This window comes from Treponema berlinense (assembly GCF_900167025.1).
In the GTDB taxonomy this organism is placed as follows: Bacteria; Spirochaetota; Spirochaetia; order Treponematales; family Treponemataceae; genus Treponema_D; species Treponema_D berlinense.
In genome coordinates this window covers 1-115,343 of the sequence record NZ_FUXC01000007.1, presented here as the reverse complement: position 1 = coordinate 115,343, position 115,343 = coordinate 1, and the positions used below count along the sequence as shown (strand labels likewise).

The window sequence follows — 115,343 nt, the reverse complement described above, 5'->3', positions numbered from 1 at the left end:
TCGATGAACCACGCCAGTTAAAAAATCTTTTAGAATTAAATCCGCAGTCAATTGTCTATTTTAATGTCGATACCCACTTTGCTCCTCAGGTTTGGTTCAATTTTATTTCGAGTTTTGAACATAATCCGAAATTTGAAAAATGCGATTTTGGTGTTTTTTCTACAAAAGGAACTGGAAAATTTCTCTACGGAAACGCATTAAGACTTTCGGCAGGAACTTTTACCCTTGATAAAAATTTTGGCGAAGTTATGGGTCAGCTTTTGCAAAAACTTGAGCTTTTAAAAGCAAAGGGAATGAGAAAATTTGTGCGCTTAAAATGCGCCGACAATAAATCCGCCGAAGCTTATTTTATAAGCGGAAATATGATGTACAAGATGAATTTTATCGACATTTCGTCTATCGGCGTCGGACTGATCGTTCCTATGAAATATGCGGGATTTATAAAAATAAATTCTGTAATTCAAGGACTTACCCTCGTTCTCGGAAACAAGCAGCTTAAGGTGAATGCAAAAATTCATACGATAAAAGTTGTTCCTTCAGGAATTTTGGCCGCACTTATTTTTACTCCAGACACGCCGGGAAGTTTCAGAAACTACGTGCGCACTTATATCTGCGAGGAACTCCAGAAAAAAATGACCGCGAACCTCATAAAATTGCAGCTGGACGATACGGATTACACGATAGAAGTTCCGCTTGCCGTTGACGGCGATGAAGAGCAAAAAAAAGCTGGAAAAGCTCCTGAAGAAAATAATGCGGAAAATTCTGCAAAAGAAGATTCCGGGGAAAATAAAAATCAAGAACCAAAAACTCCCGAAGAAGCTGAATAAAAACTTACAAAATCAAAAATTGAACAAAATTCAAATAGAAACAGACAATTTTAGGATTGCTTTTTAATTTTTAAACTAGGAATTTTCTTCCAAAACAGCAAGAGTGTCGCTTTCTCCGGAAATTTCGTTTTTTGAGAGAGGACGCAAAATCTTTACTTTTATAAGAGAACCTGGCTCAGGAAGTTTTTCGTTCGTTCCGAATACAAGTTTACAGTGAAGAAAATTGCCGGTTACTGCGTGGACTACGATTCTGTCTGCAAAGATTTTTGGCCTGTGGACAGTTTCGCAAACGGCTTCAAGCACCTGCCCTTCAAAAGAAGCTATATACTCTGATTTTGACTTATTGTTAAAAGCTTCCAGCGCCTCAATTCTTTTTCCCGCAACTGAATTTGGAACCATAGGGCGCATAGAAAACGCCTCTGTGTTTGGGCGGGCACTGAACGGAAAAGCGTGGACAAAAGCAAAGCCGCAATCAGAGAGCATTTTTAGAGTGAGTTCAAAATCTTCATCGGTTTCGCCAGGAAAACCTGCAATAATATCGCAGGCAAGGAACGGATTTTTCTTTGCTTTTTTTAAGAGGGCGCAGGCTTTGTAAACGGCTTCGATTTTGTAAGGACGCTTCATTCTTGCCAAAACAGAATCGCTTCCGCTCTGCACGGAAAGATGAAAATGCGGGCAAACCCTGCTGTCGCTGATTATTTGCGCAAGCTCTTCATCAACGATTTCCGGATAAAGACTTGAAATTCTAAAGCGGATTGATTTTGTATTCTGCAAAAAAAGCCTCAAAAGGCCTGCGAAATTTACAAAACCGTCTTTGTAACGTCCGTGATACTGAGAAATGTTTACTGTCGTAATTACAACTTCGTTCTGACCTTTTTCTTCAAGTTTTTGAACACGTCTGATTGCTTCTTCGGCGTCCAAACTCACAGATTTTCCGCGTGCAAGGCGAATTGCGCAATAAGTGCAGACACAGTTGCATCCGTCCTGAATTTTTAAGGATGAACGCGAATGATGGGCAAAGTCGTCAGGAACAAGGCGGAACGGTTCTTGAATTTGATTTTTTCCGGCTGTTTTATAAATCGTTTCAAAACTTTTTTGAATAAAAGCGGCAAGCTCTTCGCCATAAAGTTGTGGATTTTGCTTTAAAATTTCCGGAACGTCGGCAAGATGTCCTTTATACTGTCCGCCCAGGACGCAGATTTTTTTTCCGATTGCAAGAATTTCGTCGCGGCTGTTCTGTGCATAGCAGCCAGTAACGAGAACTGCACTTTTCGGGCATTTTGTAAGAAGAAGGCGGATTATTCTCCGCGCTTTTTGCTCGGCCTTTGCCGTAACTGTACAAGTATTTACGACGCAGAGTTTTACGGACAAATTTTCGGCAGTTGCGGCGGAAAAAGGCGACATTGAAATTTCAAAACCGGCATTTTTAAATGCGCTAGCCGCACCTTCGCTTTCGACCTGATTGAGTTTACAGCCGAGTGTTTCAAAGTGAATTATTTCGGACATTTTTAGCGGAGTTTTGCGACAACCCGTTCACGGCCGCGGATTGCATCGGAATTAGAACCATTGAGTTCGATTGCTTTGCTGTAGGCTTCGAGCGCACTGCTGTAATTTCCGGTCATTTCGCGCGCATAACCGCATCTAGTCCACCAATAATCAACCAAAGGCTCTGTATGAACCGCAGTCGAAAAAGAAATATCCGCATGCTGATATTTTGCCTGACGGATATAAATTTCGCCCATATAATAATAGGCATTGCCAATACGGCTTCCGTTCGCAGGAACATTCGCCAGATAATACTGAAAAAGCTCGAGCGCGGCAGTATTTTTCCCGAGATAGAATTTTGCCTCAGCCTGAATTTCAATCAAGCGTACGTCAGTTGAATTGATTTTCCGGGCTTCTGCTGAACGCTGTTCCGCTTCCGCATACTGTCTGTTGCGGACAAGGCTCCAGCAAAGAACACAATACGAATCAATATTCTGCGGATCTTCCACTATTTCCTGTTCGCAGATTTTTATTGCTTCCGCATATTTTCCGTTGCGGTAAAGAACAAGAGCATCTGCCTTCTGCTGCGCAAAAGACTGAATCGAGAAAAGAGAAATTATTATTAAAGTTAAAATTGATTTTTTCATTATTTTATCCTTGCATTGTGCATTTGCCGGAAAAATGAGAACCAGGTTCAAGAACAACCTGCTTTGCAGAAATATCTCCATTTACAGAGCCTGTCGAGGAAACAAAAATCAAATCCTGACCGTTTATATTGCCTTCAACCTTTCCACGAACAAGAACACGGCTTGCTGAAATTCCTGCATTTACTACCGCATTCGAATCAATTACGAGATCGCTTGTTGCCTCGATTGAACCGTTTACATTTCCACGAATCATAAAAGGCTTGGTGAATTTTATTTTTCCGCTAAAAGTAATATCGGAAGCAAGAATCGTATCAAAATCTTCTTCTTCAAGATCGAAAAAGTCAGTGTCTTTTACATCAAACATTCTTCTATTTTACAAATATAAAAGATTTTTTTCAAGGAAACAGAAAATGACTGTAAACCTTAAGCGCAAACCTGTGTCAAAGTTGTTTTATTGCAGTTTTTTAACTATAATTGAATTATGAATTTTCTACGCTCCTGCGTTTCAGTTTTTTTTCTCGTTTTTAGTTTTTCTTTTTTTTCATGCAATTCAACTTCAAGCATAAGCCAAAACGAACCGAATTTTCCCAAGACAGAAGAACCACAAATGTCTTCAATCACAATGCTCTTTGCAGGCGACATTATGGCGCACGAAATCAATTTTAAGGCGCAGAATTTTGAAAGAATTTGGCAGGATGTAAAGCCTCTCGTAAAAAGCTGCAATCTGGCCTTTGCAAACATCGAAGCCCCGGTAAACAGCAAGCACGAATGGAGCACTTATCCGCAGTTTAACATGCATCCGGAATACGTTCAGGCGGCAATTGATTCTGGATTCAATGTTTTTTCGCTTGCAAACAATCACACAAACGACTGGTATCTTGACGGAATAAATGCAACCCGAAACTATTTTGAAAAAATGACTGATGTTTTTGCCTGCGGAATAAAATCAAATCCTTCGCAAAAACTCACCTTCCAGATTATTGAAAAAAACAGTTGGAAAATTCTTTTTGCGGCCGTTACAGAAATTTTAAACCGGCCAGATTACGCTTCTTGGATTGACTATTTTCCTCCAAAAAAACATTCCGAGCTCATTGAAGAACTAAAGAAAATCCAGTCCCAAAACGAACACGACATTTTTGTTTTGAGCGTCCACACTGACGAAGAGGAATACAAAAAAAACGTAACAGAAAGCCATAAAAAATTTTTCCGCCAGCTGATTGAAGAATGCAAGGTTGATGTAATTTGGGCAAATCATCCTCACGTTTACAAAACTTTTGAAACAGTAACAATTTCTGACGGCAAAACAGAAAAAAGCGCGCAAAGCGATTCGCCTTCAACAAAAACAAGAAAAGCATTTATAATGTACGCAAACGGAAACACAATTTCTGGACAGAGGACTTCGCCTTCGCTTACAAAAACCGCAAATGCGCGCGATGACACAGGCGACGGACTTTTTATAAAAATGACTTTTGAAAAAACTTCTTCTCAAGTCAGCATAAGGCAGATTGAACCGCACTTTATAACGTCTTATATTCAGCCGGACGGACAGATTGTGCTACGCCTTGTTGATGACGATTTTATTCACTGTCTGAAGCGCTCAGGACTTTTTTACTGGGCAAAATATATTGAATCAAGAAAAAAAATTTACGAAAACACAAAAGGAAATTCATTATGGCAATAAATTATAAAAAACTACCTGTTTACGAACAAAAACAGCTTATTTTAGACCAGCTTGCAAAAAATCAGGTAATTGTAGTTCAGTCCACAACCGGTTCTGGAAAAACGACCCAAATTCCTGTAATTCTTCACGAAGCAGGTTATTCTCAAGACGGAGTAATTGCTGTAACACAGCCACGAAGAATCGCCGCCCTTTCGGTAAGCGAATTCATTGCAAAACAGTTAAAGACGACTTATCCGGGACTTGTCGGCTACAAAATGCGTTTTGAAGATAAAACTGACTCTTCAACAAAAATCAAAATAATGACAGATGGAATTTTGCTGCAGGAAATGAAACTTGATCCGTGGATGAGCAAATATTCTGTAATCATGATTGACGAAGCCCACGAACGCTCGCTGAACATTGACTTTTGTCTTGGACTTTTAAAGCGAATTCTTGCTGTCAGACCGGATTTTAAGGTTATTATTTCTTCGGCAACAATGAATGCACAGGCTTTTTCAAAATATTTTAACGACTGTCCGATTGTGACAATTGAAACCCAGGTTTTTCCGGTTACGATGGTTTACGATCCGCCGGCAATAAAACCGACAACAACAACAGAATCGGGCGCCCAGGCAATTTTAAGCAAAATTGAATCGACAATCGGGCGCGTTCTTGACAATCACGAACCTGGCGATATTTTGATTTTTCTTCCCGGCGAAAAAATCATAAAAGACTGCGTGCAAAAACTTTACAACTCAAGTTTCCGCTCAAAAATCCACATTGTTCCACTTTATGGAAGACTTCCTAAAGAAGAACAGGAAAAAGTCTTTGACTCCGCCCCATTCGGAAAAAAGAAAGTTGTAATTTCGACAAATATTGCCGAGACTTCTGTAACGATAAATGGAATAACAACGGTTATAGATTCGGGTTTGGCAAAATTGAATTTTTACAACCCAAAAACCTATACATCATCTCTAATCGAAACTCCGGTAAGCAAGGCAAGCTGCAATCAAAGACGCGGACGGGCAGGACGAACCTGTTCAGGAACATGCTACCGGCTTTACAAGCGCACGGATTTTGAAAGCCGGAGCGAATACACGACTGAAGAAATTTTCCGCACCGACTTAAGCGAAGTTCTTTTGAGAATGAGTGAGCTTGGAATTACGGATTTTGAAAATTTTGACTTTATTTCAAAGCCCGAAAAGGAAAATATCCTCGGCGCGCTTGAAACTCTCAACATGCTCAAAGCCCTCAATCCAGACAGGACTCTCTCTTCAATCGGAAAGCTCATGGTTGAATTTCCACTTGAACCGCGTGTAAGCAGAATTTTAGTCGAAAGTATAATGAATTATCCTGACGTGCTTGATGAAAGCGTAATTGCAGCGGCATTTTTAAGCACCCAGTCGCCTTTTGTTCTTCCTCCAGGAGAAGAAATGGACGCCCGGGCGGCGCATCACGCTTTCCGCGACATTCAGGGCGACTTTGTCTCTTACGTAAAACTTTTTAGACGCTATCAGTCAATGGAAAACAAAACCCGCTTTTGCCAGAACAACTATCTCGACGAAAAAGTGATGAAAGAAATTTCAAGCATTAGAACCCAGCTCGAAGAAGAAATCAGCGCGCTTGGAATTCCTGTGACTGGCGGAGGCTCGATGGAAAATTACCTTTGCTGTATTTCGGCAGGAATGATTCAGTTTGTTTGCGTGCGCGATGGAAAAGAAAATTACCGTTCATTGACGACCGACCACATTTCAATTCATCCTGGTTCCGGAATGTTCCGCACCTCTCCTCTTTTTATTGTCGCCGGAGAAATTGTAAGAACAAGCCGAATGTTTGCAATGAGCGTAAGTCCTCTTACAAAAGCGCTTCTTGCAAAAATCGATCCAACTCTCGAAAAAAAATTGATGTCAGTCCGTGGAGCAAAAGGAAAATCGCTCACTGGAAACCTTGAATACACAGGTTCAACATTCAGAGAGCAAAAAGGAAAACCTGGACGCGATGACAGTTATTTTGGCGGAAAACTGGACAAAAACGAAAAGAAAAAACGCGACGAAAATTCAATCGGAATCGGAGGAGAAATTTTTGCACTTGAAAAAGTTAAAGGCAAAAAACAGGCAGTCCTTCCTTACGAAAAATTCAAGGAAGCCCTTCTTTCAGAAAATGACAAAAATAAACTTGCGGCGCTTGCAAATCTCCGCGGAAAACTCGTTCTAAAAGGCGGTTTTGCGCTTACAGGCGAAAAATTTGAACTGATTGCAAAACTTGTCAAAAATTTGAATTTAACTCCGGTAGATGCAAAATCCTGGCCGAAAAATTTCAACATCACTTTAAATGACGAAAAAGACGGCGAGCTTTTGATTCAAAATTTAAAATACGTTCTGAACCTTACAATGGCAAAATCGCGGACAAAAGAATTCGGCTTTATAACCCTATTTAGCGACAGCCGCGGAACATACTGGTTTAAGGTAAGCCGCGGATTCGTCACCGCTCTGAACGAAAGCCTTGCCGCCTTGGAAAACCTTGTCGACGATGCAGGACAGATTTTAAATGCAGTTCAAAAAGACAAGGTGAACATGCTCTACAGAATGCTGAACAGTCTGTACGAGTAACGCTTTTTAGCAAAAAATTCTGCTCTTATTTTGCATTTGCGTTTGGATTGCTCTTTTTTTCAAGTTTTTCTTTTTGTTCTTCGGAAATTTTTTCGGCTTCTTTTACAGTGCTGTCCGAAGAACCTAAGATTTTTTTTGCTTTTTCGGCATTTGCGTTTTTCTTGAGCGGATTTTTTGCCGCGTCGAGAATAATTTGCCTTACAACAGGCAAAACGTCTGGATAACGGCCTTTTGAATAAATATCAAGTCCAGTTCCCTGAGTTGCAGTGTCCTTTGAATCAAGATAATCCTTGCATATAGAAGAAAATTCATTTCGCTTATATTTTGCGAATTCTTTTCCGAGGGCATATCGGAGAGGTTTTCTTCTGTCGTCTTTTAGAGTTTCGCGGGCAAGAGCAATAATCTCGTCTGTGCCGGCATTGTTGTATTCAAGAAGAGCAGTAGCAACGCGGCTTTTTGGAGTATCTGCAACTTTTTTGTCCGTAATGAGCTTTACAAGATACTCATTCCCTTCTTTTGTGTTCAGGCAGGCGATTGCAGGATAGCACTTTTTTTTGACAGAATCCTCCTTGTCTTTTTCAAGCCGGTAAACAAGATAAGGAACGGCTTCTTTGTAACCATTTTTTTTGCAGACTTCGATAGCTTCAAGCCGAACCGTAACGTGAGAGTCGCGGATTGCTTCGATTACAGTTTTTTTTGCCTCGTCCTTTTCCTTAAAATTGGAAAGTCCCTTTACAACTGAACATCGCAGTTTTGGGTCTGTATCTTCATAAAGCTTTACAAGAACTTTGACAGCCTCTTTTTTTTCCATTGAGCCTATTGCTTCTGCCGAATACATTCTTATAAAAGTATTTTCGTCTTCGTCCTGAGCCATTTCTACAAGCTTATCGTAAGTTTCTACGGCTTTGATTTTTCCAAGAACTTTTACAAGCTGCTGACGCTGGGCAAGCGATAAATCTTCGCGTTCCAAATATTCTGACAAAAAAACAGCCTCTTTTGAGCCGCCGATTTCGCCAAGAGTCGTAAGTGCGTTCGTAAAATAGTTTTCATCCTCGCTTTCTACGAGTTTAAGAACAACAGGAAGCGCTTCTTTTGTTTTTACCGCCTGAATATATTTAAAAACCGCATCTACGGTCGATTTTTTTTGCTCATAAGGGTCGTCAAGAATTTCGAGCGCGAAGTTTTCTAGGCAAGGATCTTTGAGTTTTGTAAAATATTCGAGAATTTTTTCGCGGACAGCAATGGTTTTTGTAACGTAAAATAAATCGTAAACTTCATCGACAAAGCGGACATCTTCGTTTTTAACAAAATCGTTTAGAAGTTCAATAATATCATCTTCCATTCCAAATTTTAAAGTGTCGGCGTTTTCTTTTCTTGTGTCCGGAAATTCCTCGTCAAGTTCCGCAATTTTTTCCGCATCCTGTTTTTGAGGCCGTTTTTTTGGAATTTTTACGGAAAGCTCTCCATCTTCCGCTTCATCATCAACGTCAGATTTTTCGGTTTGGGAAGAATTTTCACTTTCCGGCAAAGACTGCGCGCTTTCTTGATTTTCAGAATTTTTGTTTTCTGCTAAAACTTCGCCGTTTTCTTGATTTTCGGTTTGGGATGAATTTTCTTCTTCCGGCAAAGATTTTACGTTGTCTTGAGTCTCGTTTCCGGAAGAATTTTCATTCTCTGTCTGAGTTTCTGATTTTGCAGGCATTTCAGCTTCTGGCGGATTCTGCGGCTGAACTGTTTTTTCAGAACCAGAAACAACTTCCGCCGTTTGTCCAAAAACCTGCAATTTTAGAAAACAAAATGCCGCCAAAACCAAAATATTTTTTTTCATAAAAACTTCCGCAAAAATTATTTTATATTTCCAGCGTGATACCGTTTTAAAAAGTTTGTTCTGTATTCTTCAAAACGGTTTTCTTCGATTGCAAGGCGAATTTCTTTCATCATATTATGCAAAAAATACAAGTTGTGGTAACTTGCGAGCATGCTGCTTAAAATTTCTTGTTCCTTAAAAAGATGACGAAGATAACTTCTTGAGTAATTGCGGCAGACTTTACAATTGCATTCGCTGTCAACAGGGCCAAAATCGTGAATAAAACGCTCCTGCTTAATCGAAAGTTTTCCGTCATGAGTAAAATATGAACCGTTGCGCGCATTTCGCGTAGGCAAAACGCAGTCAAACATATCAATTCCGCTGTGAACGGCGTCCAAAATGTAGTCCGGAGTTCCGATTCCCATAACATATTTTGCCTTTTCCTTTGGAAGATGATTGACCGTAAAATCCAGCATCGAGGCAAAAACTTCCGCAGGCTCGCCTACACTCAAACCGCCGATTGCAATTGCCGGCATTTCCATCGAAGTTACAAATTCTGCGGAACGGATTCTTAAATCTTCAAAAAAGTTTCCCTGAACAATCGGCAGAAGAATTCCTTTATATCCTTCGTCCTGTTTTTTTAACCATTCAGATTTTGCGCGTTTTAACCAGTTCTCTGTAATTTCGAGCGAATGAAGGGCTTCTTTTTTATCAATTCCCCAGCCGGAACAAACGTCAAGCTGCATCTGAATATCCGAATTGAACTGAGCCTGAACGTCCACAATTTTTTCTGGAGTAAAAAGATGCCGGCTTCCATCGATATTTGAAGCAAACATTGCCCCTTCTTCCGTTATTTTGCGCAGTTTTGAAAGGCTCCACACCTGAAAACCACCAGAATCTGTAAGAAAATTTTTTTCCCAGCCGGAAAATCCATGCAAACCGCCAGCTTCCTCGATTACATCGCTTCCAGGCCTTAAATAAAGATGATAAGTATTTGCGAGAATGATTTCAAAACCGATTTCGTCCAAATCATCTTTTGTAAGAGCCTTTACAGTCGCATTTGTTCCAACAGGCATAAAGACCGGAGTCTGAACGTCGCCGTGCGGCAGGTGCAAGGTTCCGGTACGTGCTTTTCCGTCAGAAGACTCGTGTTTAATGTCAAAAATATTCATCATTATTTTATCCTTAAAAAATCAACTTTTTGTCTACGTTCTGGCATATTTTAGAAGAACCAGACTTACAACGACAAACAGAAAAACCGGCAGCCAGGCTCCAAGGAACGGAGAAAGAACTCCAAATTTTGCCATAAGCATTGTAACCATCTGAAAAACGTAGTAGATTACCGCCGCAGAAATACAGCTGGCAAGACTTATGAGCATTACATTTTTTCTTGTTTTTCCGCTCAAACCAATCGACAAAAATACTACAATAAAAAGAATGAATGGAAAAGCATATTTTTTATAATAGACGCTCAAAGGCTCGTTATAAGGAAGCCCTACTCTTTTTAAGTGGGCAATATATTCCCTTGACTCGCGGGTGTCTACGGTTTCGACGGAAGTCGTGTTGTTTCTAAAAGTTTCTGGAATTTCGGTGAGCAGTTCAAGAGTAGCCGAATCAACCTCCGAAGAAACCAAATTTCCGTCAGAAAGAGTGTATTTTGTGGAACCGTTGAGTTTCCAGTGATCATCCATCCAAAGCGCGGAATCTGCACGGACAACGCAGTTTAAAGATTTGTCTTCGTTTCTGATTACAATGTAAAGCGCATAAAGGCGCATTGCCGAGTTGTCATAAAAATCCGCCTTATAAATGACATTTCCCTGACCGGACATGACGACGATTTTGTCGTTATTGAGGCTTTTTTCGCGGTTTAAGACAATTTCCTGAAGCTCAACCTTTTTTGCAAAGGTTGGAACAACGACTTTATCTTCAAAATAAAAAAGTCCAAAACTTAAGATAAATGCAAAAACCAAAAGCGGAGCTGTAAATTTTATGAGCGGAACTCCGGAGGCAAAAACCGCGACAAGTTCATTATTCGCATAAAAATCCGACAAAGTGTAAGAAACTGCAAAAAGAATCGAAAGCGGCGCCGAATACCAAAGCGACTTAGGAAAATACAAAAGCATTATCTGAAAAACAGTCTTTGCAGGAACTCCGTTTGAAATAAAATTCCAAAGATTCATAAAAAGATCTACAAGAACCAAAACAAAGGCAAAAAAACAAAGAGAGCCGACAAAAAGAGGCACAAATTTTTTTAAAATATATTTTACAAGCGTCATTTTTAAATCCTGTTTAAATTCTATTTGCCAATCAACTTTATATAGAAGAATCCGCCCGCAATCGTTATTGCAAGATTCGGTGCCCACATTACTACAAAACCATTTAAACCGCCACGGTTGCCAAAAATCTGTCCTAAAATCATCATTGTCCAGTACAAAACGCAGATTACGATTCCGACTATAAGTCCGATTGTCTGGCCGTTGTGTTTTCCAAAAAGAAGCGCGAGCGGAAGCGCCAAAAAAGCAAAGAAAATCGAGCCAAATGGCAGCGAAAATTTTTTATTGTATTCAAGCTTGTAGGAATTCAACTTTTTTTTAGAAAAATCTTCCGATTCTTCCATCTGCTTTATTTTTTTATGCAAGTCGTAAGATGTCATTTCGCGAGGGCTCACCCTGTTTGAAGTCGCAGAAATTGATGATTCGAAAACATTTAAATTCATTTTTTGTGAGGAAAGCACGTCAAAATTTCCACGTTTTTCCTTGTCAAAAAGAAGAACCGTCGCATTGTTCATTTCCAGCGTCATAAGAACTCCGGAATCTTTTGCCTTTTTTACAAGAGAATCGTCCGCAACAATTATGCGTTGCTGTCCGTCTGCTCCCGTGTCAAAAAAAATCAAATCGCTTACCTGATCATTTACGACGTTCCCGATTACAAGAGTTTTGTCGACCGTTTTTTTTATTGAATTAGGCTCAAGCTCAACAGACGGATTTGAAGACAAAATCGAACGATACAGCCTGTTGTATTTGATTGTTCCAAGCGGTAAAAGATAGTCGTTTACAAAAAAGGAACCAAGCGAAATTACCGCTCCAAGAATAATTACCGGCATTAAAATCGTTCTGTAGCTTTGGCCGGAAGCACGGAAAATAAGAATTTCATTTTCGGAAACAAGCCTTCCAAGGCACATTAAAAAACCAACGAGGGTTGCAAAAGGCGCAGACTGGGCAATTATCGAAGGAAGAGCGTAAGTCATAAGGCGCATAACGTCCCAAAGCGGCACTTTTTTTTCAAGAATTTTTTGAATTACGAGCAAAATCTGGTTTACAAAAAATATAAAAAAGAAGAACAGAAAGGCGACAAAAAAATACAGAAAAAGCTCTTTTAAAAGATAGCGATAAAAAACATGACGGTTTATGCCGGATTTTTCCTGCATTGCCTCGTCAAGAAAATTTGCCGTTTTATAGCAATGCAAAAAACGCATAAAAATTGCGGCACGGTGAAAAATCGAATTCAGAAGATTAAAATTCGTCCAAAACGGCTTGAATTTATTTTTATAAAACCAGCGGATTTTTCTGCTGAGCCTGCTTTTTGAAACAATCCGCCAATAATAATAGCCAAGAGATTCAATATGCAGAACGCCTTTTTTTGCTTTTGAGCCGTTGAATTTTGAGGAAATTTTATTTTTAAACTGAATCCAGCCTTTCCGAAAAAAATCCACGGTTCGGGTTATAAAGGCTTCGATTTTATCGAGTTTCATTAAAGAATTTATTTTCCGGTATGACCAAAGCCACCGCTTCCGCGTTCTGTTTCGTCCAAAAACTCAGCGTTTTCAAAAACGCCCTGAGTAACCGGAGCAACAACCATCTGTGCAATTCTGTCGCCGTCAGAAATTACAAAATCCTCGCTTCCAAGGTTGATTAAAATTACTTTTACTTCGCCACGATAGTCGCTGTCGATAGTTCCTGGAGTATTAAGACAGGTAATTCCGTTTTTAGCGGCAAGTCCTGAACGAGGCCGAATTTGAACTTCAAAACCTTCCGGAATCGCCATTTTAATTCCAGTTGGAACCATAAAGCGCTGCATAGGTTTGATTACGATCTTTGAGCCGTCAGGAATAAAAGCGCAGATGTCTGCTCCAGCAGAGCCAGATGTCTGATAAGAAGGAAGTTTTACGCCTTTTTCGGCAAGAATTTTTATTTTGCAGATGTTCATATTTTCTCCAATTTTAACACTGTCTTAAATTATACAGAAAAAACGGAGAATTATAAACCACCAGACAAAAAATCTGTAGCCCCGGCCGGAACGGCGCGACAGCGTTCCAAAAAAGAGAGGCGGTCAAAACCGCATTTCTTTTTTGGAATGCAGCGCAAGCGGAACCGTGGAGCGACGGGTTAGAGCGTAAATTGCGCTCCAAATTTATAAAAAACTAAAAAGTTTCGAGGGTTTTCCTTAAAATCTCAAGACCTTCGTCGATTTCTGACTGCGAAATATTTAGCGGAGGAACGAGCCTTAAGGTGTTTTTTCCAGCGGTCGATGTCAAAAGTCCGTTTTCGAGAAGTTTTTTTTCAACCTCGACAGCGCTCAATCCTTCGACAATGTCCGCTCCAATCATAAGGCCTTTTCCGCGGACTTCGCCAACATTTTTGTTTTTCCAGCTTTTTATCTGGCTGCGGATATATTCGCCTTTTTCCTTTACGCCCTCCAAAAATCCCGGCTTTTGAAGCTCATTCAGCACGACAAGACCTGCCGCACAGGCGAGAGGATTTCCGGCAAATGTTGACTGATGATCGCCAGCCTTAAAAACGCCGTTTGCTTTTCCGCGGAACAAAATTCCGCCCATTGGAAGTCCGCCGGCAACGCCTTTTGCAAAACTTACAACTTCCGGCTCAAAACCGAGCTCATCGCTTGCAAGAAGACTGCCAGTTCTTCCAAAACCTGTTTGAACTTCGTCCGCCATTACGATTGCTCCGGCCTTTCGAGCGGCTTGTGCGGCGGCTTGTGCCCATTTCGGGTCAATCAGATTTACTCCGCCTTCTCCCTGAACACATTCAATCATAAGCGCGGCAGTTGTGTCGTCAAAGGAAGTTTTGATTGCTTCCCAGTCGTTCGGCTTTATAGTTTTAAAACCTTGAACATAAGGCGCAAAATACGGAGGATGGAATTTTTCCTGGCCAGTCGCGGTCAAAGTTGCAAGCGTGCGTCCGTGGAACGAAGACTCGAGAGTGTAAATTACACGTCTTTTTTCGCCTCCGTTCAAAAATCCATATTTTCTTGCAAGTTTAAAAGCCGCCTCGTTTGCTTCGCCACCAGAATTTCCAAAATAAACACCTTCAAAATCCGTAGCTTTTAAGAGTTTTTCTGCAAATTCTACGCCTGTATCGCTTGTAAAGTAATTGCAAACGTGAATCTGCTTTTCTGCCTGTTTTGAAACTGCGTCTACGAGCGGTTTAAAATCGTGTCCAAGACAGTTGACTGCAATTCCCGCCAAAAAATCAATGTATTTTTTTCCGTTTACATCGTAACAGGTTGAACCTTTTCCGTACGCCATTGTTACGTCGAACGAACCATAATTATTTACAACAATTTTGCTTCCCATAAAATTTTCCTTTTTAGTAAATCATTGTGCCGATACCGCGGTCACTGAACATTTCGATTAAAAGAGAATGAGGAACACGGCCGTCAATAATATGAGTTCTCGGAACTCCGCCACGACGGGCGAGCATACAACATTCAATTTTCGGAATCATTCCTCCGGCAATTGTTCCGTCGTCGATAAATCCCTGAACATCTTCAATATGAATGCGTGGAATAAGCGAATGAGGATCGTCTATGTCTTTTAAGACGCCTGGAACATTTGTCAGCTGGACAAATTTTTCCGCCTTAAGGGCAACTGCAATTTTTGCGGCGGCTGTGTCGGCATTTATGTTGTAGCGGTTCATGTCTCCGGTTTCGCCGAGCGCAACTGTGGAAACAACAGGAATAAAACCTTCGTCCAAAAGCGACTGTATTATTTGAGGGTGAACTTCTGTCACTTCGCCGACAAATCCAAGGTCAACGCCGTTTTTGTCAATTTTTTTTGCGCGCAAAAGTCCAGAGTCAACGCCGGAAAGTCCGACAGCTTTTCCGCCTTCCTGCAGCAGGATTCCACAGATGTCTTTATTCAATTTTCCGGTCAAAACCATCTGAACGATTTCCATGGTTTCTGAATCCGTATAGCGCAAGCCGTTAATAAACTTTGATTCTTTTCCGACGCGCTCAAGCATATGGTTAATTTCAGGACCGCCACCATGAACAAGAACGACCTTAATTCCGATTGTATTTAGAATTACAATGTCCTTCATTACGGCGGTTTTTAATTCTTCGTTGAGCATGGCATTTCCGCCATATTTTACAACGACAGTTTTTCCAACCCAATGTTTAAAATATGGCAAAGCCTGAACAAGAACATCGCTCCAGTGGGCGTTGTCAAGCCGCGGATTTTCTATAAAATTCTCTTCATCCATTTTTTTTATCTCCAGAAATTTCTCGTTTTTAGTTTTTTTATTTTTTTTCAAAAAAAGCGGAACTTAAGTGCGATAATCTCCGTTGATTTTTACATAATCGTAAGTCAAATCGCAGCCCCAGGCTGTTCCGCAGGCATTTCCGTCTTCAAGCTCAACAAGAATTTCCACGGCTTCTTCGGTCAAGATTTTTTTTGCCAGCTCCTCATCAAAATCAAGAGGAACTCCATGGTCAAAAACTTTTATTGAACTTTCTTCGCCGCCATTTTGCTTTCCGTCTTCAAAATATCTTTTTGAATCTTTTCTGCTCAAAAAAGAAACGCTTGTCTTTTCTGGAGTAAAATTGAATCCAGAATAGCCCATTGCATCAAGAATACGACCCCAGTTTGCGTCCGCACCAAAAAAAGCGGCCTTTACGAGGTTTGAGCAGATTACGGCTTTTGCAAGTCCGCGCGCATTTTCGACAGTGTCGGCTCCAGTCACATTGCAGGTTACAAGCCTTGAGGCTCCTTCGCCGTCGGCAGCAATTTTTTTTGCCATTTGAGTATTCAAAGTGTTCAAGGCGTCAAGGAAGATGTCAAAGTCTTCTCCTTCTTCCGTAATTTCCGCATTGCCGGCTTTTCCGTTTGCAAGAATTAAAAGGGTGTCGTTTGTAGAAGTGTCACCGTCAATCGAAACGCAGTTGTAAGTTCCTGCAACAGAAAGTTTGAGTGCTTTTTCGAGCATAGCCGCACTGATTGAACAGTCGGTCGTAACAACAGAAAGCATTGTTCCGAGGTTGATGTGAATCATTCCCGAACCTTTTGCCATTGTTCCCATAGTAACAGTTTTTCCGCCGATTTTAACTTTTAGCGCAACTTCCTTGTATTTTGTGTCTGTCGTCATAATAGCCTGACGGGCTTCGACATTTCCTGTTTTGCTCAAAAGCGAAACGCTTTTGTCGAGGCCGTCCAATATTTTTTGAACAGGCAACTGCTGACCGATTACGCCAGTTGAACAGACAAGAACATTTTCTTTTTGAACGCAAAGTTTTTCCGCAACAGCAAGAGCCTCTTTTTCTGCATTTTTATAGCCCTGCTCTCCAGTGCAGGCATTTGCGTTTACAGAATTCATAATTACTGCCTGAGCTTTTCCGTCGGCAATCTGTTTTTTTGTAAATTTAACACATTCAGCCTTTACGCGGTTTTGTGTAAAAACGCCGGCAGCATTGCACACACAGTCGCTAAAAATAAGGGCAGTGTCGTAAGTCGTGCGGCTTTCCTTGATTTTATTTAAAACTCCGCTGGCTTTAAAACCTTCGGCAGCGGCAACTCCGCCTTCAACAAAAGTAAATTTCTCCATAAAAAGCTCCAATATCACGAATAAATATGCAATTATCATACAGAGTTCTGCATATTTATTCAATATAAATATTTTCTTTATCTTGCGTTCCTTAAAAAACTCCGCGTTAGCGGTGAGCCACGGATGGCAAAAATCACAGTTTGCGAAAGCAACGCTTGAACAAACTGTAATGATAAAAATTACAGGGATGTAATTTTTATCATGCCTCCTTAAAATTTTACGTTTCTAAAAAACATTTTGTGCCTCGCATAACAAAACGAACCGATGTATTAAAAAACACCTTCTTTTCAGACCACGGTTTTAATTCTATAATCCTTTTATGAATGAAAACGATTTAATTGAATTACAAACCCAGACACAAAATATTACGCAGATTTTTACAAAAAACGGGCCTATTTTAAAAGACGGAACTTTTGACAGTCAAAAAGTTAAAGATACAATTCTCGAAATGGCGGCAGCCCTGCTTCCAAAAGAAAAAACAGACTGTCTTACAGAGTGGATGGAAAAACATGAATTTTTTACAAGTCCTGCAAGCGCAAAATACCATGCAAACGTTGCCGGAGGACTTGCTGCTCATTCCCTTACGGTGATTTACCAGAGCCTTGTTTTTGCGCCAATGATTTTTTCAAATTTTATCCAGACAAAGCGCGCAGAATCTTATGATTTTTCAGCGGCGGATATTTTTATTGCCGCTCTTTCCCACGATTTTTGCAAGGCTGGATTTTATTCAGTCGAACACAAAAAAACAAAAAACTATCAGGGCAACTGGGTTTACGAGCCATATTTTAAGGTAAAAAGCGAAAACCGGAACCTCGGCCACGGAAACGAGTCCGCTCTCATGCTTCTTGAATGCCTTCCAGAATACATTCACAAACGTCCGGTTCTCGAAGCAATAAGCCGCCACATGGGATTTTCCGATTTAAGCCCGAACGAAAGCTTTAACTATTCAAATTTTCTGCAAAATCCTCTCGTCATCTTGCTCCAGCTGGCAGATCAAACAGCCGCTCAATGGTGGGATTGCTAAATTAAGGCAAAATCTTGATTACATCATCGAGGACATAACAAAAAGCCGGTGATGAAGATTTTTCATTTTCGAAAAAAGGTGTCCTTAAGTCAATTTTATTGGAACTGTCAAACGGAGCAGTTCCTGTAAAATTTCCAGAAAAAATTGCAATATCATTTTTTTCAATTTTGCTGCTAACAGATTTTACGGTCGAATCAATATTTTCCGGCAAAATTGCATAGTTTATGTCCAGAATGCGGACCCACCCCTTTTCGATTCCTGCCATTGCGTCCTGACCGTAAACTTTTCCGTCAATGCAATCTTCAATTTTTTTACCATGCAAAAGAGCATTTATCGACTGCTCAAAATAATAAGAATAATCAACAGAACAGCTGACCAACGAACGTGTCGGAGCAATATCTGTCATACTCTGGCTGTATCCGACATGATAGACAGGAAGTGCTCTCTTTGAATTTTCACAGGCAACGGCAGGGCCTTTTGTGTCAGAATGTTGAGAAATTACAACACAGCCTTCATCAATCAATTCTACGGCAACCTGCTTTTCCAGAGAATAATTTGACCAGGTGTCCGTATATTTTACGAGCATTGTCGCTTCTGGAACAACCGACTGAACTCCAAGGTAAAAAGCCGTATAACCGGAAATAACCTCTGCAAATGGAAAAGCCGCAACATAACCGACTTTTGCCTCTTCTGCGCTTATAACTTTCGATTCAATCATTTTCTTCAGTTTTTCTCCGGCAATCACGCCGCAAATATAGCGTCCCTGATAAATCGTTCCATAACAGTTATGATAATTTGAAAGAACCGGTTCATCATTTGCATTGTCGCCAGTCGGCACGCAAAATTCAATTTCTGGATGAAGGGATGCCATATCTTTTACAACCGGACCGTAACCGTAACTCGCGGCAATTATATAATCACACTTTTCGTTTACGAGCTCTTCAAGAGGAAGTTCAATCTGGTCTTCCGTAACATTGTACTTAGTAACGCACTCAATTTTGTCGCCAAAAACCGAAACAACGTGATTTTGTGCCTTTATAAAATTTTCTGTATAAGGAGTTATTTCATCGCCTACAAAAATAAAACCAACTTTCAGGCTTCTATCTTCGGAACGTGTCAAAATATGAATTCCAAAAGAAAGCAGGCACATTGCAACAGAAGTAATTGCGCACAAAATATATTTTTTTTTCATTTTTACATTCATAGTTTTCCTCATTAAATGTTTTCTGCCGGATTGTTTTTTGTTTTTTCGTAAAGTTTTTCCACATCTATTGTTCCGTCAGCAATCAGAGAAAGCAAGATGTCCACAAGTTTCGGATCAAACTGAGTTCCGCTGTTCCTCTTAAGCTCTTTTATTACAAAATCAAGATCCAGCTGTTTGCGATAAATACGATTCGCCGTCATTGCGTCAAATGCGTCTGCAATGCCGATAATTCTTGCGTCAAGAGGAATTTCTTCACCTTTTAAGCCGTGGCAATAGCCGCTTCCGTCGTATTTTTCGTGATGATAAAGGGCGCCAACGCTTACATTGTCAACAGTCGTAAGATATTTTAAGATTTCCGCACCACGAGTAACATGAGATTTCATGATTTTGTATTCTTCGTCCGTAAGTTTTTCCGGCTTCTTTAAGATAGCATCTGGAATTGCGATTTTTCCAATGTCGTGCAAAAGCGCCATCTGCCGCAGAGTCCCACATTTTTCCTTTGAGTATCCAAGTTTTTTTGCAATATAAACCGAATACTCCGACACTCTGCGAGAATGTTGATTCGTGTTTGGATCCCTGGCATCTACGGTTTGAGCAATAGAAAGAATGGTTTCGTTCACCATTTTAATCTGCTTCTTTGCATATTCGAGTTCGTATTTTTGTTTAAGCAAAGTCTTCTGGGCACGAACTCTAGTAACAAACCATGTAAGCCAGACAAGAACAAGACAGCCTGTCAAGATAACATAGAGCTTAAACCAGTTTTTCTGATACATTTCTGTTTCTTTTTCAATCGTGTAATTTGCACTTTCGATTACGTTTCCGTTCAATCCGTCGAGAATCGAAATTTTAAACACGTAAGTTTTTGGCTTTAAGTTTGAATAAGAAATTTTTCCAAGTTCGCTGAGCAAACACTCTGTAGGTTTTAAATCATTTCCGTCAAGAGAATATCTTACATAAGGATCGTTCAGGGAATAATTCAATATTTCCGGCTCAAGTACAAGTTTTTGAGTTTGAGGCGAAAGCTTAAAAACGTCAGAACGGTTAATTCTATGCTTTATTCCGTCAACTTCCACAGAATTCAAAATCATGCGGTAAGATTTTGAGGCCATGTCGTATTTTGACATATTAACCTTTACAACTCCGCTGTCGCAGCAAAGATAAAGATTGTCGTTTTCGAGACAAGGCCATGAATTTGCAATCAGCTGCGAACGAAAACCATGCTTTGCATTTATGAGCAGATACTCGGTTTTTAAATTTTCAATCAAATCTTTTGACTGTGCCACAAATATTCCTGCGCTTCCCAAAATCCAGCATGTTCCGTCAGGATCGCAAATCATGTCGTAATTGTTTGAATACGGAAAATTATCGAGTTTTTTGACTTCTCCTTTTGCGGACGTATAGCAAATTCCGTTGCTTGTAACAATAAATACACCGTCAGAAAAAGAATCGTAAACCATTCGCAAAATTACGTTTGAAGAAAGTCCGTCTTTTTTTCCAATATTTTTAACAATCTTGTCATTTTCGATTTTTGAAATTCCACCGCCGTCTGAGCCTACATAGCAGCCATTTTTGTATTCAAGAAGGCAGAGAGATTTTTCGTTGGCAAAACCGTCCTGCGCAGTAAAAACTTTTTCAACAGAATCTCCTCTCAAAAAGGCAACTCCATAATCTCCGGCAACAGCAATTCTTCCGTCCTTAAGTTCACAGATATTTCTAAAACGGTTTCCAGGAAGTCCGTTTTTTTGTGAAAAACTCTTTATCTCATATTCGCCAGAAGAATCCACCCTCACCTTATAAATGCCGCTTCCAGTCGTTGCAATCCACAGATTATCCATAGAATCCACCTTCAAACAGCGAATTCTTATTTTATTAAGCAATGAACTTATTTTATTTTCGCGTATTTTTTCGTTTTCTTCGTCAAGAATTATAAGTCCCTCGTCAGTGCCGCAAAAAAGCAGTCCCTGCCATTTTTCTGTAGAATTTACAACAGCCGTTTCTTCAATTTCTGAAAAAAGTTCGATAAAAGTGGATTTGCACATTTCGAGAAGTCCAAGCCTTGAAGAACTGAACCAGAGATTTCCCTGATAATCGATAAGCATTGCGTCGATTGAATTCGAAAAATTGTTCGTGTAAAGTTTTTTGGCTCTAAAACTTTCATCAAAAAAGGCAATTCCCGTGTCAGAACAAACAAAAACGCCATTATTTTCTGCAAAATAGAATGAATTTATGCCTTCGATTCCTGGAATTTTAAATTTGCGGACTAATTTTGGGCCGGAAGGTGTCAGGCTGTAAATAAAAATCGAATTGTCCGGGCTTGCAAGAAAAAGCCTTCCGTCTTCCGAAAAATCCACAGTCTGAAAAGAAATCTTTTCCTCGCCTTTTAAAAATGAACGGCAAATTTCTCCGTTTTTAAAGCAAAAAAGCTCTCCGCGTTCGGTAACAGCAACGACATTTCCAAATTTGTCGGCGGACATTTTTGACACGTTTTTAATCTGTTCATAGTTTTTTGTAATTTTTACTCCGCCGCTCAAAGACACGAGAGAAATTCCTTCCGTTGTTCCAATGTAATAATTTCCTTCGGTATCGCAGACAATGTCCTTTACAGAATTTGAAAGAAGACCGGTTTCTTCGTCAATCACATTCATCACGTGTTCATTTATAAAAATTGTAATTCCGCCGTCATTTGTTCCAGTCCAAAGTCTTCCTTCTTCGTCTACAAAAAGACAATTTACGCTTTTTACAGAATGAATATCGCTCATAAGCTTAAATTTTGAACCGTCATACTTAAACAGGCCGGCATAAGTTCCAATCCAGAGTTTTCCGTCATTTGTCTGTTCTATGTCGTTTGCTTCGCCAGACAAAAGTCCCTCAGAATTTGAAAAAACAGTCTGAACATAAGAGTCGTATTCATCGATAAAATTTTGACTAAAAACCGGCTTAGGCTGAAAAACAAAGAAAAGCGCAAAAATAAAAGTCAAAAACGGAGCTGTATTTTTGAAGGATTTTTTTTCCTCTAAATTTTCATCACGTTTTTTTCTGTAAAATCTTACGAGTTTTATTAAAAGATAAATTATTTCCACACAAAACAATTTGTCCAAAAATTCAATATAAAACTGCCCGGTCGCAAAGGAAACATATTTGGGAAAACCTGCGTCCATAAAGAAACGCATTACTTGAGCTGCCCAAATATTGCCGATATCACCACCATACATTGTTATGCTGACGATTACGGAAATAACCGTCGAAATTACGGCAAGCCCCATTCCAATCGTCATAGTTAAAAACTGGCTTTCAAAAACCTTCTTTTTTGCAAAATGTCCGGCTAAAAAACCGATAAATGCGCCAGTAACGCAGTAAACCGACTGATGGTCAACAAAAATGCCGTAAATTATATTGTTCGTAAACCCGACTATGGCGCCACAGACAGGACCTGCAAAATACGCGATAAGAAAAGTTCCGACAGAGTCGCACCAAAGCGGAAGCATAAGTTTTTCGGCAAAAACTCTTCCAAGAAGGTCAACAAAAAATGCAATAACCGTAAACGGAACAATCAAATACTCTCTTCTTTTATCTTTTAAAAACATCACTTTTTTCCTATTTCTAACATTATAACGTTTTATTTATGAATTACAATTTTTCTGGACAATTTTTATAGAAAATAATGCGCGAAGTTAAATTTTTTAAGGCAAAACCTAGCCCGGATCGTCACGGAAAGACCGGACGAGCGGAGCGAGGAGGACTTGCAGTAAGAGCCGGTTAGTGCGAAGATGCGCTGCGAAAAATTAAAAATTCGTATTCTCTCATAGAAAAAAAAATGTTAAACTTGCATCAAAAATTTAAAGCAGGCGGATTTGGCGTTCTGCTGGAGGAAAAAAATGTACATTACCTGTCTGGACATGGAAGGCGTAATTGCTCCGGAAATCTGGATTGAGTTTTCAAAAGTTTCTGGAATTCCGGAACTTTCACGCACAACTCGCGATGAACCTGATTACGACAAACTGATGAACTGGAGAATCGCAATTTTAAAGGAACACAAACTTACATTAAAGGACATTCAGAATACGATTGCAAAGATTGATCCGCTTCCTGGCGCAAAGGAATTTTTGGATGAACTGCGCTCAATCTGCCAGACTGTGGTTTTAAGCGACACTTTTGAAGAATTTGCCGGTCCGATTCTAAAAAAACTCGGAATGCCGACTATTTTCTGCAACAGCCTCGAAACAGACAAAGACGGTTTTATCGTAAAGCACAAGATGCGCTGCGAAAAATCAAAACTCACGACGGTAAAGGCCCTGCAGTCAATCGGTTTTGAAACAATCGCTTTTGGCGACAGCTACAACGATCTCGGAATGATTGAAGCAAGCAAGGCAGGATTTTTGTTCCGCACAACAGACAAAATCAAAAATGATTATCCTCAAATCCCGGCTTTTACAGAATATTCAGAACTTTTGGCCGCAATAAAAGACGCGCTCAAAAAATAAAAAATTGCCAGATTTAAAAACCCTGGCGTTTTGAAAAAAAGTGCGCGTTTTGACGGCAAATAGAGCGTTTTTAACGGCAAAATTGCCCGTTTTGCCAGCAAAATGCAAAAAAGGCACTTTAAAAAACAGTTCCGTTTCTGGACAGTTTTTAAGGCGCCTTTTTTTGTGCTGTTTTTCTTAGCCGTTTTTTTTATTTTTCCGAAAGCATTTCAATTTCGCTTTCCGTAAGCTCGCGGTAAGAACCGAGTTCAATCGCCGGGTCAAGGCAAAGCCCGCCCATTTTTATTCTTTTTAGATAAACAACTTCGTTTCCAACCTGGCTAAACATTCTCTTTACCTGATGAAACTTTCCTTCAAAAATCGTAAGCAGGCAGTCGGCCTTTCCGCTGGAATTTTTTTCAGCAGCAAGAAAAAGTTTTTCAGCATCTCCGTCTTCGCCGAATTTTCCGTCTTCGCCACGCCATTTTAACTCGGAAGGAGCGCATTCAAACCCGTCTTCGTTTTGTTCACGGTCAATCCAAAAGCCTTTTTTAAAAATTTCGCAGTATTTCTGTTTTTCTTCCAAAGTCAAAGAATCGCGCAGACCGACCGCATAGGTTTTTGGAACGTGAGTTTTTGGCGAAAGCAGCGAATGCGTGAGTTTTCCGTCTGTCGTCAAAATCAAAAGTCCTTCCGTGTCAATGTCGAGCCGCCCCATGCAGTGCAAGTCGCCGCCCAGAAATTTATGTTTCAGGCTTTCGTCCAAAAGGTCAAAAACGGTCGAATGTTCGCCGTCTTTGTTTGCGCAGACAACATTTTTGCATTTGTTGAGCATAATATAAAGGTCGCGCTGTAAAACTATTTTTTCGCCGTCAATTTCGAGGCTGTCCGAGTCAATTTCAACTTTTGTGGCAGGATCGGTCACGATTTTTCCGTTCAGACTCACCAAACTTTTATGGCAGAGCCTTTTTACGTCCTTTCGAGTTCCAAAACCGTGGTGCGCCAATATTTTATCGAGTCTTTCCGCAGGCATTTTTTTCGTTAATTTAAAGATTTTAAGAGGGAGGACAACCTCCCTGCGCTCCAAACGCAGGCGTTTTCCGCTACCCTCCGTGCGGGGAACTTCCCCGCAACGCCCCTTCTATCTTTTTTCGATTGGAATATAATTTCTTTCGGCAAGAATATTTTTGTAAGCAGGACGGTAAATTCGTCCTCCGGCAACAATTTCCTCGATTCTGTGGGCAGACCAGCCGGCAATTCGGCTTACCGCAAACAGAGGAGTAAAAAGTTCGCGAGGAATATTCAGCATTGTATAAATAAAACCAGAATAAAAGTCTACGTTTACACAGATTTTCTTTTCGTCGCCGTGTTTTTCGTAAATAACTTCCGGTCCAAGCCTTTCAATCAGCTTGTAAAGGTTGTATTCGTCCTCAAGGCCTTTTTCTTTTGCAAGTTTTGCCGCATGATCGCGCAAAATTGTCGCACGAGGATCGTTAATCGTGTAAATTGCGTGTCCAAGACCGTAAATCAAACCTGTATGGTCAAATGCCTCTTTGTTTGCAATTTTTCTTAAATATTCCTTTACTTCTTTTTCGCTTGACCAGTCGCGGACATGAGACTTTATGTCGTCCATCATTTCAATTACGCGGATATTCGCTCCTCCGTGTCTGTAACCTTTTAGAGAACCGACAGCCGCACCGATTGCAGAATAAGTGTCCGTGTCCGCAGAAGAAACAACATGAACTGTCAAAGAAGAGTTGTTACCGCCACCATGCTCAGCATGCAAGATAAGCGCAAGATCCAAAAGTTTTGCTTCGTCGTCAGTAAAAGCCTTGTTGTTGCGGATTAGGCGCAAAAAGTTTTCCGCAGTTGAAAGTTCCGGCAAAGGGTTATGGATATACATCGATTTTCCGTCGTAATAGCGGCGTTTTGCCTGATAACCATAAGCTGTCAAAGTTCCAAAACGGCTTATAAGTTCAATACACTGGCGCAAAATATTTGAAAGTGAGCGTTCTTCCGGATTTTTGTCGTAAGAATAAGAAGCCAAAACGCCGCGCGCAAGTTTATTCATAATATCAGCAGACGGAGCTTTCATAATCATATCTTCAGTAAAATTTGGAGGCAAGGTGCGCAATTCACCGAGATATTTTTTAAAAAGCTCAAGCTCGCTCTGGGTCGGCAGTTCGCCAAAAAGCAAGAGATAAACCGCCTGCTCATAGCCAAACTGGCTATGAGCTTCCGCATCGCTTATCAAATCCGCAACATTATAACCGCGATACAAGAGTTTGCCGGGGATTGCAATTTTTTTACCGTCCTTTACTTCGTATCCTACAACATCGCCAATGCTTGTAAGACCGACGAGTACACCAGTTCCGTTGGCATTGCGCAGACCTCGTTTTACATCATATTTTTCGTAAAGACTAGTGTCGATTGGGTCGTTGCGTTCAGCAAGTACGGACAAGCGTCCGATAAAAAGGCTTTCTGTATCCATTCCGGCATCTCCTGTTATTTTGCATAAATATGCAATATTCTTAGTTTTTTGTTGATAATTATACAGATTTCAAAAAATCTATGCAACTTCTACTGTAAAATTGCGCCTTTGTCTGCGCTGCTTACAAGTTTTGCATAACGCGCCAGATAACCGTCCTTTACCTTTGGTTCCGGAGCCTTCCATTCTGCACGGCGCTTTGCAAGCTCTTCATCGCTTACATCAAGGTGAATTTTATAATTGTTAATATCGAGGGTAATTTTATCGCCTTCTTTAACAAGGGCGATCGGGCCTCCAACAGCGGCTTCTGGAGAACAATGTCCAAGAGAAGCTCCGCGTGTAGCACCGCTAAAACGTCCGTCAGTAATCAGGGCAACCTGCTTGTCCAGTCCCTGACCGGCAAGAGCGGCAGTTACAGCAAGCATTTCGCGCATTCCAGGACCGCCTTTTGGACCTTCGTAGCGGATTACAACAACATCACCTGCTTTAATCTGAGCTTTCTGAACAGCTTCCATAGCCTCGCTTTCGTCATTAAAAACACGGGCAGGACCGGTATGGAGCATAAGCTCTTTTGCGCAGGCAGAACGCTTAACTACAGTTCCATCCGGAGCAAGGTTTCCAAACAAAATCGCAATTCCGCCGTTGTCGCTGAACGGATTTTCAATCGGACGCAAAATTTCAGGATTACGGTTTTTTACACCTTTGATATTTTCCGCAATTGTTTTTCCAGTTACGGTAATCAAACCTGTATTTATAAGATTTTTCTTTGCAAGTTCTGCAAGAACAGCCTGAACGCCACCGGCATCATCAAGTTCGCACATAAAAGTATGCCCTGCCGGAGCAAGATGGCAGAGATTTGGAGTTCTTTCAGAAATTTTATTCACTTCGTGCAAGTCGATTGTAATTCCAGCTTCGTGCGCAATCGCAGGAACGTGCAGCATCGTATTTGAAGAACAACCCAAAGCCATGTCGGCAGCAAGAGCGTTACGGAAATTTTCAGCTGTCATCATCTGGCGGGCAGTAATTCCGCGGTTATACATTTCCATAACCTGCATGCCTGCGTGTTTTGCAAGAGCAATACGGCGACCAGTTACAGCAGGAATTGTTCCGTTTCCAGGAAGGCCAAGTCCCAAAACTTCCGTCAGACAGTTCATCGAGTTTGCAGTAAACATACCAGAACAAGCGCCGCAGCCAGGACAAGCATAGTGCTCCATTTCGCAAAGCTGGGCTTCGTTGATTTTACCAACAGCAAGACCGCCAACCGCCTCAAACATATCGGTCAAAGAAAGATTTTTTCCAGAATAAGGATTAGAAGGATCGTGTCCAGGCAAATGTCCAGGCATCATAGGACCGCCAGAAACAAAAACAGTCGGCAAATCAAGACGCGCGGCAGCCATAAGCATACCAGGAACAATTTTGTCGCAGTTAGGAATCATAACCAAAGCATCCAGCTGATGAGCTTTTGCAACACATTCAACGCTGTCGGCAATCAATTCGCGGGTAACAAGCGAATATTTCATTCCTTCGTGTCCCATTGCAATGCCGTCGCACACACCAATGGCAGGAAATTCAATAGGAGTTCCGCCAGCCATGCGCACACCGGCTTTTACAGCCTCGGCAATACGGTCAAGCTCAATATGTCCAGGAATAATTTCATTTTTTGCACAGATAACGCCAACCAAAGGCTGAGCAAGTTCTTCGTCAGTGTAACCAGAAGCGTAAAAAAGCGAGCGATGTGGCGCACGAGCCGTACCTTTGCAGGCATTGTCAGATTTTTTTGATTCAACAGCCATTTTGTACCTCTAAAATAAAAAAAATAAATTTCTGGAGCAGCTTTTACTGTCTCCTCCGGCTTTCCGCGGTTCCGCTATTCGCTGCATCGGGCAAGCCCGACGCTTTCGCGCCGCTACAATCCGGGCTAAAATTTGCGTTTTTATTATATAGATTAACGCTCTTTCTGTTAATATTACCGGCGCTATTTTCTTTAATTTCAATTAAATTCTTCAGTATTATTAAATTTTTTACCGCTATAAAAAGATTATTTTTATAACAAGAAAAATCAAAAACAGCCGGATTAAAACTATCTTCCAGAAAGTGATTTTTTCCAGCGGGCAACAAGCTCAAGGGCCTGGAGAGGAGTCATATTTTCCGGATCAACAGAAAGAATTTCGTCCAAAACCATTTCCTCGTCAGAAAAAAGTCCCGGCAAATTCTGGCTAAAATGCGATTTTTCCTTTTCGCCGGAAATTTCGGTTTTTATTTCGGAAGGCAGGACTGGTTTTTCTCCGGCGGATTTTTGCAAATGCGCAAGAATTTCTTCAGCACGTAAAACTACGCTTTGTGGAACGCCGGCAAGTTTTGCAACGTGCAGACCGTAAGAGTTTTCGCTTGCTCCTTCCTTTATTTTTCTCAAAAAAACCACATCGCCAGAATTTTCAGCAACAGCCATGCACAAAAGTTTTAGCGCAGAGTGATTCATTCTGGTAAGCTCGTGATAATGAGTCGCAAAAAGAGTTTTGCATTTTATCGTATTCAGCAAATATTCGCTAATTGCCCAGGCAATCGAAAGTCCATCTTCCGTCGAAGTTCCACGCCCTACTTCATCCATAATTACGAGAGATTTTTCCGTTGCAGAACGGAGAATATTTGCAGTTTCCGTCATTTCGACCAAGAAAGTCGATTCTCCGCGGGCAAGGTTGTCGCTTGCTCCCACACGGCAGAAAATTCTATCGACAATCCCAATGTGCGCAGAAGAAGCAGGAACAAAAGAGCCGGTCTGAGCCAAAAGCGCAATCAACGCATTCTGACGCAAAAATGTTGATTTTCCGGCCATGTTCGGACCTGTAATCAAAGAAAAAGAAGTGGAGCATTTTTCAGAAAAATCCTGAGGCGAACAAATCGAAAGGTCATTCGGAACAAATTCTCCGGCAGGAAGATGCATTTCAACGACAGGATGGCGTCCGTTTTCAACTTCAAAAACCGTAGAATCATCGACAACCGGACGAATCCAGCCGTGAAGAACGGCAGAATATGCAAGCGCGGAACTTACGTCTGTGTATGCGATTTCTCTGGAAGTCTGCAAAAGATACGGAACAAGTTTTGCAATCTGAGAGCGGATTTCCACAAACAAATCACGCTCAAGCTGAACAATTTTTGTACCAGCTTCGTTCAATTCGTGTTCAAGTTCCTGAAGCCGCGCGGTCGTATAGCGTTCCGCATTCAAAAGAGAACGGCGCATTATAAAATGCTCAGGAATCTGCTGAAGTTTTCCTTTTGTCACTTCAATGTAATAACCCGCATTGTTGTTGTTTTTTATCCGCAGGTTAGAAATTCCGGTCTTTGATTTTTCTTCTTCGGCGTATTCTTCAAGAATTTTGTTAAAATTGCACTGAATGTCGCGCCAGTGGTCAAGTTCTTTTGACCAGCCAGATTTTATAATCCGGCCCTCCGTAATAGAAGTCGCAGGATCTTCCAAAATTGCCGAATCAATAAGTTCAATTATCTGCTTGGCTTCGTCCGCCGGCAAAACAGAAAAATCGTAATTTGCAATCAGAACGCGGATTTTTAGCCACACGGAAAGGCTCGATTTTAGGGCCTGCAAGTCTTTTGCGTGGGCACGCTCCATTGCCACCCTTGCAGCAAGCCTTTCAATATCAAGCACAGAAGAAAAATTCTGCCTGATTGCGTCTAAAAGCCTGCGGTTGTTTACAAAAAGAGCAATATGTTCCTGTCTGGAAGCAATTTTTTGAGCGTCTGTCAAAGGATAATTGAGCCAGTTTACCAAGAGCCTTTTTCCCATTGCAGTCTGTGTGTGGGAAACACATTCCAAAAGTGAATACTGGAAACTTCCGTCCCTTAAATTTGCCGTAATTTCAAGGTTTCGGCGGGAAGAATCGTCCATTACGACGTATTCACAATCACGGTAAACTTTTATTCCGCTTACATGCGGAGCATTTGTCGAAGTTGTCCGCATAAGATAGTCAAGCAAAAATCCGGCAGGTCCAACTTCCGCACTTTCTTCTGTTAAATTAAAAGAACGCAGATTCTGTGTTCCAAACTGTTTGTTAAGCCTTTTGTAAGAAAGAGAAGAATCAAAATTCCATTCAGGATAATAAGAAACCGCAATATTTGAATTCTGGGCGATTATTTCCTCAATTGTTTTGTCGCCGCGCAGAGTTTCCGGCAAAAGAAGTTCACGCGGATTTGAACGGCCAAGTTCCTTTGCAAAATTATCCGCCATTTCTTTTTTGCTCCAGCTTGTTGCGTAAAAATCGGCAGTAGTAACATCGATATATGCAAAGCCGACTTCATTTTTTTTTACAGAACAGCAGGCAAGATAATTGTTTACGCCGCCTTCAAGATATTCGCTTTCAATCGCAGTTCCCGGAGTTATGATTTCGATTACCTTCCGCTCGGCAATCGTCTTGCCTTTTCCGATTTCGCCAACCTGCTCGCAGATTGCAATTTTTTTTCCGAGCCTTAAAAGACGCGCAATGTAGATTTTTGCGGCATGATACGGAATTCCGCACATAGGGTGCTGTGCACGATGAGTAAGTGTAAGATTTAAAAGACGGCTAATTTCCAAGGCGTCTTCATTGAACATTTCGTAAAAATCGCCTAGACGAAAAAACAGGACTTCGTTGCGATATTCATCTTTTATGCTCTGGTACTGAACCATGAGCGGAGTCAATTCTGTACTTTCGGAACGTTTCTGAACTTTTCCTGCGACAACCTTGTCTTTTGACATTTTGCGCTATATTCCTAATTCGGCAATAACTTTTTCAGTAATATCAACCGAAGGGCTATACCACAAAACTGCATTCGCCTGCTGCAAACTCAAAATCATCGAATAGCCTTCATTTTCCGCAACTCTTTCCAAAACACCATAAAGTTTTTTGTAAAAAGAATCTGAATTCTGAAGATTTTTTTTGAGCGATTCAAGCTCAACGTTTTTTGCGTTTGTATATTCCGTAAGAGTGTCTGTTTTTCTGGTGATTTCCGCATCGAGACGGCTTACCGCCGCAGAATTATTGTTTTTCTGAAAATCAACTTTTTGATTTTTGAGATTTTGGATTTCTTCTGTCCGCTTGTTAATTTCGGTCTGGAATTCGGCTTTTTTAGACTCGTAATTGCGAACTGGCGCCGAATTTCTAAAATATGCCTGATAAACTCTGGCAGTATCTACAACACCAAAACGTGTAATCTGCTGGGCTGAAAGTCCAAAAGCAGCAAAAAAAGCAAAAACAAAACCAAAAACAATTTTTTTCATTTTAAAACAACCTCAAAACGCAATTATTTATTCGTAATATTGAATGAAAGTACAAATTTCCAGTTATTTTCCCAAGTTACGTTATAATTCTCATCCATTTTGAATGTATTTGCAAAAAGCAGACGCAATGGGAACTGAGGGATTGAAAAACGCAGTCCAGGACCTGTACTAAAGTAGAAGTCCGAAATTCCTGTATTTGTAAAGAGTTCATAAGGCGAATCCTTTATTACAGCAGCGTCACCAAACCAGTCTACTGCCAAAACTCCAGGAACAATCGGCATGCGCAATTCAAGGATATTGCTCCAAAGCGCACGGCCTCTGTGCTTATTGTAGATATTTGTCCAGCCACGAGCGTTAAACATACCGTCAATATAAACCTTGCTTGAATTTCCAATTCCAGAATCAGACGTCGGGAAAAGAAGGCTCAAGCCGGAATATGCGGCAAAAACCATTTTCCAGTTCCAAGTTTCTGTAACCGGCAGATTGAACAGAGTAAAATATTTTTCAGCCTTTGTGTCCGAACGCAAAAAGAATTCTGTTTCAAAAGGCATAAGTCCGTACCATGTAAGGCGCTGACTTGCAAACCAGCCTTTTGAAGGATCGTAATTTATATCGCGGTCATCAATAGAAAAAGCAGTCCAGACAGAGTTCTGCCAACCCCATTTGTTAGAATATTCAGCAATGGTAGAATCAACAGGAATATAAACTTCGTCGTAAACATTGTTTATAAGACTTCCGTTGATTCCGGCAGAAAGCGAAAGAATTGCCCAGACCGGAGTCCATCTTCTTCCAAGAGAAAAACCAAGGCTCCAAACCCAGCGCTCATAATCCATGTAATAATCGTCAGAATTTAAGCTGTCTTCGTTGTCGGCCAGTTCGAGCATGAGAGCGGTATTCTGAGAATGAGAGAAACTCGTGCTTATTGATGAAGAAATTGGCATTCCAAAAAGCCAGTTTTCTCCAAAACTCAAAGAAACCGACTGCTCGTCAGTTGCAATCGTAGAACTTGCGCTGATTGATTTTCCTGTTCCGCGGAAGTTAGAATCCTGCCATTTAACAAAGAGAGCAAACGGAAGGTCGTCAGGGTCAGAAACACCGGAAAAAGTAACACCAAATTCAATAGAAGTCGTAGACTGCTCGTCTACAGAAAAAACAAGGTTTACAAGATTTTCTTCAGAGCCAGGCACAACGTCAGGCACAACTGCGCTAAAATACTGCAAGTTATACAGATTTCTAAGACCTGTCGTAAGTTTTGCCTTAGAAAAAATATCGCCGCTTTCAATAGGAATTTCACGGCGAATGATTTCCTCTTTTGTGCGGGTATTTCCTTTTATGGAAATGCTTTCTACGTGGCTTCGCACGCTTTCTGTAATATGAAATTCATACGAAATGACTTTATTGTTCGTGTCCTTCATAGGAATTGGCTGAAAACGATTTGAAGTATAGCCATTTTCGTAGTACAAATCGGCAATCGCCATTACAGATTCCTGATATTTCTGCTGATTATAAACCGCGCCAGTCTTAAGCTTTACGAAAGAATTGAGTTTTTCGCTCGGAAAAATTATATTTCCCTTAAAAGTCATTCCGCCGAAAGTATACTGAGAGCCTTCGACAATAACAAAAGTAATTGTAAGTTCGTCGCGGTTTTTCTTTTCGTTTACAGCAGTTTCTTTTGTAACATCGATAACTTCCGCATCTATATAACCCAGATTCTGGTAATAAGCCGTAATCGCCTGCTTGTCCGCTTCGAGCTCAGATTCCTGAAATGCGCCTTTGTTGATTAAACCTGCTTCTTTGAGTGTAAGCTTGCTTTTTAAAGTCCTGCCCGAAACAACCTTGTTGCCACGAAAATCCAGTTTTGCAATTACAGTCGAACGGCCTTCATCAACCTTAAAGTTAACTTCAACGCCTTTTGGAGTCTGTTTTGAACTTGCAGTTACGCGGGCATTGGTAAAACCTTTTCCAAGATAAACATCGCGCACAGAACGCTCATCGACAAGCATCTTGCCTTCAACAAAAATATCTTTTTCTTTAAGCGAAACCGCCTCTTTTAATTCTGTCGTACGAATCTGACGGTTTCCAGAAAATGTAATTCTAGTTACAACAGGACGCTCTGTTACAGAAAATACAATCGAAACTGTATTTTTTTTAGCATCGCCCGGAAGAGCCTCAGGATTTATCTCATCAAAAAAGTCGAGCGCATAAATTCTGTCCAAAAGATTTCCAAAAACTTCATCAGAAAATTTTCTTCCGATAAAACCGCTGGTTACGCCTTCAAGCTCTTTTGAATCTACAGATTTTAAATTCTTAAAAGAAATTGATTTTATAAGTTTTCCATAAAACCAGTTTTCATCAGATTCTGTTACTTTGTCATTCTCCTGAGCAGAAACAACACAAGGTGCAAAAGCGCAGATTGCCGCACAAAAAATTAAAGCGAAATTAAAACGCTTGAAAGACATATTAACTCCAATTATCAAGAAATTTAGTCATATTCAGTTATTATGAACATTTTAAAATGAGTGCTTCCAGGACAATGTAACTGACGTCGAAGGAATCCACAGACTGTTCTTGATTGCTTCCAGATCCGGAGAAACTCCAAATCTTATGTTAACGAACGGTGAAGACATTTCAAAACCAAATTCAGGCTGAAGCACAAGTCCACGAACGGAATCTTCGTTCTTCGCCTTTGTTTCGTCATAACTCCAGTGCATTAAAGCATCAACATACATTGCACTACCAAAGTACTTACCTACATAAACAGCCGAATTGTCAAAAAAGTTACTGAAAGAAAGCTGCTTGCCGGCAGAATTCTTCTCAAGACTTTGCTTTACGGCGTTTTGAAGGATATTTGTTCTAACGGAAAATATATCAAAATTCAATAATTCACGCAATGTATTCTCTACAGTACGCATTACCGTTGCCTGCATAAGATAATCTCCGCCTGCCATTGCAAGAGAAGCAACGTTTTCCGAATTGCCGGAAATAACCTGACCCAAAAGCTCCATAATTTCGTTTTCAGACTTTGCTGGAGTTGCAGTAAAGCGAGGATTAAACTGGCTTAAGGCCTGCTGAGTTGCCGACAAGGTTATTGTCACCTGATTATTGTTTTCGTCGCGTTCCCGGGTTTCTGCGCGGACAGTAATTCGAGGATCAAAAACTTCATTATACTCGTTGAATACGACTTTTCCTTCCTTCATGTAAAAGCTTCTGTTGAGCCAGACAATTTCGCCGCCACGAAGGTTTACCTCTCCTTTTGCAGAAAGATCGCCCGTCGAAGTATCAATATAAAGGTCAAGATAATTGTCAGGCACGATAAGACCGCGCAACAGAGGATTAAAGAGAATCTGAACTTTATTTTTTACCTGAAGTTTTAGGTCTACAAGAAAATCAAAAGACGGCTTTTTTGAATGTTCCATGTTCAAACCGTCACGGATAATTTCAATTTCTGCACGTTCACCAAAGATTTTTCCAGAAAAACCGACAGTATCCGTCGTCATGTGAATCAAAAATTTTTCAAACGCAGCAAACCCCTTGTAATGAAGCAAAGGAAGTTTTAAATCAACAGGAATAAACTGACCACGAGGACTTTCAATCGGACAGTCAAGAGAGCCGATTTTCCAGCGGTCAAATTCAATATTCAAGCCAACGTTCACAGGATTTTTTTCTACGGTGAATAAAGTCGGCTTTACGACAAAATGATTCTGAGAAGCAAGCGCAACTACCTTTTCAGAGCGGAAAAGTTTTTTTGAAATTATTGGAACATAAAACTCAGGATTTAAAATAACAACAGAACCTGTATATTCCGGGTCGGTTGTAAGACCGCCGATTTTTACTGCTCCAGAAAGTTTTCCACCTGTAAATCTTACAAAAGGAATGCTGAAAGCCTGACAGAAAGTTTTCATGTCGGCATTTATATTTTTTATGTTCAAATCAAGCTGGTTGTGAACTATAGAACCGTTCAAAATAAAGCCGAGCGGAGAATCAGGTCCGGATTTTGCTGTTAAGACCTGCCCTGCAATAAAACTTCCTGAAATTCCCCTTCCGTTTGCAGAAACAAAATCTATAATGTCGTCGCTTTTTGTAATTTTTAAGTCGAGCTTTTGTTCAGTCGGAAAGAAAGAGCCTGTCATCTTTTCGCTTTTGACAGTCGCAACAAAATTTTTGACAGGAGAATTTCCCTGGGCAAAACAGTTTATCGAACTTTTTATAGGAATGTTAAAATCAAGTTCAAGGAATTTTCCCTTTAAGACCGCAGTACAATCTCCAGAAAAATTCTTTAAGTTCAAGTTGGCAAAAAAATCCGAAAGCGCGAATTTTCCCCAGTCAGCGTTAAGCTCAGAAACAGAAAGTCCAGTATCGTCGTAAACGGCATTTCCTGAAAACACGCATGGATAACCGGCAAAATTTATAGAAGAACTCTGCAAATTTAACGAAACCAAAGGATTTACAGGAGTTCCAGAAAGTGAAAAATCCGCATTTATTTTGTTTGTTGAATTCTGGTCAGAAAAAAATCTTGCGGCAGGAAAATCAGAAAGATTTCCCTGGGCGCTGACATAAAAATCGTTTTTAAAATTGTCCAAAGTCAAAAGTTTTTTTTCAAGGTTGCGGACTTCGGCATTAAGGCTTATTTTTTCCGAATTTAAGATGCTTTTAGCATTCAAATCAACGATAATCGAGTCAAAAATTCCGTCATTAAGGCTCCAGATTACATTCATTCTTCCGTCAAGAGCAGAAGCCGCATCAGAATACGCGAGTTTGTTCATTACAAAACCGTATTTATTTGCAGAGCCGGTAAAAGCAAGGTGCGGATGCAAACGGAGAGACCCATAAGGCTCATCAATATCAAAATTGTTTATTTCAACTTCAATTCCAGAAACTTCATTCCACGAAAAAGAAGTATTTAAGGAAGTAGAAAAAATAGTTTTTCCAAACGAAACAGGCAGAGCAGTAAATTCTACAGAGCCAAAAATATTTTTTTCAAACGAAAAAGCCGCATTAAAATTGTAGTCGCCCGAAACATTCAAAAAATTCTGAGAGCACGCGCCTCTAAAGCTAAAAGGCAGAGAATTGACAACAAGGTCGGTATAAAAATTAAAATCCGAAAGTCCGTTCGAAAAATCAATCCCGGCGGTAGCATGAGCCGTTTGATTTCCGTATTGCAAGTCGAGAGAACTCAAGGTTATGGTTTCTGAAGAACCGTCAACTGCAAAGGTGAGAAGCTGCTTTTCTTTTGCCGTGTTTGCCAAAAGAAAATAAGGCGAATTGAACGAAAAACTCTTAAAATCCGTCGTAAAATAAATTTCATCGGAAAAAATGTAAGTTCCAGCCGACTTTGAAATGTTTGCAAGCAAAGCCTTTTTTTCTTCGGGAACAAAAAATGCGGCCGCATCGATTACGCTGTCTAAAAACATATCGCTGACAGAAACCGAAGCCTGCAAAAATTTTTCTGTCTCATTCAAAAAACTGCCCTCGACAACGATTTTTGCACTTTTTTCGTATTCGGCATGAGAATAATCGTCGCACTCAAAACTAAAATCCACTGACTTTGCAGACGGCAAAAGCGTAAACTGAATAGCAGTCAAGCTTTTTTCGTCCATAAAAAGCTGCGGAGCAAAGCACATAAAACCTTTTTTGTAAGGCTCGATGTAAAGTTCAGTCTGCAAAATTCCGCCATTTGCAAGCTGAAAACGGGGAAGGCTCAAAACAAACGAAGGCTCAAGGGTCTTTAAGTTGAGTTCGCCGTTCAAATCAAGATTCAAGGGTTTTCCGTCAGCCACAAATTTATTGACTTTTAAAACCTGATTTTTGCATTCAACACCGTAAGAAAGAACAACCGGGCTTCCGGCAATTTTTTCAGAAAAATTACAGTCGCCGTCAATCTTAAAATATGCCGAATTAAAAAAGTCTTCTTTTGTTAAAAACGAAGTCTTGGCTTTTGCAGTTCCGGAAAATTTTGTTTCGACAAATTTTTTATAAAGCGGAAACGGATTTTTTACTTTTATAAGTTTTAAGGGTTCAAAATTTCTGGACTGGGCGTCAAAAGAAAGTTCCTGATTTTTAAAATTCGCCTCAAACTGCATAGAAAACGGAAAAGCCGAACGCATTGTCCTGAGCGCAAGTTTTGAATCTGCATAGTTGAGAAGAAAATCAATTTTAGAAATAGTAAAGTCGGCGCGGTTTATTTCTGAAAGCTTTAAAAGAAAAGAACTTCCATCGAGATTTTTAAAAAAGTTTCCTGAAAGCTCAAAACCACAGGCGACGAGTTTTCGCTGGCCGGCGCTTTTTAAAAGTTCAGATTTTAACTCAAGCCGTCCGGAAGTTTTTATTTTGAGGCTGTTTTTAGCAAGCGGCGACTGTTCGAAAGTTACAGTTTTTACAATTGCAAGAAAATCATTTTTTGAATCGACAAAATGAAGGCTGATATTTTTTAATTGAACATTGAAAGGAATATTGATTTCTTTTCCGTCAATCGTAAATTTTCTGGAAGAAGATTTGTGTTTTTTTGAGTGATTTTTTTCATCATCGTTTTTTTCAAAAATTTGCGAAAAATTTTTGAGCAAGTCTCCGTCTTTTACGGCATCGTATTCAATTTTTAAACCGTCCAAAAGCAAAAGTTTTACCGCATTCAAAGGCTTTTTAGAAAAAAAATCGCGTAAATTATATGAAAGAACAGCGCTGTTAATCTGAACAAGCTGTTTTTGCGTTGAAGAATCCTTTAAATTGATATTTTTAAAACTGATGCCGGAAAGAATCGAAGGTGAAAGAGCCTCGTACGAAATCTCAATTCCAGTTTTTTCTTCAATTTTTTGGGTAATTTTTAAAACGCCGACAGAAACAGCGGCATTGATTTTTTTATATGTTGGAAAAATCAACGCGATAACTGCAATTACGAGCAGGAGAAAAATAATGCTTCCAATGCTGGTTTTTAGAATTCTCGACTTCATCTGACTTGAACAGTCTCTGTTTTAACGGCAAAATGGCTTTCAGAAAGTTTTTTTTTTTTTAATATTCAGAACTTTCCTTAGACTAACACTTTACTTTATTTTTGATTTTTTTAGTAGTGGGACAGATCTAAAAACTCATTCAAACTGATTTTCCTAGAAATGTCTCTAAGTTTTAACTTATTGCAACACAACGAATTAAAACAACTGCTATAAAAAAAACTGGAGTTTTTCAGGAATTATGATTTTAAAAAATTTTGTTGTATTTGAAGGAATCGACGGAGCAGGAACTTCAACGCAAATCAATATCTTAAAAGAAAAAAAAGAAGCCGAGAGATTTTTCTTTACGGCAGAACCGACAGATTCACCAACCGGAAAATTCTTGAGAACTGTTTTAAAAGGCAATGTTGAACTTGATCCACGGACAAGCGCATACCTTTTTGCGGCAGACCGCGCAGAACATCTTTGGGGAAAAAGCGGCTCAAACTGCGGAATCGAAAAAAAATGCTCCGACGGAAAAATCGTCATAAGCGACCGATATTTTTTTTCGAGCCTGACATACCAGAGCGTAACCTGCGGAGAAGAACTTCCGCGCCTTCTAAATTCGGCATTTCCACTTCCGCAGATTCTTTTCTTTTTTAAAATTTCTCCAGAAATAAGCCTTAAAAGAGTTGATGTTCGCGGAGAACGTGAAATTTACGAAAAAATAGACTTTTTGCAGGCGACAGAAGAGCGCTACGAAAAACTCATGGACGAATACGAATCAAAAAACACAGGAATGAAAATCGTCCGTCTGGATGCGTCAAAATCAAAAGAAGAAGTAAGCGCGCAAATCTGGCAGGAACTTTCAAAACTGCTGTAAAAATTCACGAAAAAAATGCCGACAATAAAAACGTGAAAAGATTTTTTGCGCTGTTTTTCTTTACAGTCAGTTTTTTTATATTCTCACCTCAAAAAACTTCTGCCTACATGGTCAAATACAAAGAAGATTATTACAAGCTTTTTCATGTTCATTACCAGCAGTATCCAGACGACGTCATGGAAAACATTTACTGGCTTGAACAGGCCGTAAAGGCCGATTTTTGTAATCCGCTCTATGCAAATGTAAAAATCGACGACGAAAAGGATTGGGAAAAATACCGCTATCTTTTTATGATGCACATAAACCTAAAACTTATCGAACAGCATATGAGGCTCGGAAGAATTTACGACAAAAAAACCGTAAAATTTTACGACGCGCCATGGAAAGACATTTACATTGAAAATTTACAAAAAACGCTCAGTTGTTATCAGGCAGGACTTTACTACTGGCAGGAAGCAAAACTCTGGGCAGAAAAAGCAAACGTAAAAAGATTTCAGTTTTTAACTTTAACAGACATTCAAAACTGGGAAGACGAACGCGAAAGAATTGGAAACGGAAAATTGAACTACGAAAAGATTTTAAACCGGGAAATTGCGCGTGTTCAGAAAAATATTTCCGATTTTGAAAGCATGACAGACAAAACGTATTAGAATTTTACTTTAAAACAAAAGCGATTTTCGATAAAATAAAAAATCATGCAGTTTGAAGAAAAAGACATCGCTTATCCGCCAGTGCATCCAGGCACTGACAGAACTTTTATACGTTTTTACGGCGGAGAGCCGGATTTAAATTCGATTTTTTATTCATCAGAAGAAGAAAACTCACCTCAACGGATTTTTGTGACAGACACAAATGTTGCTTCGCTAAAACAAATGCAGCCGTTTGTAAATTTTTTCCGCGGAGAAAACTACAGCCAGCCAAAAATCGAAAACGGTTTTATCGGCACACGCGGAAAAGACGTGCTCTTGATTTTGGGCAGCGGAGAACCATTTAAAACAATCGAAAGCGTTCTCGCGATATGCAAGGCCGCAATCGACTCAAACGCAAAACGTTCCGCTGTTTTTACAGGAATCGGCGGCGGCGTAATTACCGACATGACAGCATTTGCCGCTTCAATTTTTAAGCGCGGCGCAACTTGCGAACTTGTTCCAACGACCCTTCTTTCAATGGTCGACGCTGCAATCGGAGGAAAAACAGGCTGCGATTTTGATTCGTACAAAAATATGATAGGTTCATTTTTTCCAGCACAAAAAATTCATATAATTCCTTCCTTCATTCAGTCGCTTCCAGAAAACGAATACCGCAGCGGAATGGCAGAAGTCGTAAAGACCGCCCTGCTCTATTCAAAAGAACTTTTTGAAAAACTTGCTTCAAAGCCAGAAATCCTGCAAAACCGCAAAGATCCGCTCGTCGAAGAAATGATTAAAATTTGCGTAAATGCAAAGGCTGCTGTAGTTGAACAGGATTTAACCGAAAAAAACATCCGCATGCAGCTAAACCTCGGACACACTTTTGGACATGCGCTCGAAACAAGAGCGGGACTCGGAAAAGTAAGCCACGGAGATGCGGTTGCCTGGGGAATTGCGCGTGCAGCGGAACTTTCAAAAAAAATAGGACTGTGCACGGAAAATTACGTTCAGACAGTAAAATCAGCCCTCAGTTCTTTCGGCTGGGAAACTCAGCCTATGCATTCTGCCCTCAACGGAAAATTCGCCTCGGAAAAAGAAGCCGCACTCTCGCTTTTTGAGGCAATGAAAAAAGACAAAAAAAATGCTTCAAACAAAGTGCGCTTCGTTTTGCAGGAAGATGTCGGAGAAACTGTCATAACAGAAGTCGATGAAAAAGACGTTCTTTCAGTTCTGTAAAAAGTGAGAATAAATAAAAATGGATATTTCAAAATATTTTGACTGGGCGGCAACATCTCCTGCCGACCCGGAAATTTTAACACAGGCATTGCAAGAATCCCTCGAAGCCGGCGCAAACCCTTCTGCCGTACACTCCGAAGGACAAAAGGCGCGGCTTTCATTTGAAAACGCACGCGCACTCGCGGCAAAAGTAATCGGCGTAAAACCAGAAGAAGTTTTTTTTACAAGCGGTGGAACAGAAAGCGACCACATTCCTCTGCTTTCGCTTTTAAACCGCGAAGCCGACTCTCAAGGTAGGCGCGGAAGCATAATCATAAGCGGAATCGAGCACCCGGCACTTAGAGAACAAACCGCCGTCTTAAAAAAACACGGATTTGAAATAATCACCGTAAATCCGGACAAAAACGGTTTTATAAGCGCAGATTCAATCACAGAAAAAATCACTTCCGACACGCTTTACGTAACAGTAATGGCGGTAAATAACGAAACTGGCTGCATACAGCCGATTTACGAAATTGCAGACAAAATTACAGAAAAAACAAAAGGAAAAAGACGTCCGCATTTTCACGTAGATTGCGTTCAGGCGGCAGGAAAAATTCCGCTCAACCTAAACTATCCGGGAATAGACAGCGCGGCCTTAAGCGCACATAAAATCTGCGGTCCACGAGGAATCGGAATCCTGGTTTTAAAAAAAGACATAAAACCGTTCTTAACAGGCGGTGGCCAGGAAAAAAACATCCGCTCGGGAACAGAAAATCTCTTTGGCGCAATCGCCTTTGCAAAATGCCTCGAAAAATATTACGTACCTCTCAACTTTGAAGAACAAAAGACAGCCGTAAAAAACTTCATCGAATCGCTAAAATCGCTTCCAAACTGCGAACTTGTACCGGCCATTCGCGCCGACACATCTGACAGCACACAAAAGCTTTTCAGCCCATATGTTCTTCAAGCCGCGTTCAAAGGAATTCCGGGAAACGTTATGGTACGCGCACTCGATGCAAAAGGTTTTTGCATTTCGACAGGAAGCGCCTGCTCGGCAAAAAAGCAAAACCGCCCGATTCTAGCCGCAATGAACATAAGCCGCGACATTCAGGACACGGCAGTAAGGTTCAGTTTTGGTCCGCTCACAACTTCCGACGCAATCGCAAAACTTTTTGTTGCGGTCGAAGAAGTCTGCAAGGATTTTCTGTAAATCTCCGGCGGAAACATTCACCGGCCAGATTGAAAAATCACCGTTAAAAAGCAGTTAAAACTCAAAAAAAATGCCATTAAAAATGACAAAATCATTCTTAATGGCATTTTTTTAGCCTTTACATTATTTTTATTCTGAATCAGAAGCGCTATCAGCAGCAGGTTCTGTCTTTGATTTTATGTGAATTACTTTTCCAGTGCGTTTAATGCCGTCAGGAAGGCGTTTGTCTTCTTCGTCCTTTTTGCGGTAAATGCGTTTTTCAGACTTAGGTCCGTATTTTTCGGCTTTAAGAGCTTTTTTTTCTGCACGGGCCTTTTTACGTGCTTTCTGTTCTTTGTCGATAAATCTCAGGGCAGAATCAAGTCCACCAAGAACTTTTTGCATGTCTTCCTGAAAAATAGAAATCTGAAGGCGGTCAAAATCTGCACCGTCGCCTTTTTTGCTTTCAACAATCTGAAGGAAGATGTCGCCGTTGCGGTTCTCCTTTACGTTGAAAAAATATGAACGATTGTCTAAAACAACTTCTGTAGTATAAAGTTCCCCGCGGATACCCATAGCTTCCTTCCTTAAAAATGTAATATCAAATAACTATAAAGTTTTTAAACTATAAAATCAACAGACTTTTATTTCAATAACTTAGAATTTAAAACTCAATCTCTGAATCGGACTTGGCCCGATTTTTCTGCAAACCTCGCGATGCGCTTTTGTCGGATATCCTTTGTGCTTGGCATAACCATATTCAGGATATTTTTTATCATATTCAAGCATAAGCCTGTCGCGTGCAACCTTTGCAAGAATCGAAGCCGCCATAACTTCGCTGTATTTTCCGTCAGCCTTAGGCTCACACCTTACACTGCACAAAACTTCAGGACACTTAGTTCCGTCGGCAATCGCAGTAATTTCGATTTTTTCTGACAAATTAAAGTTGTTTTTTTTCAGCCATAGAGGAAGTTTTTTTAGCATTTCGTCATAGGCATTTTTCATTGCAAGCATACTTGCCTGTAAAATGTTTATTTCATCAATTTTTTTTTCATCAACAAAAGAAACAGCCCAGCACGCTTTTTCCTTTATAAGTTTTTCCGCTGCTTCGCGCTTTTTTTCCGTCATTTTTTTTGAATCATTTAAAATTTCAAACGGGAAATCCTCTGGCAAAATTACAGCGCCAGCAGAAACAGGGCCTGCAAGAGGTCCGCGGCCGGCTTCGTCTAAACCACAAGTTAAAATCATTTTTATTCCAAACTAAAAAAATTAAAGCGTTTTTAAAAACCACTCGAAGAATTTTCAATGTCCTGTAAAATTTTAGAATCCCTATCGCTCCAAACAGGAACAATTCCACGCACTTTTTTTTCAAAACTGCCTATGTAGGAATTTTTTGAAAGACTTGCATTTACCGCGCAAAGTTCGGCAATCCGTCCAAGATGGGCAGTTACGCGGCAAGAACAATCAGTCAAGTCAAACTGTCCGCCGTTGAGAGAAAAATTGACCGCTGTCTGCGAAACTGTCGAGACACGGCTATTTTTTACAGCAATTTTTGAATCTAGTCCGCTCAATGCACAAACATAAGAATCCGATTGCATAGTCAGACCGCAACCGTTAAATTCAACTACAGAATTTTTACAGTCAAAGCCAATTCCGTTTTCTTCAAAAATACCGGCGAACTCAGAAGTTTTAAAAAGCGCTGTCGAGTTTTCCAGAACAAAGAATTTTGAATTTGACACACAGTTGCTTTCGCGATTTTTTCTAAAAAGCAGGTTGTCCGCTTCAAAACTTGCATTGCGCACGACAATATTTGCGTCAGACGGAACAATTATCTGAGAATTTTTCTGTGCCAAAAACATACAGTTGGAAGAAATTACGGTTTCGCCAGAAGGCAGCTTAAAAGTTCCGTTCACATAAAACCTCGTAAATCTTCTGGAATTTAACACTTTTAAGGCCTGCTCAAAACTTCTAAAAGGATTTTCGGCAGTTCCGTCACAATCCTCATCAACCTCATTTTCTAAACTGCCGGCAATTTCGGAAGAATCAAGGTAATAATTATCTTCGTCAATTACTACGCTAAATTCAGAGCAGTTGCTCACGTTCCCTTTTTTATCTTTTGCAAATGCACGAACTTTGTAAAAAACAACGGCACCGTCAGTGCTTCCAATCGTAAACGAATCCGAATATTTTTCGAATTTGTCAGCCTTTACTTCGAGAAATTCAGGAGAATCCGCAGAAAGCGCGCTTGAAGCGAGAGTCTCAGAAATTTTAAGAGGTTTACTTACCGCATAAAAAATTTCTGCGCCTTCTTCTGTTTTTATAGAAAGCTCAACAGGGTTCCGGGAATAAAATTTTTTTGTATTTGCATTAAATTCAGGAGAGAGAGGAGGCTTTTTATCTATAGCAAACTCTTTTTCCTTTGTTCCCAAAAAAACGCCGTCGGCATAAAAAGCAAAAACCGCAGTTCCAGAAATGCTGTCGCCTTCAAAAGTGTCAAAAGTTGCAGAAGTAAAAAGGCCGTTTATTTTTTCCGGCTGATTTTTTACGCCGGTCGAAACAATTTCCATTCTGTAGCGCAAATCTCCGTCAATCGAAAAATTTACGGCGCTGTCAATTTTTTCGTTTACAATAATCTCGGGCTCTGCAGGAATTACAAAAGACTGAACAGGGTTTCCGACTTCAAAGGCGACGCTCTGCCATCTTAAAGTATGCTTTGCGCTGCGGTCAATGTTTACAGGAAGCTTAGAAGCAGACCAGTCTCCGTCATCGAGCTGCCAAATGAGTTTTTCGCCGGTAAAGCAAAAACTGTTCCAGTCTTTAAATTCAAAAGGAATCGAATACTTTGAAAGTGTTCCAATCTGGTTTCCAGAAATAAAAATTACAAAACGCCATTCATTTTTTCCGTCAGAAACAAGACACGGCAAATATCTCGAAAGACAGTTTTCCGTATCAAGAACAAGTTTCTGGCCTTTAAGAAAAATCCTGTCATCATCAAAACAATAAGTAAACGAAGAAGGAATCTCTAGAGGTTTTTCGTTTTCGTACGAATAAACGCCGGAATTTACACAATTTTTAATAAAAGAAAAGTTTTCTGAAGGTTCTTCAAACGGATTTTGTTCCTGAACATTGTAATTTATTTCAATTTCTTCTTTTAAATCACCACGGATTGCAGTTATTTTTAAATTTATGCGTCCAGAAGCATCAATCAAAACAGGTCCGTCATAAGCAAAACCAGAAGCAAGAGGATCTGTTCCAGAAAGAGAATAAAAGCACTCCGCACCGTCACTGACATCAAGCACAAGCGGCTGTTTGTTGCAAAAATTTCCAGCGACAGGCGAAATAACCCTTTGAGCAAAACAAAAAACTGAAAAACTGAAAATAAAAAATGTAAAAACCAACTTTTTCTTCATAAAAAATCTCTCATTCAGCTAACACAGATTTTTTGGCACGGCTATAAAGAAAGCCTTATCTACTAAAAAAACGGACTCAAAATTTCTTTTAATTCCGGATCCTGACTGTAGTAATGCTTTTCAAGTTCTTCCGGCTTTAAACCTACAAGTTCGTGGCTCATATAATGAATCCAGCGGTCATCGTTTTCGCTGTTGATGTCGAATTTACGGCACCAATAATCCGGCTTAATCGGAAGAGTTTCTTTATATGTAAAATTTTTATAATCGTGAACAACAACCTTTATGTCGCTGCGCGGAACACCTTTTTCGAGCAATGCCTCAACCAAAAAGTTGAGTGTGCGGCCAGAATCGTAAATGTCGTCAACAAGAAGGATTTTATCTCCAGGACGAAGATACTCAGGAGAATAAGTCCAACCATCAATACGAACACAATCGTGCTCTTTAATGTCGGTATAAGAGCGTGCAACAACCGCCGCATACAAAACAGGTTTTTTGCCTTTGAGTGCAAGTTTAAAATATTCACTTATAACGTTCGACATATAAGCTCCGCCACGAAGCGAAGTATAAATAATGTCTGGAACAAAACCGTCCTGCAAAATTTTATGACCAAGTTTTATGGCATCATTTCTAACTTTATCGTAAGGCAAAAATTCCTTAATCATACAAACCTCTGTAAAACAGTGCCGAAAAACGGCATTAAAATTTATTTATACTATTTTATCGGTAAAAAATGAATTTTACAATAAACGATTATTTTTGATATATTAAATTATGCACACTTTCAAAAAAACAAGCTTTGTTCTTCTATATATTACGTTTTTTTTAACGCCAATCTGCGCACAAAAAAAAGAAAGCTTTATAAAAATTGAACCGTATGCAGGCTTTACAAACGGCACTCTCGAAGAAATTCTCTACTACAGTTTTCCTTCCGACAAAAAAATAAGCCTTCTCGAATGGGAACGAAAACTTTTTATTTACGGAGCAGAATTAAAAACCGCATTTAAGAACTTTAACTTAAACGCAGATTTTGAGACCGCACCACAAAATGCAAAATCCGGACAAATGAGGGATTCGGACTGGCTCAACACAAACGACTATTCGATGAAGACAACTTATTCGCAAGGAACAAATTTTTCAAAGGAATATTACTCGACAGAAGTCAGTTTTTTTTACGACATAAAAGCAGCAAAAAATTTTACAGTTTCGCCAGTTTTAAGCGCAGAATACAACTACGACTCTTTTTACAGAAAAAAAGGAGCAGAAGGCTGGTACAGCGAAGACTGCAGGCAATGGTGGCACGACAGCTCTTCAAAGCACTATCCGTATACAATCCGGAAACTGGAAAAACCTTAAAACTTGCGCAAATAGATTATCTAAGGCACACATTTTTTTCGTGGACAGGAATTAAATTCAGGCTTAAGCCCGGGCAAAAAATTGAATTTGCGCTTTCTTTGTTTGCTTCGCCGGTAAGTTATTTTTATTCAATTGATACGCACTACGCCCAGGACAAATTGACAAAACTCATGTACAAAAAGCACTACAGGCAAAGGCAGATTTCGTATTTTAACAGCATAAAAATAAATCTGGACACGGCACTAAGCCTTTCAAAACGATTTGATTTAAATCTTGGACTGGAAACGCTTTTTAACATAAAAAACGGACGCGGCGATCTTTATTCAGACTACCATTCAGACGAATACCAAGGTGAATATGTAAATTCCGGGCAAAAGACAAGCTCAACGCTAAAAAGCATAAAAGCAAAAATCGGCTGCACAGTAAAACTTATGGACTGATTAAGAAAAACTTAGCCCGTGCCGGAACAGCGCGAAAGCGTCCGCCTTCTGGCGGATGAAGCGAAAGCGGAACTGTGCAGGGACGGTTAGAAAATAAAATGCGCTCCAATAAAATTTTTCTACACTGCGGCAAATTTCCGTGATATTATTTTTATATGGCACTAATTTCTAAAAAATTGACATCTTACCTTAAAGACCATTTTATTTTTTGCGGAAACAACATAATCCTGCAAAACGACAAACTTCCAGACGAAAAAGTTTTAAACAGATGCTTTGAGCTAAACGTAGCTTCGGACTGGTTTAACGACGAAGAATACAATTTTTCGGCGGTCGAACTCGAAAAAGACTGTCCTGTTCCTGCCGGCTGCCAGGAAATTGCGCTCCGCTCTTATTTTTGGGAATCAAGACAAAATTCTTCAATAGTAACAAAGGCTTCGCGCGCAAAAGGACTTTTAAATTTCAGAAAAAACAAGAGATTCTGCTCGTACTGCGGATTTCCGCTCAAAGACGACGAGCATTTTGTTGCAAAGTTCTGTCCAAATTGCGACCGGCAATACTTTCCACAGCTTGAACCAGCCGTAATAATCGTAGTCCAAAAAGAAAAGCAAATTCTTCTTGCAGAACACAAAAACAGAAACGACGGTGTGTTTTCGTGCATTGCAGGTTTTGTCGAAACAGGCGAAACAATCGAACAGACAGTTGTCCGCGAAGTAAAAGAAGAAACCGGCCTAAATGTAAAAAATATCCGCTATGCAGGAAGCCAGGCATGGCCGTATCCAGACCAGCTTATGCTCGCTTTTTACTGCGACTGGGAAAGCGGCGAAATAAAAATACAGGAAGAAGAACTCAAGCAGGCAAAATGGTTTGACTTAGACAAGCTCCCAAAAATTCCGCCTCCAGGCTCAGTTGCCTATAATCTTATAAACGGACTGTTTGAACAAAATTCGTTTTGATTATAGAATAAAACCAGTTTTGAAATTCGGGTGGCTTTTTGCTTCGCAAAAACCGGGCTTTTCGGGGTTTCATTCGCAAGCGAACGGCTTTGCCGCCCCTACAATCCCTGCCACGTAGTGGCAGGCCGTGCGCAGGGGCGCACAATAAAAAAAAAGAGTTTTGCGTAAGCAAAAGTCGCAGCGTGCTTGCACGCAAAAATCCCTGCCACGTAGTGGCAGGCCGTGCGCAGGGGCGCACAATAAAAAAAAGAGTTTTGCGTAAGCAAAAGTCGCAGCGTGCTTGCACGCAAAAATCCCTGCCACAAAAAGCGCATTAAAAACCGACATTCAAACTAAAAAACAAATTTAAAAAGGAACGCAAAAAAATGACACAATTCAATACCGGCGACGAAATCGAGACAACAGTTGTACAGGTTTCTGGCGACACAGTTTTTATTGACCTCGGACTAAAAAGCGAGGGTTTTGTAGACAAGGCAGATTTTGCCGACGAAAACGGAAACTGCACAGTAAAAGAAGGCGACAAGGTAAAAGTTTATTTTGTAGGCTCAAACCGCGATGAACTCCACTTTACGACAAAAATCAAAGGCGAAAACGCAGGTCTTCAGATTCTCGAAAACGCCTTCAACAACGCTCTTCCAGTCGAAGGACACGTAGAAAAAGAAATTAAGGGCGGTTTTGAAGTAAAACTCGGACAGACACGCGCATTCTGTCCTTACAGCCAAATGGGCTACAAAAACCGTCTGGAACCTGCAGAATACATCGGAAAAACAATGACATTTTTAATCAGCGAATTCAAAAACGAAGGAAAAAACATCATTGTTTCCAACAGAAGGCTCGAAGAAGAAACAGAAAATGCAAAGGTAAACGCACTTTCAGGAAAACTAAGCGAAGGAAACATCATAAGCGGAACAGTAAAATCAATCCAGTCTTACGGAGCATTCGTAGATATTGACGGTTTTCAGGCTCTTCTTCCAATCAGCGAAATCAGCCACCAGCGAGTAAATGACGTTTCTGAGGTTTTAAGTGTCGGACAGAAAATCGAAGCAAAAATCATAAAGGCAGACTGGAACACACAGCATCCAGACCGCTCAAAAGTAAGCTTGAGCCTTAAAGCCCTCGAAAAAGATCCATGGGAAAACGTAACAGAAGCTCTAAAGCCAGGACAGAAAATAAGCGGAAAAATTGCACGCATTGCAGGCTTTGGACTTTTTGTAAACCTTTTGCCAGGAATTGACGGACTTGTCCACATAAGCGAAATCGAAGACGTAAGCACAACAACCAACTTGAGCAAAAAGTTTAAGGTTGGAGAAGAATTTGACGTAGTTGTTCAAAAAATCGACGTTGCAAACAAGAGAATATCTCTTTCTCCGGCAACTTCTGCAGAACAGGACAACGAAGCAGAAACATATCTTGAATCTCAGGATTCTGACGACGGAGATACCTACAATCCGTTTGCAGCCCTCTTAAAAAAATAAAGTTGTTTCCTCCATTTGAACAAGAAAGAGCCGCTGGCGTAGTTTTAGACATCTTGCAAAAGCTCGGCAGCGGTTCAATAACTTTGATCCGCGACTCAAAACCTTCCGACGAACGAAACAATTCTCTCGTAATGCTCGGTGTGCTCGTCTGCAAAAAAACAGACGCAAAAGAAGGTGAATTTGTAAATCTGATTACAGTTTCGGGCATAAGTTGCAGCTTAAAAGGAGAAATTCCAGGAATCTTTGTTGAACCGGTAGTTTCCAACGGGCAGATTCTAAAAGCCCTGGAAGAAAACGACCTTGAAATTCACGAGCTTACGGACAAGATAAAAAAAGAGGTTTTGCCTCAAAAACAAGCAGAATTAAAAAAACAGCGCGAAAAACTCTGCGACGCTTCTCTTTTAAAAGTTTTTGACAAATATTCATTCTGCTGCGCAGACAAAAAAGAACGCAAGCTTCTAGATATTATAGATTATCAAAAGACAAAAAAACTTCCGCCGACAGGAACAGGCGACTGCTGCGCTCCAAAACTTTTAAACTACGCCTTTAAAAACTCACTTGTTCCGCTCAGCATGGCAGAAACAAAAATACATTTTGTCCTAAACGGCAAAACCGCCCAGATTGAACATACCGGCAAAAAAACAGAATTTTACCCGCCCTGCGACAGCCGATGCTCACTTATTCTTCCTGCAATTTTAGGCCTTGAAATTTTATACCGCGACAGCGACATAATAGTAGTAAACAAACAAAGCGGAGTTTTGAGCGTTCCCGGCCGTGGACCGGAAAAACAGGACTGCATAGTAAACAGAGTAAAAAAACTTTTCCCAGACTGCATAGAACAGCCGTCAGTGCACAGACTGGACATGGAAACAAGCGGACTTCTAGTACTCGCATTTACAAAAGAAGCTCACAGGGAATTAAACCGCCAGTTTGAAGCAAGGGAAGTTCAAAAAAAATATATTGCCCTCATAGACGGAATTCTTGCAAAAAAAGGAATAGAAAAAAGCGGGACTATGGAACTGTTTTTCCGTCTGGATATAGAAAACAGGCCTCATCAAATATGGGACAGAGAAAACGGAAAAAGCGCAGTCACACAATGGCAGATAGAAAACGTTGAATACTACACCGCTCCAGACAAAAGCCGGCGCCCCGCAACAAGGGTAACCTTTATTCCGCACACAGGACGCACACACCAGCTTAGACTTGCAGCGGCAGACAGCCACGGATTCGGTCTTCCGATCATAGGAGATACACTCTACGGCCACTGCGAAAAAGGCGAAAGGCTATTGCTGCACGCCTCGGAACTTTCATTTACCCATCCGCGCACAAAACAAAAGATGGACTTTTTATGTCCGCCTGAGTTTTAATCCTGGATTTTGGCAGGAAGATATTTTTCGAGCATTTGAACCAAGGTCTTGGAATCTATCGGTTTTGCAAGATGGTCTGTCATGCCGGCTTCAAAAGCTTTTATTCTGTCGTCGCTAAAAGCGTTTGCAGTCATTGCAATAATCGGAACTTTTTTTGCATCGCTTCGCGGCAACGCCCTGATTTTTTTGTTGCTTCAAGACCGTCCATTTCAGGCATCATAATATCCATTATAACTGCCGAAAACTCATCTTCTTTCGAGTTCTTAAAAATCTCAAATGCTTCTTTTCCGTTTCTGGCCTTTTCGAGCAAAAAGCCTTCCCTTTTTAAAGAGAATTCGGCAATTTCCATATTCAGGACATTGTCTTCCGCAACAAGAATTTTTATTCCAAAATGAGAAACGTTTTTTTGTTTTCTTCAATAGGGCTATCCTTGTGGCAGAGTTTAAAAGGCAGACTGACAGAAAAAACAGTACCTATGTTCTTTTCGCTTTTAAAATTAACACTGCCGTTCATCTTATCAACAAGTTTTTTTACAATAGCCATTCCAAGTCCGCTTCCGCCAAATTGGGTTCTTGCGCCTGTATTTTCCTGAGAAAAAGGCTCAAAAATATGGGCACTGTATTCCTCGCTCATGCCAATTCCAGTATCAGCACAGTCGAATTCAACATAAGTATTGCAACAGTCAATCTCTTTTTCAGTAACACAAATTTTAATTCTGCCGTTTTCCTTGTTGTACTTTACGGCATTGCTTGCAATATTCATCAAAACACGCTTTAAGTGAAGAGGACTTCCAATCAGTTAAAAATGATGAACATTGCTGTAGTCAATATTTATTTTAATACCTCTCGAAGCGCCAAGCCGTTCTATTACGGAAATAATCTCATCAAGCATTGCCTTTAAATCAAACTCACGCTCTTCAAGAACAATCTCGCCGCTTTCAAGTTTTCCCATATCAAGAACTTCATTTACAAGCTCAAGAAGATAGCCGGAAGTCTCCCAGATTTTTTGACGGCATTCATTTTGTTTTTGCTGGTTATCTTTGTAATAATCGGCAATTTCTATCATTCCGCGGATTCCGTTAATCGGAGTGCGGATATCATGGCTCATTCTGTGTAAAAATTCAGTCTTTGCAATGTTTACCTGCTCAGCTTTTTTTTGCAGATTCAAGAAGGACAGTTTTTAGAACATTTTTTAACATTTCTCTTACAGGAGCAAAAATAAAAATGCTAAAATCCCGGCAATTTTCAGCAATTCCAAAACAGTCAAATTCCTTTGTTTTTACGTGGACGACATCTCCATTTTTCTTGTTCAAAAGCACTTGCTTAAATAATGGATTGTCTTTTGTGGAAGAGTCTAAAAGCCGTCTTTCGTTGGAAGCAATAATTTTTGTATTACTAGAAACAACAATCATAAGCCTGGAATTAGGAATATAGCCTTCAAGGAAGTTCTGAAAATTCAAGTTGTAATTTCTAGCATATTCTTCGGAAGTATAATAAAAACCTACAACGACACCACGGCAATCTTTTCTTCCGTGCGCTACAACGTCGACATACGAAAAATCGCTGTTGCAGAGGCGGATTGCAGTTCAAACTGAGTTTTACGGTCTTTTTCTGTCTGTTTTTTTAGCCTGATTTGACGCCTTATAAAGAAAAGGACAATAAGCAAGATAACAAAAAACGAACAAAAAAGAACTAAACCAATATTATCGCCAAGAAAGTCGAATATAGAATATTTATAAAGACCGTCAGTATAGTTATACGAAACGTTAATGCCAAAATCATAGCCTAGCTCATAAATACCGCGGTTTAAAATGCGCAAAAGCTCAGGATTGCCGACACGAACGCCAAAACACCGTTCGTCCAAAGTTGACAAAGGCTGAAAAAGAATATCGTTGTAAATTCTGTTTTTAAGAATGGTGCCGGAACGGAAAGAATTTATAATCGTACTTCCAGCTTCGCCGTCTATTACAGCTTTTAAGCAGTCGTCGATAGAAGCGCACAAAACAATCTCTGCATCCGGAAAATAAGCTCTCGTATATTGATATTGAAGGATATTGTTCTTGTTGACTGAGATTTTTTCAAAAATAGAAGAATTATAGTTTTTTAAATAAGCGATATTCATGCCGGAGTCAACAACAACCCGCGACAAATACATACCGTTTTGTTCAGCAAACCAGGATTCGTTGCTACACGGAAAAATCAAATCAACTTTTTTAGAATCAAGGTCCTTTATTAAATCCGAATAATCGTCATAAGGTTTATATTCAAGTTCAATTTTGTCAGAAAGATTAACCTTGGAAAGAATTCCGTTCATAATATCGACCATAGAACCAGTCGCTTTTCCAGAAGGCAGAGTGTCGCAATAAGGAAGATAATTGTCAAAATACCCGATTTTGAGCACATTGTGTTTTTGAACAAAATTTTCTATAAGCTCAGGAAATTCATCTGTCAGCTTAATAGGATGCCGGTATTTTCTGGTAAGCTCCTGTAAAAAAAACGGCTCGGTAGAATCGATTAAGCTCAATGTTGAATTAAGTTTTTTAAGAAGATCAGTCCGCCTTTTTGCCGTACAAATATAATAATTTTCTCCGTCTTCCTGCGACATAATGAAATCAGAAAAATTAACAAGCCCGCGGCGTTCCTTAGTGTCGCGGACTCCAGCAAGAATGTCAATTTCGCCAGATTTAAGCTTTTCAAAAAGAGTTTCAAAGGTTCCGTAAACGTATTCATAACGCCAGCCGGAAAGATACGAAATCTTTTGCAAATATTCATAGCCAAAACCGTTTTTCTGCTCATCATCCTGCATCCCCTCCTGAAAACTCGGCCTGTAAAAATAACCGAGGCGTACAGTCTGCTCTTCAAACAGATTATCCTCAACAGCAGAAGCGTCGTTTCCAACCAAAAAAGCAAGAAACACAAAGAGTATAAAAAAAAAGGCTTACCTTTGAAAAAAAAAACAGTTTTCTTAAACGGCATCTTAATCCAACTGAAGATTTTTGAGAGAATCGACCGTAAGCGCGTACTGATTGCGCAGTTTCTCAAAAAGTTCAGTTTCTCCGTCAGTCCGTCCAGCACGGAACAATTCTGTAAGTTCGGAAGAATAATTAAACAGCCGCGAAAAACCAAGATTAGCGCAGACGCCCTTAAAAGTATGGGCCGCCCTGAATTTTTCCTGCACGTCGCGAGAATTTATCTTTTTCTCAAGAGCGTTAAAACTGTCATCACTAAGAAATTTTAGGGCAAAACGTTTTACCAGAGATTCGTCCCCAAACCTTTCGAGAACATCATCATAATCACCGTCAATCTGATCATAAAAATCTTTTACGTTCATTGTACTTTCCCCAATAATCAGAACTATCTGCCTTTTGTATAGACCTCAACCTCGGCTTCTTTAAATTTCCGTGCAAGATCTTCAAACTGTCCCTTAACCTCGCAAAAGCAGTTCAGTAATTTAGGAGAAAATTCTCCGCATTCGCCGTCCAAAACCATATTAAAAGCCTTGTCCATTTCAAAGGCGTCTTTATAAACACGCTTTGTTGTAAGAGCATCGTAAACATCGGCAATAGAAACAAGAAGCGCCTCAATAGGAATCTGATCTCCTTTTAAGCCGTCAGGATAGCCACGGCCGTCGTCCCGTTCGTGGTGCCAGCGACAGATTTTTTTAGCGGCATCGGCATATTCTTCACCCCAAACATCGGTAAAACGGCAAAGCATTTCGTAGCCTTTTGTAGTATGCATTTTTATCTGGTCAAATTCGTCAAAAGTAAGCTTACCGGGCTTAAAAAGAATAGAATCCTTTACGGAAATTTTCCCGATATCGTGAAGAACGCTTGCGTCAGAAATTACTTCTATTCTTTCAGGAGTCAGATTGTATTCAGGATATTTTTGAGAAATTTTCTTTGCAAGAATCCGGGTAAAACCTTTAACGCGCTTAATATGATTTCCGCTTTCAAAATGGCGATATTCAACGATAGTACCCAAAACCTCAGTAACTTTTTCGTTTACCGCTTTAATGCGGTTAGACTGCTGTTCAAGAAGTTTATTTTGGCGGTCAAGGCCTTCCGTCTGCACTTTAACAAAATCTTCAAGCTTATTTTTATAGACAAAAAGCTCCGCAAGATTTTTTACGCGGTTTTTAACAGTCATATTATCAAAAGGTTTGCGGATAAAGTCAGAGGCGCCAAGCTTAAGACATTCGCGTTCAGTATTAGCGTCGCTGTCGGCACTTATAACAATAACAGGAACTCTGGCAAAAATGCCGGCATCTTTCATAAACTGAAGAACAGCAAAACCGTCAACCTTCGGCATGATAAGGTCAAGAAGAACAAGGGCAATACCGTCATTCTCGGATTTAAGAATATCAATAGCCTGTCCACCGTCAGAGGCTTCGATAATCTGATATAATCCCTCAAGCATGGACGCCAAAATCTCTCTATTTACGGCAATATCGTCAACAATAAGAATCTTCTCTTTCATAGAGAGCCATCCTCCAGCACGCTATATTCCATCAAGTCGCAGGATAAAAAAACATCACCCAAAATTAAAAAAAATCTTTTAATAGAAGCATAATAAAACTGAATGTTATATTTTACAAATAAAAAATTGTTCTATAATCTTCTTGTTTGGCTTGCGATTAAAGAAATTGTTGAGTTCACTTCTTTTAGCATATCACTAGTCATCCGTTTGAAGACAAGGACACCCCAGAAGAGCTGTCCTTATTTTTTACCACGTTACAACCGTATCAACAATGTTTTGCTGCTCGCTGGCAGTTTTTCTAAGGTAAATGCGGGTAGTTTCAATGCTTTCGTGTCCCATCAGGTCCGCCAAAAGAGCAATGTCATTGTATTTTTCAAGGAAGCTCTTTGCATAGCGATGGCGGAATGAATGGGGATAAACGACCTTTTCATCAAGCCCGTATTTTCTGGCATAATTTTTAAGCTGCTGCGCGATTCCTCTTGTTGTGATTCTTTCTCCGAAACGGTTAAGGAATAAATAGCCGAATGTCCTGTTTATTGACTCTAGCCACCCCGACGCCTCGTTTTTTAATGTGGCCGGAATGTATAGGCGGCGGAGCTTTCCGCCTTTGCAGTACAAATCAAAGTATCCGGCCTTAACGTGCTCAACTTTTATCTGGACAAGCTCGCTTACGCGCGCGCCGGTTGCGGCAAGAAACCAGACAACAAAATACCATTCTAAATTTCCGTCGGCTTTCAGCTTTGCTTTTAAGAACTGATAGTCAGCATTGCTGATTACATTTTCCAGGAAGTTCTTTTGCTGAACTTTTACAAACTTTAATTGAAGCGTCTTTTTTCCAATAAAGCACAAATACTTGTTTAATCCCTGAATCCTAAGATTTACAGTTTTTGGCTTGTAATATTCCATCAAATAGCCTTTGTAGGCAAGAAGATTTTCTTTGCTCGCGCAGTCATAATGCTCTGTAAAATATTTTGCCGTCCAAAGATAAGAAGCAAGAGTATTCTTTGAAAGGTTTTCTTTTTTCAAATACTCCTCAAAAGTTATGCCGTTTTTCATAACGACCTCCAATAAGTTGAATTTGCGTTTCCGCTTATTGGAATTATCCAAGAATATGTGCCTAATTTTACCATTATGAGAAGTTCGCGGATGGCACGGAAGAAGAAATAGAAGTTCCGTTTGAATTACCTGATAATTGGTCATAGTGTCATTTTGGATATATTGCTGATGTAATAAATGGTAGAAATCAGTCAAAAGTTGTAGATGACAACGGCTTGTATCCAATTTACGGAAGCGGTGGAATTATGGGGCGGGCTAACGATTTTCTTTGTCCTGAAAATTGTACAATAATTGGACGAAAAGGCTCTATAAATAACCCTATTTTTGTTAAAGAAAAATTCTGGAACGTCGATACCGCTTTTGGACTTGCTCCAACATCAAGTATTTTACCAAAATACTTATTCTATTTTTGTAAGTCTTTTGATTTTACAACTTTAGATAGCAGTACAACACTTCCAAGCTTAACAAAAACAAATATTCAGCAAATTTTATTTCCGCTGCCGTCATTATCTGAGCAACAACGGATTATAAATAAGATAGAAAATTTATTTGAATACTTAGACCAAATTGCTTTGAATATGGTCTAACGCCTCAAACAGTTCTTCAATCTTTGAAACAATTCTCTTTTGTTCACCTAATGGTGGGAGAGGAAGTAAAGTTGATATGATTTTTTCTTTTGATATATTAGATTGTGCTCCTCCGAATCCCTGTTGAATAAAAATGTTTTTATGCTGCTTTAAATAATAAAATAAATAAAGATTACCAATTCCTTTAAAATCTGAGCAAACGCAACAGGCTTGATTTGTTGTTGCTGGAAAATCTAAGATTCCTAATTTTCCAATAGTTGCTCCATACATTGCAATACAAACAGACCCTTTTGGATTTAATTTTAAAGATGTTTCAGTATATGCCAATTTTGTTATTTTATTTGGAATATTTTTTATTATTCTATCATTTAAGTCTCCTGTTAATAACCATGGAATAGTTCCATTTTTATAAAAATCAATATTTTTGCGGTTTGGAGTGCTTCCAGATTTCCAATCTCCTATCATACCCAACCTGCACCACGTCCGGCCCTCCGGCACTTCAAACGGAATCTCGTCTTCAATATCCTTAACGCTTCCATCCGCGAACTTCTCATAATGGCAACTATAAGCAGTTCACTTGCGCAGCTGTAAAAAGCACACCCTGTGCTACTGTAAATAGTTCAACTGCGCAACTATAAGCAGTTCACTTGCGCGACTGTAAGTAGCATACCTTGTGTTACTGTAAAAAGCACACCCTGTGCTACTGTAAATAGTTCAACTGCGCAACTATAAGCAGTTCACTTGCACGGCTGTAAGCATCATAGCCTGTGTTACTGTAAAAAGCACACTCACGCAACTGCAAGAAGCTCAACTGCGCGACTGCAAGAAAGTTCATCAGCATGGCTGAAAGCATCATGCCAAGGCGTCTGTAAACCGCACGCTCAAACGTCTTCTTATAATAAAAATGCCCGTCCGGGTTATTTTTTTTACATAGCGCAATGTTTTTTCTAAAAAAATGACGGGCTGCAAGTTTTCGGCTGCAAATTCATAAAATTTTAATAAATCTATAACAAAAACTTAAAAATTCCGCATTTTTTACTTGATGATTTCATAAATTTATTATTAACTTTATTTTGGGGATAAATAAGAAAAAATCTTATATTTCCATACTAAAACTATCGGAGGAACCTAAATTGAAAGAAGAAAAAAAGACCATCTAACTGACTGCCATCAGCTAAATGGTCTATAAACAGCACTGCGGAATATCCACAGTTGTAAGTCTATTGTTACATCATAAGAATATTCTGCAGTTTTTTCAAGTCAATAGAAAAGTAGCTGGCGTTGCCAAAACGACTATTGCCGACTTAAAATTCTAATCTCTTAAAAAAAGGAAAAATGCTTATGATAAACATTGATTCAAAACGCAACACAAATTTTGCAGTCACATTGACTCCATGCAACTTTAAAGAAAACACATACATTGCCCGTGTTCCAAGAAAAACAATCACTACAGACCAGATTTTAGACCTTATCGCTGCCCATAACCAGGGAATCGACCGCTATCAAATCGGGCATGCAATGGAGCTTCTAAAAAAAGAAATTCTTGAGCAGGCCAAGCTCGGATTTGCGGTAGACATTATGCAAATCTGCAAACTCTACATTGCTCCAATAAGTTCAGTGCAGTCTCTTACTCCAGAAGCCGAATCCATAACAGGATTTGAGGCAAGATTTTCAACAAACGAAGAGCTGCGCGAAACCTTAAAGGAAATTACGGCCGCTGTTTCTGCAGTAGTCGATTCTGCTCCTCAGATTACCCAGATAGAAAACCCTGTTTCCGGCTATGCGGAAGGCGTTCTCAAGGCAACATTCAGCGCAAGGATTAAAGGGAAAAAACTCAAAGTTGGAGGCGAAAACAGCGGCATATTCTTTATACCTCTGCTCGAGGACAACACCGCAAATCAGGATGAGCAGGAATGGATAAAGGTTCCTGAAGAATTTATTACGACAAACAGTCCAAAAATGCTTGAATTCCATCTTCCGCGCAACCTTGCTACAGGCAAAAAGTATTTTATTGGAATCAGGACTTCTATCCGCGGTACACAGGAATTAAAAAACGCGGTTACAGGTTTTAGCAAAATTGCCGTGACAATAGAAGAATAAAAACTTGCAAAGCCAGCGGACTAAAAAACAGTCTTCTGACTTTGCATTTTTGTCTGTTTTTATTTAAAGTTTTCAACGCCTTCAAGGTCAAGTGTTGCAAAAAGGTCGTTGATTGTCTCGCGACGGCGGATTTCTTTTACAGTGCCATCTGTGCGCAAAAGAAGCTCGCCGCATCTTAATTTTCCATTGTAATTAAAGCCCATTGCGCGGCCGTGTGCTCCTGCATCGTGGATTATTACAAGGTCGCCTATATCGATTTCTGGAAGTTCTCGCTGAACCGCAAACTTGTCGCAGTTTTCGCAGAGAGAGCCTACTACGTCGTATACGTGGTCTTTTGGCGCGTTTTCTTTTCCGCTTACAGTAACTTCGTGGTAAGAACCGTACATGCCGGGTCTCATCAAGTCTGCCATGCAAGAATCAAGACCTATGTATTCCCTGTAGATGTGCTTTTCGTGAATTGCCTTTGCAACAAGCCAGCCGTAAGGGCCTGTGATAGGACGTCCGCATTCCCAGTAAATTCCGAGAGGATCAAGTCCTGCAGGCACAATAATTTTGTCGTATTCCGCGCGGATTCCTTTTGCTACTTCATCGTAATCTACGGCCTTTTGTTCCGGTTTGTAAGGAATTCCAAGTCCTCCGCCCAAATCCACAAATTCAATGTTTACACCGCATTTTTCCTTTACTTCTACCGCAAGTTCAAAGACGAGTTTTGCTGTATCAACAAAAAAGTCCGGATTCAATTCGTTCGAAGCCACCATAGTATGAAGTCCAAAATGCTTTACGCCCTTTTCTTTTGCAACCTTGTATGCTTCGAGCATCTGTTCGCGTGTAAGTCCGTATTTTGCTTCTTCTGGCTTTCCGATTATTGAGTTGCATCCATGTTTTGCGGAGCCTGGATTGTACCGGAAGCAGAGTGTTTCCGGAAGTTTTCCGAGAGTTTTTTCCAAAAAGCTGATGTGGGTAAAGTCGTCAAGATTGATTATGTTTCCATTTGCAAACGCATACTTAAACTCAGAAGCAGGAGTCTCGTTCGAGGTAAAGATAACCTTGTCTTTTTTGATTCCTGCAATCTCACAGAGCATAAGTTCCGGCAGGCTCGAACAGTCGCCTCCGCACCCCTCTTCCGCAAGAATCTTTAAAATATAAGGATTAGGACAGGCCTTTACGGCAAAGTGCTCGCGGAATTTCGGAAAAATCGAAAATGCCTTTGTAAATTTGCGCATATTTTCGCGGATCGCTTTTTCATCATAAAGATAGAATGGAGTCGGATATGTTTGTGTAAGTTTTTTTAATTCTTCGCTATTGAGCGGAAATGTTTTTTCCATAGTATTTTCTCCAAAAAAAGAGGCTTATCCGCAAAACGCAGAAAGCCCCTGTTTTGTTATATTTGATTAGTCAAAAAAGCCCTTTGCTTTTAAGAGTTCTGCATTCAAGATACCGCCAAGGGCAGCTCCGCGCTTTGTGTTGTGGCTGAGGGCTACAAACTTAACGTCAAAAACGCTGCATTTGCGAAGTCTTCCGATTACGCAGGCCATGCCCTTTTCTGTGTCGCGGTCGCGGCGCGGCTGAGGACGGTTTTCTTCTTCGCGGTATACAATAGGGTGTTCCGGCGCAGAAGGAAGCTTTAATTCCTGTGGAAGAGAAGTAAATTCTTCCCAAACTTTTAAGATTTGTTCAATAGAAGGTTTTTTGTCTTCTGGAAGGTCAAATTCGAGGTTTACACTTGCAGTATGTCCGTCGATTACAGGAACGCGTGTACAGGTTGCAGATACAACCGGTTCAGAAGCATTTTCGATCTTTCCGTTCTGCACTGTTCCCAAAATTTTAAGACATTCTTTTTCTGTTTTTTCTTCCTCGCCTCCGATAAACGGCACGATATTATCAATCATATCGAACGAAGAAACTCCTGGATAACCTGCTCCAGAAACAGCCTGCAATGTTGTAACTGTCATTCTCTTTACAGGGTAGCCTGCCTTTATAAGGGCGAAAATTGGAATCATATATGTCTGCAAAGAACAGTTCGGCTTTACCGCAACAAAACCCTTGTCCCAGCCGTGGTGCTTTTTCTGCTCGGCAATTACATCGAGGTGAGAATAGTTGATTTCAGGAATAAGCATAGGAACATCTTCTGTCCAGCGGTTTGCGCTTGCGTTAGAAACTACAGGAATTCCTTCTGCCGCATAAGCCGCTTCCAATGCCTTGATCTCGTCCTTGCCCATTTCGAGCGCTGAAAAAACAAAGCGGCACTTTCCGAGCGCAAGTTTAGGCTCATTTGCATCCTGAACAGTAAGATTTTTTACGTCATCAGGAATATCCGCTCCAATAAGCCAGCGGTTTTTTACAGCTTCCGGATAAAGTTTTCCAGCTGAACGAGGACTTGCCGCAACATAGGTTACCTTAAACCAAGGGTGATTTTCCAGCAATTTGATATATCTTTGTCCAACCATTCCAGTTGCACCCAAAACACCAACATTTATTCTTTCCATTTTGTTATCTCCAATAAAAACTCAGCATTAGTTGTATTTTTGTGATTTTGATTACAGGCCGCACTCTTTTAATGCGTCTTCTATCACTTTTTTTGCGCCATCGTTTACTTCTGCAAGAGGAAGCCGGCATGGACCAGACGGCATGCCTTTTACGCTCATTGCGTATTTGATTGATGTAGGGTTTCCGTCAACAAAGGCAGCCTTAAAGAAAGGAAGCAATTTATAATGTGCCTTGCGTGCGGCGTCAAAATCACCTTCGAGCGCCTTATGCGCCATTTCTACGACTGCGGCAGGCGCAAGGTTAGAAACTACTGATATTATACCGTCGCCACCGACAGAAATTAAAGGAAGTGTAAGAGCATCATCTCCGCTCAAAACTGCAAAATCCGGCTTTTTAGATTTGATTGTGGCAATTACTTCCATCATCTGATTGATATTGCCGCTTGCCTCTTTTACGCCGACAATATTCGGAAGTTCCGCAATGCGTGCAAGTGTATCTGTTGTAATATTTACGCCAGTTCTTCCGGCAATGTTATATACTACGATTGGAATTCCAACTTTGCTTACAGCTGCAAAGTGCTGGTAAATGCCTTCTTTTGAAGGTTTGTTGTAATACGGGGTAACAACAAGCGCAGCGTCTGCACCTGCTTTTTTTGCGCGTTCACAGTAAGCAACTGCATCTTTTGTATTGTTGCTGCCTGCTCCTAAAATTACAGGAATATGTTTTCCAGTTGCGTTTTCAAACGCTCTAACTTCTTCCATTACAATAGAAATAAGCTGGTCTTCTTCCTGTCCCGGACGTTCGTCGAGAGTTGGAGTTTCTGCTGTAGTTCCAAGTGGAACAAGACCGTCAATGCCCTGCTCAAGCTGGAATTTTACAGTTTTTCTAAAGCCTTCATAATCAACAGAACAGTCAGACTTCATCGGTGTAATCATGGCTGTAAATGCACCCTGTAATTTTAACATATATTACCTCTTACTAAACAAAACTTTTTATATAGAAGAATCTTTGACATTTTAATGAATTTGCGCTCTTGTGAAAAGTACAATCAATCTAATGGCCGTGCAATCAACTTGGTGCAAACAGTGGTTTTCTTGCTAATAGTTGTCCCATTTAAAGTCGTCAAAATCTTGAATTTGAATTTCGCGGGAGTTTCTAAAGTATTTTTCCATCTTGCGAATCGTAAGAGGCGTCTTGTTTTTATAGTTCGGGTTCATATAAAAATAGGCGTTATATAGCGATTTTTGCATTTTTTCAGTTGCGCTGTTATCGTCGATAAAAATAATTCCTGCGAGGTTTTGTGCAACTTCTTTTACCGTAAGCTGTGTTGAGCAATATGCCCCGGAATGTTCACAGGCTTTTTCGTCAATTCGGTTCAGTTCGATAAATGTACGGCGTGCGAGTGAACGGTAAAAAAGATTGTTAAAGTCGCCAAAATCAACTGTCTCGCTGTTAAACCACGGATTTTTTACGATTGTAATGACCGAATATTCGTTGTCCAAAAGTTTTGAACCGTAGTCCAAAAACTTAAACTTATAAGCTTCCGCCATAGCAAACGGCGAATATTCTGCGACTGTTGTCAAAATGTCGGTGTACTGAATTCTGAATGTAAAATCTATTCCAGAACGGGAAGTATATTTTAAAACACGCCTGTTTTCCGAAACAGCCTGTACCAAAGCCCGAAAAATCCGCACTTTTTCAACACCAAGGTTTTTCTTTACCTCTGAATAATCGATTTCAGAGCGGTTATCCGCTCCAATCATTACAGATTTTTTTAGCGAAAGCATTGCATATTCTTCAACACGTTCAAAAATTTCCTCAAGGATATTTTGATGAATGCAGTTGAATGACTTTACGTCCGTAAAAATGTCGTAGTGCCTAAAATGCAGGCACAAATCTATGTCTATTGTCTGAGTGTGCCCGATTTTTGAAGGAATTGCGCTTTTGTGCTTTTCGACAGGAAGAATATTTATGTAGCTGAGATTAAAGAATTCCGAAAACTGCGAATAAAAATCCAAGGCAACAAGTTCAGAATAAGGTCCTGCCCATCTTGAGTTTCTTGCTTCCGCTATGTTCTTTACTTTCTCTGTAATCTGAATAATTGTCTGTCTGTCCGCCGAATACTTTTTTTGAAGGCGTTTGAGCCGCTTTATAAAGTTTTCGGCAAAAAGATTCTTTGGCTCACTGTTTAGCGGCGAAATGCATTTGTTTGTGTTCTTCTTGTTTTTTACGACTTTTTCAACATTAAAAATGTCTTTTATAAGTTTTTCAAGATTTTCAACATCGGTCATAGAACTTTTCCGTATCTGCCCGTGCATTTACCGCTTAAGACACAAGCCTAGCATTTTTTTACAGGATCGCTTGTTAAATCGACGCCGAGTTTTTTAAAAATCTTGCGGTCTACTTCACTAAGCATTACGCTCGTATGAACCTGACAGCCTTTTAAAGCAGGCAGCTGTTCAAGAGCCTTTTTGCAGTTTTCGTCGTTTGGACTGAGCATGGAAAGTGCTACCAGAACTTCATCTGTATGAAGACGCGGATTGTTTCCCTGCAAATAGTTCACCTTCATATTTTGAATCGGCGCAATCATTGCAGCAGGAATAAGTTTTACGCTGTGGTCTATTCCAGCAAGATGTTTGATTGCGTTTAATACGAGGGCCGCACAGGTTCCAAGCAAATCAGAGGTTTCTGAAGTGATTATTGTGCCGTCGTTCAGTTCGATTGCGGCTGCTGGAAGTCCGGATTTTTCTGCACGTTTGTTTGCGGCAACAGTAACAAGACGGTCGGCCGGAGTTATTTTTGCCTGCTGCATTAAAAGAGAAAGCTTGTTAACTTCGGATTCTTCGCACTTTCCGTCAGCAAGATTGCACAATGCGGTATAGTAGCGTCTGATAATTTCCTGACGGCTTGCATAGCAGCATGCTTCGTCGTCAAAGATACAGTTGCCAGCCATATTTACGCCCATGTCTGTCGGCGATTTATATGGATTTTCTCCAAAAATTCCCTTAAAGATCGCATCCAATACCGGATAAATTTCTATATCGCGGTTGTAGTTTACAGTCGTAACTCCATAAGCCTCGAGATGCCATGGGTCAATCATATTTACATCGTTTAAATCGGCAGTTGCCGCTTCGTAAGCAAGGTTTACAGGATGTTTTAGAGGAAGATTCCAAATAGGGAACGTTTCAAACTTGGCATAGCCTGCTTTTACACCGCGAACATTTTCGTTATAAAGCTGGCTTAAACAGACAGCCATTTTTCCAGAACCAGGTCCTGGGGCTGTAACAACAACAAGCGGACGTGAGGTTTCTACATAATCATTTTTTCCATATCCTTTATCGCTGTCGATAAGAGCGACGTTGTTCGGATAACCTTCTATCAAATAATGGAAATAAGACTTTATTCCAAGTTTTTTAAGACGTTTAGCAAAGGCCTTTGCTCCTTCCTGTCCGCAATAATGCGTAATAACAACAGAACCTACAAATAACCCTCTGTCCATAAATTCCTGACGCAGACGAAGGACATCTTTGTCGTAAGTAATTCCCAAGTCGCCGCGAACTTTGTTTTTTTCAATGTCCAATGCGCTGATTACGATTATAATTTCTGCCATATCAGCCAGCTGCAAAAGCATTTTAAGTTTACTGTCTGGCTCAAAACCCGGCAAAACCCGGCTTGCATGAAAGTCGTCAAAAAGTTTACCGCCAAATTCCAAATAAAGCTTGTTTCCAAAATGCGAAATACGCTCTTTAATGTGTTCAGACTGAATTTTCAAATATTTATCGTTATCAAAACCTTTTTTCATATCTCTAAAAGTATAAACGATTTGAACTTTTTTTTCTATAACAGGAAGATTTTGACAAAAAAAATGGCTGTCTGAAAATCAAACTTCAAACAGCCATTTTTTGTTTAATAATTTAACATCTTAAACGTCAATTATTTTTTTTGCTCTTCAAGCGCGTCAACATAAGAAAGATTCAATCTTCCCATTTTGTCTACTTCAAGAAGTTTTACAGGAATCTGCTGGCCTTCTTTAAGAACGTCCGACACTTTTTCAACTCTCTGTCTTGAAAGTTTAGAAATGTGGCACAAGCCTTCTTTTCCTGGCAAGATTTCAACAAAAGCACCAAAATCCATTATGCGTTTTACAGTGCCGTTGTAAATTGTTCCAATCTCAGGATCTTCACAAATGCCTTTTACAGCAAGTCTTGCTTCTTCAGCAGATTTTCCGGTTTTTCCGTAAATCTGAACAGTTCCGTCATCTTCTGTGTTGATTGTAACACCGTACTGTGCGCAAAGAGCCTTAATGTTCTTTCCGCCAGGTCCAATCAAAGCGCCGATTTTATCTGGACTAATTTTCATAGTCAAGATTTTTGGTGCAAACGGACTGATTGGCTGAGGTTTGTCGATGCATTTCTCCATGATTGAAAGAATATGCAGGCGTCCGGCTTTTGCCTGAGCGAGAGCTTCTTTCATAATCTGTGTTGTTACACCGGCAATCTTAATATCCATCTGGAAACCAGTAATTCCGTCTTTTGTTCCGGCTACCTTAAAGTCCATATCACCGAGATGGTCTTCTTCACCAAGAATATCAGAAAGAATCTTGTAATTTCCGTAAGGATTGTCGCCTTCTGGTTCTGTAATAAGACCCATTGCAATTCCTGCAACCATTTTTTTCATAGGAACACCAGCAGCGAGCATTGCAAGACAACCGCCACAAGTAGAAGCCTGAGAAGAAGAACCGTTAGATTCCATGATTTCAGAAACTACGCGAACTGTATAAGGAAATTCTGTAACCGGTGGAACCATGGCTGCCAAAGAACGGCGGGCAAGGTTTCCGTGTCCAATTTCGCGACGACCTGTTGTAAGACGTCCAACTTCTCCAACCGAATATGGAGGGAAATTGTAATGAAGAATAAAGTTTTCGCTTCTTTCTCCATCAATATCGTCATAAACCTGAGCATCGAGCGTTGTACCGAGAGTACAAACTGCCAAAGACTGAGTTTCGCCACGTGTAAAAAGCGCAGAACCGTGTGGACGAGGAAGAACGTTTACTTCGCAAGTAATCGGACGAATTTCGTCACATTTACGGCCATCAATTCTCAAGCCTTTGTCCAAAATGCTCTTTCTGAGCAAATTGTACTGAATATCATCAAAACAAGAATCAAAAAGCTTTTTCTGAATTTCATCTGACAACTGTTCAGCATATTTCTGTGCAACCTGCTCTTTTGCTGCGGCAATTGCCTTACCGCGAGCCATTTTTCCGTCCTGGAAACATGCTTTTTCAAGGAGAGGTGTTGCATCTGCAATGATCTGCTCTTTGTTTGCAAGCTCAACATTAAGCGGAGCAAGCGGAAGTTTTTCTTTTCCACATTTTGCAACAAGCTGTTCCTGAAGTTCGCACATAGCAGTAATAAAGCCCTGAGCCTGTTCAAGAGCGCCGAGCATTACTTCTTCGCTGACTTCGTTTGCACCGCCTTCAACCATTGTAAATCCGTCTTTTGTTCCGGCAACAACGATTTCGAGCTGAGCTTTTTCCTGCTGATAGAAAGTCGGGTTGATTACATACTGTCCGTCAATGTAAGCAACTCTTGCTGCCGCAACAGGTCCATGGAATGGAATATCAGAAATTGATACTGCTGCAGAAGAGGCAATTACTGCAAGAATGTCCGGTGGATTGATTCCGTCGGCAGAAACACAAGTCGGAACAATCTGGATTTCACGACCGAATGCAGGTTCAAAAAGAGGACGCATAGGACGGTCAATAAGACGAGAAACCAAAATTTCCTTGTCCTTTGGACGACCTTCACGTTTTACAAAGCCTCCTGGAATTTTTCCTGCGGCATAATATTTTTCGTTGTATTCAACAGTAACCGGGACAAAGTCCAATCCTTCTTTTACTTCGGAAGAGGCGCATACAGTTGCAATTACAGATGTTCCAGCATACTGCGCATAAACACATCCGTTTGCCTGTTTACCGATTTTTCCAGTTTCGAGAATTAAATCTTCATCACCAATTTTGTAAGTTACTCTATTTACTGCCATTACTTACACCTCCACGGTTTATTATTTGCGGAGACCAAGTTCTTTAATAAGCTGGCGGTAAACTTCCAAATCCTTTCTCTGAAGATATTTAAGCAACTTGCGGCGCTGTCCGATTACTTTGAGCAATCCACGTGATGCACCAGCATCTTTTGGGAAGTGCTGGCAGTGAACTGTAAGCTGTTTGATACGTTCAGTAAGGAGAGCGATCTGAACTTTTGTGTTTCCTGTGTCGGCTTCGTTTTTGCCAAATTTGCTGATTACTGCAGCTGATTCTTCTTTTGTAAGCATTTTACTTACTCCTTAAAATATTTATTTCTCTGGGTAACCAAATTGAATTGCCCGCACAAAGCCTCTGAGCGATCCATCAGAATCCAGCACGCGAAGTAAACCGGAATCTAATTTACAGGCTACAGTTTTTGTTGCGGAAATCTCTTCGCTTCCAGAAATTACCATTTTTATTTTGACAGTGTATTCACCGTCAGGCGGAAAAATCTGAATTCCGTGTTTTTTTGCGGTCAGATAATTTTTTCCTTCTATCGTTTCCCTGTACCATTCAAAACCCGCACAGTCAATCGTATACGGATTTTTAAGCATTATGCTTATTTCATTAAACTTTTTATCAAGAACGTCTTCCCGAATTCTCGAAGAACTTACCTTTTTGCCAGAATAATCAACAAAACTGACAACATTAAGCTCGATTTGATTTTTAGCACAAAACTCTTTTAGAGCAGGAATATCGGTCAACCCCTTGTAACCGCATCTAAAATCCTCACCTTCGGCAAGATATTTTACATTGCAGTTATTTTTTAAGATTGACAGAAAATCATTCCCTTGTATTTTAGTAAAATCGTCAGAAAAGTCAATTACAACGACAAAGTTAAATCCTTTTCGCATAAAGAATTCCAGCTTTTGAGAGAGCGATGAAACCTCTCCGCTAAAATCTTTTCCAGATTTCTCAAGCCGTGTAGTATGCCTGAAAGTGACAATTCCCGGCACAAGCTGTTTTTTTTCAAGAATCGAATCAAAAATCGAATCATGCCCGATATGCATTCCATCAAAACTTCCAATGCTAAGGGCTGTTTCCTTATTTCCAAAATCCTTCAAGGGGTTTCCGTTTACAACCTGCTCCCAGGAATATATTTTCAGTTTTTGCTCTTCCGGCGGAATTACAAAACCGTAACTGAATTTTCTGCCGTTTCTTTTTACTGTTCCTGCAAACTTTAAATCAGGGTAAAAAACCGCAAGCTCACAGTTTTCCGGAGTTTTTTCTTCAAAATAGAACGAATGTCTTCTCAAAAGCCGTCCGTTGGCAAAATCCTGAACATAGCCTGTGCAAAGCATGGCCGGAGAAAATCCGCATAAACGCGCAATTTCTGCCGTCATAGGATAAGTTGAATTTTTTACCTGTTCTGCAAAACCAGGATCTTCTTTTCTGTTTTTTGGAGATTTTTTTTCGCCATATACAAGGTTTGAAATCGTAAATTCTTCCAAATCTTCATGACCTGCCGCATTTTTCAAATAAAAAGGTCCTACCCCAGTCCGGCGCAAAGCCCTTAAATGAGCGACAGTTCCGCATTCTTTTGCAATATCGCGGGCAAGAGAGCGGATATAGGTTCCTTTTGAACAGCTGACTTCGACAAGAGCATATTTTTCAAAAAAATCGAGCAATATAATAGAATGAATTGTGATTTTTCTTGGCGCAAGTTCAACTTCTTCACCGCTTCGCATAAGGTCGCTGGCCCTTTTTCCATTTACGTGAAGCGCGCTGAATTTTGGCGGAACCTGATCAATTTCTCCCTTGAATTTTTTCAAAGCCGTACGAACTTCTTCTTCGTCCGGAATTCTTCCTGTTTTTATTACATTTCCGGTCGGATCGAGGGTGTCGGTTTCTGAGCCGAATTCAATCAATGCAAGGTAAGTTTTTCCAAAATTCGTAATATGAGAAACCAGACGCGTCAAATGTCCGGTAAGAACGACAAGAAGTCCGTCTGCAAAGGAATCCAATGTTCCCGTATGGCCGACTTTTTTTGTGCCAAGAGATTTTTTTACTGCCGATAAAGAAGCAAAACTCGTTTCTCCGGACTGCTTGCTTAAAAGCAAAATTCCGGAGTTTGCGCTATTGCCCGTCTGTCTGCTGTCTGCGGATTTCATTTTCCTCAGCTTCAAGACGGTTCAATTTATTTACCATCTCAAAGCCTTCCTTTACTGAACTGTCAGCAATAAAGCTGAGTTTTGGAAATTTTCGAATTGTAAGTTTTTTTGCGATTGACGATTGAATGAATCCTGCCGCACTGTTGAGCCCGGCAACTCCTTTCAAAATCTGTCCTTCTGGCAAAAAACTCGAAACATAAACTTTTGCATAAGCCAAATCCGCGGCAACTTCCACACGGTTTATCGTCAAAAAAGTTGAAACACGCGGATCTTTTATTTTCTGGGTGCTGATAAGCAGCGCAATTTCACCGCGAATCTGCTCCCCCAGTTTGGCAAGTCTAAATTCACCCATTATTCAGCATCTCCCTTCGGAACAAATGAAGAATTTAACTTTTCTTTAGCTGCTTTTTTTGCTTTTCCCTTAGCCTTTGCTTCTGCTTCTTCTGCGGCAACCTGTGCTGCGGCGGCTTCTGCTTCGGCTTTTGCAGCGGCAATTCTCTCTTTAGCCTTTGCTTCTGCTTCGGCTTTTTCGTCTACGAGAGATTCACCAAGTTTTCTTGCAACTTCAACGTATTCAATAATTTCAAGCTGGTCGCCAACCTGAATGTCCTGCCAGTTTTCAAGACCGATACCACATTCAAAACCGGCCTTAACTTCTTTTGCATCGTCCTTGTAACGTTTGAGCGAAGAAATTTTTCCTGTCCATTTAACGATTCCGTCACGGATAAGGTTGACAGTTGCTGATTTTTTAACAAGACCTTCTGTAACTGAACATCCTGCAATAACTCCAACTTTTGGAACACGGAATGTGTTGCGAACTTCAACCATACCGATATTCTGTTCGATTGTATCTGGACGGAGCATTCCTTCCATTGCCTGCTGAATTTCTTCAACACACTTATAGATAACGTTGTATTTTCTGATTTCTACTTTTTCTTCATCAGCGAGCATCTTAGCTTTTGCCGTTGGACGAACATTAAATCCAATAATGATTGCATTTTCGTCTGCGGCTGCAAGAGTAACATCGCTTTCGTTGATGGCTCCGGCAGAAGAATGAATTACGTTCAAGCGGATTTCCTGAGTTGAAAGCTTTTCGAGAGACTGTTTTAAAGCCTCTGCAGAACCCTGGAGGTCAGCCTTAATGATAACCTTCAATTCTTTTACTTCGCTTGCTTCGATTGTAGAAACGAGGTTGTCCAATGTAACTTTCTTAACAGCCTTTGCTGCTTCAAAACGCTTGAGTTCCTGACGTTTGTTTGAAATATCGCGGGCATCGCGTTCAGTTTCTGTAACCTGGAACGGATCTCCGGCATTCGGCATTTCGTCCAAACCGAGAACTTCAACTGGCATTGAAGGAGTAGCTTCTTTTACTTTTTCTCCGCGGTCGTTGAACATTGCACGTACTTTTCCAGAATAAATTCCGGCAACAAACGGATCACCAACTTTCAATGTACCGCTCTGAACCATAACATCGGCAATAACACCGCGTCCCTGGTCAACATGAGATTCGATAACTTTTCCTTCTGCGCGTGTATCCCAATGAGTCTTTAATTCAAGCATTTCTGCCTGAAGGAGGATCGCGTCGAGAAGTTCGCTGATTCCTTCGCCCTTAAGAGCAGAAATTTTTACGTACTGAGTGTCGCCGCCCCATTCTTCAGGAGTAAGTCCCTGTTCAGAAAGCTGCGTCATTACACGGTCAGGATTTGCATCCGGTTTATCAATTTTGTTAACTGCAACGATAATCGGAACCTTTGCGTCTTTTGCATGGCTTAAGGCTTCGAGAGTCTGCGGCATTACACCGTCATCTGCGGCAACAACGAGGACACAGACATCTGTAATCTGAGCACCGCGGGCACGCATCATTGTAAAGGCTTCGTGTCCAGGAGTATCGAGGAATGTAATCACGCCCTTTTCAGTCTTAACCTGATAAGCACCGATTTTCTGTGTAATTCCGCCGGCTTCGCCTGCCGCAACATTTGTCTTTCTGATTGCATCAAGTGTTTTTGTCTTACCGTGGTCAACGTGTCCCATTACAGTAACAATTGGCGGACGAGGAAGTTCATTTCCTTCCTCACCCTTGTCGCTTTCAATTACGGTTTCGTCATAAAGAGAAACAAGATGGACATCACAGCCGTATTCGGCGGCAAGAAGGGTTGCAGTGTCAGAGTCAATGCTCTGGTTGATTGTAACCATCATTCCCATCGACATAAGTTTTCCGATGATTTCGCTGGCTTTAAGGTTCATTTTCTTTGCCAAATCAGAAATCGAAACAGATTCCATAATATCGATTGACTTTGGAACTACGCTTGCAGGAGTAACTGTCTTCTTCTTGTAAAGTTCCTCTTCGTCAAAAAGCTCTTCTTTGTCCTTGCGGTTGTTGTAAACCTGTTTTTTGCCTTTAAATGCCTTCTTTCCAGGTCCTTTCTGTTCAGGAATTGCAGATGCAACTGGTGCTCCTCCAAATCCCGGTCTTCCACCGCCAAATCCCGGACGGCTGCCAAATCCCGGTCTTCCACCCTGATTTGGTCCACGGTTAAATCCACCGTCCTGCCCGTTTGGACCGCGGTTAAATCCGCCCTGACGGTTAAATCCACCGCCCTGACCGTTTGGACCGCGGTTGAATCCGCCCTGACGGTTAAATCCACCGCTCTGACCGTTTCTGTCGCGGTTCTGATAATTTTCGCGGGCCTGTGCTCCAGAAAAACCTCCGGAACGCTGACCGTTATTGTTATAATTTCTGTTTCCATAACCGCCGTTATAGCCACCTTCGCGATTGCCATAGCCACCGTTCTGACCACGGTTGTATCCGCCGTTGCGCTGACGGTTTGGAGTTGAAAGATTACCGGCTTTTACATTTGGTCTTGCAGAGCCGATTTCAAAAGTAGTACGAGTCTGTCCAGCAGGACGCTGTTGCTGAGAACGAGGAGCAGAAGGAGCTGCTGCCGGTGCAGGAGATTTTTTTACAACTGGAACCGGACGTTTTTTATTTTCTCCGTTTTCAACCGCACTTTCCTGAGCCTGTGCAGGCGCTTTTCTCTTTACGACTACAATTTTTTTCTTTTCCGGTGTACTTGAATTTGCAGAAACCGCAGCAGTCGCTTTGTTTTCTGCTGGTTCTGTTTTTTTCTTATTCAATACAAATCCGGGCTTTTTCTCTGTTTCTTCAGCCATATTTTCTCGTTTTTCCCCTTATAATTTTTCTCGCACTACTCTTTTAGCCTTCGATATTAAAATTTCAAAGACTTTTTATTCTACCGTTTTTTATTACTCAAATTCAAATTCTACGCCACATTTTGGACATTTTGTCATATCCAAAGTGATTTTTGCGCCGCATTCAGGACAGAAATATTCTTCCTCTTCTTCCTGCCCAGGCTTTTCTTCTTCCGTTTTTTCAGAATCATCTTCAACAAATTCAACTACATCGCGAACGATTGAATTTACTTTTTCAAGATCTTCCTGAGTTACGCCTTCAACCTTGATTGAATCAGAATCGAACGAATCAACAAAAGTCTGAATATCATCAAATCCGGCAGCCTTGAGTTTTGAAGCAACATCAACATCAACTCCAGGCAATTCAGAAATTGTCGAAATTGGCTCATTCTCTTCAGAACCAGCGTTTTCTTTCTCAGAAGAATTGTTGAAAAGATTTTCTGCGGCCTTGCGTGTAGAGAACTGGCTCAAATCCATTTCCGCAGCCTGTTCTTCGGTTTTTACGTCGATTGACCAGTCGCAGAGGCGGTTTGCAAGACGAACGTTCATACCCGATTTTCCGATCGCAAGAGAGAACTGACTTTCGTTTACAATTGCAAGAGCCTGTTTTTTCTCTTCGTCCGTAATCAAAACTTTCTCAACTTCGGCAGGAGAGAGCGCGTTTTTAATGAATTCAACAGGATTCTGGTCATAGCGCAGAACGTCGATTTTTTCACCCTCAAGTTCGCGGATTACATTCTGAATACGAACACCCTTAAGACCAACACATGCGCCTACAGGATCCACATCTTCCTTGTTAGAGAAAACGGCAATCTTAGTGCGGTAGCCGGCTTCACGAACAATCTTGTAAATTCCGATTGTCTTATCTTCAAGCTCAGGAACCTCAAGCTCAATGATTGACTGCACGAATTTTGGATCAGTGCGGCTCAAAACCAGCTGAACTCCCGAAGAAGTAGGTTTTACGTCAACGACGATAGCCTTAATTCTGTCATTTTTCTGATAAATTTCGCGTGAACTCTGATATTTTTTAGGAAGAACTCCCTCAACCTTACCAAGATCAACGTAAATATTTCCATTGTGTTCGCGCTGATAATATCCAATGATAACTTCGCCGATTTTGCCTTTATTTTCTGCCAGAAGATTGTTTTTAAAACTTTCGCTCAACCCCTGATGAGCAGCCTGTTTTCCTGTAGAAACAGCAGAACGCTCAAAAGTTTTTGGATCTACGAGAATAAGGATTTCGTCTCCAACTTCACATTCCTCGCTCATTTTGAGCGCATCTTCAAGTTCAATTTCTGTCACAGGATCATAAACACCGTCTACAATTACTTTTTTCGAGTAAACCGAAACATCCGACAAATCATCTGCAAAGTGAACCTCGCAGTTGTCCGCTGTTCCGAAAGTTTTTTTGTAAGCCGCCTTGATTGCAGACTCCACAGTCTGTTTAACAGATTCTACAGAAACTCCCTTTTCTTCGATGAGTTCACGAATCGCTTCTGACATTTCTGACATATTATTTCTCCCTTTTGAAGTAGAAAAAAAAATTAACGGTCGCCCCATTTTTTAGAGGCTTCCCCAAAAAATTCAATTCTGCAATTACAAATGAATAAATTTTGCTTTTGCTATATCTGTATAAGAAACAGTTTTCTGTTCAACAGAACCATCCGGATTTTCAACTTCGAGCGTTATCGAAGCATTGTCAGAAGAAACAACTTTTCCACCGACCCAATCCGTAACTGTTTTATCCCAAACCCGAACCTGACGTCCCTTAAAAAGCGCAAATTCAGCCGCATTTTTAATATTCCGCTCCATTCCAGGAGAAGTAAGTTCCATGTAAGTATCATCAGTTCCAAGAATTTCTTCAATTTTTGGAAGAAGCGCATGATGCACCTTCGAGCAGTCATTTACGCCGATATTCACAGTCGGATCATCTCCTGTAATTACGGCAAGAATATGAGTTGTGCTTCCCTGCTTAGAAAATTTCAATTCAACAAGGTGGTAACCAAGCGAAGAAGCAACGTTTTCACACTCCTGATAATGCGAATAAGAATTTAAAGGTATGTAATCCATAATCTCTGTAATTTTGCTCCGGCAATAAAAAAGGACCCGTTTGCGCGGATCCATTTAAATATTACTATTAAAATGTTAATATAATTTACGCTTTTAACAGAAAAGTGTCAAGTGCAATTCCTTATATAACAAAAAACTACAAAAGTTCAACCGCCTTTTTTATATGTTCCGGCAACTCCACGTTAAAAACAGTTTTTTTTCCATCGATAGGAAGAGTTATCGTCGTCGCGGCAAGACAAAGCCTTTTAAGACCGAGTTTTCGAGCCTTTTTATTCAACTTAAAGTTTCCGTGCTTATCGTCCTGAACAATCGGACAGCCGGCCTTTGCAAGATGAATTCTTATCTGGTGCATTCTTCCGGTTCCAAGCGTAAGATGTAAAACAGAAAGCTCGATTTCTTCACTTTCAAAAGCGCTTTTCGTATTTTTAACGGCAATTTCGCTTTCCGGAACAATTTTTACTTTTCCAGATTTTAAAACCTTAAAATCCGTAACAGCATTCAATTCCCGTCCAGCCTTTACAACATTGTCTTTTAAAGTTCCAGCCAAAGCCGTTTTTCCATTTACGCAAGGCAGAGCAAAACATACAGCCGTATATTCTTTTTTTACCTGTTTTCCTGCAATCAGGCCAATCCATTTGTTTGCCGCGGCCGCCGACTTTGCAACAACCATAAGCCCGGACGTTTCCTTATCGAGCCTGTGAACCAAAAAAACCTTGTACCCAAGCTGCTTAGAAAGTTCCTCGTCCAAAGAATGCGCAATTCCAGCACCGCCCTGAACACTCATTCCAGCTTCTTTATTTATTAGAAGAATTTCTTCATTTTCATATACAATTTGAATATTTTTCATCCGATTATCAATCTGTAAATATTTTTTTTTGAATTTTTGGGGCCATTTTTGCCTGCGCAAAAACCGGGCTTTTCAGGGTTGTCATTCCAAAAAAAGTAATTCCGCAAGGCGCAATCACATTTTTTGGAACGCGCCTCGCGCGCCCTTACAATCCCTTGTCCAGTTGCCTATATTACAAAAAAAGTATTTTTTAGACTAGTATTTTATGGAAGTGCCAAAGCTATGAAAAAATTCCGCAAAACTTTTATCCGCCCGATTTTTGCAGCATTCTTTTTAATTTTTCCAAGTTTTTATTCATTTTCGGAACTGGTCTCAAGTTCTGTTTACGGTTACAGCATAGATTTTCCAGAAATGTCAGAAATTTCAGACATGACGGAAGACGAAAGCTCAATTCTTTTTACGCACAAGCTTCTTCCAGTTCAAACCGCGATAAAAGTCTGGCCCCAGGAAAATTTTCAAAACAGCACACAAGCTCTTTACAAGACCTTGGAAAAACTTTCCGCAACAGGAGAAATTTCTACGGCAAAATGGCGCAACAGAGAATGCGCCGTTTCTCAGATTACAATAAGCGAAAAAACCCTTGGCACAAAAATGTGCGGCTGGGGAACTTCAATTCCCCTTCCAGACAAAAAAAGCTTTCTGACAGTTATATCGTTTGCCCCGGAAGACAAGGCATACAACTGCGAGCAGTTTATTCTTTCTATATTAGACAGCATAATGGTCGACCGCGGAAGCTTTAAGGAAAGCGGGCTTATAACCGCATTCGCCTTTCCAAAAGCCGGACAAAAAAACATAACGCTCACAATTGCCGGAAAAAAAATAAACACGGTTCTGGACAAAGATGATTCCGAAGCAAACCAGTTTGTCGTTGACCGGGAATTTTCAGTTTTTAAACTGTTCGTAAACCAAAATTGCTGGAAAGAAGCCTGGCAGCGTTTTTACAGAATAATTGCAAAAGACGGAATGGGGCGCACAAAAAGAGCGGCATTTGACATTTCCAACGCGCTTGCAGAAGATTGCAAAAAAGAATCTCCGGATTTTCCGGAAGCAGCGCTCGCGCAAAAACTTTTAACCTGGACACAAAATTTTAACTACGAAAGAAAATCATCTTCTTCTGACCGCGCCGATTTTACAAATATTCCGGCAACGCTCGAAGGAGCAGGCTCTGACTGCGACAGCCGCTCAATGCTTTTAATGCTTCTTTATAAAAACCTTGGGCTGGATTCAATTATGTTCATAAGCACTCAATACAGCCATGCTATGGTAGGAATAAATTTGCCGGGAAAACAGGGACAAACCTACAGTCTCGACGGAAAAGAATATCTTTTTGGAGAAACTACGGCAAAAAATCTAACTTTTGGAATGATTGCAAAAGACATGCAGGACAGAAAAAACTGGATTCCTGTAGAACTTTACGAATAGTCTAAAAGAAAAACAATTTTTTCTGTTCTGGCAAAAACTACTCCTGTGTTAAAAGAGCGTACGCTTCTTCTGGAGTTGAAGCGTCAAGAAGCTTGTCGCGCAGAGCCTTTTCTTTTAATTTTGAACTGAAAAAACTCAGCGTCTGAAGGTAATATGTGTGCTGATTGTAAGCCGCCGCAATCATAATCAAAATTCTTACAGGGATTTCATCAATTGACTGATAGTCGATTATGTCCTTTTTGCAGATTCCAACGCTCATTACAAGGTCTGTTACGGAAGACAGGCGCACATGAGGAATTGCAATTCCACGGCCTATTGCTGTAGACATAAGTTCCTCGCGCTTTAAAATCTCTGTAACAAGCTCGTCGCTGTATTTTACCTGCGGAGCTGTGCTCAAATTGTTTGCAAGTTCAACAAGGGCATCGCGTTTTGTAGTATGATTTATAAAAACAATGCGGTCTGGTGAAAGAATGTTCTTTACGATTACCTCAGGATTGTTTTCTTCTTTTTTGATATTTGAAGAAAGACGTTCGTTTACCCATTTTTCAATTTCTGATTTTTTAAAACGCCATACCGTTCCAATTTTTCCAGCGGGAATTTCGCCCTTTTGAGCCCAGTCATAAACAGTGCGTTCAGAAACACGCAGATATTTTGCAACTTCTTCAATTGTAAGGATATCGTCTTCCACTTTTTGTCTCCATTTTTTTATAAAATCTTAACAATCTTTTGCATATTTTGCATTTAGAACGGTATTTTGTCAAGTAAATACATTCTCTTCGACTTTATTGCAAAATAAAAGACCGCACTGATAAAAAAAACATTTTTTTATCAAACTTGACCATAATTTTTAATCATTATACCATAAAAATAATCATGCTAAAAAAACTAAATCCAATTTCTACGATATGCACAACGGTTGTGCTCGCATATACATTTTTTGCAATAAAACCGCTTTCCAAAGAAATTCATTTTGCGACAAAATGGACGGTTGACTGCAACAAGCCTTCTCCAGATTCAGACAAAACTGAACCTTCGCAATATATTCCGTTCAAACTTGGACAAAACGCGGGATTTTTTACAGAAGACGGTCAAATTGCACAGGCTTTTACATTTCCGTACAAAATCGCAATCAGTCCAGACGATTACTGCATTTACGGAACAAGCGACAAAAGTCTAAAACTTGTATCAAAAGAAGGAAAACAAAAAAAAGAACTAAAAATGCAGGGTTTTCCGTTTTTTCAAAAGGACAGAAAATTTCTTATGTTGCCGGGCGGAACAAGTTTTGTATTTTTGAATGAAAATTTTGAGCCAAAATGGAAATTTGAAAATTACGTTCCTATTACGGCCCTGGATTCTACAAACGACAAAGTTGCCGCAGGCTACGCGGACGGCTCGATTCTTATTTTTGACGCGGACGGAAAAATCGAACGCCAGTATGAACCGGGCGGAAGCAAATATCCTGTAATTCTGGGCCTTGCAGTTTCGGAAGACGGCTTAACGACAGCGAGCATAAGCGGTCAAAAACAGCAGAGATTCACTCTTGCAAAGAGAGAAAATGGAATTACAAAAATCTTCTTTCATGAATATCTGGAAGCAGACACAACAAAGCAGGTTCTTGTAAAATTTTCAAGCGACGGTGATTACTGCTATTTTGCGCACAAAGACTGTCTTGGCGTTTTAAACTGCAAAACCTTAAAATCAAAGCATATTCCGGTAAAAGGCAATATTCTTTCAATAGAAGAAACCAGCAACAAAAAAAATATCTTTGTCCTTAGCAAAAATGACGGAATTTATTCAGTTTCTGTAATCCAAAAACACTCGGTTTATTCCGGAAGCTTTAGCTTTAAAGCGGAAAATGCTTACATAACAGTCAAAGACAATTCGCTTTTTGTCGGACGCGACAGTTCGCTTTCGAGAGTGGACATTGAGTTTAAGTAAAAACGGAGGCAGATTTTTATGAAAAAAATATCGTTTTTATCGGCATTGGTTTTGGCTCCATTTTTCGCCTTTGGTTTTGACTGGCCGCAGGAAGAAATCATGTCCGACACTTTTTTTACATACTTTGCGCACACCCGTGGCGGAGTTATAAATCCTTCGCTGATTTTTAGCGACAGCGGAGAAATTAAAACTTCCAGCAAAGGAACTGTCACCGCGGTTTTGAGCGAACATGACGAGGATTCTTCTCTTTTTGAAAGCACACTCGGAAATGCAGTGATTCTCGTTCACGACGACAGTTTGATGACGGTTTATGCAAACTTAAATTCGGACGATCAGGAAAAACGCTATGAACTTTCGGAAGTTGAAAACGCAACTCCGCTAGGAACCTGCGGAAGCTCCGGCTGGCAGGAAGGAAACGCTCTTTTGGAATTTCAGGTTGTCGATTTAAAGGCCAAAACGCTCGTAAATCCGCGGATTTTAATGCCGCGCTTTGGAAACGAGCTTCCGCTTGAAATTCTCAATCTTACGGCTATAAATAAAAGAGGAACTGAATATAATTTTGACACAAACAGAAGAATCGCTTCCGGAACGTATTTTATTTACTGCTCGCAGCAGCCGGTTTCCATGCCGTACAAAACGACAATTCTTGTAAACGGAGCAATTGCCGACACAATTACATACGATGCATTGGTAAGCATAGACGGAAAACTCTGCACAAACAACAAGAGCAACTACCCTTCTTCTGTAATTTATCCGGACAAAAAACGGCAGCTTTTGGGCGAAATTGCAATTCCTAAGGGACACAACAGAATTACGATTTCGGTTGCAGATATTTTGGGTAAAGAAAAAATCCTCACATATTCTGTGGAAGCATATTGAGTCTGCACAAAAAAATGCACCCCTGATTGAAACGGCGCGAAGCGTCCGCCTGTGGCGGATGGAGCACAAGCGGAACCGTGGAAAGCAGGTTTGAAAATGGATTGCGGTGCCAAATTTAAAAAACAAGAATTTTCCAGTTTGTTGCGATTAGTCATTTTTGGTGATAAAATATTTTTGTTATGGAACATAAGATGATTACATCAGCGTCTGGCTGGCGCAAAGTTTTTGCTGAATCCGGAGAAAAAGACGACGACAATGTCGAAATCGGAGATTTAAACCGCACAATCGCGGCGCTTGCAGCAGAAACTTTTGCAGATTATATGCTTGCTCAAAAAAAATCCCCTTTAATTATAGTTGGAATGGACACCCGTCCTACAGGTCCTGCAATTGCAGAAACAATGCTCAGAGTTTTTCTGGCAAAAAAAATTGCAGTTTCGTATACGGGAATAATTGCCTCTCCAGAAATTATGGTTTATGCACATTCGGCGGACGGTTTTGTCTATATTTCGGCAAGCCACAACCCGATTGGCTACAACGGAATTAAATTCGGGCTGAATGACGGAGGCGTTTTAAACGGACAGGAAAACGCAAAACTCGTTGCGGAATTTGAAAAAAAATGTGCCCGTCCTGACGCTGCTGAATACGCGCAAAAACTGGCATCTTCATGTTCTGACATTGACTTGGACTGGGTTTTTGCAGAATCTATCGCGACAAAACATTCGGCTGCAAACACTTACAGAAGTTTTGAAAAAGAAGTAATTTCCGGCTCAAAAGAGCCTGCCGTGCAAAATGCGGTATTTGCAAGAATTAGACAAAACCTGATTCAAAAACCGCTGTGCGTCGTAGCAGATATGAACGGTTCTGCGCGCACAATGTCAATTGACAAAACATTTTTAAACGAATGTGGAATTTCTTTAACGGCAATCAACAGCGCTCCCGGACAAATCGCCCACGAAATTATTCCTGAACCGGAAAATCTGGTTTGGTGTGCGCACGAAATCGAAAAAAGACAGGCCGCAGGCGACAAAAACTGCATTCTCGGTTACATGCCGGACTGCGACGGAGACCGCGGAAACATTGTCTACTGGGACGAAATTGAGCAAAAAGCAAAGGTTTTAAGAGCCCAGGAAGGATTTGCGCTTTCGGTTCTTTCAGAACTTGCATATTCTGCGTATCAGGCTCAATTTTCGCAAGGTTGCGGACTTGCAAAAAAAGCAGAACTCTTTTTATCAGGAAAAAACGGACAGACCGGCTCTTTTTTTGGCGGACAAAAAGTCGGGGTTGCAGTAAACGGCCCTACATCAATGAGAATCGAAGAAATCGCACATGCTTTTAAGGCGGAAGTTTTTAGAAGCGAAGTCGGCGAAGCAAATGTCGTAAATTTGGCGCGTGAAAAACGAAGCGAAGGCTGGACTGTGCGCATTTTGGGCGAAGGTTCGAACGGCGGAAACATTACTCATCCGGCGGCAGTGCGCGACCCTCTTTGCACGATTTTTGCGCTTGTAAAGCTTCTGATTTTAAAAGACGACCAAGCCAACGGAGCTTTGAGAAAAGGTCTTTTTCATCTTTGGTGCGAAGCAAGCGGCCAGATGGAAAAATATAAAGAAAACTACACCTTGCGCGACATAATCGAAACACTGCCTGTTTACACGACAACTGGCGTAAGCGAAGAAAGGGCTGTTCTTCAGATAAAAACAGCGGATCACGGAATTTTAAAGGCAAAGTTCCAAAAAATATTTGAAAATCAGTGGAATTTGCATAAAAATGAATTAAAGGAACTGTACGGTTTTGAAAGCTATGTTGCTGTCAGAACAAACGGAACCGTTGAAACTAAAAACATTGACGATTATTCGCAGAGCGGCAAAGGCGGACTCAAGATCATTTTTTACGATGAAAACGAAAAACCTGTCGCATTTATGTGGATGCGCGGAAGCGGAACAGAACCTGTTTTCCGCGTAATGTGCGATGTAAAAGGAAACAAACCTAAAGAAGAACAAAAACTTCTTGAATGGGAAACAAAAATGATTCTGCGTGCAGATTCACTAGCATAAAACTTTTTATGGGAGAAATTTATGGAAAAAACAGAAATTCTTGAACGTGCAAAAAAGTACATCGAAGAAGAAAAAGATGAACGATTCCGCAAAGAAGTAGAAGAACTCGTTGCAAAAGAAGATATGAAAGAACTGGAAGACAGATTCTATCAGACTCTTGAATTTGGTACCGGAGGTCTTCGCGGAGTTATGGGCGGCGGAACAAACCGCATGAACACTCTCGAAATAAACCTTGCAACCCAGGGACTTGCAAACTACGTTCTTAAAGCATTTCCTCAGAAAGCAAAAGACGGCACTTTGAGCGCAGTAATCGCCTATGACAGCCGCAAAAATTCGGACGTTTTTGCAGAAGCAACGGCCCTTATTCTTGCCGCAAACGGAATCAAGGCCTATCTTTTTACAGGTCTCCGCCCTACTCCAGAACTTTCTTTTGCAATCCGCGAGCTTGGAGCTCAGACAGGAGTTGTCGTTACAGCTTCCCACAATCCGCCTCAGTACAACGGCTACAAGGCTTACTGGGACAACGGTGCTCAGGTAATCGAGCCGCATGACGTTGGAATCATCGATGAAGTGAATGCTGTAAAGGAAGTAAAATCAATTTCTAAAGAAGAAGCGCTCAAATCAGGAAAACTCGTTCTTATAGACAAAGAAATTGATGAAAAATTCTGGACAATGTGCAAGGCTCAGCTTTTCCGCCCTGAACTTATCAAAGAAAAGGCTTCGAGCGTAAAAATCGTCTACACTCCGCTCCACGGAACAGGCGCAATGCACGTAGAAAAAGTTCTTGGCGACCTTGGACTAAAAGTAATTACAGTTCCACAGCAGAGAGAGCCGGACGGCGCATTCCCGACTGTAGAAAAACCAAATCCGGAAGAAGCTCCCGCCCTCAAACTCGCTGTTGAACTCGGCGAAAAAGAAAAGGCTGACTGTGTAATGGCAACAGACCCTGACGCAGACCGCTTCGGAACGGCATTTCCTGGCAAAGACGGAAAATTCGTCCTCGTTTCTGGAAACCAGATGGGCGCTCTTTTGTGCGAATACGTTCTTCTTTCAAGAAAAGAACTCGGAAAAATGCCTGCAAGCCCGGCAGCAATCCGCTCAATCGTAACATCTCCGTTCTGCGACTACATCTGCAAAAAATACGGCGTAAAAATGCACGAATGCCTTACAGGTTTTAAGTGGATTGCCGCTGTTGAAGATGAATTTGAAAAAGACGGTTCGGAAAATTACGTTTTTGGCCTTGAAGAATCTTACGGCTACAAAGTAGAAAAAGAAGTAATGGACAAAGACGGCGTTTCTGCGGCCGCAATGTGTGCCGAAATGACACTTTACTGGGCTTCAAAAGGCAAGTCAATTCTCGAACACTTGGACGACATGTGGAATGAATATGGTTTCTTTGAAGACCGCGCAATTTCGCAGTATTTCCCAGGTTCTGCCGGAAAAGAAGTTATGGCAGGAATTATGACAAAACTCCGCTCAGAAGGCTTAAAAACTCTCGGTGGCAAAAAAGTTCTTGAAATCCGCGACATCCAGGAAAGCGTTTCTTACAATCCAGAAAATCCATCTGCAAAAACAGAAATTGCGCTTCCTAAGTCAAACGTGCTTCAGTTTGTTCTCGAAGGCGGAACAATTGTTTCTGCACGCCCTTCAGGAACTGAACCAAAAATCAAGTTCTACATCAACTCAAGAACAGAAGTTACTTCTAATCTTGAAGAAGCAAAAAAAGAATCAGCAGAAAGCTGCGATTCAATTTCAAAAGAAATCAAAAATCTTCTTGAAAATGCAAAATAATTAAAAAAAATGGACTGCCGGCAAAAAAATTGCAAAAACGGCAGTCCAAGTTTTATCTATGAACAACAACCTGCACTTGATTGCGTCAAACAAAAAAATTCTTTCTCTCTATGAAGAAGGTGCTGTTTTTTGTGCCTTTGACACAGAAACTTCCGGACAAAATCCAGAAAATTCAAACATAATCGAAATCGGCGCGGTAAAATTTACAAAGGACGGAATTCTTGAAAAATTTTCGTCTTTAATAAAAGTTCAATCTCCGTTAAATCCATTTATTGTTGGCTTGACAGGAATCAACGACCAGATGCTGGAAAATGCTCCTTTGGCAGAAAAAATCATTCCAGAATTCAGAAATTTCTGCAAAGAAACAATTTTAGTAGCGCACAATGCGCAGTTCGACCTTCGTTTTATGAACGCAGAATCTCAACGCCTCGGTTTTTTGCCGTTGCAAAACAGCGCAGTCGATACACTCAGACTAAGCAGGATTATGCTGCCAGAAAACAGAAGCTGGAAACAGACATTTCTTGCAGACCAGTTCAGCATTGACAAAGGACATGCACATCGCGCCTTTGACGATGCAAAAGTCTGTGCCGAAATATTTAAGATTTTAATAAAAATGCCGGTTCCACAAAAAAAGAAGAGACAGAGGCTTAGAATTTGCTCAGAACAAACATCTTCGCTTGCAGTCCAGGCATTGTTATAAGGCAGGCAAAATGGAAACAAAACTGAAAAGCAATCCTTCGAATTTTGAAGTAATCGATTACATTCAGCGGGACATGGAATTCAACAAACGGATAAATTTTTCCGACATGATTGAATATATAAAAAGCGAACTCCACATCTATCTAAAAACAGATGACATTGATCAGACAGACTCAACTTATTCAAACCGTTTCGGTCAAACCTTAAAACTTACAACCCTTGTCTGCAAAAACTTAAAGGTAATCATCCGCGAAAAAATCACATCGGAAGCAGATGTTAAATTTGTCTCTCTGGACAGCGAAGGTCTGGAAGAAAGTAAAAATCCAGATCCAGTAGAAGAATTATAACTGTCCACTTATTCAACTTAAAAGCGGCAAAAAATTCTCAAAACCGCAGATTTTGCCTAAAAAACTTAGCCACGGGGAGCTTTTGCAGGATCAATCGGAAGTCCGTTCTGAAAAACCATAAGGCTTATCTGGCTTTTTGAAGAATAGCTGTTGATTCCTGCCGTACCAATCTGAGTTTTAAAATCGATATAATCGCCTTTGGAAACCAAAACTTTTCCAAGTCCGGTGTATGCGTAAATATGACCGGTTTTGCTTTGAATAAAGACAACGTTTCCAAAACCGCGGTAGGTTCCGCTAAACATTACAGTTCCAGACTTTATCGCATCTACAGGCTCGTCCTTTTTTGCACTGAGTGTTACGCCGCTAACCTTTCCGTTTACGTAAGTAACTTCAGGTTTTTGAACAGGCCAGACAAGGTTCGGGTCGCCTTTTTTTTCAGAATAATTATGAGTGTCGCTAATCACAGACGGCAACTGATTTTTTAGTTCGAAATTTTTTGATTCTAAAGCCATATTTTTAGAAGTCCCAGTATTTTTTACACTCTGGTTAGAAGCAAGCGCAGAAACTGCCGGAATTTTTATTTTCTGGCCGACCTTAAGTCCAGATTTTTCGTCAGTTCCATTCAATTCGTAAAGCTGCTTTACGCTTACCGAAAAATTTCTGGCAATTGCGTACCAGGTGTCGCCTTTTTTGACAGTGTAGGTCTGAATGTTTTTTTCGGTTTTAGAGTCGATTTTTGAATCATTTTTTAAAGCAGAATCATTCGTTTTTGCTTGAACCGCTCCGTTTTTTTCCGGAATTACAAGTTTTTGTCCGATTTTTATATCTGTACCGTCAATTTTGTTTGCATCCGCAATCGACTGAACCGTTGTACTATATTTTTTTGAGATTGAATAAAGAGTTTCGCCTTTTTGAACGGTGTGACTCAATTCGGCAAACAGGAAACCTGAACAAAAAACACTTACTCCGGTAAAAAAAATTGCGGTTTTTACATTTTTAAAAAATACAGACTTCATAACTCTTATATCTTCGGCAAAAAAATATATGTTTTAAAGGCAAAAAAATATAATTACAGTTTTTTATAAAAAAATGAAGAATATTGAAATTAAAAAAGCGAATTGCGGCTTTTAGTCAGAAACAACATCATCAAAAATTTTTCGAATTTCTATGCCGTTTATGACAAGTCCTTTTGCGTAGCCGTTTAAGGTGTGTTTTCTTCCGCCACGGAGATGCGCACTCGTAATTCCATATTTTATTGAGCGGTCAGCCTCAATCAGCGCGCTCAAGTGGTCGGCAAGGCGGACAGTTTTTCCGTCAACAGGATTAAATTCGTCGGAATTGTATTTTCCGTTCAAATCTTCCCATTCAACTTTCTGAACCTTTGTATTTCCGTTTTTTTGCTTCTGCTGAATTCGGTTTGAAAATTCATCATTTGTAAAATAAATAATTTCGTCAGCATAAAAATCATCCATAAGAGGAACAAGTTCGCGGTTGACTATTTCGTCCTCGATTTTTTTTACAATGTCAGGAAGAGCGTCGGTTGCCTGCTTTACAGGAGAAATAATATCCCGGGTTACGGCTTCCGGCAAATCATGAAAAAGAGCCGAAAAAAAGTCGTTAAAAAGACGCTTTGGGCACATTTTAACTTTTGTGTCCCTCATCAAAAGAACAGTAAGAGCCGCAACAAAATAGCAGTGTCCAAGCACGCTTGTCTTTGGAATTCTCGGAGTTTGATTCCATCTTGTCTGAAAACGCAGCTGTTCAATCATCATAATAAAATCGAACGGCCTCTGTCTCGTAACAAGAAGCTGCATTCCGCGCAAATCCAGGTATTTTTGAATTTCCTGATTTAAATCCTTTTTGATTTTTACAATCCGCTCCTCTTCGTTTACACATTCAATCATCTGAAGTTCGCGCATTGAGGCAAATTTATGGGCAGCACGCAAAACCCGCGCAGAAAGCTCAAGTTCCTTTGGCATAGGAAAATTTCCGGCAGTACGTGCAATATAAAGTGTAAAATCTGAATAAAGCGCTTCGTCTTCAATTATGTCTTTGTACTGTTTTAGAACCCATTCGTTCAGTTTTAGATATTCCTGCGGAAACTGACGGCGAATCATCTGCTGAACAGGACTTTTTATGTCGCACAGCGCAATTTTTTTTAGAAGCTCAAAAAGAGATGCGTTTATAATCCATTCCCAGTCAATTTTATTTCCGGCTTTTTCTTCGTACTTTCCAATTATGTACGCAACAATCATTCGTTCCGCCGCCTTGTCCATTTCTACAAGTTCAAAAGGCCGGACCAAATCGTTCCATCGTTGAATAGAAAAACCTTCAAATAATTTTAGAATGAATTTTTTATTAAGCATATTTTAGCTGGCAATTCCTGACTTATGGTCTGCTTCAAGTTTTTCTCTCCAAACCAAAGCCTTCTTTTTAGTTTCTTCCGCCTCATCTTTCATGCTCAACAAAATCTGAAGCCGGCGCAATGCAAGAAGATAGTTTATCGCCGCGTTCATATCGTCAATGCGATGTGTTGAAAGTTCATACCGGTCGCGGTATTGAGTTGCGGACTGATCCAAAAGCTTAAGGACAAGCCGAATATAATAAACCGTATTGTCGTAATCAGCAGAACGAGGATCAAAATAATCCTTGCAGGCCTGTTTCATTGGAATAAGGTTTTTTGCAACTGTACAAAAACGGCCTCTAAGTTCAACAAAAGACCACTTCCACTTTGTATTTTCTCCAAAAGCGTCAACCAAAAGTTGAATTGCAAGTCCAAGTTTTTTTACAATATAAAATCTTTTTTCCAGAGGAGTATTTTCGATTTCAGAAACCTTGTCTTCGATTTCGCTGTAAGGACAATTTATAACAGCGGTAACAACTTCTTCAAGGTGAATTATCGCCTTGTAAAGACATTTTCTTGCATCGTTGAGGGCATCATTATTTTTAGTATCAAGAATTTCGACAGAAAGATTGTTTATTGCAATCCACAATGTTGCAATATAAATCTGGTCTTCGCAAAGAAAAAGTTTTTTATAACCGACATTGTTTTTTTCTTTCTCGATTAGAGCAAGAACTTCTTTTTCTTTTTCAAGATGAGCGTTTATTTCATCTTTGTAGGGAACAATTTTTGCATTAAAAAGTTCTCTGTTTTCTGTTGAAATCTTTGCCATTAGCTTTCTCCAGTACCTGAAAATTTTGCAAGCATTGCTTTTGCGTGTTCCAAAGATTCCTGACTCGCCGCATCGCCTGAAAGCATACGCGCAATTTCGGCAACCCTCTGCTCTCCTTCAATTGGAGCAACTTCGGTATTTGTCATTCCTTCAGAAACACTCTTTGCAATCTTAAGTTGATTATCGGCATAAACTGCTATGCTGGCAAGATGTGTTATACATAAAATTTGACATTTTTTTGCAAGGCTTTTTAAATGCTGTCCTACAGAAACCGCAACTTCTCCGCCGATTCCTGTATCGATTTCGTCAAAAACAAGTGTTTCGACACTGTCTGTTTCCGCGAGAACGGTTTTTAGCGCAAGCATAACGCGGCTCAATTCACCGCCGGAAGCAATTTTTGCAAGGCTTTGAAGCGGATTTCCAGGATTGGCCGCAATCAAAAATTCAATATCGTCCATTCCATAAGGTCCGCATTTTTGTTCGATTTGAGAACCATTTTTTTCCGCAACCTGAACTGCAAACCGGGTGTCTTTCATTCCCAAGGTTTTTAAAATCGCCATAACCTGCTCAGACATTTTTTGAGCGGCAATTTTCCGGCTGTCAGAAATCTCTTTTGCCTGTTTATAGACATTTTTTTCAAGCCCGGCAATTTCCGCTTTTAAGGAATCCTTATTTTTTTCACCGCCACTAAGCTCTGCAAGCCTTTTTTGTGCATCAAGCCCGAATTGAATTACTTCTTCAACCGGCGCATTAACCGACGAAGCATATTTTTTCTTTAAATTATAAATCAAGGTAAGCCTGTCCTGAACAAAAGCAAGTCTCTCAGGATCAAAAACAAGACTATTTTTATAAGAAGAATATTCACCTGCAATATCCGAAAGTTCATAAAATGCGCTTTCAAGACGGCTATCCAGAGATTCAAGATTTTTATCAAGCTGACAGGCATGCTGGGCTACAGAACGGATTTTCTTTAAGAGCAAAACCGCTCCGCTGGAACTTTCCGCGCCTTCCAAAGTCTGGCAGATTGAATCTATGTCTTCGTAAAGTTTTTCAAATGAAGAAAGCCTCTTTTCTTCGTCCTCAAGCTCCCTGTCCTCGCCTTTTTTTAGTTTTGCATCTTCTATTTCTTTTACAGAAAACGTAAGAACATCGATTTTTTGGGCGCGCGTTTTATCGTCAGACAAAAGTTCATCCAAATTTCTGCGTTTTGCGACCAAATTTGAATAAAGAGCCGTAAATTCTTCAACTTTTTCGTCCAAACCGGCAAACGAATCAAGAAATTTTCGGTGCTCACTGACACGCATCAAAGACTGATGCTCGTGCTGACCGTGAATGTCGATTAAAAAATTACAAAACGAAGCCAAATCCGCCCGAGTGACCGGAGTGTCGCCAATCCATGCGGCAGATTTTCCAGTATCGCGAACTGCACGGCGAATCAGAATTCTGTCATCTTCGCTCTCAATTCCATGCACGTAAAGCCATTGCGCAGGTGTTTTTATGTCGTCTTCATTTATTTTTGACGGATCAACCGGAGAAGAAAGACCTTTAATGTAAAAAGTTCCAGAAACCTGAGCTGTCTGACAACCAGTCCTTATGTGTTCAACTCCGCCTTTTCCGCCGAGCAAAAAAGTCAACGCTCCGATTAAAAGCGATTTTCCGGCACCAGTTTCTCCAGAAAGAACTGTAAATCCGTTTTTAAACTCAACGCTGGCACTGTCGATAAGGGCAAAATTTTTGATTCTTAAATCCTCAAGCATTTGGACCTCCAGACCAGTTTAATTTCTGGCGCAATGATTTATAAAATTTTTCCTGAGTGCAGCCAACCAAAAGCGCTTTGTGCGGTGACTGATGAATTTTTATTATGTCGTCGACATGCAAATCGTTCGGAATCTGACCATCAACCGTAATTATTACATCGCTTACACGGCTCGGAAGAATTTTTGTGGAAAGACCATTTTCCGGGCTCAAAACCAAAGGTCTGCTCGATAAACTGAATGGATTTATTAAAGTAAGGCACATTGCATCAATACAAGGATCGATAATCGGACCGCCTGCGCTTGCAGAATATGCCGTCGAACCTGTTGCGGTCGAAAGAATCATTCCGTCGGCAACAAACCGGCCGAGAGGAGTTTTTCCGTATTCAACCTCAAAATTGATTGTGTGCGCAGAATTTTTAGCACTGATAACGACATCATTCAAACTTACAGCCGAAAAACGCTTCATTCCACCACGAATAATTTCCGTTTCGAGCATACTGCGGCTTACAATCAAAGATTTTCCGTCCAAAAATTGATGCAGCTGTTCTTTCCATTCATTTTTTTGAACAGAGGCAATAAAACCAAAGGTTCCAAAATTTACAGGAATAATCGGAATTTTTTCAGGCGCACAGCCACGGGCTGCAAAAAGTACTGTTCCGTCGCCACCCAAAGTTATTACAAAATCGTATCCGCTAAAAGGATATTGCTCGCAAAAACCGTTGAACAGAAAAACATCGCCCCGAATTCCACATTTTTCAAGGTAAGACTTTATTTCTGCCCCCATTTTTTGAGATTCTTCTTTGTATGTATTAACTATGATTAAGCAACGAACCATATTCTCTCCCATAAAAAGTCACGATTAAAACTTCAGTTTTAGGACCGACTTTTTATTGCAATTTTTATTACGGCAGAGTTCCCAAAACTTTTGCAATTTTTGTGGCAGATTCTGAACCAAGCCGCGGATACAAAGGAAACAAAACCGTCCTTAAATTCAAAGCCTTTGCTGTCTTTAAATCCTTCAACTGAGACTCATCAAGATGGGCGATTACGCTGTCAGAATATGCAGGCTGAATTTCAATTTCTTTTTTAGAAGCATACTGCTTTACGTCTTTTACGCTTCCGTTCAAAACAACAGGAAAAGACCAGATTGTAGAAGCCTCGTCGCTGTCCCTCACAAAAGTTCTGTTTTTTCCACTCATCAAAGAACGCTGAAAAACTGCAAACAAAGTCTTTCTTGCCTGCTCGTTTCTGTTGAATTCCTTTAGCTGAATAAACGCAAGAGCACTGTTTATATCTGGCAAAATATCTGTTCGTGGAGCAGAATCTGTATATTTTTTTAAAACAATCCATTCCCGGCGCTGAGGAGCCATCAAAACAGCACCGCCGCCGCCAGTCACAGTATCAAATTCTTCAAGCCCAAGAATCGAAAAAATTCCAAACGAGCCTGCTTTTCTCTCAAGTTTTTTGCCGGCTTTTTTTTCTGAATTTTCCTCAGTTTCGGCATTTTCTGTTTTTTCCGGCAAAACCGCCCCGAAAGAATGGGAAATATCCTCGATTACAGGAATTCCAAGCGAAATAATTTCCTCGATTTGAGGAAGAATTCCCATTGTCTCGTGCAAAATCAAGAGCCTTCCGCCGTCGCTTATTCCTTTTTGAACGATTTCTGCATTTACAAGACCAGTCTGCTCTTCAACGTCCAGAACAAGCGGTTTATATCCAAGTTTTTGAATTGCATCATACTGCCAAAAAGGAGCCAGGGCGCTGATCATAACAGAAGTATTTTCAGGCAAATCAAGTGCTTTTAGCGCATAAGAAAGGGCAATTGAAGGACTTCTAAAGGCAACGGCACCGTCACAACCAGAAAATTCCTTTAACGCCTGGATAAATTTTGAATTAAGTTCTCCCGGACCAGTTTTTTCGTCAACCATACAGGTTAAAACCGCATCCATCTCTTTTCTGCGTATCGTAGAACTGAATGTTTGAATCATTTTTTTACTGAAACCTATTTTTTAATCTATTGCCTTTTTTAAGGCGCGGATTTAATCCAAAACAATCTATTCTGAATCAAAAATTTTCTGAAGTTCTTTTGGATTAAACAGTTTGCGGATATTGAGCATGATAAGATAATTGTTCTCCTGACGGATTACACCCTGAATGTACTCAGTTCCAATTCCGCTAATCATCTGAGGAGGATCTTTTACCTCCGACATGTCGACGGTTACAACTCTGGCGATTTTATCGATGATAATTCCAATCTTGTTGTTGTCAATATTCAAAATAATAAAACCGCCGTCGAGTTCTTCTTCGTTTGAGGAAGTTTCAAGTTTTTTAATCTGAAAACGCTTGTGCAAGTTCATTACAGGAATAATCTCGCTTCGGAGGTTAAAGATACCTTCAACATAATAAGGAGCATTCGGAATTTGGCGTACATCGCAGACCTTTACAATTTCTTTTACGTCCATAATATCAACGCCATAAAGCTCCTCGCCAAGCTGAAATGTTACAAGTTGAATCTGAGTTCCTTCTGCCATTTTTTAACCTCTTTATTTTGAGAATTTATTTTCCAAGCTAATTTAAAACTTAAACTCCAAGAAGTTTTCTTGCTTCGATATAATCCGCAATTCCCTGTGCAACTTTTTTTGCCTCGCGCATTGCAAGAACAACAGTCGCAGGCTTGTGAACAATGTCGCCACCAGCAAAAACACCATTTTTTGTAGTCATGCCGTAAGGAGTCTGTTTTGTAATTACATATCCGGATTCATCCACATCGATTCCAGTTGTCGAAGAAATTACAATGCCGGCAGGCTTTGAGCCAACGGCAATCAAAATCTTGTCTGCCGGGAGAATTTTTTCTCCTTCCGGAGTTGAAACCTTAAGACCGGTAACTTTTCCGTTTTCGCCGACAACTTCGAGCGGTGTGTATTCCCATTTAAAATCAACACCGTCTTTTACAGCTCCATCGTATTCTGCATGCGCAGCCTTCATAAATTCAATTGTACGACGGTAGCAGTCGACAACAGAAGAAGCCTTCATCATAACAGCAGTGCGGCAAGCGTCCATTGCAACATTTCCTGCCCCGATTACGATAACTCTGTCGCCTTCTTCAACAGGAACTTCGGTACGGTCAACTTTTTCATCAAGGAAAAGACGTGTCATTCTGAGGAAATATGAAGACTGAATTACGCCCTTCAAATTTTCGCCAGGAATTCCAAGACCTTTTGCAACAGATGTTCCAGCACCGATAAATACGGCTTCAAAACCTTCTTCAAACATTTTATCGATTGTAATATCTGTTCCGACCCTTGTATTGCACACAAAAGTTACACCAAGAGCCTCGATATTTTTAATTTCGCGGCGGACAACCTCTTTTGGAAGACGGAAATCTGGGATTCCATAGAGCAAAACACCGCCCGGTTCTGCTTCGCCTTCATAAACTACAACATTGTAGCCTTTGCGTGCCAAATCACCGGCAACAGTAAGACCTGCAGGACCAGAACCGATTACAGCAACCTTACCTTTAGTCTTTGGAACTAATTTTTCTGAAGAAAGCTGATTTTCTGAATAAAAATCTGCGATAAATTTTTCAATACGACCGATTTTTATTCCTTTTCCTGATTTATAAAGAACACAATGCCCTTCGCACTGATTTTCGTGAGGACAAACACGTCCGCAAATTGCAGGAAGATTGCTCTTTTGAGAGATGATTCTGTAGGCTTCGCCAATATTTCCCTGAGCAAGCGCATGGTTAAACTGAGGAATTTCGTTTTCGATTGGACAACCTGTACGGCAAAGCGGTTTTGGACAATTAAGACAACGGCGCGCTTCTTTTACCGCTTCTGCTACTGTATAACCTGGAATTTCTTCCTTCATAATATTAAGCACCTCTATTTTTATATTGTAATAGTCAACATTAAAGTCGAATTATTAAGAATTATACCGTCAAACCAATAGAAAATCAAACCTAATCAACAATAAACAAAGTCAACGCAATAACATTTTTAATTCCAGCCTTTTTTAATTCAAAAGCGCAGGCTTCGAGAGTGCTTCCTGTGGTCATAACATCGTCAAGAAGAATCACAGTTTCCGGAAGAGATTTTAATAATTTTTGAATTTCTTTTTGCGGACGCAGAACAAAGGCATTTTTTATCTGCTCAAGACGATGCAGGCGATTCAATTTTTTCTGCTGAAAACGGGTAAGCCGCCTCAAAAAAGGCAAAATCTCAATTCCATACAAATTCCGCAAATAAAAGCAAAGCTCGTCAATTTGATCCCAGCCTTTCTGGCGAATTTTTCCAGGACGAGGAGGAACTGGCACAACAGGCAAAATCAAACCTTTAGAATTCCAGGATTGTGAAATTTCTGCAATTTTTTTAAAAGCAAACGAGGCAAACACCGGAGAAAGGACTCTTTTTTCTTCAGTTTTCCAGGCAAAAAGAAGATTTTTCTTCCAAAGCCGATACGAAAAAAGAGAAAAAGAAGAATCCACGCTAAAAAGAATTTTTTGGCTCCGGCAAGACGAACAAAGTTCAATTTCGCTTACGAGAGTTTTTCCGCAGACCGAACAGCGTCTATCTCCGTCCGCAACAAAAAGTTTTTGAAGACAAATTTTACAAACAGGAATTATTCCGCTGTTTTTTCCGCAGCACAGGCATTCTTCACCACCAAGAAAAAAAACTTCAACATGACGGAAAAAATTCATCAGAAAAAGAAAAAAGAACGAAATTCTTGTCCTGGGCGTTTTTGAAAATTTCACTTTTTCCATATAAATATAATTGTAAACAAATAATAAAAAACACACATTTTTTATGAACTTTTGAAAAAAATCCGCCGTTTGCTACTCCGTTTGCGGCAATAATTGCACGTCATCAAAAATTTTATTAAACTTTTCTGATTATGAAGAAAGATTTCCGAGGTTTTTTAAGCGAACAGTTTTCCAACGGTCTGCCAGTCTTTATGGACGGTGCAATGGGCACAATGATTCAGGCATCCGGCATTTGCGATTATGATATTCCAGAAGATGTTTCTGTTGAGCATCCAGAAATAATCAAAAATATTCACAAAATGTATTTAAAAGCCGGCTCAAATGTTCTGACAGCAAATACTTTTGGCGCGCTGCCGCTAAAATTAAAAAACGTACGCTATTCAACGGAAAAATATTTGTCTTCTTCTATAAAAATAATGGAAGAGGCAATTTCGGAAATCGAAGCAGAAGGAATTGCCCGTCCACATTTCAAAGCCTGGAACACTTCTCAAATCGGAAGACTTTTGGAGCCAATGGGCGATTTGACTTTTGACGAGGCATACGAAACCTACAAAGAAACTGCAATTCTTGCGGAAAAGCTCGGTTACGACGTTGCGCTGATTGAAACAATGGCCGATTTGCACGAAGTCAAGGCCGCAGTTCTTGCAGTTCAAGAAAACACAAAGCTCCCAATTATCGCGTCAATGACTTTTCAAAAAAATCTGCGCACCTTGACCGGAGCCGACGTTCAAACAGTTGTAACTTATCTTGAATCCCTGCACGTTGATATACTTGGTTTTAACTGCGGAGGCTCGCTCGAAGACGGAGAAAAACTTGCTTCTGACTTCCTGAGATATTCGCACACTCCGGTAATTGTTCAAGTGAATGCAGGAATTCCTGTCGTAAAAAATGGAAAAACAGTTTTTCTTGTTGAGCCAAAAGAATTCTCCGAAAGCCAAAAGAAAAACCGTCTGAACGGAGCCTGCGTTCTTGGAGGCTGCTGCGGAACAACGCCAGAACACATAAAAGCGCTTGTTGAAAAAATCGAAAAAACAGGTTCTGTAAAACCAAAAATGCCGGACGACAAAGACAGCACCCTGATATGCTCTTACAATAGAACAGTTCAAATTGGCGGAAGCGCAGGTCCAATGATTGTCGGAGAAAGAATCAATCCGACCGGAAAGAAAAAAGTAAAAGAAGCCTTAAAAGCGCATGATATGAATTTTGTGCTCGAAGAAGCAGAAAGCCAGATAAACGCAGGTTCACAAATTCTTGATGTAAATGTAGGACTTCCAGGAATTGACGAAGCCCAGACGATGGTTGATGCGGTCAAGACGATTCAAGGCGCCTTTTCAACTCCCCTGCAAATCGACTCTTCGGAAGCCCCGGTTATTGAAAAAGCCCTGCGCTACTACAACGGAAAAGCCCTTATAAATTCCGTAAACGGCCGCAAAGACGTCATGGACAAAATATTTCCTCTTGTAAAGCATTACGGCGGTTCAGTCGTTGCGCTGTGCATTGATGAAAACGGAATCGCGCCGACAGCAGAAGGACGGGCAAATGTCGCAAGAAAAATTATTGCAGAAGCACACAAATACGGAATTCCAACCCGCGACATCGTAATCGACACATTGACTTTGACAGTCAGTTCGCAGCAAAAAGAGGCGCTGGAAACCTGCCGTGCGATTTCGCTTTTAAAAGATGAATTTGGAAAAGACGGATTAAAATTCATTCTCGGAGTTTCAAACATAAGTTTTGGACTTCCACGCCGCGACATAATCAATTCAAGATTTTTTGCAATGGCTCTTTTTTCCGGCCTTGACGCCTGCATAATAAATCCTCTGAGCCAGCCGATGATGGAAACTTATTGCGGCTACAGGGCGCTTGCAAATTTTGACGAAAACTGCCTTGATTACATTCAAAAATACAACGGAACCACAGCTCCACTTTACAACGTAACCCAGGAACAGCTTTCTGCAATAAACGCCGGAACACCTGCAAAAACCGCACAGGAAGCAAAAAGCCCGAAAAACGAATATTCGCAGCTTCCTGAAGATTTGAATACGGACGAAAAAAATCTCATCGACATAATCTACAAAGGTTTTAAGGACCAGTCCGCTCCGCTTACAAAAAAAATGCTCGAAGAAGGAGCAAAGGCTGTCTCGATAATTGACCGCTGCATTGTTCCTGCTCTCGACATGGTCGGAAAAGATTTTGAAAAAGGTCAGAAATTCTTGCCTCAACTTCTTTTGAGCGCAGACACGGTAAGCTATGCCTTTGAAGTTATAAAAACATTTCTCAAAGAAACAGGAATGGCAGAAGAATCAAAAGGAACAATTGTAATTGCGACAGTCTTTGGCGACATTCACGATATTGGAAAAAACATTGTCAGGGCAATGCTCGAAAACTACGGATTTGAAGTAATCGACCTCGGAAAAAATGTTCCGCCCGAAACAATAATACAGACCGTCATAGAACACGACATAAAACTCGTAGGCCTAAGCGCCCTTATGACGACAACAGTTACAAATATGGAAAAAACAATTCTTTTACTGCGTTCAGCCTTAAAAGAAATAGGAAAATCTGTTAAAATAATGGTAGGCGGTGCTGTTTTAACAGCCGATTATGCCACACAAATAGGCGCGGACTATTACTCAAAAGATGCAATGCAGTCCGTAGCAATAGCAAAGGAAGTTTTTAATGGCTGACAAAAAGCTCACAAGAAAAGAAAAGCGCGACCAGAAATTTGCAAACCGTGAATTAAAATCATTCAGTGGAATATATCCATATTTCCGGCTCTTGTGGTCGCCAAGAACTGCAAAAGTCTCGTGGAAATTTCTGCACACAGTTACAAAAAGCTATTTGGGAACACAATTTCTGGAAAAATGGGGATTCTACCATATTCCAATCGTAAAGGTCGACTCTCCATTAGACAAAAAAATTCCTTTTACACCGTCAAAAGTCTACATCTATATGGATTTTATCAACCTTTTTCTGCGCCCTCTTACAATGCTCATAAGACGCTTTGGCTTAAAAAAAGCCGCGCCAATTTGCAACGCGTGGTTCAGTTCAGCAACAAAAGTTTACAGCGAAGCAAGCCGGATGTACCACCACTCGCTTTCCACAACAGAGCGCCCCCTCTACAAAGAAAATTTTCATTTTAGAGTAATCCACGCTTTCGACCCTCATCTTCTGTGCGTTCCAAGCCTGCACATTGCGCTTATAGCCCTGACAGAAGTCTTTTTTAAGCGCGAATTTAAAAATATCGGTTTGAGCGACGCAGAATGTTTCCAAAAAAACACGGAACTCTACAACGAAGCAATCGAAATTGCAGAATCTGTCCTGTATATGAAGCAGCATTCTGTAAACTGCATTCCGGCGGCACTTTACATGATTACAAAACTTTTCCCTTCGCTCTTTTCGCCAAACGACGCAACAAATTTTATAAACGATATGTTTTTGAGCACAGAACTCATAAAACCGGAAGACGTTTCTTCAATAAAGGAATACATTTCGTTTATGTACGAACGCTACCTGCTCGAAGGAGTCGCCGCAGACGACTGGAGAGATCCGGTAATCCGCTGGATTGACAGTTACGACTGGAAGGCCGAAGAAGAAAAATTCAACCAAAAAGAAAACGCAGGCGGAGAAAAAAATGTTTGAAGTACGAATAACTGACGATTTTGCCGCGGCCCATTTTTTGCGCGACTACAACGGAAAATGCGAAAACCTTCACGGACACAACTACAAGGTTTACGTCCACGTAGAAGGAAACGAACTTGACGAAGGCGGAATGCTTTTGGACTTTACACTTCTAAAAACCGCGCTCAAGGAAGTTCTGTCAAAAATCGACCACACAAACCTAAACGACATTGCAATCTTTGACCAGAACCCGAGCGCAGAAAGAATCGCCGTTTACATTTACAAAAATATGCTCAAAGTCCTCTCAGAAAAAGGCCTGGATCTTTCAAAAAACTCGAACCGAAGAATAAGCAAGGTTGACGTTTTTGAAACAGACAAAAACCGGGCACGATACATTCCAGAATAAATTTCATATCTGGGCGGCTTTTTGCTATGCAAAAACCGAGCCATTACGGGTTCCGGCTTTCGCCTGCATTTACGGTTGCAAGCAACCGCAAACGGCTTTGCCGCCCTCCAGGTCTCTGCCGCGTTCTTAAACAATGCGTCAGCGGCTGTAACGGTGAGCGCAGCGAAAACAAACGCAAGGCGTTTGGTCGTAGCCGTGAAAGACGCGGTGGCTGCCGCAGGCAGACAGACGCCCAAAAAAGTCTTATAAATACAAATTTTCGTTTTTTTTCTCAGATAGAAATTCTAAAAAAAAAGATTTAGAATTATAGAAAATTTTATCTTTTGGAGTATAAAATGAAAAAATTATTTGCTGCGTCTCTGGCCATTTTTGCCGGAATGTCTTTAAGCGCATTTGCCCTCGAAAAAAGCATTGCCGATAACGAAAAAGTTGAAAAAGTTGAAGCAATCACTTCGGTTGCAAGCACAAAAGGCAAAAAAATTTATGTTGTCGGAGATTCGACTTTCAGTTCTTTTTCCGACCCTTACTACTACCCTCGCTACGGAATCGGAACAAAACTTCAGAATTATTTAAATCCAAAAAAAGTTGAAGTTATCAACCTTGCAATGTCAGGCCGCTCTTCAAAAAGTTTCTTGACAGAAGCAAATTACAAGACCCTCGTTCAGAATATTAAAAAAGGCGACTATCTTGTTATCGGTTTTGGTCATAACGACGAAAAAACAGAAGAAGCACGCTATACAAATCCAAATGGCTCAAAAGAAGAAAAAGGTTCTTTTAAAAACAGCCTTTACGAAAATTACATCAAAGTTGCACTGGACAAAAAGGCAACTCCAGTTTTGTGCACGCCAATCGTTCGCCGCGCTCCAGGCAAAGCATACGAAGGCTCTTATGTTCATATTACAAAGGACACGCCTGAGTTTAAGGGCGGAGATTATCCAAAAGCAATCCGTGAGCTCGGAAAAGAAACCGGCGTTTTAGTTGTTGACAATACAGCCTACACAAAAGAGCTTTACGAAAAACTCGGCGATGACGGCACTGTAAAATTCCATGCCTGGCTCGGACACAAGCCTGCTTCTGTAGACAACACTCACCTTAACACTTACGGAGCTTCGGTTCTGGCTTACCACGTTATAGAGCAGATTGCCGCAGCAGACAAAAACTTTGCAAAGCTTCTCAATAAAGAAAACAAGGAGCCGACAGAAGAACTTTTAGTTCCAAATCCACAGTACGTAATTCCTGTTTATTCTGAATTTGCTCCGTCTGACAAGTCCACAACATTCGAAACAACAGCTCCATGGTATGGAACCGTTTTTGGCGACATGGGCGGAATTGAAAAAATTGCAAATCCGGATATTTACGAAATCACAGAAGAAAACGGAAAAGTTGTAATGCATTCCGGAACAAAAGACGGAAAAACAGCTGCTGGAAAAATCGCTTCAGGTTCTGACGGTCTGGCTTTTTACTTTCAGCAGATTCCTGCAAATAAAGACTTTACGATTTCTGCAACTGCAACAGTTTTGAACGCAACAAAAAACAATCAGGTTTCTTTCGGACTTATGGTTCGCGATGATGTTCATATCGACAAATACGACAATCAGGTAAAAAGCGATTACGTTGCCGCAGGCTGCTTAAAACTTGCAAAAGGCGAAGGAGCCTGGAGCTCAACATTTGCCCGCCTCGACGGAACTTTGAACGAAAACACAGTGCAGAAACAGGAATTCCCGGCTGCAGGAACAAAAATAGACCTCTCAATAACAAAGTCCGGCGACACTTATACCGTAAAATTCGGAAAAGATACAGCAACTTTCAACGCCAAGCTCACAGAAGTTGATTCAAAATGGGTTTACGCAGGATTGTACACAGTTCGCTCTGCATACATCGAATACTCAAACATCAAACTGGAAGTAAAATAGTCTGAACTGCAAATATTGAAAGACAATTCAGTAAAATAAACTTCCAGACAAAAAAAGAGGCTGTCCTTAGTTGATTACTTCTAATCTTCACAAAGGACAGCCTTTTTTATGCTTAAAATAATTTTTGAATGATTTTATTACTTATTCTTTTGTTTTTTTTATTTTAAGAAAATCTTGCACAAAACCATCAAAACAGCTTCGACAAGACCGAGAACAATCAAAATCATAAGGTGCTTAAATCCAGGTTTGCGGATTTTTTTCTCAGAAATAAAAAGAAAACCTACAAGTGCCATAAAGAACATAAAGACAAATGTCAAATCAAGTTTGTTTGCAAGCTGCAAAAGATAGATTAACGGAAAAACAATAGCCGCAGTCGTAACAGGAACTCCTGTAAAATATTCACGGTTTCCGTCCTCTTCCTTTTGACGGGCTTCTTCCTGAACATTGTAATAAGCAAGGCGAATTACGGCGGCAAGAGCATAAAGAATACAGATTATTATGAGAACGTCCTTTAAAAAACCATAATAATGAGTTCTGCCAGTCAATCTTGCGATAAAACGAGAATTGTTTACAAGATTGATTCCGATACAGGCTGGCAAAACACCAAAAGCGACCAGATCCGAAAGAGAATCTATTTGAATTCCGAATTTTTTTTCAAAATCCGTGCGGTTCGGCTTTGAGCGTGCAACTTTTCCGTCAAAAGCATCGAGGCAACCGCAGAGCATAAGGCAAATTATAGATGCCAAAACAAGCTGCGCATTAAAAGAGCAGCAAATTCCAATAACTGCCGAAATAATTGAAAGGTAGGTCAAAATAACCGTGTAATCGTAAACACCTAACATAAATCTTCCTGTTTTTCAGAAAAAGCGTTGAATTTTGCCATAAACGGCAAAATTCATCCCTCGTCTGATTTTTAATATCTTTTTAATTTTATCATCTGGATAAATCCCTTGCAACTGACAGAAATTTAAAGCACAATGAATAATCATGCTGAATTCTTTGGTGAACTTTTTTACAGCACATATTCCTTACTGGCCATTAGTATGTTTTTCTCTTCTTATTCTTGCTGGATTTAACCTTCCGGTTTCAGAAGACGCTGTAATCGTTTTGTCTGCTGGAGTTACGCTTTCTGACAGTTCACTTGTAATTCCAACATGGATTTCACTTTATCTTGGAATTTTCATAAGCGACATAATGGTTTACTGGTGGGGATATTTTCTTTCAAAAGGAATGTTTCAATTCAAAAAAATCCGAAAAAAGCTTACCGAAAACAAAATCAGGCTTGTTGCAAAAACTTTAGACGACTATGGATTCAGAACATTTATCGTCTGCCGCTTTATTCCTTTCGGAGTCAGAAACACACTGTGGATGAGTTCGGGATTTGTCGGTCTTCCATTCAAAAAATTCCTTTTATACGATTCAATCGCCGCTCTCGTAAGCTGTTCAACTCTTTACCATTTAATTAGATTTATTGGCGAAGGTGCGTCTGTTGTTTATAAAATCATAGGAATCGTGCTCTTTGTCGCTTTAATCATATTTTTTGTCTTTATGATAAGGCATGTTATAAAAAAGGAAACAAAATTTTTTGAGGACGAAAACAAACAAGATTTAAATTTCCAATAAATTCACAGGAGATATGGGAGATTTTTATAAATATGGTACAACTTTTGTTTATAGGAATTGCAATCGGAATGGCAAATGTAATTCCTGGAGTTTCTGGCAGCACAATGGCAGTTGTCTTTAACATTTATGACCGTTTTGTAAATGCGATCACACTGAATATAAAAAAACTTATCGAAAACAGGCGCTTTGTAATTCCTGTTGTCGGAGGAATGGCTCTCGGAGTTCTTCTTTTTAGCAAACTGATTACGGTTTTGTACGAAAATTTTCCGGTTCAGACAGATTATTTTTTTACAGGACTTATAATCGGAAGCATTCCAATGCTTTTTTCTTTTATGACAAAAAAACAGGACGGACAGAAATTTACTGCAAAAAAAACAATTTCTGTCGTAATCTGCGCGCTTGCAGGTTTTGCAGTTTTGATTGGATTCGGACTTTTAGGAAGCGACGTTGATACCGCAAAAGAAATATCAAAATCGCTTCCGCAATGGACATTTCCGCTTGCGCTGCACATTTTTGCCGCAGGCTTTGTCGGAGCAATCGCCATGATAATCCCAGGAATTTCGGGTTCGCTTTTAATGCTGATTATGGGAGTTTATCCGATTGTAATGAAAAGCATTCCGGCACTTTTTGTTCCGTCACAAACCTTGCGGGCTTTTTTTCTCCTGCTTCCAAATGGAATCGGAGTTTTGGCAGGACTTTTGTGCGGAGCCTGGATTGTAAAAACTTTTCTTAGAATTGCTCCAAACCAGACCTATGCCGTAATTTTCGGGCTTATTGCAGGCTCTGCAATCCAGCTTTTTCCTGGAATAAAAGGAATTTCCGGCGTTCTTTCTGGAATTGCATGTCTGCTCTGCGCATTGACAGGAATTTTCCTTGCATATTTCAGTTCAAAAGTTACAGCAAAAGAAGAAACAGAAAAATCATTTTAAAACCACGGCAATTTGGCGTGCAAAATTTTTACTGCGCGCTAAATTGCAAAAAATCAGCTAAAAAAAACGCGCCTTCAAAAATCTAATTTTTATTAAATTCCCTTTCAAATTTGTTTTTCTGATAAATATATTCGTAAAGAATATCATCAAAATTCTCATAGCCAAAAATTTTATGGACTTTAGTAACGCTCCATTGCTTTATGTTTGCAGTATGCGGATAAGGAGTCCAAAAAAGCCGCTTAGAAAAATGACGGATTACAGTATTTTTATATAAAAATTTCTGGTCGTTAAAACGCTGGCTGAGCATTTTCTTTTTTGTAGTGCAGCGGATTATCGCACTTTCGTCCGCAAAAACAAGTTTTTTTGTCTTTATCAGCTCGCGGCATTTTTCAAAAAGTTTGGTTTCGCGGCATTTTTTCAAATTAAATAAAATTACGCCAGCATTGATAAAATTCGGATTTATTAAAAATTTTCCGTAATGGTCGCGGGCCGCCGCATATTCAAAGCCTTCAATATCTGTATTCCACAAAAGGTCAATATCGCGGTTAAAAAGAATATCAACATCAAGATAAAGGATTTTTTCCGGAAGTTCTTCGTAAAGGTCGGCAAAAAGTCTGATTAAAGTGTAAGGCGAACAATAACACTGCTCGTTCGGACAGCTGTCAAATTCTTTTTTATAAATATCCGTAACATCAATCTTTTTAACGCAGTTTTCCGGATTATAAGTTTTTGCAAGGCTGTCCAAAAACAAAGCCTGAGAATCTGTAAGCGGAGTATAATCAGCCTTTAGATAAGAAACGTCCATTGTAAAAATAAAAAAAGAAAACGGTTCTTTTGATTCGGTTCTCTTAAAAATAGAAAGCATTGCAGAAAGCATTCCGTCAAAAACTTTATAGTTTCCGCAAAAAAGAATGTTTTTCATTGTTCAGTGTTCTCCAATTTTTCATATTTTATCAATTCAACTTCGTTGAGTTTACTGCGTTCGCACATTGTCTCAAAAACCTGATTTCTAAGCGACCTGCGTTTTTCTTTTGGACTTAAATTCTCGTCAGCAAAAAACGGACCGTCAACATAAGTCACCATTTTTGGATTTTTTGAAAAACGCCGTTTTTTATAGACATTGGTAAAGCAAAAAACCGGCGTATTGTATTCAACAGGATATTTAAATGAACTGTCCAAAAAACCGCGGATTTTCGTATAAAACGGCCAGATATGCGCCTCTGGATAAATCATTATTGCACGTTTTTTAGAAACATGAAATTTTATCGTTTCCATAAAATTCCGGCCGGCCTTCAAATTATCGGGCAAAGGCAGAGCCCCGACATAAGGCAAAAATCTTCCCAAAACAGGAATTGAAACATTGTTCGGGTGGACAATAACCATTGCGTCTTTTGGCCAGCAGACAAAGGTCGGAACAAGAGGATCTGCAAAGACGTTGGTGTGGTTTGCATAAACAAAAAAAGCCTGCTTTTTATAAGGCCTTAAAACCTGCCTGTTTACAATTTTGTGGGAAAATTTCAGCTTCAGGTAAGACCACGCGACAGGAACGGCAATAACTCTGTAAATAAAAAAATGAATGAGGTTCCAGCAAAAACCGCGGCCACCGTAATTCCAGGTCTCGTCGATTTTTCGAGGAACAATAACGGCAGTAGAAAACTCGTCGTTCAATTCATCCTTGTAATAAATTATTTTTCGCCTGTCCGCCATAACTATTTTTCTTCTTCAGAATAAACGAGAGGAATTCCATAGAATTCTTCGTAAACTTTTTTCCAGACAGAATAATTTTCGTTTTTCATAAATTCGGCATTCTGGCGCACAGAAAGCTCTTCTTTTGGAAAAATCGGTTTTAGAATATTCACTGTATATTCCTGAACAAAAAAACCGTCCGAATCAACAATGTCAGAATCCTGCATCGTAATAAAAAACGGAATGACAGGAACATTATTTTCGGCAGCCATCTTAAACGCTCCAGAAGCAAGAGGCCGCGGCTTTCTGTAATTCCACCACATCGCCTGCTCAGGATAAATCAAAATCTGTCTGCCCTGCGCAAGATAAGTCTTTACAGCATGCATAAAATTTTTCATTGTGGAAGCAACGCTGCTCAAAGGCAAAGTGTTGCAATGCTTAAAAAGAAATCCGTAAAAACCCGGAAAATTCGTATAATTTCCTTCGCGGCATACTTTTACAAGTTCGCGATGATAGACATGTTTTTCGATTGCTTTGTAAACGGCAAAATTATCCATTGCGTTAAAATGATTGCAGGTAATAATCGCACCTTTTCTCTTCATTTCAACGTAATTCTCAAGACCTTTCACTTCCTTCAAAATCATGATTTTTTTGCGCAAAAGTGAATTTATAAAGTTTCGTGCAAGGATATTTGCAAATTTCATCCAAAAACGGCTCAAAATCTTTTCGTTCAGATAATCAACCATTTCCGGCCTAAGTGGAATTGTCGGCGGATCGTCCTCAACGTCCTGAGCCCAGCGTTCTTCCCTCTCAAACTGCTTTATTTTTTCGATAATCGCAAGTCTGCCGGGATCTTTTTGAATTTCCACTTGATTTTCCATACAAAACTCCGTTTCCGGTTATTTTAAGCCTTCATTTTTTGCGAATTACAATAATTGTTCGGATCGTTTGAATCTTCAATAGCCATTTTTACAAGATTTTCAAATGCAAGCCTGTCCCGCTCGTGCAAATCTTCCGTATAGTCAGCCTTGATTTTTAAAATTGCATCGTACAAAAAAGTCTTTTGCGCATAATTCCAAAAATGCTCTTCATAGTAAACGTTGTCATAATGCCAAGGCTTCCAGTTGATTTTGTAGTGAATAAGCTTGAGATTTTTGTCGTCGAATTTGTCAGACTTAAACGAAGATTTATTCCATCCCAAATCAACCATTTTTACCTTTCCATAACACAAAACGTTAAGATAATCTTCGTCCTGGGTAACACGGAATGTATAAGTATTCATCAAGTCAATGAATTTCGTTTCAATGTCATCTTCGCGGTATTTTTTTGCATTGATTAAAAGAACACCGGCGCTAAAATATTTTTCACGCGGAATTCCAAGCGCTTTTTCAACATAGTCGCCAAAAACGTCATATTCCATCATAACTTCTTCGCTGGCAGCACCGAGAATATTGTCGCCAATGTCGATATTGTAAAATTCAGAAATGTCGCCCTTTACAACAATGTCGCAGTCCAGATAAATAACTTTGTCGTACTGAGGAAAAACCCTCGGAATAAAAACGCGGCAGTAAGTTTCTTTTGAATAATAATCGCGCAAATGAAAATTTCCAGAAGACTTATCCATTTCTTCGGTCAAAGAAACAAAATCAATAGAAACACCGTCAGGACGGGCATCGCGGCAAATCAACTTTAACTGTTCAATATATTCTTTTTTAAGACTTGTCGTCAAAATATAAATTTTATAAAAATAATCATTAGAAGCATTGTCCAAAAGCGAAGTCAGTGCAACCGCCAAAAAAGGAACATAATTATTATCAGTTGCAAAAAAAATTGGAATTACTTTTTTAGTATTGTTCTCCATAATAAAAGAAACTATAACACTTTTTATATGCTATATTCAAGTAAAAATTTTTTGGAGCAAATTCAGTTTTCAAACCGGCTTTCCGCAGTTCCGCTTCCGCTCATCCGCCAGAGGCGGACACTGCGTGCTGCTGCAATCCGGGCTAAAAACAATTGTCAGAGCGGCATTTTTTCACATATCTTTAAAAATTTCCGTTAATTTTATATTCTAAAGCCACAATGAAAAACTTAAAAAAAGCAATTTTCGCCATAAGCGCAATACTCACATTCAGCTTTGCACAAAAAACTTTTGCAGCCGAATTTTCAGAAGCCGAAAACACTCTTATTTCAGAAATTTTCGATTTTCGCCTTACGCTGCGTTCATACGCAACAGCCGACGAATGCATAGAAAAAATTATTTCTTACAGAGAATCTATCAACGAAAAAATCAATTCATTCAGCGAAGAAGCGCAGATTGTCTGCACAAATATGCTCGCAACCGCACAGTACAACTGCGAATACGAAAAAGACATGCATTCTCCAAAAATGGAACCAATTTTAAGACCGCAGTACGAACGGCTTACAAAATATTCCGAAGGAAAAACCGCCGAAACTCTCAATCCGTGGTTTGTCCTTACTTCCGCCGATATTACAAATTCAATGATGCAGTTTTTGCCACGCTCCGCTTCAATAACAGTCGGACTTCAGGAAAAAAAAGATTATGCGGTTGTCGTAAAAAATAATCCGCAAATGCCGTTTGCCCTTACCTTAAGCGGCTGGTGGTATTATTACGCTCCGGCAGTTGGAGGAGGAAGCAATTCAAAAGCCGGAGAATTTTTCAAAAAAGCGCAAAAATATGCAGTTTCCAGCTACGACAAATATTATTGCAACATAAACCTTGCGCAGTTTTATTTTGAACAGAAAGACACTCAAAAATGCGGCATTTATATGGAAGAAGCCGAAAAAGTTCTTCCAGGAACACGCTATGTAGAACTCTTAAAAAAAATGAACAAAATCGGCTATTCGCTTTTTGACTACAACATGAACAGCCGCCGCGAAAAAATAGACAAAAAACTTTTAAAGCAATAAGGCTCAATCAAAAAAAGCACACGCAACTGCTCGTTGAAACACCTGTTAAAATTCGCTATACTAATGGATTATGAAAACAGAACTTATTAAGGATATTTTAACATCCGCACCAGACGGTCGCCCGGTTACAGTTTGTGGCTGGGCACGTACAGTCCGCGATTCAAAGAACCTTGTTTTTATCCAGGTAAATGACGGTTCCTGCTTCGCTTCTATTCAGCTTACTTTCGACCGCACAAATCCGGCAAATCCACAGAATTCTGAAAATATCGAAAAAGCATTAAAAGACCTTTCGACAGGCGCTTCGCTCAAGGCTACAGGAAAACTCATCGAATCTCCTGCTTCAGGCCAGTCTGTCGAAGTAAATCTCGAAACACTCGTAGTTTTGGGAAAATGCCCTTCAGATTATCCGATTCAGAAAAAAGCCGCTTCGATGGAATTTTTGCGTGACAATGCGCACTTGCGCGCCCGCACAAATACTTTCGGCGCAGTTTTTAGAATGAGAAGCCAGATGGCGTTTGCCCTGCACACATTCTTTCAGGAACGCGGTTTTTACTACATAAATACTCCAGAAATCACCTGTTCTGACTGCGAAGGCGCTGGAGAAATGTTCCAGATTACAACACTTTCAATAGAAAAACTCGCAGAAATCGCAGTTGAAAAAGGCGCTGCCGGAATGAAAAAAGACGACGCTTCAAAACTTGTAAACTACAACAAGGACTTTTTCGGAAAAAAAGCAAGCCTTACTGTTTCCGGACAGCTCGAAGCAGAAACTATGGCAACTTCCCTCGGCCGTGTTTACACCTTTGGTCCTACTTTCCGTGCAGAAAATTCAAATACAACCCGCCACCTGGCAGAATTCTGGATGTGCGAACCAGAAATGGCGTTCTTCGACCTCGAAGATAACATGGACATTCAGGAAGATTTTATCAAATATCTTTTAAACTGGGCTTTGACAAAATGTTCAGCAGATATGGAATTCTTCAACAAGAGAATTCAGCCTGGCGTAATCGACACTCTGCGCCACGTTGTAGAAACTCCTTTCAAGCGCGTTTCTTACACAGAGGCAATCGCAGAACTCGAAAAACATGCCGAAGATTTTGAATACAAGCCATACTGGGGCTGCGATTTGGCAACAGAGCACGAACGCTATCTGACAGAAAAAATCTACAAATGCCCGGTAATGGTTTACAACTATCCGAAAGAAATCAAGGCTTTCTATATGAAGGCAAATGACGATGGAAAAACTGTAAAAGCAGTCGATGTTCTTGTACCAGGACTTGGCGAAATTATCGGCGGTTCAGAACGCGAAGAAGACTACGACAAGCTCTTAAACAGAATCAAGGAACTCGGTTTAAAACCGGAAGATTACAGCTGGTATCTTGATTTGCGCAAATTCGGCACAGTTCCTCATTCAGGATTCGGACTTGGATTTGAGCGTCTTTTGCTCTACGTTACAGGAATGCAGAATATCCGCGACGTTATTCCGTTCCCACGCGCTCCAAAACTCGCAGATTTCTAATTTTGTAATCTCTGATGAAAAAACGGGCAGTCACCATTGTAACTTTTGCACAGAGCGTTTTTCTCAACCTTAAGTTGTTCTTTCAAAACGGTCTCTTAAGTTATTCAAGTGCCTGCTCGTTTGACCTTATTTTTTCTGTAGTTCCGGTGCTTTTAATGACGATTTTGATCGCAGTGCGTTTTTTGCACGCTTCTCCAGAACTGCTCACATCTATCTACAGCGCTATTCCCGAACTTCAAAAATATTTTGATCCACGAAGCGTAATTTCCGCCTTCCAAACACCAAAAAAATTCAGCACACTGGAATTTCTTCTTTTATTTTTTATTGTCTGGATGGCGCGCAGGCTCTTTGCTTCGGTCTTTGCCGCCATGAGAAATATTTTTCACGACCAGCAGCAACGGCGCGCGCTTTTTAACCAAATTCTAGCATTTGTCTTTGAATTTATTTTTGTTTCAATAATCGTAAGTTTTTTGTTCGCCTATATGTCGATAAAAACGATCCTAAAGCTTCCATTTTTTGAGCGTTTTCCGCAATTAGATTTTATTTACGACAGCATTTTAAACGGAAAATTTCTTACATCGCTTTTTAACCTCTTTATTTTTATTGTCGTCGTTTTAATGTACAAAATCGGCTCAGGCACAAAACCAAAATTCCGGCTCTGTCTTCTGTCAGGCTTTGTCTGCACAGTCAGTTTCTGGATTTTTAGAACGATTTTGCATTCATTCATCAATATAAGCCGATATAACCTGATTTACGGCGTGCTCGGAAACGTAATCGTCTTGCTATTGGACATCTTTTTTTTCTTCGTATTTTTTATGTTTTTTGCCCAGTACATTTTTGTCTGTCAGTTTTTTGATGAGCTTCTGCTTGGAGAACTTTATCTTCTTCCCAAAAAAGAAGACTCGACTTTTTCAGAAAAATTAAAGCGCACTCTTTTTATACGTCCGGATTTTCTTCTCGCAAACCAGATTGCGCTCACCTACCTTGCGCCAGGCGAAAAGCTCTACAAGGAAGGAGACCAGAACACTTTTGCCTACTATATTTTAAAAGGCTGCATAAAACTCGACAGAAGCGAGTACGAAGACACTTTATTTTATTACCGTGGCGATTTTTTTGGCGAATTAAACTGCATTCTCGTAAAACCACGGAGTTCCACAGCAACAGCAATAACCGACACTACACTCGTAAAAATCCGCGGTAAAAATTTCAGGTTTCTCGTAAAATCAAACCAGCAGGTTACCCAAAAAGTTTTAAAAGAACTGAGCGAATATTTGACAAAACTAAAAAAACACAGCCTTTAATTTTTGAACGCCATATTTTTTTGATAGCAAAACACAATCCTTTCAAAACCCGTTTATTATTTATTCAAAATAATTTATAATCGAAAGCAAATTATTCTTGTTTTTATCTTTAAAAGTTTGCGTTGCAAACTTCATTATTATTGGAGAAAAAATGTCACGTTCTAAAATCGTTGTTCTAGATTTCGGTTCACAATATGCGCATCTTATCGCAAAGCGTTTTCGTGCAATGGGATATTATTCAGAAATTGCACTTCCAAGCGCAGAACTTTCCGTTTTTGAAAATGCAAAAGGAATCATTCTAAGTGGCGGACCATCTTCCGTTTATGAAGAAAACGTTCCTGACTTCAATAAAGAAATTCTAACCCTTGACCTGCCAATTCTTGGATTATGCTACGGACATCAGCTTATGGCACAGTCATACAACGGCAAAGTCGGCAAAGCGCACACTGGAGAATTTGGACATGCGACTTTAATTCAAACCCAGGAAGGTAAAAATTCACCGCTTTTAAAAGGCATATCTTCAGAAACTCAGGTTTGGATGAGCCATCAGGACGAAGTTCTAGAACCAGGAGAAGGCTTTGAGGTTATCGGCTCAACAAAAGACTGCAAATTTGCAGCACTTCAAAACCTTGCAAAAAAAAGATTTTCGCTCCAGTGCCATTGCGAAGTAAAAGACACTCCAGAAGGCAACCAAATCTTTAAAAATTTCGCAGATTTCTGCGGAATGGAAATAAACTGGGACGAGGACACAGTTCTTTCGCACATTACAGAAACAATAAAAAAAGATGCCGGAACAAAGAACGTCCTTCTCTTTTTGAGCGGCGGCGTTGATTCGACAGTTGCATTTGCGCTTTTAAACAAAGCTCTCGGACAGGACAGAGTTCTGGGACTTCATATCGACAACGGTTTTATGCGCAAAAACGAATCAAAAAATGTCGAAAAGGCATATCACGACCACGGATTCAAAAATTTTGTAGTAAAAGACGCTTCAGAGAGTTTTTTAAATGCAATCAAAGGCCTTACTGACCCACAGAAAAAAAGAATGGCAGTCGGCGAAAATTTTATAACTGTGCGCGACGCTTTCGTAAAAGAACAGAATCTTGACGAAGACAAATGGATGCTTGCACAAGGAACACTTTATCCGGATATAATCGAATCTGGCGGAACAAAAAACAGCAAGACAATAAAAACTCATCACAACCGCGTAGAAGGGATTCAAAAACTCATTGAACAGGGCATGATTATCGAGCCTCTTAAGGATTTGTACAAAGACGAAGTCCGCTCAATCGGAAAAAAACTCGGACTTGCAGACGAGCTCGTAATGCGCCATCCTTTCCCAGGTCCAGGCCTTTCAATCAATGTGCTCTGCTCTGACGGTACATTTACAGACAACGACAAGGAAGAACTTGCAAAAGCTCAAAAAGAACTCGACAGCGTAGTAATCGACCAGTTTTGCCCAAATTGCACATCAGAATTAAAGCGCTCAGTTTTGCCAGTACGCTCAGTCGGAGTGCAGGGAGATTTCAGGACATACCGTTTTCCGGCCTGCCTCGCTTTCAAAAACGAAGGCAACGGATTTTACCACATTCCAGCAAAACGCGAAAAAGTCGAAAGCTGCTCTTCAAGAATTACAAACAGTTCACAATTTTTGAACCGTACAATTCTTAAGCTGTACCAGAATCCTCAATTAAAAGACGAAGACCTAAAAATACAGGAAGGCTACTGTACAAAAGAACGGCTCGACCAGTTGCGCGAAGTAGACAACATCGTTTTAACACAATTGCACAAAAACGGTCTTTACAGCTCAATTTTCCAGCATCTTACAATCGATTTGCCTTATGCCTCGTCAAAAGAAAAAGCAAGCTTTGTATTGCGCCCAGTTTGCTCGGAAGACGTTATGACAGCCCGTTTTGCATGGCTTCCAATGGACGTATTAAAAGAAATTATCCGTCAGATTGCAGCCCTGCCGTTTGTAGACGCATTGTATTTCGATGCAACAAACAAACCACCGGCAACATTCGGCTGGGAATAAAAACAAAAAAAACGGCGGAAGAAAATTCCGCTGTTTTTTTGGACGGCATCAACTTCCCGCGACCGGCCATTCCAGCTTCGCTAACCGCTCATTGCCGGCATCCGCCGGCAACTAAAGGCTTTTATGTCCGGCGTAAGACAGCCCAAAAAAACTGCATAACCTTTCCGCGCGCTCCGCAATTTTTTTAAGCCAGAATAAAATAATCAGCCTTTCAGGAGTTTATTTACATCAGAAAGTTTCAGCCCTTTACACTCCGCAACAACATCTTCTGGAATATTTTTAGAAAGCATTTTTCTAGCAGTTTCACGAGTTTTTTCTTCAACTTCTTCTTTGACCAAATTTTTTGCAAGTTCTTGTGCCATCACAGGTGCAAGTTCCTGAGCACGTTCTTCCGCCTGTATTCGCATTTCCTGTTCCCATGTCATATATCTGTGCCTCCATTGGGCATTCATTTTTACACGTTCGACCAATGCAGAAAGCCTGTCTGTAAAATTATCTTTTGATGCTTTTCCACACAGGTACTTAAAAAATGAATGGTTAAAATAAAACGCAAAAATAGTGCATTTTATTTTAACTGACAGTTTTCTTTGAAAACTGTCCTGATTAAACTGTCCACAACGTGGACGGAATTGCATTCCTTGAAAACTGAAGTTTTCTGCGTTATGCAATTTTTAAGAACATATTCTCCGACTCCATTTTATCATACATACCTGCGTTAAAAAAGACGTTAACAGTCCCATCTCCCATCTCTATTGCTTTGTCTTCTAACGCAATATAGCGGAATGTATAAACAGGAAGATTATAACCAAAAGCATCACCCATGCATAAAAAAATTACATAACTTTCTTTTAAACTTTCATAATTTCCACCAGATTGAATATTGTCAACATCCATCAACCCCTGATAATATCTTGCCCTCTTTGCAAGTTTCGTCACTTTAGAAGTCTGAATTTCAATATCAAAACAACGTCCAGTTCCATCCTTTACGTAGACATCAAACCGAACACCATGAGAATCAAAATCTGTTTTAAGAGAATATTCCGAGCAAGTTTTTTCAATTCTATCGATTTTTATGTTTAAAAGCATTTCCAGTATTTTTTTAGAGACATCAGGATTTTCTTCCAGAACTTTACAAAAAATAAAATTAAATAAGCATAAAAAAAAGTGTACTTTCAAAAATTGTCTCCAACTTTTAAAGGCACACTTCATACTTAAAGCTAAATTTTTCTAAAATTCCGCTTCGTCAGGATTTCTGGCAGGCTTGATTTCAAGATTCTTCAAATTCGCAATTCTATTCATGTCTTCAACGGACAGTTCAAAATCAAAAATTTTAGAATTCTCTTCGATTCGCTCTGGATTTACGCTTTTTGGAAGAGGGACAATATTCTGCTGCAAACTCCAGCGAATGCAAACCTGGGCAATTGTATGGCCATATTTTTCCGCAATTTGCCGAATTTCTTCATTTTTAAAAATTCCGCCAGTTCCGAGAGGGCTGTAGCCTTCAACAACCATTCCCAGATTTCTGCTGTACGAAGCAAGTTCGGTCTGCGGCTGACCAGGACAAACCTTAATCTGGTTGACCATAGGCTTTATTTTTGCAGTTTTTAAAAGTTCATCAATATGACGCTCACAAAAATTAGAAAGACCAATAGCCTTAAGCTTGCCGGCTTCATAGGCTTCTTCCATTGCTTTCCAGCTTTCGGCATTTGCTTTTTGCCACCATGAACGAAATTTCAGCGGATTTGGCCAGTGAATCAAATACAAGTCGACATAATCCAGCCCCAGTTTCTCCAAAGAACGCACAATGGCTTTTTGAGTATTTTCGTAACCGTGCTCTTCGTTCCAAAGTTTTGTCGTAATAAAAAGCTCAGAACGCTTAACAGAACCTTCTTTCAAAAAATCAGCAACCGCCCTGCCGACGCTTTTCTCGTTACCATAAGCCGTCGCCGTATCAATATGACGATAACCAAGCCTTAAAGCCGACAAAACAGCATTGTACGCCTCATCTCCGTCCAAACTCTGCCAGGTTCCAAAACCAAGACAAGGCATTTTAGTTCCATTGGATAAAGAAACAGCAGATTTTAAAGATTCAAAATGAAAGGATACAATAAAAGTGCAGTCGAAAAATACCTAAAATTTTACGAAAATAAAGAGAGGTATTTCGAATGCAAAGGTACAGCAAAGAATTCAGGGAAGAAGCAATTTCGCTTTCAGATGAGATTGGACCAAAGAAGGCAGCACAGCAGCTGGGCATAAACTACGCAACCATAATTGACTGGAGAAAGAAAAGAAAAACAAAAGAAAAGAAAGAAAAATCACCAGAAGAACCAAAAACTGTCGAGGAACTGCAGAAAGAAATTGCAGAATTGAAAAAAGCCAATGACATACT

At 40.2% G+C, this 115,343-nt stretch carries 100 protein-coding genes (1 of these 100 running past the window's edge); 34 read left to right on the top strand and 66 right to left on the bottom strand.

Annotation, left to right across the window (positions count from 1 at the left end; translation table 11 throughout):
* A protein-coding gene (locus B5D47_RS07055; protein WP_078931135.1) for a hypothetical protein crosses the window boundary here: on the top strand, window positions 1–827 show its 3' portion. It extends 127 nt beyond the left edge of the window; 827 of the gene's 954 nt are visible here — the last part of the coding sequence; its start codon lies beyond the left edge, outside the window; the stop codon is at window positions 825–827.
* Window positions 828–902: 75 nt separating this feature from the next.
* Here B5D47_RS07055 and mtaB read toward each other — a convergent pair whose 3' ends face one another.
* From mtaB to B5D47_RS07040, 3 genes are read right to left on the bottom strand one after another with little or no spacing between them, the layout of a single operon-like run.
* Window positions 903–2,333 (bottom strand): tRNA (N(6)-L-threonylcarbamoyladenosine(37)-C(2))-methylthiotransferase MtaB, encoded by a 1,431-nt coding sequence (gene mtaB / locus B5D47_RS07050; protein ID WP_078931134.1) that lies wholly within the window; start codon window positions 2,331–2,333, stop codon window positions 903–905.
* 2 nt (window positions 2,334–2,335) lie between these two features.
* Window positions 2,336–2,959 carry a tetratricopeptide repeat protein gene (locus tag B5D47_RS07045; protein ID WP_078931133.1) on the bottom strand — a complete coding sequence of 208 codons (624 nt, stop codon included), beginning with the start codon at window positions 2,957–2,959 and terminating at the stop codon, window positions 2,336–2,338.
* 4 nt (window positions 2,960–2,963) lie between these two features.
* The gene (locus B5D47_RS07040; RefSeq protein WP_078931132.1) at window positions 2,964–3,323 is read right to left on the bottom strand and encodes a bactofilin family protein; all 360 of its coding nucleotides are present in this window, start codon (window positions 3,321–3,323) and stop codon (window positions 2,964–2,966) included.
* Between the two features lie 117 nt (window positions 3,324–3,440).
* On the opposite strand from B5D47_RS07040, the gene B5D47_RS07035 reads away from it, so the two are divergent.
* Both B5D47_RS07035 and B5D47_RS07030 read left to right on the top strand, forming a co-directional pair.
* The gene (locus B5D47_RS07035; RefSeq protein WP_078931131.1) at window positions 3,441–4,640 is read left to right on the top strand and encodes a CapA family protein; all 1,200 of its coding nucleotides are present in this window, start codon (window positions 3,441–3,443) and stop codon (window positions 4,638–4,640) included.
* On the top strand, window positions 4,631–7,228 hold the full coding sequence (locus tag B5D47_RS07030; protein ID WP_143592625.1) for a helicase-related protein: 2,598 nt from the start codon (window positions 4,631–4,633) through the stop codon (window positions 7,226–7,228). The genes B5D47_RS07035 and B5D47_RS07030 overlap by 10 nt, the downstream gene beginning before the upstream one ends.
* A gap of 25 nt (window positions 7,229–7,253) precedes the next feature.
* Here B5D47_RS07030 and B5D47_RS07025 read toward each other — a convergent pair whose 3' ends face one another.
* From B5D47_RS07025 to argJ, 8 genes are all read right to left on the bottom strand, one after another.
* Entirely contained in the window at window positions 7,254–9,056 is a 1,803-nt protein-coding gene (locus B5D47_RS07025) for a HEAT repeat domain-containing protein (RefSeq protein WP_078931130.1), read from the bottom strand.
* 17 nt (window positions 9,057–9,073) lie between these two features.
* Window positions 9,074–10,210, bottom strand: coding sequence for a tRNA guanosine(34) transglycosylase Tgt (gene tgt, locus B5D47_RS07020; protein WP_078931129.1), 1,137 nt, complete (start codon window positions 10,208–10,210; stop codon window positions 9,074–9,076).
* A gap of 30 nt (window positions 10,211–10,240) precedes the next feature.
* On the bottom strand, window positions 10,241–11,311 hold the full coding sequence (locus B5D47_RS07015) for an LptF/LptG family permease (RefSeq protein ID WP_078931128.1): 1,071 nt from the start codon (window positions 11,309–11,311) through the stop codon (window positions 10,241–10,243).
* 20 nt (window positions 11,312–11,331) lie between these two features.
* Window positions 11,332–12,786 (bottom strand): LptF/LptG family permease, encoded by a 1,455-nt coding sequence (locus B5D47_RS07010; RefSeq protein WP_078931127.1) that lies wholly within the window; start codon window positions 12,784–12,786, stop codon window positions 11,332–11,334.
* A gap of 8 nt (window positions 12,787–12,794) precedes the next feature.
* Entirely contained in the window at window positions 12,795–13,241 is a 447-nt protein-coding gene (gene dut / locus B5D47_RS07005) for a dUTP diphosphatase (protein WP_078931126.1), read from the bottom strand.
* Between the two features lie 214 nt (window positions 13,242–13,455).
* Complete coding sequence (locus B5D47_RS07000; RefSeq protein ID WP_078931125.1) at window positions 13,456–14,625, bottom strand: acetylornithine/succinylornithine family transaminase; 1,170 nt, start codon at window positions 14,623–14,625, stop codon at window positions 13,456–13,458.
* Between the two features lie 13 nt (window positions 14,626–14,638).
* Window positions 14,639–15,532 (bottom strand): acetylglutamate kinase, encoded by an 894-nt coding sequence (gene argB / locus B5D47_RS06995; RefSeq protein ID WP_078931152.1) that lies wholly within the window; start codon window positions 15,530–15,532, stop codon window positions 14,639–14,641.
* Window positions 15,533–15,595: 63 nt separating this feature from the next.
* Window positions 15,596–16,870: a bifunctional glutamate N-acetyltransferase/amino-acid acetyltransferase ArgJ gene (gene argJ, locus B5D47_RS06990; RefSeq protein ID WP_078931124.1), complete on the bottom strand. Its 1,275-nt coding sequence runs from the start codon at window positions 16,868–16,870 to the stop codon at window positions 15,596–15,598.
* Window positions 16,871–17,189: 319 nt separating this feature from the next.
* Here argJ and B5D47_RS06985 point away from each other — a divergent pair, with 319 nt between their 5' ends.
* Window positions 17,190–17,894 (top strand): hypothetical protein, encoded by a 705-nt coding sequence (locus B5D47_RS06985; RefSeq protein ID WP_078931123.1) that lies wholly within the window; start codon window positions 17,190–17,192, stop codon window positions 17,892–17,894.
* 1 nt (window position 17,895) lies between these two features.
* On the opposite strand, the gene B5D47_RS06980 is transcribed toward B5D47_RS06985, so the two are convergent.
* Window positions 17,896–19,098 (bottom strand): BMP family ABC transporter substrate-binding protein, encoded by a 1,203-nt coding sequence (locus B5D47_RS06980; RefSeq protein WP_159443506.1) that lies wholly within the window; start codon window positions 19,096–19,098, stop codon window positions 17,896–17,898.
* Window positions 19,099–19,109: 11 nt separating this feature from the next.
* Window positions 19,110–22,682, bottom strand: a complete 3,573-nt coding sequence (locus tag B5D47_RS06975) for an HD domain-containing phosphohydrolase (RefSeq protein WP_078931121.1) — start codon at window positions 22,680–22,682, stop codon at window positions 19,110–19,112.
* A gap of 291 nt (window positions 22,683–22,973) precedes the next feature.
* Here B5D47_RS06975 and thrH point away from each other — a divergent pair, with 291 nt between their 5' ends.
* Window positions 22,974–23,579: a bifunctional phosphoserine phosphatase/homoserine phosphotransferase ThrH gene (gene thrH / locus B5D47_RS06970; protein WP_078931120.1), complete on the top strand. Its 606-nt coding sequence runs from the start codon at window positions 22,974–22,976 to the stop codon at window positions 23,577–23,579.
* 190 nt (window positions 23,580–23,769) lie between these two features.
* On the opposite strand, the gene B5D47_RS06965 is transcribed toward thrH, so the two are convergent.
* The 7 genes from B5D47_RS06965 to B5D47_RS06930 form a co-directional block, all read right to left on the bottom strand.
* Entirely contained in the window at window positions 23,770–24,591 is an 822-nt protein-coding gene (locus tag B5D47_RS06965; RefSeq protein WP_078931151.1) for a pseudouridine synthase, read from the bottom strand.
* A 108-nt stretch (window positions 24,592–24,699) separates the two neighbouring features.
* Window positions 24,700–26,049, bottom strand: coding sequence for a citrate/2-methylcitrate synthase (locus B5D47_RS06960; protein ID WP_078931119.1), 1,350 nt, complete (start codon window positions 26,047–26,049; stop codon window positions 24,700–24,702).
* An 89-nt stretch (window positions 26,050–26,138) separates the two neighbouring features.
* Entirely contained in the window at window positions 26,139–27,839 is a 1,701-nt protein-coding gene (gene ilvD / locus B5D47_RS06955) for a dihydroxy-acid dehydratase (RefSeq protein ID WP_078931118.1), read from the bottom strand.
* Window positions 27,840–28,126: 287 nt separating this feature from the next.
* On the bottom strand, window positions 28,127–30,793 hold the full coding sequence (gene mutS / locus B5D47_RS06945; RefSeq protein ID WP_078931116.1) for a DNA mismatch repair protein MutS: 2,667 nt from the start codon (window positions 30,791–30,793) through the stop codon (window positions 28,127–28,129).
* A 6-nt stretch (window positions 30,794–30,799) separates the two neighbouring features.
* Window positions 30,800–31,315 (bottom strand): OmpH/Skp family outer membrane protein, encoded by a 516-nt coding sequence (locus tag B5D47_RS06940; protein WP_078931115.1) that lies wholly within the window; start codon window positions 31,313–31,315, stop codon window positions 30,800–30,802.
* A gap of 23 nt (window positions 31,316–31,338) precedes the next feature.
* Entirely contained in the window at window positions 31,339–33,774 is a 2,436-nt protein-coding gene (gene bamA, locus B5D47_RS06935) for an outer membrane protein assembly factor BamA (RefSeq protein ID WP_078931114.1), read from the bottom strand.
* A gap of 51 nt (window positions 33,775–33,825) precedes the next feature.
* Window positions 33,826–38,259: a hypothetical protein gene (locus B5D47_RS06930; RefSeq protein WP_078931113.1), complete on the bottom strand. Its 4,434-nt coding sequence runs from the start codon at window positions 38,257–38,259 to the stop codon at window positions 33,826–33,828.
* A 238-nt stretch (window positions 38,260–38,497) separates the two neighbouring features.
* Here B5D47_RS06930 and tmk point away from each other — a divergent pair, with 238 nt between their 5' ends.
* From tmk to B5D47_RS06910, 4 genes are read left to right on the top strand one after another with little or no spacing between them, the layout of a single operon-like run.
* Window positions 38,498–39,118 (top strand): dTMP kinase, encoded by a 621-nt coding sequence (gene tmk / locus B5D47_RS06925; RefSeq protein WP_078931112.1) that lies wholly within the window; start codon window positions 38,498–38,500, stop codon window positions 39,116–39,118.
* Between the two features lie 32 nt (window positions 39,119–39,150).
* The gene (locus B5D47_RS06920) at window positions 39,151–39,768 is read left to right on the top strand and encodes a hypothetical protein (protein ID WP_078931111.1); all 618 of its coding nucleotides are present in this window, start codon (window positions 39,151–39,153) and stop codon (window positions 39,766–39,768) included.
* Window positions 39,769–39,813: 45 nt separating this feature from the next.
* Window positions 39,814–40,983 carry a 3-dehydroquinate synthase gene (locus B5D47_RS06915; protein ID WP_078931110.1) on the top strand — a complete coding sequence of 390 codons (1,170 nt, stop codon included), beginning with the start codon at window positions 39,814–39,816 and terminating at the stop codon, window positions 40,981–40,983.
* 19 nt (window positions 40,984–41,002) lie between these two features.
* Complete coding sequence (locus B5D47_RS06910) at window positions 41,003–42,175, top strand: cysteine desulfurase family protein (RefSeq protein WP_078931109.1); 1,173 nt, start codon at window positions 41,003–41,005, stop codon at window positions 42,173–42,175.
* A gap of 129 nt (window positions 42,176–42,304) precedes the next feature.
* Here the strand turns inward: B5D47_RS06910 and B5D47_RS06905 are convergent, their stop codons facing one another.
* From B5D47_RS06905 to B5D47_RS06890, 4 genes are all read right to left on the bottom strand, one after another.
* Window positions 42,305–42,730, bottom strand: coding sequence for a DUF3276 family protein (locus B5D47_RS06905; protein ID WP_078931108.1), 426 nt, complete (start codon window positions 42,728–42,730; stop codon window positions 42,305–42,307).
* 81 nt (window positions 42,731–42,811) lie between these two features.
* Entirely contained in the window at window positions 42,812–43,402 is a 591-nt protein-coding gene (locus B5D47_RS06900) for a ribonuclease HII (RefSeq protein ID WP_078931107.1), read from the bottom strand.
* 32 nt (window positions 43,403–43,434) lie between these two features.
* Entirely contained in the window at window positions 43,435–45,564 is a 2,130-nt protein-coding gene (locus tag B5D47_RS06895) for a chitobiase/beta-hexosaminidase C-terminal domain-containing protein (RefSeq protein ID WP_078931106.1), read from the bottom strand.
* A gap of 62 nt (window positions 45,565–45,626) precedes the next feature.
* Window positions 45,627–46,226 (bottom strand): phosphoribosyltransferase, encoded by a 600-nt coding sequence (locus B5D47_RS06890; protein WP_078931105.1) that lies wholly within the window; start codon window positions 46,224–46,226, stop codon window positions 45,627–45,629.
* 109 nt (window positions 46,227–46,335) lie between these two features.
* On the opposite strand from B5D47_RS06890, the gene B5D47_RS06885 reads away from it, so the two are divergent.
* The 5 genes from B5D47_RS06885 (at window position 46,336) to B5D47_RS06865 (ending at window position 51,152) form a co-directional block, all read left to right on the top strand.
* Complete coding sequence (locus B5D47_RS06885; RefSeq protein ID WP_078931104.1) at window positions 46,336–46,917, top strand: omptin family outer membrane protease; 582 nt, start codon at window positions 46,336–46,338, stop codon at window positions 46,915–46,917.
* Window positions 46,854–47,357: a hypothetical protein gene (locus B5D47_RS06880; protein ID WP_143592624.1), complete on the top strand. Its 504-nt coding sequence runs from the start codon at window positions 46,854–46,856 to the stop codon at window positions 47,355–47,357. Before B5D47_RS06885 ends, B5D47_RS06880 begins: the two co-directional genes overlap by 64 nt.
* Window positions 47,358–47,512: 155 nt before the next feature.
* Window positions 47,513–48,310, top strand: a complete 798-nt coding sequence (gene nudC / locus B5D47_RS06875; RefSeq protein ID WP_078931102.1) for an NAD(+) diphosphatase — start codon at window positions 47,513–47,515, stop codon at window positions 48,308–48,310.
* A gap of 365 nt (window positions 48,311–48,675) precedes the next feature.
* Window positions 48,676–49,785 carry a 30S ribosomal protein S1 gene (locus B5D47_RS06870; protein ID WP_078931101.1) on the top strand — a complete coding sequence of 370 codons (1,110 nt, stop codon included), beginning with the start codon at window positions 48,676–48,678 and terminating at the stop codon, window positions 49,783–49,785.
* 2 nt (window positions 49,786–49,787) lie between these two features.
* Window positions 49,788–51,152, top strand: a complete 1,365-nt coding sequence (locus tag B5D47_RS06865; protein WP_078931100.1) for an RluA family pseudouridine synthase — start codon at window positions 49,788–49,790, stop codon at window positions 51,150–51,152.
* Here the strand turns inward: B5D47_RS06865 and B5D47_RS11790 are convergent.
* From B5D47_RS11790 to B5D47_RS06830, 9 genes are all read right to left on the bottom strand, one after another.
* Window positions 51,149–51,286, bottom strand: coding sequence for a response regulator (locus B5D47_RS11790; RefSeq protein WP_268811072.1), 138 nt, complete (start codon window positions 51,284–51,286; stop codon window positions 51,149–51,151). The two genes, B5D47_RS06865 and B5D47_RS11790, sit on opposite strands and share 4 nt — an antisense overlap.
* Window positions 51,283–51,531 carry a response regulator gene (locus B5D47_RS11785; RefSeq protein ID WP_268811075.1) on the bottom strand — a complete coding sequence of 83 codons (249 nt, stop codon included), beginning with the start codon at window positions 51,529–51,531 and terminating at the stop codon, window positions 51,283–51,285. The genes B5D47_RS11790 and B5D47_RS11785 overlap by 4 nt, the downstream gene beginning before the upstream one ends.
* Window positions 51,532–51,533: 2 nt before the next feature.
* On the bottom strand, window positions 51,534–51,947 hold the full coding sequence (locus B5D47_RS11530; protein ID WP_268811074.1) for a sensor histidine kinase: 414 nt from the start codon (window positions 51,945–51,947) through the stop codon (window positions 51,534–51,536).
* A 3-nt stretch (window positions 51,948–51,950) separates the two neighbouring features.
* Window positions 51,951–52,319, bottom strand: a complete 369-nt coding sequence (locus B5D47_RS06855) for a sensor histidine kinase (RefSeq protein ID WP_078931099.1) — start codon at window positions 52,317–52,319, stop codon at window positions 51,951–51,953.
* On the bottom strand, window positions 52,297–52,611 hold the full coding sequence (locus tag B5D47_RS06850; RefSeq protein WP_078931098.1) for a hypothetical protein: 315 nt from the start codon (window positions 52,609–52,611) through the stop codon (window positions 52,297–52,299). The genes B5D47_RS06855 and B5D47_RS06850 overlap by 23 nt, the downstream gene beginning before the upstream one ends.
* A gap of 77 nt (window positions 52,612–52,688) precedes the next feature.
* Window positions 52,689–54,068 carry a transporter substrate-binding domain-containing protein gene (locus tag B5D47_RS06845; RefSeq protein ID WP_078931097.1) on the bottom strand — a complete coding sequence of 460 codons (1,380 nt, stop codon included), beginning with the start codon at window positions 54,066–54,068 and terminating at the stop codon, window positions 52,689–52,691.
* 60 nt (window positions 54,069–54,128) lie between these two features.
* Window positions 54,129–54,482, bottom strand: a complete 354-nt coding sequence (locus B5D47_RS06840; protein ID WP_078931096.1) for an Hpt domain-containing protein — start codon at window positions 54,480–54,482, stop codon at window positions 54,129–54,131.
* Between the two features lie 23 nt (window positions 54,483–54,505).
* Window positions 54,506–55,627 carry a response regulator gene (locus B5D47_RS06835; RefSeq protein ID WP_078931095.1) on the bottom strand — a complete coding sequence of 374 codons (1,122 nt, stop codon included), beginning with the start codon at window positions 55,625–55,627 and terminating at the stop codon, window positions 54,506–54,508.
* Between the two features lie 246 nt (window positions 55,628–55,873).
* On the bottom strand, window positions 55,874–56,683 hold the full coding sequence (locus B5D47_RS06830; protein ID WP_078931094.1) for a tyrosine-type recombinase/integrase: 810 nt from the start codon (window positions 56,681–56,683) through the stop codon (window positions 55,874–55,876).
* Window positions 56,684–56,844: 161 nt separating this feature from the next.
* On the opposite strand from B5D47_RS06830, the gene B5D47_RS06825 reads away from it, so the two are divergent.
* Window positions 56,845–57,270 carry a restriction endonuclease subunit S gene (locus B5D47_RS06825; RefSeq protein ID WP_327192195.1) on the top strand — a complete coding sequence of 142 codons (426 nt, stop codon included), beginning with the start codon at window positions 56,845–56,847 and terminating at the stop codon, window positions 57,268–57,270.
* Here B5D47_RS06825 and B5D47_RS06820 read toward each other — a convergent pair.
* Together B5D47_RS06820 and B5D47_RS11450 are read right to left on the bottom strand one after the other, a co-directional pair.
* On the bottom strand, window positions 57,241–57,735 hold the full coding sequence (locus B5D47_RS06820; RefSeq protein WP_078931093.1) for a restriction endonuclease subunit S: 495 nt from the start codon (window positions 57,733–57,735) through the stop codon (window positions 57,241–57,243). The genes B5D47_RS06825 and B5D47_RS06820 overlap by 30 nt on opposite strands.
* A 235-nt stretch (window positions 57,736–57,970) precedes the next feature.
* The gene (locus tag B5D47_RS11450; RefSeq protein WP_234969955.1) at window positions 57,971–58,111 is read right to left on the bottom strand and encodes a hypothetical protein; all 141 of its coding nucleotides are present in this window, start codon (window positions 58,109–58,111) and stop codon (window positions 57,971–57,973) included.
* A 500-nt stretch (window positions 58,112–58,611) separates the two neighbouring features.
* On the opposite strand from B5D47_RS11450, the gene B5D47_RS06815 reads away from it, so the two are divergent.
* On the top strand, window positions 58,612–59,370 hold the full coding sequence (locus B5D47_RS06815; protein WP_159443504.1) for a DUF4469 domain-containing protein: 759 nt from the start codon (window positions 58,612–58,614) through the stop codon (window positions 59,368–59,370).
* A 59-nt stretch (window positions 59,371–59,429) separates the two neighbouring features.
* Here the strand turns inward: B5D47_RS06815 and lysA are convergent, their stop codons facing one another.
* The 13 genes from lysA to B5D47_RS06750 all read right to left on the bottom strand — a co-directional run bounded on the left by lysA (window position 59,430) and on the right by B5D47_RS06750 (window position 76,177).
* Window positions 59,430–60,695, bottom strand: a complete 1,266-nt coding sequence (gene lysA / locus B5D47_RS06810; RefSeq protein ID WP_078931091.1) for a diaminopimelate decarboxylase — start codon at window positions 60,693–60,695, stop codon at window positions 59,430–59,432.
* A 66-nt stretch (window positions 60,696–60,761) separates the two neighbouring features.
* On the bottom strand, window positions 60,762–61,856 hold the full coding sequence (asd, locus tag B5D47_RS06805; RefSeq protein WP_078931090.1) for an aspartate-semialdehyde dehydrogenase: 1,095 nt from the start codon (window positions 61,854–61,856) through the stop codon (window positions 60,762–60,764).
* A gap of 51 nt (window positions 61,857–61,907) precedes the next feature.
* Entirely contained in the window at window positions 61,908–62,822 is a 915-nt protein-coding gene (gene dapA / locus B5D47_RS06800) for a 4-hydroxy-tetrahydrodipicolinate synthase (RefSeq protein ID WP_078931089.1), read from the bottom strand.
* 132 nt (window positions 62,823–62,954) lie between these two features.
* Window positions 62,955–64,148, bottom strand: coding sequence for a hypothetical protein (locus B5D47_RS06795; protein WP_078931088.1), 1,194 nt, complete (start codon window positions 64,146–64,148; stop codon window positions 62,955–62,957).
* A gap of 47 nt (window positions 64,149–64,195) precedes the next feature.
* Window positions 64,196–65,659 (bottom strand): DUF1846 domain-containing protein, encoded by a 1,464-nt coding sequence (locus B5D47_RS06790; protein WP_078931087.1) that lies wholly within the window; start codon window positions 65,657–65,659, stop codon window positions 64,196–64,198.
* A gap of 131 nt (window positions 65,660–65,790) precedes the next feature.
* Complete coding sequence (pnp, locus tag B5D47_RS06785) at window positions 65,791–67,899, bottom strand: polyribonucleotide nucleotidyltransferase (RefSeq protein ID WP_078931086.1); 2,109 nt, start codon at window positions 67,897–67,899, stop codon at window positions 65,791–65,793.
* 21 nt (window positions 67,900–67,920) lie between these two features.
* Window positions 67,921–68,187: a 30S ribosomal protein S15 gene (gene rpsO, locus B5D47_RS06780; protein WP_078931085.1), complete on the bottom strand. Its 267-nt coding sequence runs from the start codon at window positions 68,185–68,187 to the stop codon at window positions 67,921–67,923.
* A 21-nt stretch (window positions 68,188–68,208) separates the two neighbouring features.
* On the bottom strand, window positions 68,209–70,050 hold the full coding sequence (gene truB / locus B5D47_RS06775; RefSeq protein ID WP_078931084.1) for a tRNA pseudouridine(55) synthase TruB: 1,842 nt from the start codon (window positions 70,048–70,050) through the stop codon (window positions 68,209–68,211).
* Window positions 70,016–70,402, bottom strand: coding sequence for a 30S ribosome-binding factor RbfA (gene rbfA / locus B5D47_RS06770; protein WP_078931083.1), 387 nt, complete (start codon window positions 70,400–70,402; stop codon window positions 70,016–70,018). Before rbfA ends, truB begins: the two co-directional genes overlap by 35 nt.
* Entirely contained in the window at window positions 70,402–73,221 is a 2,820-nt protein-coding gene (infB, locus tag B5D47_RS06765) for a translation initiation factor IF-2 (protein WP_078931082.1), read from the bottom strand. Before infB ends, rbfA begins: the two co-directional genes overlap by 1 nt.
* A 93-nt stretch (window positions 73,222–73,314) precedes the next feature.
* Window positions 73,315–74,772: a transcription termination factor NusA gene (gene nusA, locus B5D47_RS06760; RefSeq protein WP_078931081.1), complete on the bottom strand. Its 1,458-nt coding sequence runs from the start codon at window positions 74,770–74,772 to the stop codon at window positions 73,315–73,317.
* An 84-nt stretch (window positions 74,773–74,856) separates the two neighbouring features.
* Window positions 74,857–75,330, bottom strand: coding sequence for an LSm family protein (locus B5D47_RS06755; RefSeq protein ID WP_078931150.1), 474 nt, complete (start codon window positions 75,328–75,330; stop codon window positions 74,857–74,859).
* Window positions 75,331–75,466: 136 nt separating this feature from the next.
* Window positions 75,467–76,177, bottom strand: coding sequence for an RluA family pseudouridine synthase (locus B5D47_RS06750; protein ID WP_078931080.1), 711 nt, complete (start codon window positions 76,175–76,177; stop codon window positions 75,467–75,469).
* A gap of 222 nt (window positions 76,178–76,399) precedes the next feature.
* Between B5D47_RS06750 and B5D47_RS06745 the strand changes: the two genes are divergently transcribed.
* Window positions 76,400–77,599, top strand: a complete 1,200-nt coding sequence (locus B5D47_RS06745; RefSeq protein ID WP_078931079.1) for a hypothetical protein — start codon at window positions 76,400–76,402, stop codon at window positions 77,597–77,599.
* 37 nt (window positions 77,600–77,636) lie between these two features.
* On the opposite strand, the gene B5D47_RS06740 is transcribed toward B5D47_RS06745, so the two are convergent.
* Window positions 77,637–78,287 carry a PTS sugar transporter subunit IIA gene (locus B5D47_RS06740; RefSeq protein ID WP_078931078.1) on the bottom strand — a complete coding sequence of 217 codons (651 nt, stop codon included), beginning with the start codon at window positions 78,285–78,287 and terminating at the stop codon, window positions 77,637–77,639.
* A gap of 185 nt (window positions 78,288–78,472) precedes the next feature.
* Here B5D47_RS06740 and B5D47_RS06735 point away from each other — a divergent pair, with 185 nt between their 5' ends.
* From B5D47_RS06735 to B5D47_RS06710, 6 genes are all read left to right on the top strand, one after another.
* Complete coding sequence (locus B5D47_RS06735) at window positions 78,473–79,537, top strand: hypothetical protein (RefSeq protein WP_143592623.1); 1,065 nt, start codon at window positions 78,473–78,475, stop codon at window positions 79,535–79,537.
* 18 nt (window positions 79,538–79,555) lie between these two features.
* Entirely contained in the window at window positions 79,556–80,416 is an 861-nt protein-coding gene (locus B5D47_RS06730) for a peptidoglycan DD-metalloendopeptidase family protein (protein ID WP_078931076.1), read from the top strand.
* A gap of 179 nt (window positions 80,417–80,595) precedes the next feature.
* Window positions 80,596–82,467, top strand: a complete 1,872-nt coding sequence (locus B5D47_RS06725; RefSeq protein WP_234969953.1) for a phosphoglucomutase — start codon at window positions 80,596–80,598, stop codon at window positions 82,465–82,467.
* Window positions 82,468–82,488: 21 nt separating this feature from the next.
* A complete protein-coding gene (locus tag B5D47_RS06720; protein WP_078931074.1) occupies window positions 82,489–84,258 on the top strand; it encodes a phospho-sugar mutase in 1,770 nt (589 codons plus the stop codon).
* 58 nt (window positions 84,259–84,316) lie between these two features.
* Window positions 84,317–84,958: a 3'-5' exonuclease gene (locus B5D47_RS06715; RefSeq protein WP_078931073.1), complete on the top strand. Its 642-nt coding sequence runs from the start codon at window positions 84,317–84,319 to the stop codon at window positions 84,956–84,958.
* Between the two features lie 10 nt (window positions 84,959–84,968).
* A complete protein-coding gene (locus B5D47_RS06710; RefSeq protein WP_078931072.1) occupies window positions 84,969–85,304 on the top strand; it encodes a hypothetical protein in 336 nt (111 codons plus the stop codon).
* Between the two features lie 65 nt (window positions 85,305–85,369).
* On the opposite strand, the gene B5D47_RS06705 is transcribed toward B5D47_RS06710, so the two are convergent.
* From B5D47_RS06705 to B5D47_RS06665, 9 genes are all read right to left on the bottom strand, one after another.
* Window positions 85,370–86,320, bottom strand: coding sequence for a LysM peptidoglycan-binding domain-containing M23 family metallopeptidase (locus B5D47_RS06705; RefSeq protein WP_078931071.1), 951 nt, complete (start codon window positions 86,318–86,320; stop codon window positions 85,370–85,372).
* A 111-nt stretch (window positions 86,321–86,431) separates the two neighbouring features.
* Window positions 86,432–87,670 (bottom strand): HD domain-containing protein, encoded by a 1,239-nt coding sequence (locus tag B5D47_RS06700; RefSeq protein WP_078931070.1) that lies wholly within the window; start codon window positions 87,668–87,670, stop codon window positions 86,432–86,434.
* Window positions 87,671–87,673: 3 nt separating this feature from the next.
* Entirely contained in the window at window positions 87,674–88,477 is an 804-nt protein-coding gene (locus tag B5D47_RS06695) for a hypothetical protein (RefSeq protein WP_078931069.1), read from the bottom strand.
* Window positions 88,477–90,234, bottom strand: a complete 1,758-nt coding sequence (gene recN / locus B5D47_RS06690) for a DNA repair protein RecN (protein ID WP_078931068.1) — start codon at window positions 90,232–90,234, stop codon at window positions 88,477–88,479. Before recN ends, B5D47_RS06695 begins: the two co-directional genes overlap by 1 nt.
* Window positions 90,227–91,069: an NAD(+)/NADH kinase gene (locus B5D47_RS06685; protein ID WP_078931067.1), complete on the bottom strand. Its 843-nt coding sequence runs from the start codon at window positions 91,067–91,069 to the stop codon at window positions 90,227–90,229. Before B5D47_RS06685 ends, recN begins: the two co-directional genes overlap by 8 nt.
* A gap of 67 nt (window positions 91,070–91,136) precedes the next feature.
* Window positions 91,137–92,222 carry a DegT/DnrJ/EryC1/StrS family aminotransferase gene (locus B5D47_RS06680; RefSeq protein ID WP_078931066.1) on the bottom strand — a complete coding sequence of 362 codons (1,086 nt, stop codon included), beginning with the start codon at window positions 92,220–92,222 and terminating at the stop codon, window positions 91,137–91,139.
* 66 nt (window positions 92,223–92,288) lie between these two features.
* Window positions 92,289–92,765, bottom strand: coding sequence for a chemotaxis protein CheW (locus B5D47_RS06675; RefSeq protein ID WP_078931065.1), 477 nt, complete (start codon window positions 92,763–92,765; stop codon window positions 92,289–92,291).
* 49 nt (window positions 92,766–92,814) lie between these two features.
* Complete coding sequence (locus B5D47_RS06670) at window positions 92,815–94,104, bottom strand: NAD(P)-dependent oxidoreductase (RefSeq protein WP_078931064.1); 1,290 nt, start codon at window positions 94,102–94,104, stop codon at window positions 92,815–92,817.
* A 91-nt stretch (window positions 94,105–94,195) separates the two neighbouring features.
* Window positions 94,196–94,996 (bottom strand): ComF family protein, encoded by an 801-nt coding sequence (locus B5D47_RS06665; RefSeq protein WP_143592622.1) that lies wholly within the window; start codon window positions 94,994–94,996, stop codon window positions 94,196–94,198.
* 131 nt (window positions 94,997–95,127) lie between these two features.
* Here B5D47_RS06665 and B5D47_RS06660 point away from each other — a divergent pair, with 131 nt between their 5' ends.
* From B5D47_RS06660 to B5D47_RS06640, 4 genes are all read left to right on the top strand, one after another.
* Window positions 95,128–97,683, top strand: coding sequence for a homocysteine S-methyltransferase family protein (locus B5D47_RS06660; RefSeq protein ID WP_078931062.1), 2,556 nt, complete (start codon window positions 95,128–95,130; stop codon window positions 97,681–97,683).
* Window positions 97,676–98,638: a hypothetical protein gene (locus B5D47_RS06655; protein WP_078931061.1), complete on the top strand. Its 963-nt coding sequence runs from the start codon at window positions 97,676–97,678 to the stop codon at window positions 98,636–98,638. Before B5D47_RS06660 ends, B5D47_RS06655 begins: the two co-directional genes overlap by 8 nt.
* Window positions 98,631–99,023, top strand: coding sequence for a 6-carboxytetrahydropterin synthase QueD (queD, locus tag B5D47_RS06650; RefSeq protein ID WP_078931060.1), 393 nt, complete (start codon window positions 98,631–98,633; stop codon window positions 99,021–99,023). The genes B5D47_RS06655 and queD overlap by 8 nt, the downstream gene beginning before the upstream one ends.
* A 335-nt stretch (window positions 99,024–99,358) precedes the next feature.
* Window positions 99,359–100,936, top strand: coding sequence for an SGNH/GDSL hydrolase family protein (locus B5D47_RS06640; RefSeq protein ID WP_234969951.1), 1,578 nt, complete (start codon window positions 99,359–99,361; stop codon window positions 100,934–100,936).
* A 158-nt stretch (window positions 100,937–101,094) separates the two neighbouring features.
* Here B5D47_RS06640 and B5D47_RS06635 read toward each other — a convergent pair whose 3' ends face one another.
* Entirely contained in the window at window positions 101,095–101,778 is a 684-nt protein-coding gene (locus B5D47_RS06635) for a CDP-alcohol phosphatidyltransferase family protein (protein ID WP_078931058.1), read from the bottom strand.
* Window positions 101,779–101,923: 145 nt separating this feature from the next.
* On the opposite strand from B5D47_RS06635, the gene B5D47_RS06630 reads away from it, so the two are divergent.
* Complete coding sequence (locus B5D47_RS06630; RefSeq protein WP_078931057.1) at window positions 101,924–102,559, top strand: DedA family protein; 636 nt, start codon at window positions 101,924–101,926, stop codon at window positions 102,557–102,559.
* A 32-nt stretch (window positions 102,560–102,591) separates the two neighbouring features.
* Window positions 102,592–103,488 (top strand): DUF368 domain-containing protein, encoded by an 897-nt coding sequence (locus B5D47_RS06625; protein ID WP_234969949.1) that lies wholly within the window; start codon window positions 102,592–102,594, stop codon window positions 103,486–103,488.
* Window positions 103,489–103,570: 82 nt separating this feature from the next.
* Here the strand turns inward: B5D47_RS06625 and B5D47_RS06620 are convergent, their stop codons facing one another.
* The 4 genes from B5D47_RS06620 to B5D47_RS06605 are packed head-to-tail and all read right to left on the bottom strand — an operon-like array spanning window position 103,571 to window position 107,035.
* Complete coding sequence (locus B5D47_RS06620; RefSeq protein ID WP_078931055.1) at window positions 103,571–104,410, bottom strand: glycosyltransferase; 840 nt, start codon at window positions 104,408–104,410, stop codon at window positions 103,571–103,573.
* Window positions 104,407–105,195: a 1-acyl-sn-glycerol-3-phosphate acyltransferase gene (locus B5D47_RS06615; RefSeq protein WP_078931054.1), complete on the bottom strand. Its 789-nt coding sequence runs from the start codon at window positions 105,193–105,195 to the stop codon at window positions 104,407–104,409. The genes B5D47_RS06620 and B5D47_RS06615 overlap by 4 nt, the downstream gene beginning before the upstream one ends.
* A 2-nt stretch (window positions 105,196–105,197) precedes the next feature.
* Entirely contained in the window at window positions 105,198–106,055 is an 858-nt protein-coding gene (locus B5D47_RS06610) for a lysophospholipid acyltransferase family protein (protein ID WP_078931053.1), read from the bottom strand.
* Window positions 106,056–106,078: 23 nt separating this feature from the next.
* Window positions 106,079–107,035, bottom strand: a complete 957-nt coding sequence (locus B5D47_RS06605) for a glycosyltransferase family 8 protein (RefSeq protein WP_078931052.1) — start codon at window positions 107,033–107,035, stop codon at window positions 106,079–106,081.
* A 218-nt stretch (window positions 107,036–107,253) separates the two neighbouring features.
* Between B5D47_RS06605 and B5D47_RS06600 the strand changes: the two genes are divergently transcribed.
* The 4 genes from B5D47_RS06600 (at window position 107,254) to guaA (ending at window position 112,954) form a co-directional block, all read left to right on the top strand.
* Window positions 107,254–108,102 (top strand): hypothetical protein, encoded by an 849-nt coding sequence (locus B5D47_RS06600; protein ID WP_078931051.1) that lies wholly within the window; start codon window positions 107,254–107,256, stop codon window positions 108,100–108,102.
* Window positions 108,103–108,172: 70 nt separating this feature from the next.
* Window positions 108,173–109,621: an asparagine--tRNA ligase gene (asnS, locus tag B5D47_RS06595; RefSeq protein WP_078931050.1), complete on the top strand. Its 1,449-nt coding sequence runs from the start codon at window positions 108,173–108,175 to the stop codon at window positions 109,619–109,621.
* 14 nt (window positions 109,622–109,635) lie between these two features.
* Window positions 109,636–110,922, top strand: a complete 1,287-nt coding sequence (locus B5D47_RS06590) for a YhjD/YihY/BrkB family envelope integrity protein (RefSeq protein WP_078931049.1) — start codon at window positions 109,636–109,638, stop codon at window positions 110,920–110,922.
* A 151-nt stretch (window positions 110,923–111,073) separates the two neighbouring features.
* Window positions 111,074–112,954 carry a glutamine-hydrolyzing GMP synthase gene (gene guaA / locus B5D47_RS06585; protein WP_078931048.1) on the top strand — a complete coding sequence of 627 codons (1,881 nt, stop codon included), beginning with the start codon at window positions 111,074–111,076 and terminating at the stop codon, window positions 112,952–112,954.
* 203 nt (window positions 112,955–113,157) lie between these two features.
* Here guaA and B5D47_RS11300 read toward each other — a convergent pair whose 3' ends face one another.
* The 3 genes from B5D47_RS11300 to B5D47_RS06570 all read right to left on the bottom strand — a co-directional run bounded on the left by B5D47_RS11300 (window position 113,158) and on the right by B5D47_RS06570 (window position 115,003).
* Window positions 113,158–113,379: a hypothetical protein gene (locus B5D47_RS11300; protein ID WP_143592621.1), complete on the bottom strand. Its 222-nt coding sequence runs from the start codon at window positions 113,377–113,379 to the stop codon at window positions 113,158–113,160.
* Between the two features lie 235 nt (window positions 113,380–113,614).
* Entirely contained in the window at window positions 113,615–114,163 is a 549-nt protein-coding gene (locus B5D47_RS06575) for an Rpn family recombination-promoting nuclease/putative transposase (RefSeq protein WP_078931046.1), read from the bottom strand.
* An 18-nt stretch (window positions 114,164–114,181) separates the two neighbouring features.
* Entirely contained in the window at window positions 114,182–115,003 is an 822-nt protein-coding gene (locus B5D47_RS06570) for an aldo/keto reductase (protein WP_078931045.1), read from the bottom strand.
* Window positions 115,004–115,119: 116 nt separating this feature from the next.
* Here B5D47_RS06570 and B5D47_RS06565 point away from each other — a divergent pair.
* Window positions 115,120–115,343 (top strand): transposase (locus B5D47_RS06565; RefSeq protein ID WP_078931044.1); only part of this gene is annotated, 224 nt, incomplete at its 3' end.

Bases quoted from the DNA above. Each gene is read 5' to 3' on its own strand.
- mtaB (WP_078931134.1), bottom strand. From the start codon at position 2,333: ATGTCCGAAATAATTCACTTTGAAACACTCGGCTGTAAACTCAATCAG.
- B5D47_RS07045 (WP_078931133.1), bottom strand. From the start codon at position 2,959: ATGAAAAAATCAATTTTAACTTTAATAATAATTTCTCTTTTCTCGATT.
- B5D47_RS07040 (WP_078931132.1), bottom strand. From the start codon at position 3,323: ATGTTTGATGTAAAAGACACTGACTTTTTCGATCTTGAAGAAGAAGAT.
- B5D47_RS07035 (WP_078931131.1), top strand. From the start codon at position 3,441: ATGAATTTTCTACGCTCCTGCGTTTCAGTTTTTTTTCTCGTTTTTAGT.
- B5D47_RS07030 (WP_143592625.1), top strand. From the start codon at position 4,631: ATGGCAATAAATTATAAAAAACTACCTGTTTACGAACAAAAACAGCTT.
- B5D47_RS07025 (WP_078931130.1), bottom strand. From the start codon at position 9,056: ATGAAAAAAAATATTTTGGTTTTGGCGGCATTTTGTTTTCTAAAATTG.
- tgt (WP_078931129.1), bottom strand. From the start codon at position 10,210: ATGATGAATATTTTTGACATTAAACACGAGTCTTCTGACGGAAAAGCA.
- B5D47_RS07015 (WP_078931128.1), bottom strand. From the start codon at position 11,311: ATGACGCTTGTAAAATATATTTTAAAAAAATTTGTGCCTCTTTTTGTC.
- B5D47_RS07010 (WP_078931127.1), bottom strand. From the start codon at position 12,786: ATGAAACTCGATAAAATCGAAGCCTTTATAACCCGAACCGTGGATTTT.
- dut (WP_078931126.1), bottom strand. From the start codon at position 13,241: ATGAACATCTGCAAAATAAAAATTCTTGCCGAAAAAGGCGTAAAACTT.
- B5D47_RS07000 (WP_078931125.1), bottom strand. From the start codon at position 14,625: ATGGGAAGCAAAATTGTTGTAAATAATTATGGTTCGTTCGACGTAACA.
- argB (WP_078931152.1), bottom strand. From the start codon at position 15,532: ATGGATGAAGAGAATTTTATAGAAAATCCGCGGCTTGACAACGCCCAC.
- argJ (WP_078931124.1), bottom strand. From the start codon at position 16,870: ATGGAGAAATTTACTTTTGTTGAAGGCGGAGTTGCCGCTGCCGAAGGT.
- B5D47_RS06985 (WP_078931123.1), top strand. From the start codon at position 17,190: ATGAATGAAAACGATTTAATTGAATTACAAACCCAGACACAAAATATT.
- B5D47_RS06980 (WP_159443506.1), bottom strand. From the start codon at position 19,098: ATGAATGTAAAAATGAAAAAAAAATATATTTTGTGCGCAATTACTTCT.
- B5D47_RS06975 (WP_078931121.1), bottom strand. From the start codon at position 22,682: ATGTTTTTAAAAGATAAAAGAAGAGAGTATTTGATTGTTCCGTTTACG.
- thrH (WP_078931120.1), top strand. From the start codon at position 22,974: ATGTACATTACCTGTCTGGACATGGAAGGCGTAATTGCTCCGGAAATC.
- B5D47_RS06965 (WP_078931151.1), bottom strand. From the start codon at position 24,591: ATGCCTGCGGAAAGACTCGATAAAATATTGGCGCACCACGGTTTTGGA.
- B5D47_RS06960 (WP_078931119.1), bottom strand. From the start codon at position 26,049: ATGGATACAGAAAGCCTTTTTATCGGACGCTTGTCCGTACTTGCTGAA.
- ilvD (WP_078931118.1), bottom strand. From the start codon at position 27,839: ATGGCTGTTGAATCAAAAAAATCTGACAATGCCTGCAAAGGTACGGCT.
- mutS (WP_078931116.1), bottom strand. From the start codon at position 30,793: ATGTCAAAAGACAAGGTTGTCGCAGGAAAAGTTCAGAAACGTTCCGAA.
- B5D47_RS06940 (WP_078931115.1), bottom strand. From the start codon at position 31,315: ATGAAAAAAATTGTTTTTGGTTTTGTTTTTGCTTTTTTTGCTGCTTTT.
- bamA (WP_078931114.1), bottom strand. From the start codon at position 33,774: ATGTCTTTCAAGCGTTTTAATTTCGCTTTAATTTTTTGTGCGGCAATC.
- B5D47_RS06930 (WP_078931113.1), bottom strand. From the start codon at position 38,259: ATGAAGTCGAGAATTCTAAAAACCAGCATTGGAAGCATTATTTTTCTC.
- tmk (WP_078931112.1), top strand. From the start codon at position 38,498: ATGATTTTAAAAAATTTTGTTGTATTTGAAGGAATCGACGGAGCAGGA.
- B5D47_RS06915 (WP_078931110.1), top strand. From the start codon at position 39,814: ATGCAGTTTGAAGAAAAAGACATCGCTTATCCGCCAGTGCATCCAGGC.
- B5D47_RS06910 (WP_078931109.1), top strand. From the start codon at position 41,003: ATGGATATTTCAAAATATTTTGACTGGGCGGCAACATCTCCTGCCGAC.
- B5D47_RS06905 (WP_078931108.1), bottom strand. From the start codon at position 42,730: ATGGGTATCCGCGGGGAACTTTATACTACAGAAGTTGTTTTAGACAAT.
- B5D47_RS06900 (WP_078931107.1), bottom strand. From the start codon at position 43,402: ATGATTTTAACTTGTGGTTTAGACGAAGCCGGCCGCGGACCTCTTGCA.
- B5D47_RS06895 (WP_078931106.1), bottom strand. From the start codon at position 45,564: ATGAAGAAAAAGTTGGTTTTTACATTTTTTATTTTCAGTTTTTCAGTT.
- B5D47_RS06890 (WP_078931105.1), bottom strand. From the start codon at position 46,226: ATGATTAAGGAATTTTTGCCTTACGATAAAGTTAGAAATGATGCCATA.
- B5D47_RS06885 (WP_078931104.1), top strand. From the start codon at position 46,336: ATGCACACTTTCAAAAAAACAAGCTTTGTTCTTCTATATATTACGTTT.
- B5D47_RS06880 (WP_143592624.1), top strand. From the start codon at position 46,854: ATGGTGGCACGACAGCTCTTCAAAGCACTATCCGTATACAATCCGGAA.
- nudC (WP_078931102.1), top strand. From the start codon at position 47,513: ATGGCACTAATTTCTAAAAAATTGACATCTTACCTTAAAGACCATTTT.
- B5D47_RS06870 (WP_078931101.1), top strand. From the start codon at position 48,676: ATGACACAATTCAATACCGGCGACGAAATCGAGACAACAGTTGTACAG.
- B5D47_RS11790 (WP_268811072.1), bottom strand. From the start codon at position 51,286: ATGACTGCAAACGCTTTTAGCGACGACAGAATAAAAGCTTTTGAAGCC.
- B5D47_RS06840 (WP_078931096.1), bottom strand. From the start codon at position 54,482: ATGAACGTAAAAGATTTTTATGATCAGATTGACGGTGATTATGATGAT.
- B5D47_RS06835 (WP_078931095.1), bottom strand. From the start codon at position 55,627: ATGAAAGAGAAGATTCTTATTGTTGACGATATTGCCGTAAATAGAGAG.
- B5D47_RS06830 (WP_078931094.1), bottom strand. From the start codon at position 56,683: ATGAAAAACGGCATAACTTTTGAGGAGTATTTGAAAAAAGAAAACCTT.
- B5D47_RS06820 (WP_078931093.1), bottom strand. From the start codon at position 57,735: ATGATAGGAGATTGGAAATCTGGAAGCACTCCAAACCGCAAAAATATT.
- B5D47_RS11450 (WP_234969955.1), bottom strand. From the start codon at position 58,111: ATGCTGATGAACTTTCTTGCAGTCGCGCAGTTGAGCTTCTTGCAGTTG.
- B5D47_RS06815 (WP_159443504.1), top strand. From the start codon at position 58,612: ATGATAAACATTGATTCAAAACGCAACACAAATTTTGCAGTCACATTG.
- lysA (WP_078931091.1), bottom strand. From the start codon at position 60,695: ATGGAAAAAACATTTCCGCTCAATAGCGAAGAATTAAAAAAACTTACA.
- asd (WP_078931090.1), bottom strand. From the start codon at position 61,856: ATGGAAAGAATAAATGTTGGTGTTTTGGGTGCAACTGGAATGGTTGGA.
- dapA (WP_078931089.1), bottom strand. From the start codon at position 62,822: ATGTTAAAATTACAGGGTGCATTTACAGCCATGATTACACCGATGAAG.
- B5D47_RS06795 (WP_078931088.1), bottom strand. From the start codon at position 64,148: ATGACCGATGTTGAAAATCTTGAAAAACTTATAAAAGACATTTTTAAT.
- B5D47_RS06790 (WP_078931087.1), bottom strand. From the start codon at position 65,659: ATGAAAAAAGGTTTTGATAACGATAAATATTTGAAAATTCAGTCTGAA.
- pnp (WP_078931086.1), bottom strand. From the start codon at position 67,899: ATGGCAGTAAATAGAGTAACTTACAAAATTGGTGATGAAGATTTAATT.
- rpsO (WP_078931085.1), bottom strand. From the start codon at position 68,187: ATGCTTACAAAAGAAGAATCAGCTGCAGTAATCAGCAAATTTGGCAAA.
- truB (WP_078931084.1), bottom strand. From the start codon at position 70,050: ATGAAATCCGCAGACAGCAGACAGACGGGCAATAGCGCAAACTCCGGA.
- rbfA (WP_078931083.1), bottom strand. From the start codon at position 70,402: ATGGGTGAATTTAGACTTGCCAAACTGGGGGAGCAGATTCGCGGTGAA.
- infB (WP_078931082.1), bottom strand. From the start codon at position 73,221: ATGGCTGAAGAAACAGAGAAAAAGCCCGGATTTGTATTGAATAAGAAA.
- nusA (WP_078931081.1), bottom strand. From the start codon at position 74,772: ATGTCAGAAATGTCAGAAGCGATTCGTGAACTCATCGAAGAAAAGGGA.
- B5D47_RS06755 (WP_078931150.1), bottom strand. From the start codon at position 75,330: ATGGATTACATACCTTTAAATTCTTATTCGCATTATCAGGAGTGTGAA.
- B5D47_RS06750 (WP_078931080.1), bottom strand. From the start codon at position 76,177: ATGAAAAATATTCAAATTGTATATGAAAATGAAGAAATTCTTCTAATA.
- B5D47_RS06745 (WP_078931079.1), top strand. From the start codon at position 76,400: ATGAAAAAATTCCGCAAAACTTTTATCCGCCCGATTTTTGCAGCATTC.
- B5D47_RS06735 (WP_143592623.1), top strand. From the start codon at position 78,473: ATGCTAAAAAAACTAAATCCAATTTCTACGATATGCACAACGGTTGTG.
- B5D47_RS06730 (WP_078931076.1), top strand. From the start codon at position 79,556: ATGAAAAAAATATCGTTTTTATCGGCATTGGTTTTGGCTCCATTTTTC.
- B5D47_RS06725 (WP_234969953.1), top strand. From the start codon at position 80,596: ATGGAACATAAGATGATTACATCAGCGTCTGGCTGGCGCAAAGTTTTT.
- B5D47_RS06720 (WP_078931074.1), top strand. From the start codon at position 82,489: ATGGAAAAAACAGAAATTCTTGAACGTGCAAAAAAGTACATCGAAGAA.
- B5D47_RS06715 (WP_078931073.1), top strand. From the start codon at position 84,317: ATGAACAACAACCTGCACTTGATTGCGTCAAACAAAAAAATTCTTTCT.
- B5D47_RS06710 (WP_078931072.1), top strand. From the start codon at position 84,969: ATGGAAACAAAACTGAAAAGCAATCCTTCGAATTTTGAAGTAATCGAT.
- B5D47_RS06705 (WP_078931071.1), bottom strand. From the start codon at position 86,320: ATGAAGTCTGTATTTTTTAAAAATGTAAAAACCGCAATTTTTTTTACC.
- B5D47_RS06700 (WP_078931070.1), bottom strand. From the start codon at position 87,670: ATGCTTAATAAAAAATTCATTCTAAAATTATTTGAAGGTTTTTCTATT.
- B5D47_RS06695 (WP_078931069.1), bottom strand. From the start codon at position 88,477: ATGGCAAAGATTTCAACAGAAAACAGAGAACTTTTTAATGCAAAAATT.
- recN (WP_078931068.1), bottom strand. From the start codon at position 90,234: ATGCTTGAGGATTTAAGAATCAAAAATTTTGCCCTTATCGACAGTGCC.
- B5D47_RS06685 (WP_078931067.1), bottom strand. From the start codon at position 91,069: ATGGTTCGTTGCTTAATCATAGTTAATACATACAAAGAAGAATCTCAA.
- B5D47_RS06680 (WP_078931066.1), bottom strand. From the start codon at position 92,222: ATGATTCAAACATTCAGTTCTACGATACGCAGAAAAGAGATGGATGCG.
- B5D47_RS06675 (WP_078931065.1), bottom strand. From the start codon at position 92,765: ATGGCAGAAGGAACTCAGATTCAACTTGTAACATTTCAGCTTGGCGAG.
- B5D47_RS06670 (WP_078931064.1), bottom strand. From the start codon at position 94,104: ATGAAGGAAGAAATTCCAGGTTATACAGTAGCAGAAGCGGTAAAAGAA.
- B5D47_RS06665 (WP_143592622.1), bottom strand. From the start codon at position 94,996: ATGGAAAAAGTGAAATTTTCAAAAACGCCCAGGACAAGAATTTCGTTC.
- B5D47_RS06660 (WP_078931062.1), top strand. From the start codon at position 95,128: ATGAAGAAAGATTTCCGAGGTTTTTTAAGCGAACAGTTTTCCAACGGT.
- B5D47_RS06655 (WP_078931061.1), top strand. From the start codon at position 97,676: ATGGCTGACAAAAAGCTCACAAGAAAAGAAAAGCGCGACCAGAAATTT.
- queD (WP_078931060.1), top strand. From the start codon at position 98,631: ATGTTTGAAGTACGAATAACTGACGATTTTGCCGCGGCCCATTTTTTG.
- B5D47_RS06640 (WP_234969951.1), top strand. From the start codon at position 99,359: ATGAAAAAATTATTTGCTGCGTCTCTGGCCATTTTTGCCGGAATGTCT.
- B5D47_RS06635 (WP_078931058.1), bottom strand. From the start codon at position 101,778: ATGTTAGGTGTTTACGATTACACGGTTATTTTGACCTACCTTTCAATT.
- B5D47_RS06630 (WP_078931057.1), top strand. From the start codon at position 101,924: ATGCTGAATTCTTTGGTGAACTTTTTTACAGCACATATTCCTTACTGG.
- B5D47_RS06625 (WP_234969949.1), top strand. From the start codon at position 102,592: ATGGTACAACTTTTGTTTATAGGAATTGCAATCGGAATGGCAAATGTA.
- B5D47_RS06620 (WP_078931055.1), bottom strand. From the start codon at position 104,410: ATGAAAAACATTCTTTTTTGCGGAAACTATAAAGTTTTTGACGGAATG.
- B5D47_RS06615 (WP_078931054.1), bottom strand. From the start codon at position 105,195: ATGGCGGACAGGCGAAAAATAATTTATTACAAGGATGAATTGAACGAC.
- B5D47_RS06610 (WP_078931053.1), bottom strand. From the start codon at position 106,055: ATGGAAAATCAAGTGGAAATTCAAAAAGATCCCGGCAGACTTGCGATT.
- B5D47_RS06605 (WP_078931052.1), bottom strand. From the start codon at position 107,035: ATGGAGAACAATACTAAAAAAGTAATTCCAATTTTTTTTGCAACTGAT.
- B5D47_RS06600 (WP_078931051.1), top strand. From the start codon at position 107,254: ATGAAAAACTTAAAAAAAGCAATTTTCGCCATAAGCGCAATACTCACA.
- asnS (WP_078931050.1), top strand. From the start codon at position 108,173: ATGAAAACAGAACTTATTAAGGATATTTTAACATCCGCACCAGACGGT.
- B5D47_RS06590 (WP_078931049.1), top strand. From the start codon at position 109,636: ATGAAAAAACGGGCAGTCACCATTGTAACTTTTGCACAGAGCGTTTTT.
- guaA (WP_078931048.1), top strand. From the start codon at position 111,074: ATGTCACGTTCTAAAATCGTTGTTCTAGATTTCGGTTCACAATATGCG.
- B5D47_RS11300 (WP_143592621.1), bottom strand. From the start codon at position 113,379: ATGACATGGGAACAGGAAATGCGAATACAGGCGGAAGAACGTGCTCAG.
- B5D47_RS06575 (WP_078931046.1), bottom strand. From the start codon at position 114,163: ATGAAGTGTGCCTTTAAAAGTTGGAGACAATTTTTGAAAGTACACTTT.
- B5D47_RS06570 (WP_078931045.1), bottom strand. From the start codon at position 115,003: ATGCCTTGTCTTGGTTTTGGAACCTGGCAGAGTTTGGACGGAGATGAG.